The organism is Halobacillus faecis (genome assembly GCF_007991335.1).
Lineage (GTDB): Bacteria > Bacillota > Bacilli > Bacillales > Halobacillaceae > Halobacillus > Halobacillus faecis.
In genome coordinates this window covers 1-105392 of the sequence record NZ_BJYD01000028.1, presented here as the reverse complement: position 1 = coordinate 105392, position 105392 = coordinate 1, and the positions used below count along the sequence as shown (strand labels likewise).

The 105392-nt window shown below is 43.9% G+C and carries 111 protein-coding genes; 82 read left to right on the top strand and 29 right to left on the bottom strand.

What is annotated here, in order from left to right; all coding sequences use genetic code 11:
• Positions 1–223: hypothetical protein (locus tag HFA01_RS19025; RefSeq protein WP_218027768.1), on the bottom strand; the 223-nt coding region annotated here is incomplete at its 3' end.
• Positions 224–666: 443 nt separating this feature from the next.
• Here HFA01_RS19025 and HFA01_RS15745 point away from each other — a divergent pair.
• Entirely contained in the window at positions 667–1734 is a 1068-nt protein-coding gene (locus HFA01_RS15745; protein WP_246139350.1) for a PQQ-dependent sugar dehydrogenase, read from the top strand.
• 251 nt (positions 1735–1985) lie between these two features.
• Here HFA01_RS15745 and HFA01_RS19255 read toward each other — a convergent pair whose 3' ends face one another.
• A complete protein-coding gene (locus tag HFA01_RS19255) occupies positions 1986–2339 on the bottom strand; it encodes a response regulator (protein WP_146818046.1) in 354 nt (117 codons plus the stop codon).
• 576 nt (positions 2340–2915) lie between these two features.
• Here HFA01_RS19255 and HFA01_RS15735 point away from each other — a divergent pair.
• From HFA01_RS15735 to HFA01_RS15675, 13 genes are all read left to right on the top strand, one after another.
• The gene (locus HFA01_RS15735; RefSeq protein WP_246139349.1) at positions 2916–3923 is read left to right on the top strand and encodes an Ltp family lipoprotein; all 1008 of its coding nucleotides are present in this window, start codon (positions 2916–2918) and stop codon (positions 3921–3923) included.
• Positions 3924–4390: 467 nt separating this feature from the next.
• A complete protein-coding gene (locus HFA01_RS15730) occupies positions 4391–5395 on the top strand; it encodes an ester cyclase (RefSeq protein WP_146818044.1) in 1005 nt (334 codons plus the stop codon).
• Between the two features lie 43 nt (positions 5396–5438).
• Positions 5439–7028, top strand: a complete 1590-nt coding sequence (locus HFA01_RS15725) for a sodium:solute symporter family transporter (protein WP_146818042.1) — start codon at positions 5439–5441, stop codon at positions 7026–7028.
• Between the two features lie 66 nt (positions 7029–7094).
• Complete coding sequence (locus tag HFA01_RS15720) at positions 7095–8114, top strand: LacI family DNA-binding transcriptional regulator (RefSeq protein WP_146818040.1); 1020 nt, start codon at positions 7095–7097, stop codon at positions 8112–8114.
• Positions 8115–8137: 23 nt separating this feature from the next.
• Positions 8138–8902 carry an SDR family NAD(P)-dependent oxidoreductase gene (locus HFA01_RS15715; protein WP_146818038.1) on the top strand — a complete coding sequence of 255 codons (765 nt, stop codon included), beginning with the start codon at positions 8138–8140 and terminating at the stop codon, positions 8900–8902.
• Between the two features lie 51 nt (positions 8903–8953).
• On the top strand, positions 8954–10117 hold the full coding sequence (locus HFA01_RS15710) for an ester cyclase (RefSeq protein WP_146818036.1): 1164 nt from the start codon (positions 8954–8956) through the stop codon (positions 10115–10117).
• A gap of 48 nt (positions 10118–10165) precedes the next feature.
• The gene (locus HFA01_RS15705) at positions 10166–11365 is read left to right on the top strand and encodes an iron-containing alcohol dehydrogenase (RefSeq protein ID WP_146818034.1); all 1200 of its coding nucleotides are present in this window, start codon (positions 10166–10168) and stop codon (positions 11363–11365) included.
• Positions 11366–11378: 13 nt separating this feature from the next.
• Positions 11379–12812, top strand: a complete 1434-nt coding sequence (locus HFA01_RS15700; RefSeq protein ID WP_146818032.1) for an aldehyde dehydrogenase family protein — start codon at positions 11379–11381, stop codon at positions 12810–12812.
• 88 nt (positions 12813–12900) lie between these two features.
• On the top strand, positions 12901–13524 hold the full coding sequence (locus HFA01_RS15695) for a cupin domain-containing protein (RefSeq protein WP_146818029.1): 624 nt from the start codon (positions 12901–12903) through the stop codon (positions 13522–13524).
• Positions 13524–14252 carry an alpha/beta fold hydrolase gene (locus HFA01_RS15690; RefSeq protein ID WP_146818027.1) on the top strand — a complete coding sequence of 243 codons (729 nt, stop codon included), beginning with the start codon at positions 13524–13526 and terminating at the stop codon, positions 14250–14252. Before HFA01_RS15695 ends, HFA01_RS15690 begins: the two co-directional genes overlap by 1 nt.
• On the top strand, positions 14249–15007 hold the full coding sequence (locus tag HFA01_RS15685) for an HpcH/HpaI aldolase family protein (RefSeq protein WP_146818025.1): 759 nt from the start codon (positions 14249–14251) through the stop codon (positions 15005–15007). The genes HFA01_RS15690 and HFA01_RS15685 overlap by 4 nt, the downstream gene beginning before the upstream one ends.
• A gap of 461 nt (positions 15008–15468) precedes the next feature.
• Positions 15469–15747 (top strand): hypothetical protein, encoded by a 279-nt coding sequence (locus tag HFA01_RS15680; protein WP_146818023.1) that lies wholly within the window; start codon positions 15469–15471, stop codon positions 15745–15747.
• A gap of 175 nt (positions 15748–15922) precedes the next feature.
• Positions 15923–17149, top strand: a complete 1227-nt coding sequence (locus tag HFA01_RS15675; RefSeq protein ID WP_146818021.1) for a DUF819 family protein — start codon at positions 15923–15925, stop codon at positions 17147–17149.
• Between the two features lie 408 nt (positions 17150–17557).
• Here the strand turns inward: HFA01_RS15675 and HFA01_RS15670 are convergent, their stop codons facing one another.
• A complete protein-coding gene (locus HFA01_RS15670; protein ID WP_146818019.1) occupies positions 17558–18184 on the bottom strand; it encodes a DUF1643 domain-containing protein in 627 nt (208 codons plus the stop codon).
• Between the two features lie 622 nt (positions 18185–18806).
• Here HFA01_RS15670 and HFA01_RS15665 point away from each other — a divergent pair.
• On the top strand, positions 18807–19547 hold the full coding sequence (locus HFA01_RS15665) for a TIR domain-containing protein (protein ID WP_146818017.1): 741 nt from the start codon (positions 18807–18809) through the stop codon (positions 19545–19547).
• Between the two features lie 464 nt (positions 19548–20011).
• Here the strand turns inward: HFA01_RS15665 and HFA01_RS15660 are convergent, their stop codons facing one another.
• Both HFA01_RS15660 and HFA01_RS15655 read right to left on the bottom strand, forming a co-directional pair.
• A complete protein-coding gene (locus tag HFA01_RS15660; protein WP_146818015.1) occupies positions 20012–21139 on the bottom strand; it encodes a toxic anion resistance protein in 1128 nt (375 codons plus the stop codon).
• A 53-nt stretch (positions 21140–21192) separates the two neighbouring features.
• Positions 21193–22047 carry a hypothetical protein gene (locus HFA01_RS15655; RefSeq protein ID WP_146818013.1) on the bottom strand — a complete coding sequence of 285 codons (855 nt, stop codon included), beginning with the start codon at positions 22045–22047 and terminating at the stop codon, positions 21193–21195.
• Between the two features lie 991 nt (positions 22048–23038).
• Here HFA01_RS15655 and HFA01_RS15650 point away from each other — a divergent pair.
• The 5 genes from HFA01_RS15650 to HFA01_RS15630 all read left to right on the top strand — a co-directional run bounded on the left by HFA01_RS15650 (position 23039) and on the right by HFA01_RS15630 (position 27657).
• Entirely contained in the window at positions 23039–24334 is a 1296-nt protein-coding gene (locus HFA01_RS15650; protein WP_246139348.1) for a hemolysin family protein, read from the top strand.
• A 220-nt stretch (positions 24335–24554) separates the two neighbouring features.
• The gene (locus tag HFA01_RS15645; RefSeq protein WP_146818009.1) at positions 24555–24902 is read left to right on the top strand and encodes a DUF4260 domain-containing protein; all 348 of its coding nucleotides are present in this window, start codon (positions 24555–24557) and stop codon (positions 24900–24902) included.
• A 12-nt stretch (positions 24903–24914) separates the two neighbouring features.
• Positions 24915–25682, top strand: a complete 768-nt coding sequence (locus HFA01_RS15640) for an aminoglycoside adenylyltransferase domain-containing protein (RefSeq protein WP_146818007.1) — start codon at positions 24915–24917, stop codon at positions 25680–25682.
• A gap of 222 nt (positions 25683–25904) precedes the next feature.
• Positions 25905–26801 carry a hypothetical protein gene (locus tag HFA01_RS15635; RefSeq protein WP_146818005.1) on the top strand — a complete coding sequence of 299 codons (897 nt, stop codon included), beginning with the start codon at positions 25905–25907 and terminating at the stop codon, positions 26799–26801.
• Between the two features lie 589 nt (positions 26802–27390).
• Positions 27391–27657: a hypothetical protein gene (locus HFA01_RS15630; RefSeq protein WP_146818003.1), complete on the top strand. Its 267-nt coding sequence runs from the start codon at positions 27391–27393 to the stop codon at positions 27655–27657.
• Between the two features lie 226 nt (positions 27658–27883).
• Here HFA01_RS15630 and HFA01_RS15625 read toward each other — a convergent pair whose 3' ends face one another.
• The gene (locus tag HFA01_RS15625) at positions 27884–28882 is read right to left on the bottom strand and encodes a tRNA dihydrouridine synthase (protein ID WP_146818001.1); all 999 of its coding nucleotides are present in this window, start codon (positions 28880–28882) and stop codon (positions 27884–27886) included.
• A 281-nt stretch (positions 28883–29163) separates the two neighbouring features.
• Here HFA01_RS15625 and HFA01_RS18965 point away from each other — a divergent pair, with 281 nt between their 5' ends.
• Positions 29164–29337: a hypothetical protein gene (locus HFA01_RS18965; RefSeq protein WP_167506259.1), complete on the top strand. Its 174-nt coding sequence runs from the start codon at positions 29164–29166 to the stop codon at positions 29335–29337.
• Between the two features lie 38 nt (positions 29338–29375).
• On the opposite strand, the gene HFA01_RS15620 is transcribed toward HFA01_RS18965, so the two are convergent.
• Positions 29376–31070 (bottom strand): N-acetylmuramoyl-L-alanine amidase, encoded by a 1695-nt coding sequence (locus tag HFA01_RS15620; protein WP_146817999.1) that lies wholly within the window; start codon positions 31068–31070, stop codon positions 29376–29378.
• Positions 31071–31278: 208 nt separating this feature from the next.
• On the opposite strand from HFA01_RS15620, the gene HFA01_RS15615 reads away from it, so the two are divergent.
• From HFA01_RS15615 to HFA01_RS15600, 4 genes are all read left to right on the top strand, one after another.
• The gene (locus tag HFA01_RS15615) at positions 31279–32493 is read left to right on the top strand and encodes an EAL domain-containing protein (protein WP_146817997.1); all 1215 of its coding nucleotides are present in this window, start codon (positions 31279–31281) and stop codon (positions 32491–32493) included.
• A gap of 128 nt (positions 32494–32621) precedes the next feature.
• Complete coding sequence (locus HFA01_RS15610) at positions 32622–32885, top strand: hypothetical protein (protein WP_146817995.1); 264 nt, start codon at positions 32622–32624, stop codon at positions 32883–32885.
• Positions 32886–32901: 16 nt separating this feature from the next.
• Complete coding sequence (locus HFA01_RS15605) at positions 32902–33372, top strand: GNAT family N-acetyltransferase (RefSeq protein ID WP_146817993.1); 471 nt, start codon at positions 32902–32904, stop codon at positions 33370–33372.
• A gap of 264 nt (positions 33373–33636) precedes the next feature.
• Positions 33637–34452, top strand: coding sequence for a GGDEF domain-containing protein (locus HFA01_RS15600; protein ID WP_167506258.1), 816 nt, complete (start codon positions 33637–33639; stop codon positions 34450–34452).
• A 53-nt stretch (positions 34453–34505) separates the two neighbouring features.
• Here HFA01_RS15600 and HFA01_RS15595 read toward each other — a convergent pair whose 3' ends face one another.
• Positions 34506–35201 (bottom strand): toast rack family protein, encoded by a 696-nt coding sequence (locus tag HFA01_RS15595; protein ID WP_167506257.1) that lies wholly within the window; start codon positions 35199–35201, stop codon positions 34506–34508.
• Positions 35202–35378: 177 nt separating this feature from the next.
• Here HFA01_RS15595 and HFA01_RS15590 point away from each other — a divergent pair, with 177 nt between their 5' ends.
• The 7 genes from HFA01_RS15590 to HFA01_RS15560 all read left to right on the top strand — a co-directional run bounded on the left by HFA01_RS15590 (position 35379) and on the right by HFA01_RS15560 (position 38854).
• A complete protein-coding gene (locus HFA01_RS15590) occupies positions 35379–35765 on the top strand; it encodes an ectoine synthase (RefSeq protein ID WP_146817987.1) in 387 nt (128 codons plus the stop codon).
• Positions 35766–35854: 89 nt separating this feature from the next.
• The gene (locus tag HFA01_RS15585; protein ID WP_146817985.1) at positions 35855–36097 is read left to right on the top strand and encodes a hypothetical protein; all 243 of its coding nucleotides are present in this window, start codon (positions 35855–35857) and stop codon (positions 36095–36097) included.
• 110 nt (positions 36098–36207) lie between these two features.
• Entirely contained in the window at positions 36208–36453 is a 246-nt protein-coding gene (locus HFA01_RS15580; protein WP_146817983.1) for a hypothetical protein, read from the top strand.
• Positions 36454–36478: 25 nt separating this feature from the next.
• Complete coding sequence (locus tag HFA01_RS15575) at positions 36479–36937, top strand: hypothetical protein (protein WP_146817981.1); 459 nt, start codon at positions 36479–36481, stop codon at positions 36935–36937.
• On the top strand, positions 36934–37161 hold the full coding sequence (locus tag HFA01_RS15570; RefSeq protein ID WP_146817979.1) for a hypothetical protein: 228 nt from the start codon (positions 36934–36936) through the stop codon (positions 37159–37161). The genes HFA01_RS15575 and HFA01_RS15570 overlap by 4 nt, the downstream gene beginning before the upstream one ends.
• Before the next feature lie 230 nt (positions 37162–37391).
• On the top strand, positions 37392–38291 hold the full coding sequence (locus HFA01_RS15565) for a hypothetical protein (RefSeq protein WP_146817977.1): 900 nt from the start codon (positions 37392–37394) through the stop codon (positions 38289–38291).
• Entirely contained in the window at positions 38288–38854 is a 567-nt protein-coding gene (locus tag HFA01_RS15560) for a hypothetical protein (RefSeq protein WP_146817975.1), read from the top strand. The genes HFA01_RS15565 and HFA01_RS15560 overlap by 4 nt, the downstream gene beginning before the upstream one ends.
• A 29-nt stretch (positions 38855–38883) precedes the next feature.
• Here the strand turns inward: HFA01_RS15560 and HFA01_RS15555 are convergent, their stop codons facing one another.
• Positions 38884–39195, bottom strand: coding sequence for a hypothetical protein (locus tag HFA01_RS15555; protein WP_146817973.1), 312 nt, complete (start codon positions 39193–39195; stop codon positions 38884–38886).
• A 215-nt stretch (positions 39196–39410) separates the two neighbouring features.
• Between HFA01_RS15555 and HFA01_RS15550 the strand changes: the two genes are divergently transcribed.
• Positions 39411–42134, top strand: coding sequence for a pullulanase (locus HFA01_RS15550; protein ID WP_146818048.1), 2724 nt, complete (start codon positions 39411–39413; stop codon positions 42132–42134).
• A 178-nt stretch (positions 42135–42312) separates the two neighbouring features.
• Here HFA01_RS15550 and HFA01_RS15545 read toward each other — a convergent pair whose 3' ends face one another.
• On the bottom strand, positions 42313–43221 hold the full coding sequence (locus HFA01_RS15545; RefSeq protein ID WP_146817971.1) for a DMT family transporter: 909 nt from the start codon (positions 43219–43221) through the stop codon (positions 42313–42315).
• A gap of 137 nt (positions 43222–43358) precedes the next feature.
• On the opposite strand from HFA01_RS15545, the gene HFA01_RS15540 reads away from it, so the two are divergent.
• Complete coding sequence (locus HFA01_RS15540) at positions 43359–43931, top strand: GNAT family N-acetyltransferase (RefSeq protein WP_146817969.1); 573 nt, start codon at positions 43359–43361, stop codon at positions 43929–43931.
• Between the two features lie 4 nt (positions 43932–43935).
• Positions 43936–45267 (top strand): FAD-binding oxidoreductase/lyase, encoded by a 1332-nt coding sequence (locus tag HFA01_RS15535; RefSeq protein WP_146817967.1) that lies wholly within the window; start codon positions 43936–43938, stop codon positions 45265–45267.
• Between the two features lie 36 nt (positions 45268–45303).
• Here HFA01_RS15535 and HFA01_RS15530 read toward each other — a convergent pair whose 3' ends face one another.
• Positions 45304–45654: a carboxymuconolactone decarboxylase family protein gene (locus HFA01_RS15530; RefSeq protein WP_146817964.1), complete on the bottom strand. Its 351-nt coding sequence runs from the start codon at positions 45652–45654 to the stop codon at positions 45304–45306.
• 187 nt (positions 45655–45841) lie between these two features.
• On the opposite strand from HFA01_RS15530, the gene HFA01_RS15525 reads away from it, so the two are divergent.
• Positions 45842–46168, top strand: a complete 327-nt coding sequence (locus HFA01_RS15525; RefSeq protein WP_146817962.1) for a hypothetical protein — start codon at positions 45842–45844, stop codon at positions 46166–46168.
• Positions 46169–46287: 119 nt separating this feature from the next.
• On the opposite strand, the gene HFA01_RS15520 is transcribed toward HFA01_RS15525, so the two are convergent.
• Complete coding sequence (locus HFA01_RS15520; protein ID WP_146817960.1) at positions 46288–47010, bottom strand: 3-ketoacyl-ACP reductase; 723 nt, start codon at positions 47008–47010, stop codon at positions 46288–46290.
• A 118-nt stretch (positions 47011–47128) separates the two neighbouring features.
• Between HFA01_RS15520 and HFA01_RS15515 the strand changes: the two genes are divergently transcribed.
• From HFA01_RS15515 to HFA01_RS15500, 4 genes are all read left to right on the top strand, one after another.
• On the top strand, positions 47129–47428 hold the full coding sequence (locus HFA01_RS15515; RefSeq protein WP_146817957.1) for a hypothetical protein: 300 nt from the start codon (positions 47129–47131) through the stop codon (positions 47426–47428).
• Between the two features lie 166 nt (positions 47429–47594).
• Positions 47595–48506, top strand: coding sequence for a DUF4367 domain-containing protein (locus HFA01_RS15510; RefSeq protein WP_146817954.1), 912 nt, complete (start codon positions 47595–47597; stop codon positions 48504–48506).
• 231 nt (positions 48507–48737) lie between these two features.
• Positions 48738–48998, top strand: coding sequence for a hypothetical protein (locus HFA01_RS15505; RefSeq protein WP_146817951.1), 261 nt, complete (start codon positions 48738–48740; stop codon positions 48996–48998).
• Positions 48999–49173: 175 nt separating this feature from the next.
• Positions 49174–50016, top strand: a complete 843-nt coding sequence (locus tag HFA01_RS15500) for a nucleotidyltransferase family protein (protein ID WP_146817948.1) — start codon at positions 49174–49176, stop codon at positions 50014–50016.
• Positions 50017–50113: 97 nt separating this feature from the next.
• Here HFA01_RS15500 and HFA01_RS15495 read toward each other — a convergent pair whose 3' ends face one another.
• Positions 50114–51082, bottom strand: coding sequence for a sodium:calcium antiporter (locus tag HFA01_RS15495; RefSeq protein WP_146817945.1), 969 nt, complete (start codon positions 51080–51082; stop codon positions 50114–50116).
• 542 nt (positions 51083–51624) lie between these two features.
• Between HFA01_RS15495 and HFA01_RS15490 the strand changes: the two genes are divergently transcribed.
• A complete protein-coding gene (locus HFA01_RS15490; RefSeq protein ID WP_146817942.1) occupies positions 51625–51900 on the top strand; it encodes a hypothetical protein in 276 nt (91 codons plus the stop codon).
• Positions 51901–52128: 228 nt separating this feature from the next.
• Positions 52129–52458, top strand: coding sequence for a DUF4257 domain-containing protein (locus HFA01_RS15485; protein WP_146817939.1), 330 nt, complete (start codon positions 52129–52131; stop codon positions 52456–52458).
• A gap of 398 nt (positions 52459–52856) precedes the next feature.
• Here HFA01_RS15485 and HFA01_RS15480 read toward each other — a convergent pair whose 3' ends face one another.
• Positions 52857–54068, bottom strand: a complete 1212-nt coding sequence (locus HFA01_RS15480; RefSeq protein ID WP_146817936.1) for an Nramp family divalent metal transporter — start codon at positions 54066–54068, stop codon at positions 52857–52859.
• A 248-nt stretch (positions 54069–54316) separates the two neighbouring features.
• Here HFA01_RS15480 and HFA01_RS15475 point away from each other — a divergent pair, with 248 nt between their 5' ends.
• Together HFA01_RS15475 and HFA01_RS15470 are read left to right on the top strand one after the other, a co-directional pair.
• Positions 54317–54694 (top strand): SecDF P1 head subdomain-containing protein, encoded by a 378-nt coding sequence (locus HFA01_RS15475; RefSeq protein ID WP_146817933.1) that lies wholly within the window; start codon positions 54317–54319, stop codon positions 54692–54694.
• A gap of 293 nt (positions 54695–54987) precedes the next feature.
• On the top strand, positions 54988–55818 hold the full coding sequence (locus HFA01_RS15470) for a GNAT family N-acetyltransferase (RefSeq protein ID WP_146817930.1): 831 nt from the start codon (positions 54988–54990) through the stop codon (positions 55816–55818).
• Positions 55819–55848: 30 nt separating this feature from the next.
• Here the strand turns inward: HFA01_RS15470 and HFA01_RS15465 are convergent, their stop codons facing one another.
• On the bottom strand, positions 55849–56040 hold the full coding sequence (locus HFA01_RS15465) for a hypothetical protein (RefSeq protein ID WP_146817927.1): 192 nt from the start codon (positions 56038–56040) through the stop codon (positions 55849–55851).
• 124 nt (positions 56041–56164) lie between these two features.
• On the opposite strand from HFA01_RS15465, the gene HFA01_RS15460 reads away from it, so the two are divergent.
• Positions 56165–57166 (top strand): serine hydrolase domain-containing protein, encoded by a 1002-nt coding sequence (locus HFA01_RS15460; protein WP_246139347.1) that lies wholly within the window; start codon positions 56165–56167, stop codon positions 57164–57166.
• Between the two features lie 27 nt (positions 57167–57193).
• On the opposite strand, the gene HFA01_RS15455 is transcribed toward HFA01_RS15460, so the two are convergent.
• The 5 genes from HFA01_RS15455 to sppA all read right to left on the bottom strand — a co-directional run bounded on the left by HFA01_RS15455 (position 57194) and on the right by sppA (position 62702).
• Positions 57194–58348, bottom strand: coding sequence for a Ger(x)C family spore germination protein (locus HFA01_RS15455; protein ID WP_146817921.1), 1155 nt, complete (start codon positions 58346–58348; stop codon positions 57194–57196).
• On the bottom strand, positions 58338–59432 hold the full coding sequence (locus tag HFA01_RS15450) for a GerAB/ArcD/ProY family transporter (RefSeq protein WP_146817918.1): 1095 nt from the start codon (positions 59430–59432) through the stop codon (positions 58338–58340). The genes HFA01_RS15455 and HFA01_RS15450 overlap by 11 nt, the downstream gene beginning before the upstream one ends.
• Complete coding sequence (locus tag HFA01_RS15445) at positions 59425–60804, bottom strand: spore germination protein (RefSeq protein WP_146817915.1); 1380 nt, start codon at positions 60802–60804, stop codon at positions 59425–59427. Before HFA01_RS15445 ends, HFA01_RS15450 begins: the two co-directional genes overlap by 8 nt.
• Before the next feature lie 344 nt (positions 60805–61148).
• The gene (locus HFA01_RS15440) at positions 61149–61691 is read right to left on the bottom strand and encodes an RDD family protein (RefSeq protein ID WP_146817912.1); all 543 of its coding nucleotides are present in this window, start codon (positions 61689–61691) and stop codon (positions 61149–61151) included.
• A 12-nt stretch (positions 61692–61703) separates the two neighbouring features.
• Positions 61704–62702, bottom strand: coding sequence for a signal peptide peptidase SppA (gene sppA, locus HFA01_RS15435; protein ID WP_146817910.1), 999 nt, complete (start codon positions 62700–62702; stop codon positions 61704–61706).
• A 245-nt stretch (positions 62703–62947) separates the two neighbouring features.
• Between sppA and HFA01_RS15430 the strand changes: the two genes are divergently transcribed.
• The gene (locus tag HFA01_RS15430) at positions 62948–63148 is read left to right on the top strand and encodes a hypothetical protein (RefSeq protein ID WP_146817907.1); all 201 of its coding nucleotides are present in this window, start codon (positions 62948–62950) and stop codon (positions 63146–63148) included.
• Here the strand turns inward: HFA01_RS15430 and HFA01_RS15425 are convergent.
• Positions 63085–63534, bottom strand: coding sequence for an ASCH domain-containing protein (locus HFA01_RS15425; protein WP_146817905.1), 450 nt, complete (start codon positions 63532–63534; stop codon positions 63085–63087). The genes HFA01_RS15430 and HFA01_RS15425 overlap by 64 nt on opposite strands.
• A 769-nt stretch (positions 63535–64303) precedes the next feature.
• Between HFA01_RS15425 and HFA01_RS15420 the strand changes: the two genes are divergently transcribed.
• From HFA01_RS15420 to HFA01_RS15405, 4 genes are all read left to right on the top strand, one after another.
• A complete protein-coding gene (locus HFA01_RS15420; RefSeq protein ID WP_146817902.1) occupies positions 64304–65779 on the top strand; it encodes a UDP-N-acetylmuramoyl-L-alanyl-D-glutamate--2,6-diaminopimelate ligase in 1476 nt (491 codons plus the stop codon).
• A 172-nt stretch (positions 65780–65951) separates the two neighbouring features.
• Entirely contained in the window at positions 65952–66500 is a 549-nt protein-coding gene (locus HFA01_RS15415; protein WP_146817899.1) for a cysteine hydrolase family protein, read from the top strand.
• A 101-nt stretch (positions 66501–66601) separates the two neighbouring features.
• Positions 66602–67666 carry an NAD(P)H-dependent flavin oxidoreductase gene (locus HFA01_RS15410; RefSeq protein ID WP_146817897.1) on the top strand — a complete coding sequence of 355 codons (1065 nt, stop codon included), beginning with the start codon at positions 66602–66604 and terminating at the stop codon, positions 67664–67666.
• Positions 67667–67812: 146 nt separating this feature from the next.
• The gene (locus HFA01_RS15405) at positions 67813–68577 is read left to right on the top strand and encodes an alpha/beta hydrolase (RefSeq protein ID WP_146817894.1); all 765 of its coding nucleotides are present in this window, start codon (positions 67813–67815) and stop codon (positions 68575–68577) included.
• A 106-nt stretch (positions 68578–68683) separates the two neighbouring features.
• Here the strand turns inward: HFA01_RS15405 and HFA01_RS15400 are convergent, their stop codons facing one another.
• A complete protein-coding gene (locus tag HFA01_RS15400; protein ID WP_146817891.1) occupies positions 68684–68869 on the bottom strand; it encodes a hypothetical protein in 186 nt (61 codons plus the stop codon).
• Positions 68870–68974: 105 nt separating this feature from the next.
• On the opposite strand from HFA01_RS15400, the gene HFA01_RS15395 reads away from it, so the two are divergent.
• The 4 genes from HFA01_RS15395 to HFA01_RS15380 all read left to right on the top strand — a co-directional run bounded on the left by HFA01_RS15395 (position 68975) and on the right by HFA01_RS15380 (position 73104).
• Entirely contained in the window at positions 68975–69460 is a 486-nt protein-coding gene (locus HFA01_RS15395; protein ID WP_146817889.1) for a DinB family protein, read from the top strand.
• A 178-nt stretch (positions 69461–69638) separates the two neighbouring features.
• Complete coding sequence (locus HFA01_RS15390; RefSeq protein ID WP_146817886.1) at positions 69639–70049, top strand: RDD family protein; 411 nt, start codon at positions 69639–69641, stop codon at positions 70047–70049.
• A gap of 559 nt (positions 70050–70608) precedes the next feature.
• On the top strand, positions 70609–71919 hold the full coding sequence (locus tag HFA01_RS15385) for a cytochrome P450 (RefSeq protein ID WP_146817882.1): 1311 nt from the start codon (positions 70609–70611) through the stop codon (positions 71917–71919).
• Between the two features lie 78 nt (positions 71920–71997).
• Positions 71998–73104, top strand: a complete 1107-nt coding sequence (locus HFA01_RS15380) for an NAD(P)/FAD-dependent oxidoreductase (RefSeq protein ID WP_146817880.1) — start codon at positions 71998–72000, stop codon at positions 73102–73104.
• Positions 73105–73159: 55 nt separating this feature from the next.
• Here the strand turns inward: HFA01_RS15380 and HFA01_RS15375 are convergent, their stop codons facing one another.
• The 3 genes from HFA01_RS15375 to HFA01_RS15365 form a co-directional block, all read right to left on the bottom strand.
• Complete coding sequence (locus HFA01_RS15375; protein ID WP_146817877.1) at positions 73160–74608, bottom strand: DHA2 family efflux MFS transporter permease subunit; 1449 nt, start codon at positions 74606–74608, stop codon at positions 73160–73162.
• Between the two features lie 254 nt (positions 74609–74862).
• The gene (locus tag HFA01_RS15370) at positions 74863–76155 is read right to left on the bottom strand and encodes a UDP-glucose dehydrogenase family protein (RefSeq protein WP_146817874.1); all 1293 of its coding nucleotides are present in this window, start codon (positions 76153–76155) and stop codon (positions 74863–74865) included.
• Positions 76156–76173: 18 nt separating this feature from the next.
• Positions 76174–77316 (bottom strand): glycosyltransferase family 4 protein, encoded by a 1143-nt coding sequence (locus HFA01_RS15365; RefSeq protein ID WP_146817871.1) that lies wholly within the window; start codon positions 77314–77316, stop codon positions 76174–76176.
• Between the two features lie 610 nt (positions 77317–77926).
• Here HFA01_RS15365 and HFA01_RS15360 point away from each other — a divergent pair.
• Positions 77927–78457, top strand: coding sequence for a DinB family protein (locus HFA01_RS15360; RefSeq protein WP_146817868.1), 531 nt, complete (start codon positions 77927–77929; stop codon positions 78455–78457).
• 101 nt (positions 78458–78558) lie between these two features.
• Here HFA01_RS15360 and HFA01_RS15355 read toward each other — a convergent pair whose 3' ends face one another.
• Positions 78559–78879 (bottom strand): putative quinol monooxygenase, encoded by a 321-nt coding sequence (locus HFA01_RS15355; protein WP_146817866.1) that lies wholly within the window; start codon positions 78877–78879, stop codon positions 78559–78561.
• Between the two features lie 174 nt (positions 78880–79053).
• On the bottom strand, positions 79054–80835 hold the full coding sequence (locus tag HFA01_RS15350) for a M3 family oligoendopeptidase (RefSeq protein WP_146817864.1): 1782 nt from the start codon (positions 80833–80835) through the stop codon (positions 79054–79056).
• 650 nt (positions 80836–81485) lie between these two features.
• On the opposite strand from HFA01_RS15350, the gene HFA01_RS15345 reads away from it, so the two are divergent.
• A complete protein-coding gene (locus tag HFA01_RS15345; protein WP_146817861.1) occupies positions 81486–82541 on the top strand; it encodes a dipeptidase in 1056 nt (351 codons plus the stop codon).
• 75 nt (positions 82542–82616) lie between these two features.
• Here HFA01_RS15345 and HFA01_RS15340 read toward each other — a convergent pair whose 3' ends face one another.
• Positions 82617–83543: an aldo/keto reductase gene (locus HFA01_RS15340; protein WP_146817858.1), complete on the bottom strand. Its 927-nt coding sequence runs from the start codon at positions 83541–83543 to the stop codon at positions 82617–82619.
• Positions 83544–83637: 94 nt separating this feature from the next.
• Between HFA01_RS15340 and HFA01_RS15335 the strand changes: the two genes are divergently transcribed.
• The 24 genes from HFA01_RS15335 to HFA01_RS15220 all read left to right on the top strand — a co-directional run bounded on the left by HFA01_RS15335 (position 83638) and on the right by HFA01_RS15220 (position 103196).
• On the top strand, positions 83638–84183 hold the full coding sequence (locus HFA01_RS15335) for an NUDIX hydrolase (protein WP_146817856.1): 546 nt from the start codon (positions 83638–83640) through the stop codon (positions 84181–84183).
• Positions 84180–85340 (top strand): endonuclease Q family protein, encoded by a 1161-nt coding sequence (locus HFA01_RS15330; RefSeq protein ID WP_146817854.1) that lies wholly within the window; start codon positions 84180–84182, stop codon positions 85338–85340. Before HFA01_RS15335 ends, HFA01_RS15330 begins: the two co-directional genes overlap by 4 nt.
• A gap of 81 nt (positions 85341–85421) precedes the next feature.
• Positions 85422–86060 carry a stage II sporulation protein M gene (gene spoIIM / locus HFA01_RS15325; RefSeq protein WP_146817851.1) on the top strand — a complete coding sequence of 213 codons (639 nt, stop codon included), beginning with the start codon at positions 85422–85424 and terminating at the stop codon, positions 86058–86060.
• A 111-nt stretch (positions 86061–86171) separates the two neighbouring features.
• Positions 86172–86648, top strand: a complete 477-nt coding sequence (gene fur / locus HFA01_RS15320; RefSeq protein WP_146817849.1) for a ferric iron uptake transcriptional regulator — start codon at positions 86172–86174, stop codon at positions 86646–86648.
• Positions 86649–86923: 275 nt separating this feature from the next.
• Positions 86924–87142, top strand: coding sequence for a DUF4227 family protein (locus HFA01_RS15315; RefSeq protein ID WP_146817846.1), 219 nt, complete (start codon positions 86924–86926; stop codon positions 87140–87142).
• A 7-nt stretch (positions 87143–87149) separates the two neighbouring features.
• A complete protein-coding gene (gene xerD / locus HFA01_RS15310) occupies positions 87150–88037 on the top strand; it encodes a site-specific tyrosine recombinase XerD (protein WP_146817844.1) in 888 nt (295 codons plus the stop codon).
• A 97-nt stretch (positions 88038–88134) separates the two neighbouring features.
• Positions 88135–89313 carry a phosphopentomutase gene (gene deoB, locus HFA01_RS15305; RefSeq protein WP_146817841.1) on the top strand — a complete coding sequence of 393 codons (1179 nt, stop codon included), beginning with the start codon at positions 88135–88137 and terminating at the stop codon, positions 89311–89313.
• Between the two features lie 15 nt (positions 89314–89328).
• Complete coding sequence (locus HFA01_RS15300) at positions 89329–90150, top strand: purine-nucleoside phosphorylase (RefSeq protein WP_146817839.1); 822 nt, start codon at positions 89329–89331, stop codon at positions 90148–90150.
• Between the two features lie 61 nt (positions 90151–90211).
• Positions 90212–91513 carry a pyrimidine-nucleoside phosphorylase gene (locus HFA01_RS15295; RefSeq protein WP_146817836.1) on the top strand — a complete coding sequence of 434 codons (1302 nt, stop codon included), beginning with the start codon at positions 90212–90214 and terminating at the stop codon, positions 91511–91513.
• A 419-nt stretch (positions 91514–91932) separates the two neighbouring features.
• Positions 91933–92319, top strand: a complete 387-nt coding sequence (locus HFA01_RS15290; RefSeq protein ID WP_146817833.1) for an HIT family protein — start codon at positions 91933–91935, stop codon at positions 92317–92319.
• Between the two features lie 568 nt (positions 92320–92887).
• On the top strand, positions 92888–94063 hold the full coding sequence (locus HFA01_RS15285) for a D-alanyl-D-alanine carboxypeptidase family protein (protein WP_146817830.1): 1176 nt from the start codon (positions 92888–92890) through the stop codon (positions 94061–94063).
• 94 nt (positions 94064–94157) lie between these two features.
• Positions 94158–94523: an anti-sigma F factor antagonist gene (spoIIAA, locus tag HFA01_RS15280; RefSeq protein WP_089654062.1), complete on the top strand. Its 366-nt coding sequence runs from the start codon at positions 94158–94160 to the stop codon at positions 94521–94523.
• A complete protein-coding gene (spoIIAB, locus tag HFA01_RS15275; protein ID WP_146817827.1) occupies positions 94508–94948 on the top strand; it encodes an anti-sigma F factor in 441 nt (146 codons plus the stop codon). The genes spoIIAA and spoIIAB overlap by 16 nt, the downstream gene beginning before the upstream one ends.
• Before the next feature lie 10 nt (positions 94949–94958).
• Positions 94959–95705, top strand: coding sequence for an RNA polymerase sporulation sigma factor SigF (gene sigF / locus HFA01_RS15270; RefSeq protein ID WP_146817825.1), 747 nt, complete (start codon positions 94959–94961; stop codon positions 95703–95705).
• Between the two features lie 147 nt (positions 95706–95852).
• Positions 95853–96470: a stage V sporulation protein AA gene (locus tag HFA01_RS15265; protein ID WP_246139346.1), complete on the top strand. Its 618-nt coding sequence runs from the start codon at positions 95853–95855 to the stop codon at positions 96468–96470.
• Complete coding sequence (locus HFA01_RS15260; protein WP_146817819.1) at positions 96457–96867, top strand: stage V sporulation protein AB; 411 nt, start codon at positions 96457–96459, stop codon at positions 96865–96867. Before HFA01_RS15265 ends, HFA01_RS15260 begins: the two co-directional genes overlap by 14 nt.
• A 41-nt stretch (positions 96868–96908) precedes the next feature.
• Entirely contained in the window at positions 96909–97352 is a 444-nt protein-coding gene (spoVAC, locus tag HFA01_RS15255; protein ID WP_242517721.1) for a stage V sporulation protein AC, read from the top strand.
• Between the two features lie 11 nt (positions 97353–97363).
• Entirely contained in the window at positions 97364–98380 is a 1017-nt protein-coding gene (gene spoVAD, locus HFA01_RS15250) for a stage V sporulation protein AD (protein WP_146817813.1), read from the top strand.
• Positions 98377–98727 (top strand): stage V sporulation protein AE, encoded by a 351-nt coding sequence (gene spoVAE / locus HFA01_RS15245; protein WP_146817811.1) that lies wholly within the window; start codon positions 98377–98379, stop codon positions 98725–98727. Before spoVAD ends, spoVAE begins: the two co-directional genes overlap by 4 nt.
• A 24-nt stretch (positions 98728–98751) precedes the next feature.
• Positions 98752–100221 (top strand): spore germination protein, encoded by a 1470-nt coding sequence (locus HFA01_RS15240; RefSeq protein ID WP_146817809.1) that lies wholly within the window; start codon positions 98752–98754, stop codon positions 100219–100221.
• A 114-nt stretch (positions 100222–100335) separates the two neighbouring features.
• Positions 100336–101631 (top strand): diaminopimelate decarboxylase, encoded by a 1296-nt coding sequence (gene lysA, locus HFA01_RS15235; protein ID WP_146817807.1) that lies wholly within the window; start codon positions 100336–100338, stop codon positions 101629–101631.
• 14 nt (positions 101632–101645) lie between these two features.
• Positions 101646–102080, top strand: a complete 435-nt coding sequence (locus HFA01_RS15230; RefSeq protein WP_146817804.1) for a peptidylprolyl isomerase — start codon at positions 101646–101648, stop codon at positions 102078–102080.
• A gap of 18 nt (positions 102081–102098) precedes the next feature.
• Complete coding sequence (locus HFA01_RS19110) at positions 102099–102563, top strand: site-2 protease family protein (protein WP_146817802.1); 465 nt, start codon at positions 102099–102101, stop codon at positions 102561–102563.
• Between the two features lie 267 nt (positions 102564–102830).
• Complete coding sequence (locus HFA01_RS15220; RefSeq protein ID WP_146817799.1) at positions 102831–103196, top strand: GNAT family N-acetyltransferase; 366 nt, start codon at positions 102831–102833, stop codon at positions 103194–103196.
• A gap of 46 nt (positions 103197–103242) precedes the next feature.
• On the opposite strand, the gene HFA01_RS15215 is transcribed toward HFA01_RS15220, so the two are convergent.
• On the bottom strand, positions 103243–103710 hold the full coding sequence (locus HFA01_RS15215; RefSeq protein WP_146817796.1) for a DUF309 domain-containing protein: 468 nt from the start codon (positions 103708–103710) through the stop codon (positions 103243–103245).
• Positions 103711–103909: 199 nt separating this feature from the next.
• Here HFA01_RS15215 and HFA01_RS15210 point away from each other — a divergent pair, with 199 nt between their 5' ends.
• Both HFA01_RS15210 and scpB read left to right on the top strand, forming a co-directional pair.
• Positions 103910–104665, top strand: coding sequence for a segregation/condensation protein A (locus tag HFA01_RS15210; RefSeq protein ID WP_146817794.1), 756 nt, complete (start codon positions 103910–103912; stop codon positions 104663–104665).
• A complete protein-coding gene (gene scpB, locus HFA01_RS15205; RefSeq protein ID WP_146817790.1) occupies positions 104656–105249 on the top strand; it encodes an SMC-Scp complex subunit ScpB in 594 nt (197 codons plus the stop codon). Before HFA01_RS15210 ends, scpB begins: the two co-directional genes overlap by 10 nt.
• Positions 105250–105392 lie beyond the last annotated feature (143 nt).

Here is a 105392-nt window from a genome sequence, read left to right as displayed (position 1 = left end):
CCGCCACATTATCCATTAGCCCTTCAGGATTCATCTCCTGAAGGTTTTTTTGTATGCTCATTTTGGTGTAGAGGGAGAGCCAGCAAAAAGTGCCTGACCCCCAAAATGTGTTACCGTGATGGGGGGCAGGCACCTTTAATAAAGGCTGAATTTCACCTTCGGCAGCTTTGAGTTTAGTCGGAAAGAGAAGATACATATTTAGCATTCCATAAATAATTAACAAAGAGGAAGTGTCTCCTTTGAGGCGCTTCTTTTTTTATAGGTACGTGATCTCTTATATATGAGTCTGATTGAAATGGTAGTATGGTCTGAGTTCATTTGAATGACGTTATCGAAGAATCTCGGACATCATTACTTTCTGTCTGCTCATGTATAATGGGAAGTAACTAAATTAAGAAAATAAATGTGATTCGTATGAAAGATAAAATGACTTTGCTAAGGGATCGTTTGAACTATTTGAGATGAGATAATTGCCCGGTTAGGATGCTTAAAGAATTGAAGCACGGTGACGGTTCATGCGCTTCAATTCTTGATTTATGAACACAGAAAATATAGCATTTTTCCAAATAGAACACATCCGTTCATGTAGACGGACGTGACTGAAATGAGGAAGCACTAGAACAGCCCCTCACTTCAGTGGAGATAGAAGAGAGAGGAGATATAAATTTGAAAAAACTCTTAGCGTTATCAATGACTATCTTCTTTTTGATAACAGGTTGCTCTGATCATTCGGGCGATAATAAACAGGAAGAATCGCCTCTACCTGCTGAAGGTTTGGAAGTTATAGCAGATAACCTGGAAGTTCCGTGGTCCATCGAAAAAAGGGAAGATACCTTTTATTTAACAGAAAGATCAGGGAACATTGTCAAAATAGAAGATGGGGAAGTACAAAGGCAAAGCGTAGAGCTTGAAGAAGAGGTATCCACAGCTTCAGAGGCAGGGTTGCTTGGTTTTGTTCTTGCCCCTGACTTTTCCGAATCGAACCTTGCCTATGCCTATTACACGTATGAAGATGGTGAAGAACAATTGAATCGTATCGTAACGCTTCGGTTGGAAGATCGTGTATGGAGAGAGGAGGATCTGCTTCTTGACCAAATCCCCAGCGGTACTTACCATCATGGAGGAAGACTGAAAATCGGTCCTGATGAAAAACTCTACGCTACGGCTGGGGATGCTTCTGATCCTGAAATAGCACAAGACCTAGATTCATTAGGTGGAAAAATTCTAAGAATGAACTTGGATGGATCGATCCCAGATGATAACCCATTTGCGGGTTCCTATGTTTATAGCCGTGGACATCGCAACCCTCAAGGGATGACTTGGTTGTCAGATGGTACGATGTATGCAAGTGAACACGGGGATCATGCAAACGATGAGATTAATTTGATTGAAGCTGGTCAAAATTACGGTTGGCCGGTTATAGAAGGCTCTGAAGAACAAGATGGAATGGTTTCGCCTCTATTTACTTCTGGAGATAGCTCCACCTGGGCACCATCTGGAATGGACAATTTTGAAGGAATACTTTTTGTTGCAGCATTAAGAGGATCTGCCGTTTTAGAATTTAATCTTGAAACAGGTGAATACCGTGAAGTGATTACTGGTCTTGGAAGGATTCGGGATGTCCAGGTAAAGGATAATGATCTTTATTTCATTAGTAATAATACAGATGGGCGTGGTGATCCACAGGAAAATGATGACAAGCTATATAGAATTTCACTCTCAGATCTGAATTAAGTACCGAAGAGTGACAGTACGAAGTCCGGCTTATGTGACTTATACTCATTAAATCCTACAATTGCATTCAAAGCTTCGGCAATCACAAGAATGGATTCTATTATTTCCTAATTGAGGAATCATCAATAATTAGTGCGCCCTTTTTAAATGAAAAGATCTCAGTATAGTGAAAGCATCCCGATGGATATATTTAAGCAAACATAAAAAAAGCCAGTGCATGTATCTTACACTGACCAGTAGGGGTGAATGATTTATGTTCTAATTTTTTCTATCGCTGAAGAGAGTCTGTGAAGAAGTGGCTTCTGAATGAAGTCAATCACTCCAATAGAAGCGCACTGGTCAAGTAATTGGATATCACTGTGCTCAGAACATACAATCACCTGTGCTTTTGGGTACTCACTGCGAAGTTCCTTTAAATATTTTAGACCTTGCCTATGTGAGATTTGAACATCCATAAGCACTAGATCTGGTTGATAGCGATTGTACAGTGAGAGGATCTCCGCGCCCTTTTCAGTTTCCGCCAAAACTGTATAGGAATGCCTTTCTAATATACTTTTCAATCTTAGTTTATCTCGAGTATTATCTACCAATATTGCAGTGGGCATATGATCTTCCTTACGTCGATTGGTCTCCCTAACCCTATCTTTATACCTGTGTATATAGTCACCCCAGACATATCATAACAGAGTAGGTTAGTGGAGAATAGAAAAAAGCCCCGATTAACTCATTTCTCTTACCTATTTTATGATGGTTTCCATCGTTTGAAAATTTGAGAACTCTCCCTTTTCCATAATTAAAATGAGTTTTTATGCGACCTATATCATGCTTGTCTTCTCCATTTTTATGATGTAGCTTAACCCCACAAGAAAATGATTCAATGTGTCAGCGAAAAGTAAGCCGTATGAAAGTGTCTTACCCCCACTGCATTAAAGTGTTAACGTGGTGGGGGTCAGGCACTTTCTTTAACAAATAGGGTGAGTACAGGATAATCTTATTAATTCATGAGTATAAAAGAGCGCTTCAGTTACGAAGCGCTCTTTGTTATGCTACATCATTTAAAGGGGATGCGTTACCACGTTGCAAATTTTAGAACGTTTACATAACCCGAATGAAAAAGGAAAGTATCGCTTTTTACTTAATATACTGGAAGGAGATGTGATGAAAATCAGAGGAGGTTATTTGTGGACGCATTCTTACTGATTTTGATGTCATTGGCGTTAGCGGGGACGATCGTCTTTTTTGTTTTTGCCTTTGTAAAAGGGAAGGATCACAGGCGAGGGAACTTTCTAAAAGCAGGTGGATGTCTGTACGCCTGTTTCGTCCTGGCTATGTTTTTAGGATCTGAGCACAGTGCTTTTCTAACGTTCTTAGTTATTTTAATGGTAACAGCTTTAGCTGGAATGGTCGCCTTTTTCATATTAGCTCTCGTGAAAGGAAAAGGAAACAGGCTGCGAAACTTCCTGATATCAGGGGGTTGCTTTCTCGCCTTACTAGTGTCTACCCTTATTGTGGGAACGATGAGCGAGGATATCACGGTTACGGAAGACGCTAAAGCTAATGCTTCTTTAGAAGAACAAGAAGCTGAAGCAAAGGCGAAACAGGAAGAGGAAGATAAAGAGCGCGGGGCTAAGGAACAAGCAGAAAAAGAGCAGGAAGCTCGGGAACAAGCGCAGAAAGAAGAGGAAGAACGAGAAGCAAGAGAACAAGCCCAGAAAGAGCAGGAAGAACGAGAAGCTAAGGAAAAAGCACAAAAAGAGCAGGAAGCCAAAGAGGCTGAGGAACAGGCGAAGAAAGAAGCAAAAGAGAAAGCTAAGAAAGAAGAAGAGGAACGTAAGGCTAAAGAAGAAGCAGAACGGAAAGCAAAAGAAGAGGCAGAGCGTAAAGCTAAAGAAGACAGCGTAACCGTTTCTCAAAAACAGGCGGTTGCTATGGCTGAGCAATATCTTAATTTCACGGCATTTTCTAAATCAGGGTTGATCGATCAATTGAAGTTTGAAGGATTCAGCACAGAAGATGCCACGTATGGTGTAGAAAATATTTCGGTCGATTGGCAGGAACAGGCGGTGATTAAGGCCCAGGAATATCTTGATTTTACGGCTTTTTCAAGACAGGGTTTGATTGATCAATTGATATTTGAAGGGTTTAGCAAAGAACATGCATCGTACGCGGTCAGTCAAGTGGGGTTGTAATCGCAAGGTGGAAAAGCGGGGCAAGTAAAATAACAAATAGACAGATGAGAAATTGTGGGTTTTACTTATAAGAAAATGTGATCTTCATCACCACATAAAAAAGAGCGCTTCGTGAGTGAAGCGCTCTTTGTCTATTACTACCGGTCTACTACAGTTTATTCAGGACATTCTCCTTCAGAAGGTTGCGAGGATGATGTGAATTGAATTGTAAAGTAAAACTAAATTCAATAGTAGCTAAATATTTAGAAAATTTAAAAATATCCTTTACTATTGTAATTTTTTTCTTTATAATTCTCAGTAACTCACAAAGGAAGGAGGAAATCTGCAGACTCGTATAAATTCTTTTTATGAATTTTTGAATGCGGATTCAACAATTCATAATTTATAAGACTTAATTAAAGATTAATTTTTTTGTGTGTTTTGAATGCGGATTCAAGAGTTAAAAATTTAGATAAGGTAGTGGTTAAATGGAATCTGTACATTTGAAAAATAAGAAAATGATTCATGAACTTTCGTCAAAGTTGTACAACTCAAATAATGATAGGATCGCTGAGGACATTAAGGTTTATTACCATGAGGATGCAGTCCTTTATGGTTTTCATCCCATTAACAAAGTAGAGGGTATTGATCAGATCATAAATTCTTTCTACAAACCCTTGGTAACCTCTTTTCCTGATTTGAAAAAAGACTCCTATATTCTAATGGCAGGTGAATACCAGGAGGATCAATGGGTCTCGGCCACTGGGAACTTTGTCGGAACATTTAAAAATGATTGGTTGGAGATTCCAGCTAGTCAACATGCGACGTGGATAAGGTTTGGTGAGTTCCATAAAATTAAGGACGGAAAGATTATCGAAACAAGATTGTTAATCGATATGCTTGATGTGATGAGACAAGCAGGGTTTAAGTTCATCCCAGCATTGGCTCCTGAAATTAATGTACCCGGCCCTTCTACATACGATGGACTTTTATTAAAAGAAGACGATACTCATGAGAAAGCGAAGTCTCTCCAACTGGTAGAGGATATGATTTTCAAAGGTCTCAGGAAAGCATCATCCGGCTTAGAAAAGCAAGGGTTGGAAGCATTCTGGAAAGAGGATTTTATGTGGTATGGCCCTGGAGGTATAGGGTCGACAAAGGGGATTAAAGGATTCAAAGATTACCATCAACGTCCATTCGTCCAAGCTCTTCCTGATCGTGTGGGGGGACACAATCATGCTTCAAGGTTTGCTGATGGCACTTACATCGCTTCAACGGGGTGGCCTAGTGTGGAAGCGACACACACGGGCGCGGGTTGGTTGGGAATACCAGCCCCAAATAAAAAAGTGACGATGAGAGTTATGGATTGGTGGAGGAGAGAAGATGATTTACTAGCAGAAAACTGGGTCTTGATAGATATTGTAGAATACTTGCTTCAGTTAGATATTGATATTTTCGATAGGCTTAGAAAAAGACAATACCTTATCAGGTGAAGGTAATATATCTCTAATAATACAGGAGAGTGATGGTGATCACATGCATCCAATTGATATAACGATTATTGTAGCATATATGGCAGGATTAATTGTTATGGGTTACATGCTAGGGAAGGGAAATAAATCACAGAAAGATTATTTCATTGGTGGCAGATCCGTAGCAACTCTACCGATCGCTTTATCGATTGCTGCTACCACGATGAGTGCGAATGGGTTTATTGGAGGTCCAGGATGGGCCTATTCTTCAGGGATGATTGCTTTTATGTTGAATTACAGTATCCCTATTGTCATGATCATTACGTTGTCCGTTTTTTTGCCATTCTTCTATAACTTGGATGTTACGTCTATCTATGAATATATTGAAATGAGGCTTGGCGGGATCAGCCGCATGCTTGCGGTTTTTGGATTTGTTGTATCGAATATCATTCAGGTCGGATCCTTTCTTTTTATTCCTTCCTTAATCATTCAACAATTTACAGGGTGGTCCTTGGCTGTAGTGGTTCCTATCGTCGTCGTCGTATCGATCATCTATACGCTTCTTGGCGGGATAAAAGCAGTCATTTGGACCGATGCGATACAAATGGTTGTCCTATGGGGAGGACTCCTAGTGACCTTGGGGATTATCATTGCTAACCTGGAGGTAGGTTTCTTTGAAGCCCTAGGTGAAGCCAAGGAAAATGGAAAGCTTGCAGCGCTTGATTTCTCTTTGGATGTCCAACTCGAGAACGGGTTCTGGGTGGCTCTTATTGGGGGTACATTCTTGTGGTTGAAATATTATGCTACAGACCAAACACAAACGCAGCGTATGTTTGCTGCCAAATCCGTAACGGAAGTGAAAAAGTCCATTTGTATTAGTGGTTTTGTTATGAACATCATGTTTTTTGTATTTATGTTAATTGGCGTATTGTTGTATATCACGATGGATGGACGTCCATTCGAAAATTCCAACAATGTCATGATTACATTTATAGCTTCCAATATCCCTGTAGGTGTTTTAGGACTTATGATTGCTGGTGTTTTTGCAGCTGCGATGTCAAGCATAGACTCTGTTTTGAACTCCGTCACCACGGTTTTCATAAAAGATGTGTATGAAAAATTTATAACAAAAGGGGAACAGGCTTCGCTTAAAGTTTCTATGATCTTTACTCTGGTTTTTGGCTTGTTGTTGATTGTCTTTACATTAATGGCTTTCGGAGACACGACAGCTTCCATTCTTCAAGTTGTCGGAAGTTACCTTTCCTACTTTTCTGGTTCCATTCTTGCTATGTTCCTTCTTGGAATGTTAACGAAGAAAGCAAATGACAAGGGGGTTGCGATCGGTTTCGTAATTGGGATCATTCTAACAGCCTACATAGGCAAAATGGGAATTGTAAACTGGTTATGGAATTATCCAATAGGCTGTGCGCTTACTTTAATTATTGGTTACACAGCAAGTTTTCTTTTCAAAACAAAAAAAGTGGGTTCCGAAGAATTCACGATTCTTGGTCAAAGAGCAAAGCTCAAGGCAGAAGGTCGAACCGAAGACCAGGAAGGGACATCTATTTTGCCTGGTGCCATCGATAAGTACACTTACATTTTATTAGGATTCTTTATCGTTCAAACGGTCTTTCTCCTCCTCATTCAGTTATAATAAAAGAAGACTGAATGTTCTAATATTAAAAAGGTGAAAGGTACTTAATAGAAGGGATTTTTATTTATGAAAGATCGCATTAGTGCTTATGATGTAGCTGAAAAAGCTGGAGTATCACAATCGACGGTTTCAAGAGTATTGAACAACTATCCTTTTATGAAGGAAACAACAAGGCAAAAAGTCCTGAATGCCATAGAGGAATTAGGATTCACTAGAGATGAAATTGCCAGAAGTTTGGCCAGCAAGAAAACGAGAACCATTGGTTTGATTCTCGGAGATATTACGAACCCATTTTTTTCAGAGTCGGCAAAAGTGATTACAAGGAAAGCGCAGGAAATGGATTATAACGTCATCCTTTGTAATACCAATCATAGTGAGGAAAACTTGAATAAGTACATTCAGACACTGATGGGAAAACGTGTAGACGGCATCATTGTTGCCTCCGCAGATAAGGATAATCAGAAAATCAAAGAACTTTACGATCAAGGGTTTCCTATCATTCTTTACAACAGCATTATGGAGCATGATCAGGCCAACTACATTGCTGTCAATAACTATAAAGGGGCTCAGCTTGCTGTTGAACACCTCTATCATTTTAACCACCGGGAAATCAGTTACATTGCAGGTCCTTCTAAATATGTAACGACACATCTGCGTAATTTAGGATTTAAAGATGCACTTGATAAGTATGGTTTGAAAATGAATGAGAAGTTTATCTATGATCGTGAATTTTCTTATGATGAAGTTTATCTGTTTGCGAGGAATCTATTAAATCAACAGAGTAGGCCTACTAGTTTTTTTGCATCCTCTGACCAAATGGCGCTGGCCGTCTTAGATGCTGCTGCCAGTGAAGGTATTTCAGTACCTGATCAACTTTCCGTTGTGGGATTCGATGATATAGACCTTGCCAAGAACCAATTCATAGGACTGACAACCATCACTCAACCTAAAGAGAAAATGGCGATGTTAACTCTAGAAAAACTGGTGGCATTAATTGAAGAGAAAGAACATGTGGATGCTCCGATACAGATTGTGTTAGAACCTGAGCTTATATCAAGAAAAACGACAGGTATATACAAATCATAAATGAAGAGGAAAGGAGTGAAGTGATGACTGCCCATTTCTCTGATATAAAAGGGAAGCATGTCATAGTAACCGGAGGAAGTAAAGGGATAGGAAGAGATGTAGCTATTGAATTCGCTAAACTTGGTGCTTCTGTTGTCATTACAGGAAGGGATGAGAATGCCTTACTAGAGACTAAGAATGAACTGATGAAGTTTAGCTCACCACATTATTATATCGTGGCTGATATGAGAGAAGTCACAGAAGTTATTCAGATGGTAGATGAAGCTGCTGGACTCATGGGAGGAATTGATATCCTCGTAAATAATGCAGGTGTGAACTTGCCAAAGTCAGCTTTTGAAGTGACAGAAGAAGACTGGGATTCCATGATGGACACGAATTTGAAAGGCAGTTTTTTCTGTTCTCAGCAGGCCGGGCGGTATATGCTGAAGCAGAAGAAAGGAAAGATCATCAACATTGTTTCACAAATGGCTTTTGTGGGTTATTTCAAACGAGCTCCTTATTGTGCAAGTAAAGGCGGGGCTGTACAACTTACGAAAGCCCTGGCTGTCGAATGGGCTTCTCAACATATCAATGTGAATGCAGTGGCTCCTACATTTATTGAAACAGAATTAACCAAACAGATGTTGGAGGAGCCTTCGTTCCGAGAAGATGTCATTAACAGGATTCCTTTAGGAAAACTTGCTCGACCTCAGGACGTGACGGGAGCGGTGCTCTACTTGGCATCAAATATGGCCGATTTTATTACAGGTGAAACGATAAAAGTAGATGGAGGCTGGACGGCAATCTAAATGTGTTATCAATTTTGAATGCGGATTCAAAAAAACGGAAGGAGCGTCTTTATGGAAAGTACAGAAAGTGAGTTTAGGAATCATGATAAAAACTTAAGTCATGACCGCGTTTACTATGGCGATACAAGTGAAGTGAATTCGGTCGGGTACGCGGATTATAATGAGTATTCTCAGAGTAATGAGAGAAAGCAAGGTATGAAAGGGTTCGATGAGAAATATTCGGATTTTGTAGACTATATCATGAAAATCACTCATAACATCTGGGAGGAAAAAGGCATTGGAGTGATTTATGACACGTATCACAATAATGTCGTTATGCATACGGGTACCATTAATATCCATGGAATCAATGAAGTCGTATCTGGGACTTTACAAACCTTGCACGCTTTCCCTGACAGAAGATTGCTGGGAGAAAACGTTGTTTGGTCAGGGAATGACCAAGAAGGTTTTTACTCTTCCCATCGTATTGCATCAAAAGCTACGAATCTTGGAGATTCATCTTTTGGGCCTTCGACAGGGAAAAAAGCATTCTTCCGAACGATCGTGGATTGCTTCGTACATTCCAACCGAATCATTGAAGAATGGTTGATCAGGGATAACCTCTATATTGTTCAGCAGCTAGATCTTGATCCTGTTGAAGTCGCAAAGCAATTGGCGAAAAAAACGAAGAACAAAAAGGTTTCATTGCAAACAAGGTTTGGGGCAAATGAAACAATGGAAGGCCAGTACATGCCGACCGCCTATATACCTAAACATGATAAGTTTGAAATCGGAGATTTTATTCTAGAACTCTATAACCACATATGGGAGCGGAGGCTGTTCAACAAGGTCAAAGATTTTTATATGGATCATTCGACCGTCCACTATATTTGTGACAAGGACTTGATTGGTACCCAACAAATACAAGGAATGCTAGTGAGTTTATTTGCATCATTTCCAAATGCCAAGTTCATCGTGGAAAGAGTGACTTGTAACGAACTCTCTGATGAAAAATGGGATGTGGCGGTCAGATGGAGGATGATGGGACTTCATGAGGGGATTGGATATTTTGGAGAGCCTAGTGGAAACCATGTGGAAATCCCAGGCATTAGTCATCTGAAAGTATATAACCAGAAGGTGGTGGAAGAATGGATTACCTTTGACGGCTTAGATGTACTACGGCAGGTGCACATGGATTCAGAGGATGATCACTTCCATTCAGAAGAAAGTGAGTAAACATGTATTGTTTTTTGAATGCGGATTCAAATACTAGGAGGCGATGGAATGTCAATGCAAACGATCCAGCCAAAAGTGAAAACGGAAGACTTTCAGGATTTCTTCATGCCGGGGTATGTACGGTTCGGAGTAAATGCCAACCTCACTCTTGCAGAAGAAGTGACGAAACTAGATGCCCGTAAAATCACCCTTATCAGCGATAAAGGATTGGAAAAAGTAGGAGTTGTACAGAAAGTTTTGGATCTACTCGCACCTCTAGACAAAGATATCACTACATTCACGGATATATCAGGGGAGCCAAGTTTTGATCTGCTTGCTCATTCGATTGATCGGGTGAGAAGGCATGAGAGCGACATGATTATCGGTATCGGAGGGGGAAGTGCTCTGGACGTAGCTAAAGCGACGGCAGCACTGGCGCATGAGGAGGAACTGTCCTTGTGCTTCAGCGGGCAAAAACCCATAGAGACACGAAGCGTTAAATGCATTCTGTTACCGACAACTTCTGGGACAGGTTCAGAGGTCACGATGAACGCTATCTTCGGTGATGAAGAACAGGAAGTTAAACGAGGGTTAGTGAGTCAAAGTTTGTTACCTGACGTAGCCATTGTGGATCCTGTCCTCACTTTATCTTGCCCTCCAAAAGTGACAGCCGCTTCAGGTGTGGATGCTTTCACGCATGCTCTAGAATCGTATGTCGCTGAGCGGGCGACTCCAATGACGAAAATGTATGCAGAAAAAGCGATGAAATTATTCGCTGCCAATATTCCGAAAGCCGTTCATAACGGAAAAGATTTAGATGCGCGAAAAGAGATGAGCTTGGTTAGTCTACTTGCTGGTGTTTCCTTAGCTAATGCAGGAGTGGGTGCGGTCCATGCTCTGGCCTACCCACTAGGTGGGAAGTACCATGTAGAACACGGGGTAGCGAATGCGCTACTCATGCCGTTTGTATTCGATGTGATCGGGCAGTCCTGTATGGAAGAAATGGTAGAAGTGTCTTCATTTTTGCATCTGGGTGATTTCACAAACCATCCCCATCAAGCAAAAGGTACGGTTGTCCATTACCTTTATGAGTTGTTAGAAACATTAAACCTTCCTACCTCCTTATCAGAGCTTGGGATTCAAGAAGAAGATCTTCCGTTACTTGCAAAACAAGCATCAAAAGTAGATCGACTTCTTTCGAATACGCCTTATGAACTATCAGAAAATCAAATATTAAAAATCTATGAAAATGCCTATCGTGGCCAATAAAGGAGTAGATGATTTGCAAAATACTACCATAAAAAAGTCATTGTTTCTAAATGGCAGTTGGCAGGAAGCAAACGAATATTATGAATTGACATCTCCATACAGTGAAGAATTGCTAGGATATATCCCATTGGCCTCTGAAAACGATGTAAAACAAGCGATTATGGCAGCAGATGATGCTGCGAGTGAAATCAAGAAGTTGACCGCGTTGGAAAGGGCGAACATTCTCGAGAAAGTGTCTTCTCTTTTTGAAAAGCATGCAGAGGAAGCCGCTTTTATACTGGCTAAGGAATGTGCCAAGCCGTTGAAAGCTGCAAGGGGCGAAGTGGGCCGAACCATTGAAACTTACAAATTTGCTGCAGAAGAAGCAAAGCGTATTCATGGGGAAACCATTCCTATGGATGCAGCCAAAAGTGGACGTGGACGGTTTGGTTATACCGTTCGTGAACCTGTTGGTGTGGTTGCAGCCATCACACCGTTCAACTTCCCTTTCAATCTTGTTGCTCATAAACTTGGACCAGCTATTGCCGCGGGAAATCCAGTAGTTTTGAAACCAGCAAAACAAACCCCTCTAAGTGCTTTGTTCACAGCGAACCTTTTTCAACAAGCAGGTTTGCCGGATGGTGCATTGAATGTTGTTACTGGAAAAGGCAGTGAGATTGGGGATTTGCTTGTGAAGCATGACAAAGTGAAATACATCACTTTCACTGGCAGTTATGAAGTAGGTCTTAGTATTAGGGAGAAAGCTAAGCTGAAAAAAGTGACATTGGAGCTCGGGGCCAATTCAGCTGTAATCATTGATAGTACAGAAGATCTTGTGGCAGCTGCTAAGCGTTGTGTGGAAGGTGCTTTTGCCTATTCTGGTCAAGTATGTATTTCTGTTCAACGTATTTACGTACAAGAAGCTCTTTATGAAGATTTCATCGAAAGTTTTGTTAACGAAACAAAACAACTGGTATTGGGCGATCCCCTTTCAGAGGAAACCGACCTTTCTTCTCTTATACATCCAAATGAAACGGTACGGATAGAAGAATGGCTGGAAGAAGCTGTTCAATCGGGAGCTTCCATTGTTGAAGGGGGGAAACGATCGGGGAATATGTTCATGCCGACCGTCTTCACAGAGACGGATCAGAATTCCCTAGTCAATTGTAAAGAAGCTTTTGCTCCTATTGTAACGGTTACAAAATATAAAGAGTTGGATGAAGCGATCTCTCTAGTGAACGATTCAGAATATGGTCTTCAAGCGGGCATCTACACAGAATCTGTAAATAAAGCGTTTGAGGTAGCTGAAAAGTTTGAGGTTGGCGGCGTGATGGTCAATGATGTTCCGACATTCAGGGTAGACCAAATGCCGTATGGAGGAGTGAAAAACAGCGGAACAGGACGTGAAGGGATCAAGTATTCTATCGAAGAGATGACAGAAATGAAACTCATCACATTTAAATTATAAAAAAGTAGTTCCTCTCCGCAGTTAGGGAGGGGAGCAGTCTCAGTAAAAATAAAAACAATGAATCATAGAATCGGAAAGGAAGGATTGTATGGAAAATCAACAGCCGAAAGTGAAAAAATCCGTAACTAATGAAGAAATGGAGAAAAACTGGATTGTTCGCTTTGATGAGTTAAAATCAAAATCGATTCCTTTAATGTTTATAGACAGCATCATCCCTGGGCACCAACGATTAAATTATGCCTTAATCGGTGATACAGCCAGTGAAAACGACAAATATTCTCCGGAAATTACAGAACCCCATGGTTTTCAAATTGGAATGGTGAAGGCACCGCCTGGAAATGGCCCGGCCTTTCATAGCCACGATTATATTGAGGCCTTTGTTCCATTGACTGGAAAGTGGCGCTTTTATTGGGGCGATGGTCCAGAAGAAATAGAAGGGGAAACGATTATTGATGAATGGGATATGATTTCTTTACCTCCAGGGTTATGGAGAGGATTTGAAAATATCAGCGAGGAAGATGCTTGGTGCTTTGCTGTCTTAGAACAACACAAAGTGTATGACGGGAAAGATCCATACTGGGCGCCCGAAATCATTAAGCAAGCCTCGGAATATGGATTCCATGCCGATGAAAAAGGAAAAATGATCAAACCTGATAATTTTGAAGAATTAGAGAAACAAATAGCTGAAAAACTTCGGTCTGGAGAAAAGTAATGGTTCACAAAACCCCACTACTCCTTCTGCCAGGCACCTTATGTGATGAACGTTTATGGAAGCATCAACTAGCAAGCCTTGACGACATTGCAGATATGACTGTCATTGACCTTACAGTAGCTACGTCTATAAAGGAGCTGGCTCACTCTGTACTGGAAAGAGCTCCAGATACTTTTGCGATTGCTGGATTATCATTAGGGGGCATCGTAGCGATGGAAGTCGTCCGTCAAGCACCAGAGCGCGTCAGCAAAATTGCTCTTCTTAATTCGAATCCATATGCCCCCCGACCTGAGCAATTGGAAACATGGGATCACCTCGAGCACTTGGTGGAACAAGGAAGGTTTATGGAAGTCTTGAAAGAAAAATTATTGCCTAATTTGATTCATCCCAATCGACAACAGGATGAGAGGTTAGTCTCGACCATAGTAAGCATGGCAGAAAAGATTGGGCCTGAGGCCTATATACGCCAGCTTAAAGCCGTTGCTACAAGATCAGATACTAGACAGAACTTGGAGCAGTTACAGTGCGACACTCTTTTATTGACAGGGATGCAAGATAACGTGTGCCCACCGGCTTATCATGAAGAAATGGAAGAATTAATACCAAACTCTACCTTGAAAGTCATTGATCAATGCGGCCATTTGAGCAGTTTAGAGCAGCCGGAGGCAGTGAGCGGAGCTTTGCGTGCCTGGTTATTAGAAAAAAACGAAGGGAGGAATGACTTTTGAAGAATCCGCTGAAAGAAAAATTGGAGAATGGTAAAAGTGTATTAGGGAGCTTTTTAGGGATTTATTCTCCGCCACTAGTGGAGATGATCGGGTATGCTGGTTATGATTTTGTTGTTATTGATGATGAACACGGTGCATTCAGCACAACTGAATTGGAAGATATGATTCGTACCGCTGATTCCGTTGACCTTGTGCCAATCGTTCGTGTTTCCTATGATCAATCGAGTGTACAGAAGGCATTAGACCGTGGAGCATTAGGTATCCAAGTACCGATGATCAATACGAAGGAAGAGGCAGAAGAAGCAGTAGAAAAAGCAAAATACCCTCCCAGAGGTCGGAGAGGAGCAGCCTATTCACACCGCGCTGCACACTATGGAAAAGAAAAAGGTAAAAAGTTTTTAGATGAATCAGATGAAGAAATTTTAGTCATTCCTCACATCGAAACTTTAGAAGCGGCAGAAAATTTTCACGAAATTATCAATGTTGAAGGGATAGATTTCCCTTTTATTGGAACCACAGACTTGTCGGTCAATATGGGGTATAAAGAGGAAGGACCAAATCACCTAGAAGTTAGGAAGGTTGTAGAAAGGATTTACAAGGAAGCCAAAGAGCGAAATATTAAAATAGGTACGGTTGCTAATGATGCGATCGGGGCTAACAATGCCTATGATAAAGGGGCTTCTTATGTAGGGATTGTCGCCATAAATGTAATTACAAATGCTTTAGGGGATGTTTTGCAATCAACTAACAAATAGATACAATTCACTGTGAACAACGGAATCAAAATTCCTATTATCAGCGATATTTGGCTGGCTGTATGCCAGCCTTTTTCTTTTTCCTCAGAAGTTAAAAGTCGTGGAATGATGGATTAGACGATCCAGTGTGGCCGTTTGCTAAACTTCATCCCCAAGGATCTTACTCCATTCTGAATGTGACCGCCCCCTTGCGTTGGTATTATCCTTCAGCACATATAATACGGCGAAGATCCCCAAGCTGGCAGTTCGGGAATGCATGGTTGATGTGGTTGCGAGGAACGAAAAGGTGATCAATTACGAGGAGCTCTTCTTACGTTACCAAGACCTCTCGAATTATGAGGAGAATAAATTGGTCCATCTCTACGAATATTCAATTTAGAACGGATTGCGACTCATTAGTTGCAGGTAATTTCTTCCTTTTGTCGAAATGGTTCATATCCATAAAAAAGAGGAGAGAAGGAATGAGAACTAAAAAAGAAAAAATGACTAGTAAGGAGCCAGAGCACGAGACAGACTATTGTACCATTTGGAAACGTGCCAGTGTAAAAATTGAAGAGGACAGGTTTGCAGCTATCGAATTAATTACTGTAAAGGAGTTGAATCGTGAAGAAATCAGATTCGCTTATTATAAGTTAGACAAGAATGGGAATTTACGTTTAATTCCCAGACCCCTTGATGTAACTTACTCGGAATTCAATAAGCTTATTAAAGAAGCAAAAGAGAAAAAGATAATAGATTAGCAGTTACAGGTCACTGTTGGGGGCCTATTTTATATTTTAATTAAATAGCTATAAGTTAGCTTGAAAGTGCCTGCCCCCAAACCATTAACACTTTAGTGAAGTGTAGTGGGGGCAGGCACTTTCTTTGGGGCTATGACAACGCCAGACTTTTAAAAATTAAAGAGAGGTGAACAAATTGGATAACACTTTAATATCGTCAGACAATACGTGGGCGCTCTGGTCTTTTCTGACAGGGTGGGCTGCCATCAGCATTTATTTGGAGCAAAAGTACAAATGGGCATCGAAAATTTCCGGAGCCATAATTGCATTAATCGGAGCCATGGTATTAGCCAATTTAAATGTAATCCCGCTTGAGTCAAGTGTGTATGATGCTGTATGGAATTATGTAGTACCGTTGGCGATACCGTTATTATTGTTTCAAGCGAATATCAAGAAAATTTGGCAGGAAAGCGGACGTATGCTGACGATCTTCCTGTTAAGCTCCATCGGTACTGTTGCTGGTACCATAATCTCATTTATGCTCTTAAAAGATAACATTCCCCATCTGGATAAAATCGGTGCCATGATGGCAGGATCCTATACGGGTGGTGGCGTAAACTTTGCAGCCATGGCCGCAAAATTCGAGACACCAAGTGACCTTGTTTCGGCTACCGTTGTTGCAGACAATATGATGATGGCCACCTTCTTCTTTGTTCTAATGGCTATCCCGACATTTTCATTTTTCCGCGATAAATTCAAAACCCCTCATATTGATGAGGTGGAGTCGGACGTTGCTGGAGATGAGAGTGAAACGCAGGCCGCTTCTTTCTGGAAAGGAAAAGAAATATCATTAAAAGATATTGCTATCAGTGTGGCGAGTGCATTCGCTCTTGTTACAGTATCCTTTAATCTCGCTGACTTTTTTGCCGGAGTCCTACCTGGTGGCGAGGATATAAACATCATTTATCAGGTGCTGGGTGGTATCATCGGTGATCGTTATCTGATGCTTACGACACTTACCGTGCTGGCCGTCTCATTGTTCCCGAGACAATTCGAAAGCATCAAAGGAACACAGGAACTTGGGACGTTCTTGATTTATTTATTCTTTGTGGTCATCGGGGTACCAGCATCCATCGCAATCGTAGTCACAACATCACCTTTATTATTGGTATTTGTTTTAATCATCGTTCTGATGAATGTGCTAGTCTCTCTGGTATTAGGTAAACTGTTTAAATTTAGTTTAGAGGAGACCCTTCTTGCGAGTAACGCAAACATGGGAGGTCCGACAACAGCTGCAGCTATGGCGATTGCCAAAGGCTGGCATAAGCTGATTGTACCGATTCTTCTTGTTGGTACGCTGGGGTATATCCTTGGAAACTATATTGGAACAGGGCTTGGGTTCTGGTTTCAGAATTTATTGTGAATCAAGTGAAGGGGGGAATTTGTGAAGGTGTTCTAAGTTAGCCAATATTTATGAGTGGGGATATGGTTATGGGCTGTTGCTTTTAATAGTTTCGAAAATGTAGGAAAACTACAAGAAGACAAGTGTTCTATGAAAAAGTAATAAACCTTTGAGGAAGTTCCAGCCCCCATTCCGTTAACACTTTAGTGAAGTGGGGGTCAGGCACTCTCAAAAATATGAACCACCCTGCCAATCACCGAGCTTATCAACATAGGCGTCCAAGTTTGACGTACGAGAGGACGGGCTTAGTAGTGGTTGAAATGGTTATTCATGGTGAGTTGACTTGTGTTGACCATCTCATGTTTCTTACGTCCCGCTCCTTTTTCCCTCTCCCGATGTTTCGACGTAGAAAAGGGGGAGTACTGATTTTTATAGTACTATTAAGCTATTCTTTACAAGACACTTGTGATGATTGATAGCAAAATGCTCACTATTTGGATTAGGGTGTCTAGGATACTTATTCTTGATAAGGATATTATTAGATTGTGAGGTTTCAAATACATAAATATTTCCTTCGTAATAATTCTCAACTACGTTCAACAACTTACTTGTTTCAATATCATAATAATTTGCCTTATCATTAGAGTCCCCACTGCACTGCCCATATCCTAGGAACAAATGATTGGTTGATTTAAGTGATTTCATTATCTCTTGTATATTTTTATTCATTGCAGAATAATATTCTGTTTGTGGTAATTTATTAATAAGCGAATAAATCTTATTAGATTTTGGCTCATAAAAAGGGTAAAGGTTATAATACCTTACCCAATGAATCTCAGGAATTTTTTTATATATATATTTCGTAACAAAGTTTATTGTATCATCTGAATAAGTACTATCTGCTGAACTTGGATTCATAAGTATGCACGTTGCAATCTCTCTTCTCAAAGGCACTATTAATGATGTTCTAATTTCAACTTGATCGTTAATAGAAGTCTTTTTAGCCTTTATACTTTTGCTTCTTACTATTTTAGAGTCATATTTCTTTTTAACCATAAATCCCCATCCTTTTTAAGCAGATATCATAAATATAGTTCGATAGTATTATAACTGTAATTAGATTATTTCCTCATTAATTCGACAAAAAAACGAAAATTCCTGCTATATGAGATGTAAGTCAATATCTCACTTAACAGCTAGATTATTAATTATCTTAAGGAGTCAACTTCGGCCCATAAGTTCTTATTATTATTTTACGAATCGATGTAAACGATAGTTACATCTTAATTAGATTTTGCAACGACTATAAAAACCTTTACCTTTTCCAATAAATAGTACCAAACCCAGCTAAGCTAAAGTATTAACGCATTGGAGATCAGGTACCAACATAGGAATAAATAAACTTTTAAAGAGTAGTGGCTTCGGTAGACTCGGCATAACACGGAGCATAACTTTCAAAAGGCTTTTTTTTCTATTTATTTGGAAATGTTTAACTTTAGTAATGATATAATTAAGGTATGATTATGAACTAATGATTCAGATATATGTAGTATGATTTTCCATCATATTTAACTTAAGTAAAGACCTAGTAGAATCTTAATATAATGGCTGATTAGATTAATAGGAAGGTTAAAAGTAATAATTAGTTAAAGAATAGAGAATAGAAAGGTTGACACAAATGACAGATAAACTTGGCAGTGAAGTATCTGCAAACAAAATAAGTGATAGGGTAAATAAATTAGCTAGGGAATACAATACTAATGAATTAAAAATTGACTGGATAAAAATTGGTTACGGTGGTATTTTATGGAACATTAGAGAGACTGATATAATTGATTTTAATGAGGGATTAAAATCTCTTGTAAGACAAGGCAACATATCTTTTGTAGATCAAAATAGGTTTCGAGTAAATTTCACCGAAAAAATTAATAAACAAGAGGATAATCAAATGAATAATCAGGTAGATTCCAAAAGTGATAAAACTAAAGTGTTTATTGTGCATGGTCGTGATAATCTAGCAAAAATAGAAGTAGCGAGGTTTATTGAAAAATTAGGATTAACTCCAATCATTCTTCACGAACAGGAAAGTAAAGGAAAAACAATTATTGAGAAAATTGAAGAGTATTCAAATGTTGGGTTTGGGGTTGTGTTATACACTCCGTGTGACATTGGTGGAAAAAAAGATGATAAGGATAATTTACAGCCTAGAGCAAGGCAAAATGTAGTATTTGAACATGGATTATTAATGGGGAAAATCGGTAGGGAAAATGTTGCTGCCCTTGTAAAAGAATCAATTGAGACTCCTAATGATATTTCTGGTGTAGTTTATATTACTATGGATCAATATAATGGATGGCAATTGTTATTAGTAAAAGAATTAAGTAACTCGGGATATGAAGTAGATAGTAATCGTTTATAACATAATTAAAAAAATATAACAGAATACAATAAATAAACTGTATATACCAAATTGGAATAAATTTTAAGTTTACCACCAACATCTCATGTATTGCCACATACACTCCGGACATGTGGAGTGTGTGAACAATGTTGACAGATTATCTGCTTGAAATGCTAACAATTTGCTAAGCAATTCAATAAAAAAACTGTGAAATCAAGTTAAATATGTTACAACAGGATTCAACAAAACGCTTATTTAACGAATTATACGCACACAGCGTGCTAAAAATTACAAGCTCTCAACTTACGGACGGTATGATGTAAGTACTCCCTAGTGCTAAATTTCACAAGTTAATTAAATTGTCATCTAACATGACTTTGATTGGTAAGTGTTACGAAAGAACTTTTGCGTTATCACTTAGCTGAACAGGGTCAAGCATTGATACGAATATGGCATAAGCCAGCAAATAAACAAAGAGCGCTTCAGTCACGAAGCGCTCTTTCTCTATGGTTACCAGTCTGGGACAATCTTTTCCGAACATTCTCATTCAAAGCATCCATCTCTTCAATGAACTGCTCACTCGAAGCAATAATTCTCTCCGATGACTGCTCCGTCGTCTTCAATGCATCAAAAACGTTATCAAAAGACTCCTGTAAAGCTTCCATACTGATCGCCGGATTCTCCATCATCTCTGTCGTCTCTTGCGCATTCTCCTTCAAATTCCTGGAGTTCGAAAGCAGCATCTCCTCGGTCGCTTTATTGACGCCGTTCACTGTATCGATCACTTTCCGCTGATTATTCAAGGCGAGCTGGATCGAAGCGGAAACGGTAATGATATTTTTGGTCAGCGTCACCGCATTACGGATCGATTCCTTCAGCTTTTCATTGTTTTTCTTAATGATATCGACAGAAGAAATACTCTGATGCAGCACACTCTTTATCTGCGTCATGTTTCTCGTCCGCGTAATGATTTTCTCTTTTCCTTCGGTTAGAAGGGCCAAATCGTATTCGCCGGTCGCTTCTTTTTCCTTCAAAAGCTCAAACAGCTTCTTACCGAGATAGATCTGCTTGTCCAGGTCATAAATCCGCTTCTGGGCATTTTCTTTAATCAGCTGTAATTCGACGCTGTCTTCTTCCAGGCGGTCTTTCCCGGCTAGGAGACTGCGGACCACCATATCAATCTTTGAGTCCACCGTTTCATATTTCTTCATGTAGCGGTCGATGGGCTGCTTTTTGCTTAGTTTATAAAAGAACTTCTGCACGCCATTACCTTCTGTGCGCTTCGGATCAAGGTCCGATACGATCGTTTCGAGTTCTCTCAGCGAATCAGGGATGTCGTTGTTGCCTTTGGTCATGAGGTCGTTGACCGGGCGTTTCAACGTTTCCATCGTTTCGCCGGCGACGCGCTGTTCTTTTTCTCCGAGGTCTCCGAGTTCTCTCATCACATCAGATAGGGAATCATCTCTGGATGAGTCGAACCTTCCTGCGTAGGCTTCGGCTTCTTCGTTCAGGCGGTCGATATCTTCTTTATCAATAAGCGTCATCGCTTCTCTCAGGTCCTGTTGGTTCATTTCCGCTTCTTTGTCTTTATAGGGAGAATGTTTACTCATGTTCATACCTCCTGTATGTCATTCGTTGGCTTTAAGAAAAACAAAATGGCCGTTTACTCTCGTGAGAGGAAGTTTTCGTCTTCCTTATTGTATTTGGAAGCAATGATTCCTTTGCTTCTGGCAAAGTTCTGCTTATGGCTTTCTTCTTCTTTACGCTCCAGTGTTTCAATGAACTTCTGCAAATCATACATTGTTTCTACCAGTTCATGTTTCCGATTTTCCTTATTCTCATGTGACAATCGCTGAAACGAGGCGATGAATTCAGGGACGTCTTTGTCCATCATCGTCTCAAGGGCGTATTGTTCTTCGATATCGAGTTCTTCCATTCGTCTGAACTGTTTCTCTGTCCGTTCCTTCAAAGACGTCCATTCCTGTTGAAGATCAGGATGGTTCTCGAGAAACGGGAAGTCCCAGTTTTCGAAGATCGGTTCCTCCGGATGTTCAAATGTTGTACTCTCTACAGATACTTCCATGTGCTCGACATAGGTATTTACATGTTTGAACAGTACCTCTGAAAAATCTCTCAGTGTGCCTCCGAGTCCTTTTTTTCTCGTGAATTCTTCTTTCAGAAAAGTAGGGAGGAAGGCTTTTTCTTCTTCAATCCATTCAAAACGGCCCAGCAGCATTTTCGGCGGCTTGCCGTAAAACTCGAGGGTTCCCCGGAATGTGTTGGACTTCGGAATCACGGCGGAGAATAAGACCCCGTTCCAAAACCCATCCATAATATATCTCTTCTTCATCTCTACCAGTTCTTCTATATCCAGATCGAAATAAACAGGGCGTTTCCCTTTGATCACCTGCTTCATATCTCTCATCGTTTGAAAATCGATGTAGCGCTGATATTCGGAGGTATGTGGCATGAATGTTCTTTCCAAATTCTCAAGCATAAAAGAGTTGAGGTTTTCCATGCTTCGTCAGCCCCTTTTCCGTCTTTCCTTTTTCCACGACTAAATGAATCTATGATACTTCAAGAATACCACAAAATGGGGTTTCAGACTAAGATATACCTACGTCTCCACCTACTGAAGAGGAGGTAGGGGAGCCGTGGGATATTTTTCATTCGTGAGGCAATTATTCTGCACTTATTATGGATATACGTAAGGACGTGGTGCAACGTTTCACCATCTTGTATAAATCTCTCCAACGATTTTGAGCTTAGTATGGAAAGGAAATTGAGAATCTGTTCCTTTTATTTACATTTACTAGTTGATTAACATCCAGGGATGCTGTATGATAATTTTACAGTTTATGAGTATAGACTGTGCTTAGAAAAGCTCATATACTCCAAAGGGGAGTAGCTTACAGTTATGTCGACATCACGTGGTCGTTCGGCCGCCGGCTTAACTGGCAACTTAGAGTTGTTTGCGAGACCTTTGCCATTTTAGGTAAAGGGTTGAAATACATACATACCAAAGACCTTTACCATTGATTGGTAAAGGTCTTTTTTAGTTTTACATCGGGCGATGATGAACCTTTATTATGGAGCAAGAAATTTTAAGTTAAAAAAAGAAAAATGGCATATGATTTACAAAGTGCTTCATTCAATTTTTAGGAGGGCAACTAAACTGAAGAAGACGCATTTGATTTTTATGATTAGGGCACCCGAAATTCAGCCTCTTTCTTATTTCCTGGAAAAATCAATACAAGTTCAAGGTGTGTGTTCTCTTATGAGTTTTACCTGAATCGCATTCCCGAAAATGTACCTTCTAGCTTTGAATGGCGGACTTTAAAGCTGTGTGATTGGAGAAAGCAGATCAGGTGTTAAGATGCAGATGAATGATAAATCAGTTTTTAAATAAGGGAAAATTAGTCATAAAAGGTACTGGATCCATCTGAGGGATCATTAAATATGGAGGTGAATCCCTGCTTTTTGGGGACTTATTGGATATTCAACTCGTCATGAATTTATTTTTAGTGGTGCTTTTAATCGTTTTGACTGCTTTTTTTGTAGGCTCAGAGTTTGCCGTTGTCAAAGTAAGGATGTCACGATTAGACCAATTAATCGATGAAGGAAATAAAAAGGCACGGAAAGCAAAAAAGGTAGCGGAAGATCTGGATTATTACCTTTCTGCCTGTCAACTGGGGATCACGGTCACAGCCTTAGGTCTTGGCTGGTTAGGGAAACCGACCGTAGAGAAGCTTTTGTATCCTTTATTTGATAACCTAGGCATATCACAAGCTTTGGCCGCTGTTGTTTCGTTTGTTGTCGCATTCTCCCTCGTTACATTCTTACATGTAGTGATCGGGGAATTGGCACCCAAAACGTTAGCGATTCAATTTGCAGAAAAAATGACATTGTTATTGGCGCCCGCTCTCTATTGGTTTGGGAAACTCATGTTTCCATTCATTTGGACACTAAATGGATCTGCGCGTATGTTTCTCCGTATTTTTGGCGTTGAACCAGCCGTTCATGATCAAGCCCACTCGGAAGAAGAGCTGAAAATTATCATGGCACACAGCTATCAAAATGGGGAAATCAATCAAACCGAACTAAACTATATGCAGAGGATTTTCACTTTTGATGAACGATTAGCCAAGGATATTATGGTACCTCGTACGGAAATGGTGACGTTAACGAAAGATATGACCCATGAGGATTTAATGAACGTTATTAAAACGTATAAACATACCCGATACCCTGTCACCGAAGATGGGGATAAAGATAATATTATCGGGTTCGTAAACGTTAAAAAGCTCCTTATGGATTATGATGGGGATCAGATCTCGCTATCAGAATACATTCAGCCGATCCCGTTCATGCTTGAGAATACACCTGTTCAGAACGTGTTGATGAACATGAAGAAAGAACGTGTTCATGTCACCCTGCTCCTTGATGAATATGGGGGAAGCGCTGGAATGGTGACGATGGAGGATATTTTAGAGGAAATCGTCGGTGATATCCGTGACGAATTCGATACCACTGAAACCGTGGATATTAAAAAGGTTGAAGAACACCTCTATCACATAAATGGAAAGACCCTGCTTTCGGAGATCGAGGAGGCCTTGAATATTTCATTCCGGGAAAGAGAAAAGATCGATACGATTGGTGGATGGCTGCAGATGCACAATGTGGAGGTTCATCCTCAAGGGAAAATAGAAAATGAAGGTTACTCCTGGACCATTCTCGAAACGGATCACTACCAGATTAAAAAGGTTGCCGTTCACTTGCCATCGAATGAACTGGAATTCCTATAGAATAGATATACTAGAAAAAAGTCCTCCAGCTTCATTGAAAGCAGGAGGGCTTTTCTGCTTTTCTTGTAGAAGAGAGGGCGGATTCTATTAAAAATTGTAAATCTCGTAAAAGTATCGAGTTTTATTCAAGGAAAAATGATATCTTTGTCATACAAGGATTTCCATCGGAATAGGAATGGATGGATATTGATATCGTCAATGTTGTATAGGAGGGGATCATATGCCGAGATTTCTCCTGCATGTAGAGGGTGCCATCGGATTAATTGCAAGTATGTATTTCTACCAGCAAAACGATTTCAGCTGGCTGGCCTTTGTCTTTCTTTTATTGGTGTTCGACATTTCCATGCTCGGCTATCTAGTAAATGAAAGCGCAGGGGCAGTCATCTATAATATCTCTCATAGCTACGTCCTACCTGTCGTTTTGCTCCTGGTGGCCATCACTATTTCTGTCGATTGGCTCCTGATGATCAGTCTCATTTGGACAGCTCATAACGGAATGGACAGGATGTTTGGTTACGGCTTGAAGTATCCCAGCGGTTTTAAAGACACCCATTTTCAAAAGGTTTAGGAGGGCGGAGAAATGATCGATTCTTTTCTCGTAGAATGTACAGAGAAATTCCATGAAATCATCGGAGAGAATTTAGTTGGCGTTTATTTACATGGCTCGCTCGTTTTAGGCGGGTTCATACCTGAACGGAGTGATGTCGACCTGATTGTCGTGACGGAACATCCCATGAGTAAGGAAGACGCGGAACAGGTCACAGGGTTTTTATTAGAAAAGTCAGGATCTCCCTTTCCAATTGAAATTTCCTTCATGAATCAACATCAACTCAATCATTGGCAGCATCCAAGTCCTTATGACTACCATTATAGCGAAGCTTGGCGGGAACGGTTTTTGAACGGTGGAGTTACATATTCAAATCATCATGAGAAAACGGACCCGGATTTAGCGGCCCATGTAACCATCCTTTCTCATAAAGGATGTGTTCTGTTCGGGAGGCCGATTACGGAGGTGTTTCCTTCGATTCCTGAAAAGGACTACCTGGATTCGATTCTGAATGACTATGAGGATTGTTTGGACGAAGTGTTGGATGATCCTGTTTATGCTGTATTGAATATCCTACGTGTCTATCTCTATTTGGAAGAGGGTAAGATTTACTCAAAGGATGAAGCTGGACGGCGGGCGATGCGTTCTTCTTTTTCTTCTACGATAGAAAAAGTACTGAAGAGAAGGAGAGGGGAAGAAGCTCCTTTATCTGAGGAAGAACTGCTGTTATTCCAAGAGTACTATCGAGAAGAAATAAAAAGGTTCCTCTACGTTAAGCACGGAGTACATAATGTGCAATAGCACCCTTTAAAAGGATGAATCAAAAAGCCATGCTGAATAACTCAGCATGGCTTTTTTACATTCAGATACAAACGAGAGTGGCATATTGAAGAAATTAAGTTTTCTTTACGCAGGGTATCAGGTAAGTATTAGAGTTTAGAGCATTTTTTTCAGGATCAAAGGTGAATGTTCCTTTACTTCGTGAAGAATGCAGAGGTTATGAGAAAGAAGTAGGGAATATGAATGGAAGGAGTGTTTAAAATAGGTTTATCATCCATGTCTATGAGTGAGATGCGAGTGGCAATGTCCCTTCTAAAAAAAGCGACCAATGTTCAAATTGAACTCAATCGAACACCTTTTAAGCGGGAGTTCATTGATCGAGCCACTCCTGTCGTTTGGTTCGGTGAAAATGTGCCAGGTAATATCGTAACAATCGGAACAAACCCTTCGTCACGAGAATTTCTAGGACGTGACAAGAAGTTATTAACGGGAAGTCAATCAAGATTGTACATTAGGAGTGAAGGGGTTTCTTTAGAGGATTACAAACAGGATGAACAACAGTTAAAAGCATCCATCAAGTATTTTCGTACATATTTTCATAGGAATACGGCGTACCGCAATTGGTTTGGAAAAGAAAACGGAGCGAAACTGGAAGGGTTCTTAAATGGCATGCGAGGCTCTTTGTATAAAACCAACGCTTACACGCCCGTTGTTCATACAGATTTCTTTCCTATTCCCACTAAATCACAGATGGGAAAGCTACGTGAAAAAAAGCAACTGTTACATGCAGCGTTTACTAAAAACCTCTTAGTAGAAACACTCGATTTCTTAGCCCCATCGTTAATCGTGGTTTTAGGGCGTGAACATTGTAAAAGGTTTGATACAATGAATACGAATGGAAAATTTGGTGAGGTAAAATCAGTGGATGATTTCCCGGCAGCCAGGTATCAACTGAGTACTTATTCTCGTTCAAAGATCCCAGTGGTTGGTCTTCACTTCAAGCCTTCCGAGCAGTTTCTTGGTTTAGGGGGAAAGAGTGACGTTAATGGTAGGAGCCATGGTGAATATGGAAAGCGATCTTCTCTCTATCATATAGGAAAAGAAATTCAAATGGATGTAGACCATACGATTATAGGATAGTGAAAGGCTTTAACTGGGAGGGAATAAGGTTTCCATTTTGTTTGTTCTTACCTAAACTCCCTTCTCAAAAATACCTTAATTATCGCCTTTCTGATAAGCATAATCAAAAGAGGTTATGGAGATGTTTCGAAAATATCAGCGAGGAAGATGTTTGGTGCTTTGCTATCTTAGAACTACATAAAATGTTTAAGGGAAAAGATCCATGAAGGGCAACCGAAAATATAGATCAAGCATCAGAAACTGGACGCCATGCCAATGAAAAAAGGGGGGAATGATTAAATCTGATCACTTTGAGGAATTGAAGAAACAAATAGTTTTAAAACTTTAGGCTGGGGAATGCTAATGGTTCACATACCCCCAGACTCCTTTTGACAGGAACCTTGTATGATGAACGTTGAAAATGTTCAACGAGCAAGTCTTGATGAAATGACAGATAGGACTGTCACAGACTTTACAGTGGCTTTGTCTTTAGAGGAGATGGATGATTGGTCAAAAACGTACTATCTTCCTCCCTCAAATTCATGTATAGTAGAAAAGGCATTCTTTAGCTTATGAAGCAAAAGATTAATTATTATTAGAGGTGAAACCTATGGACTACAATCAAATCACACAAAAAATAGAAGATATTGGCGGGAACTATATCACGATCTCTTACTTGCAGGCGACCGAGGAAGATGACTCGTTATATGACGTTTTCGTGAATGTATGGCCCAATAAAAGTATGAAGAGAAACTTCGAAACGATCGTCGTTAAAACCGATATCTCGATGGAAAAAGCTGAGAATATTTCTAAACGTCTGCATACATCATTGGGGCGTGTTTATGGAGATGTTCATTACACAGGACTCGAAGCTTAATATCTAAGCATTGAAAGCATGGATGGGATCCATGCTTTTTTTTATAATTATTCCTCCAGGGATTTACTCCATCCTCTTTTGAGGGTTATGTACTGTGCAAAAACGAGGCATCAGCAACGAACAAGGATGTGTGCTGGTCGCAGGATGTCGTGACACAGTTTTTACAATGATGAAAAAAGAGAGAAAAGCCTTGATGGCTTTTCTCTCTCGGAATTGGTTGCAATAATTAAGAAATGGAAAAACTTTGTTCTTCCTTCACTCCTGAGTTCTCGGTGAATTCATCAAGCAGAGCACGGACTTCATCCGTCGATTCTGTGCTCATCAGCTGATTTCTGAGTTCACTCGCCCCACGGAATCCGCGCACGTAAATCTTGAAGAAGCGGCGGAGCGGTTTGAAAAGACGCGGCTCGAGTTCTGCGGAATACTTATCATGCAGATCGAGCTGCAGACGCAGAAGGTCGAGCAGTTCTTCACTCGTGTGCTCTTTCTTCTCTGTTTCGAAGCAGAACGGGTTGTGGAAGACTCCACGTCCGATCATGACTCCGTCTACGCCGTACTTTTCAACAAGCTCAAGTCCTTTTTGACGGTCAGGGATGTCTCCATTGATTGTCAGAAGCGTGTGTGGAGCTATTTCGTCACGGAGTTTCTTGATCTCCGGGATCAGCTCCCAGTGTGCGTCGACATTACTCATTTCTTTTTTCGTACGAAGGTGGATGGAAAGGTTGACGATATCCTGTTCCAATAGGTGCTTCAACCATGTGCGCCATTCGTCCACTTCGGTATAACCGAGACGAGTTTTCACACTGACTGGAAGTCCACCAGCCTTGGATGCCTGGATGATCTCTGCTGCCACATCAGGACGGCGGATCAGTCCACAGCCTTTCCCTTTCGTCGCGACGTTCGGAGCAGGGCAGCCCATGTTGATATCGATTCCTTTATAGCCCATTTCCGCCATCCCGATACTCATCTGACGGAAGTATTCGGGTTTATCTCCCCAAATGTGGGCGACAATCGGCTGTTCATCTTCTGTGAACGTCAGACGCCCGCGTACGCTGTCTTTTCCTTTTGGATGGCAGTAGCTTTCCGTATTCGTGAACTCTGTGAAAAACACGTCAGGTCTCGCCGCTTCACTCACGACGTGTCGGAACACGACGTCCGTGACGGCCTCCATCGGTGCCAGGACAAAAAACGGTTTCGGCAACTCATGCCAGAAATTCTCTTTCATATCTATCTGAACCCTTTCTTTATTGAAAATAATCATAGTATTTTTGTAAATGTATTGTTTCTATTATATCCATTACCATTTAGGCAGGATTTGAACCATTATATACTTTAATGGTATCGCGTGAAAAGTGCAAGGGGAAGAGCTGGATTGTATCTTTAAAGGTGTTTATTGATGCCTTTAGATCATATATTTCTCCTTTAACTGGTATATGATGGACCAAAAGGGTTTGTCAGTAGCCTCTCCAGGTAATAGAGTCCTAAAGAATAGTATGGAGGGCTATTATGAATGATACGCTTATGTCAGTCATTATTATTCTATTGGTTTCAGCGGGTTGGGGAGCCATTATTCTTAGAGACTTTGATATAGCAAAAGGAATAACGAAGGGAAATGGTGTTCACCTCGTGGCTGCTGTAGGATTTGCTTTTTTACTCATTTGGATGGCAACAAGCTTATAATAATAGAAAAGCCAGTACTCCTAGAGTAGGAGACTGGCTCATTTTTTTATCTCATCAAGCACATCATTCAACTGCACGCGTTGCTCATCCATCTCTTCAAGCGCATGATTAATATTCCGCTCATGAAGCTGCAAAATCAGCTGTCCATACGTATCCCCGGGAACAGCCCACCGGCCGTTCAAGCGGGTCCACGTCGGTGCGATGCCGCGGGTGACGAGGTCGAAGCGCGGATCGACTTTTTCAAGTCCTGCAGGGATCGCTTCTATTGATGCATAGGCGTAAAGGTGTTGGATGTGGGCATGGACGCCTTCTTCAGGTGTTTCAAAAGTGGCTCCGCGAACGCCGCCACCGGTCGCACCGATGCCAGCGTAGTTGTTCTGGTCCGCTCGCACATCTCCAGTGAAGCGGAAGTAGTTGGTTTCATTTAGGGCCTGGGCATAAGCGACGTCGCCGCGGATGCCGTATGCTTCTCCATATTTCAAATAGAAGCGGCCGAGGTCAGGAGCGTCAGGGTTGACGGTTTTCGCGTAAGCATCGAGCTGGCAGGCTGTCAAATACATATCTCCGAGGATCTTGTAGCCCCCGTCGTCTACAGGTGGTTCCGGTTCTGGCTCGGGTTCAGGGTCCGGCACAGTCGGTGGCGTTGACCCTCCGCCGGTGATGAAGGCACCTGTAATGCCGATGGATTCGAGGCGTTCCACTTCGGCCTCTGCGTTTTCCCTGTCAGCGTAGGCTCCGGTCTGAACACGGTAATACGTGAGACCGTCGATCTCCGCCTGGACGATAAAGCCATCGATGCTTTCCTGGGCGAGAGCCGTGACTCTTTCTTCCGCATTCTCTCGGTTTCTGAACGACCCTGCGACCACACGGAACAAGTCATCTTCAGGCTCTTCCGGTTCCGGCTGTGGTGGGGCAGGGGGATCTTCTCCTCTGACGATGAAAGCATCCGTAATGCCGATGCGCTTGAGAAGCTCTACCTGTTCTTTCGCGTTTTCTTCATTAGAAAAAGCGCCTGTTTGCACTCGGTAATACGTTGTTCCTGAGATCGTCGTCGGTACGACAAAGCCAGGGAACCCTTGGGCGGCGAGCAACTCGATCCGTTGTTCGGCATTTTCGCGGTTCTGGAACGATCCTGCGATGACCCGGTACAAAACGTCGGGGTTCGGTGTTGGGGGAGGTGACGGCATTTCTGATAGATTGAGCGCATCCGCGACACCTTCTGCGATTCCGCGGCTCACATCATTGATGAAAGCAGAATTTCTGAGGAGGGCCAGGTCACCAGGGTTATCGACGAAAAGGACTTCAATGAGCAGGGAACTCATATCGGTCTCCCTCGTTACATAAAAATTGGCACGTTTTTTCCCACGATCGCGTACATTATATCCTCGGATGGCGCGGTAGGTGGAGTCGTGGATGATATTTTGATAGGTGCGTGTATTGGGACTGAGCGGTCCGTTATAGATATACGTTTCGAATCCGCTTCCTCCAGCCGCGTTGTTGTGAATCGATAGGAAAAAGTCGGCATTTTCACGATTGGCGAGACTTGTACGGGCCGCAAGGGATACCGTAGCGTCTGTTGTACGTGTCATGAGAACTCTCACTTGGTAATTCATCGAAAGGATGCGTTGGACATTCATGGCGATAGACAAATTAAAGGTCTTCTCCTGGAATCCGCGATAGGTTGCACCAGGATCAGACCCTCCGTGACCAGCATCTATGACAACAGTTTTCATAGTAGTCAGTCTCCTTTCAAGACTTCCCCGTATTATATGACTCTATCAGACGAATAGTATGGTCGTGTATATGGTATTTAGGAAGTTTCTAGTTCGTAAAGAAATTTCAATCATGGTTTTCTTCTTTTCCCTGTTGGGTTATCTTTTATTCAAAGAAAGAAGAATCATGTATAATGGGTACAGATAAAGAAAAGCAGGAGGGGGACACATGGATCCACTCGATATCTTAGGCAACTTACATAAAATCAGACCAGTCTTTCAGCCGATCGTCAGCGCCATCAATCAGGACGTCATCGGCCATGAAGTACTGGCGCGTTACGAAGAAAATGGCAAGTGGCACAGTCTCGGTCCTTTTTTTCTTGACCCTGATGTTCCGGAAGAATTCAAAGTCGAAGTCGATCAACATGTGCTGAGACTTGCCGTCGACCAGATTTTAGAAAAAGGGACCGACGGGCTGTTGTTCATCAACCGCAATGCCAAACAGCTGATGATCAATGACGGGGACGACCTGTTGCAATCGCTTCTTGAATATGAGCAAAAAGGGTTGGATATGAAGCGGGTCGTCATCGAAGTCACCGAGCACGATTTTGATGAGGAGTTCGAGACGTTGAACCATCTGCTTCTCTACTACAAAACCTACGGCATCCAGATCGCTGTCGATCATGTCGGGGCGAAGAGCTCGAACATCGACCGCATCCGCCAGCTGGAGCCGCATATTTTGAAAATCGATTCGAGAATCATCCGCCAGCAAAACGGCGACACGTTCCATGACATCATGTTCTCGCTGTCGATGCTTGCCCACCGTATTGGGGCGGCGCTCCTTTTTGAAAACATAGAAGATGACTACCAGCTCTATTTCGCATGGAAACATGGCAGCCGCTACTACCAGGGCTTCTATCTTGGGTATCCGTCTTTCCAACCGGTCACCCGGGAGTCACTGGCTCTCGATATCGGGGGGAAGATGGCCGGCTATGTCCAGCGTGAAAAGAGTCTGTTGCAGCAGCGCCATGATTTCATAAGAGCATGGGAGAAAAAAGTGAAGAACCTTCTGCCCAAGTGGGAAGGGCCGAAGAAATCCGACGTTTTCATCGAAGGCATCACCGAGGAGTTCGATGAGGAGAGCTTCCGGATGTTCGTCTGCCACATCGACGGTCAGCAAGTATCCTCGAACTTCAGGAAAAAGACCGATGTATGGGAGTTGGAACCGCACAAACGCGGATCCAATTGGGCGTTCCGTCCCTATTTCCTTGAAAACGTGATGCAGATGAAAGCGCTCAATACTGGCTTGCTTTCTGGTCTTTATTCCGATATCGAAACGAAGGAAATGGTGAGGACGTTCAGTTTCCCGCTGACGGATCAGCACTTCCTTTTCATCGATTTGAGGTATGCGTATCTTTATGAACACGAGTGTCTGCTTGCCTGATGCAGAGAAAGAGGTGCAGAGTCATGAGGATCCCCACGCCATTTGATACGTTCCTGTAGGGAGAGGGTGAATTCCTTGAGCCTCCTTACGGGATCGTGTCAAATCTCGAGGAACAGGACGTGGATCGTATGAAAAACAGAAGTGCCGATTATTACCGCCATCACCGGGAGCGCATCATCCGGAAGCACATGGACATTCTGCTGAACGTGAGACAGTATGAGGAAAGTGAGCCGAGGCATCCGTGGCTGAAACACCCTGGAAAACTGGCGAAAGCGCACCGCAAAGGGGCGTATCGGTATGAAAAGAAACACAAAATAACAAAAGCGCCGGAGAAATCTCGGCTGCAGATGATGCTTGCCGAGATGGAACAATACGAAAAGGACTGGTGCTGAAAGAGGGGGGAGCAGCTTGAACCTTTCTGTACAAGCCATGACGAAAGAATATGCGGAAGAATCTCTCCGGTGGACGTACGAGCCGCCTTATGATTTTTACAATGTGGAACTCTCAGAAGAGGCACTTGCCGAGCGGTTGGACGGAAGTTATCGGTCGGTTCTGGATGAGGAAGGAGCACTGATCGGCTTCTTTTGTACGGGGGAAAGTGCGAAAGTTCCGGCCGGGGAGAAAGATGGCGTTTACGCGGAAGTTGCGGTCGACATGGGGCTCGGTATGCATCCATCGTTGACGGGACAGGGGCACGGGCACCTTTTTGGAAAAACGGTCCTTGCTGAAATCCTTAAGGAAAATGAAGGGATGCCCGTCCGCCTTTCCGTTGCCACTTTCAATAAACGGGCCATCCGTCTTTATGAAAACATGGGGTTTGTTGAACAGGCTTCCTTTCAAACAGAAGCGTGTCCTTTCATCACCATGATCAAAGAATAATGTAAACCCCGGGACTTTTGTTCCGGGCTTCTTTATCGTAAAATTCAACAGACCTCAAAACAAAAACGGGCAAGAACAATTTCAAGTCTGCAGGTCGTAGGACCTTCGGAAGAGAACCGGAATCCTTGTCCGGCATCATTTGAACATTGGAAGGTTTCAGAAGTGATGGGAGGGGTAATTCCTATCGTAGAGCCAAAGTGCTCAGGTCAAATAGACTAGATGCTTAGAAGTAAGCTCTTACCCTTCTGGAAAGGTCGTCATTTTATGAAATCGAATTACTTACAATGGATGCTTTTCATCTACATCGCTGTTGGCGTCATTCTGGGCACAGGGTTCTCTTTGACCCTCGATCAGTTCATCCCCATTCCGGGCGAACAGTTTGTGTTCTTTATGATCGCTTCCGCATTTGCAGGGGCTTTGCTCGGAGCCGTCAATTATTTGATCTATTATTTCTTCACAAAAATGTTCATCCATCACTTCAATCGTGTATTGAATTCGGTCAAAAACGGTGACTTATCGGCGCGGAGTCAATTTCACACGGGAGGGATCGTGGGGGAACTGAATGCAAACATCAACAAGACACTGGCGAACCTCGAACGCTCCCACAACACAATTTTACATGATGATTTGACACGGATTCCGAATAGACATGCGCTACAGCAATTTTTCCTGAGTGATGAGGAAAGCGGCGAATTCGCCATGCTTTTCATTGATGTGGATGATTTCAAGGCGATCAACGATACATATGGGCACGTGACGGGAGATGAAGTGCTCCGCTACATCGCTTTCGCCCTCCACGAATCAGTGAAGGGAACAGGCCAGGTATACCGGTTGAGCGGCGATGAGTTCGTCATTCTCCAGGAAATCCAGCATAGGGAAAGCACGGCTGAACTATGTGGCCGCATCCACCATGCGTTCGAAGAACCTTTTCTTATAGAAGAGCACACCATTCCCATCAGGATCAGTATCGGAGTACGTAATTTCGAGTTCGGCGCTAGTGATTTCGCAACGATTCTCGATGAAGCGGATCAGGAAATGTATAAGGTGAAGAACTCCCGTCAAGTACGGCTCCGTTCATGAAGGGGATGTGGAACTGGAAAAAGGAAAACCGCTCGGATCGCACGAGCGGTTTTTTATTTTACGATGAACGTCAAGTCCCCGACTCCCATTTCCGCATCGATATGGATGCGTGTGGCACTGGAATCGTAGGCTTCATTCACCCATGAATCTCCCATCTTGGTCAGACCCTCCATATGAATCTCTCCAATTCCTTTCTCTGCGGTGACTTTCACACCTGTTTTCTTAGGCAGGTACACGATACTTTCCCCAACCCCTGTTTGGATTTTGCTATCAAAGCTTTCCTCATAGTCTCCTGATAAATCGACCGTGCATTCGCCTACGCCTGCCTCAATCGAGAGGTTGTGCAATTTAGCTTCGGTTAGATCCAGGGTTGTTTCTGCTGCGCCCGTCTGGATGGAAAGGTCGAGAGGGGTGTTTTTAGTTAAGAGAACATCCCATTCACTCTTTTGTTTGTTCATAATTTTCTTTTTCTGCTTCGTTTGCGTAAGTTTGATCGTGTCGTTTCGATGAGAGAGCTTTGGAATCCAATGGTTTTCAGGGTATAGGAAGGAACCTTCCAGCCAGTCTTCCGTTCCTGTTCCTAAGGTAAGCGCTCCGACTCCCATATCGATCTCCACATTCAGTTTTTCAGCTTCCGCGTGCTCGACCCGGAGTGTCTCTTCGACCTGTTCACCCGCCTGCACGAATGAACAGCCGGCCAGCGCCATCAAGGAACTTGCACCTAGCAAGGTTTTGTAAATTTTCTTCATCATGATCGCTCCTTTTTTTCATCTACATCCAGTATAGGTTTTTCCTTCGCCTTTGCTCAGCGTCTGTAGGTGTAATTCTCGTAGGTCTCCAGGTGTATTTTTTTACATAAAGGTTGGAAAAGGGCGCGTTCTACTCTTATGGATAGGGAATAGATTGGAAAAGAAGGAGGAGATCCAGTGAAGGTTGTAGCTCTGAAAGATGTGATTGGGACGAGTCAGGATGTTGACGGAGGGACGTGGAACAGCCGGCGCCTGATCGTCAAGAAAGACGGCATGGGCTATTCGGTCCATGACACAATCATCCGTGCCGGTACGGAAACGCATATTTGGTACAAGCACCACCTGGAGTCGGTCTATTGTATCGAAGGGGAGGGAGAAGTCGTCACACTCAAAGATCAAAAGACATGGCCGATCGAACAGGGCGTCCTTTATGCCCTCGATGAACATGATGAGCACATTCTGCGGGCGAAAACGGATATGCGGATGATCTGCGTGTTCAATCCACCGATCAGCGGGGATGAAATCCATGATGAAGACGGGGTCTATCCGGTCGATGAAACGTAACCTTTCCTAGTCCAGGAAGGGTTATTTTTTTCCATAAAAACGGAAATTTCTGTTACAATGGGACCGGTGGAGCGTTGAGGAGGGATTTCATGTACAAGTTTTGGGACAGAGTAGGGATTATTTTTCTAGTCGCTGGTTTTTTAGCCCTCATCCTACCGCTGTTTACGGATTTCCCTTTCCGATGGGAGTTCCTGTGGATTTGTTCCGTGCCATCCGTGGTGGTTATGAGAGTAAAAGACATCCAGAATGGGAAGAAAATCGAACCGGTACTTGCTATTGCATTTAGCGTATGTATTTTTGGGTTTTCTCTGTACAGTTTATTATGGAGTTGAAGGTTGAAGTGTACTTCATCCGTCCAATAAGTTCTCTTTGAAAAGGGCCATGTTTCTATAAAAATAGAACATCCATTGTTATTAGCCTGTGTAGTAGAGGAGGAAACGATTTGAAAAAAACTTGGAGATGGCTGGGGCATTTTCTCTTTGGTGCCGCCGTTCTTATTTTTCTATTGATGCTGTTCACCGATCTCCCATTCCGAGCAGAATGGGGATGGGTTTTCCTGGCACCTTCGGTCGTTATTACGAGAGTGCGGGATATGAGGGAAAAGGGAAAGAAAGTAGAACCGATGATTACGATTACTCTTTGCGTCCTCATTTTTAGCATCTCCTTATATGGTCTCATATTTATCTGATTACATATGATCGCGAGGGGTTCGAATGGAAGAAGCACTAAAAAAAGAAAGCGTGGACCAGAAAAAAATTAGGAACAAAGCCCGTAAATCGGTCTGGCATCTATTTTTGATTATGGCCTTATGTATCGGCTTAGGGCAGATCTTTTTCGATAAAGTTCCAGGTCTCTTTTACTTGGGCGCGGTCGTGTTTTATGGATTTTTCCTCTATGAAACGTACATGAGCAGGAAAACGAATGAAGAGTTGTGGCGGATTTGGGATGAACGCTGGAGAGACCGTCGAACGCTTTTCCAGCTACGTTCATCTGTGACCAATTCGTTGGATATTTTACTACCTGCGATTCTAGGTGCTAACGCCTCATGGATCATGGGGGCCATTTTCTTAGTGGTTGGTCTTGTGACAGGGTTCCGGGACGGGAAGAAGAAGTGGGAAGCGAAAGAGTATTATTACGAGGAATACATAGAAACAAGGAGCATGGCCGCATGAAAGCATTTCGGATTTTCATCGCCCTCTGTGGTGTCATCGCCATGATCTGGATGATGGTCAGGCTCTTTAATGAACATTTCAACCCATCCTCCCAAACCAATGCGCTTATCATAGGAGGACTTTTCTTATTACTCGGCATACAAAATTGGATGGATGAACAAAGGAAATACGCGGCTTTTTACATTCTCCTTGCTTTCATTCCAATCATCACGGTGTTGATATGAAGAGCATCAGTCTCTTTTAGTGGTGGTAGGTTGGATCAAACGTCAGGATTGTACATAACATGAGGATGGTCTGTTCTTCAGGTGTTTTTCAGGACAATCGCGGTTGGAATAGGAAACCCTGACCTTGGAACGCGCGCAGGAAGCCCGGGACCGCGCGCAAGAAGCCCGGACAGCGCACAAGGAAGTCTGAACCTCTCATAACGAAAAGAATACAAGTTAGGAAGATACATATGAAAGGAAAAACATTTATGATTGCTCTGCTGATCGTTTTAATCAGCTGGGGAGGTAATCTCTGGTTCTATCAATCCAAGCAATTGGAGGAACCAGTTTTTCTTGAACACTTTTACGGTGGAATCGGGATGTTCGAGCTTTATTACTTAACCAATAGAGATAATCCGGCACGTGTCAGGAGTGTAGAGTTTAGTGATGGAACGACTTTACATGCGGAATCGGATTATTATGCGTTTCAAAATGAGAATCCTGCCTATGGGCCGGATATTCAAAGCAGGTCCTCACATTATTTGCTGAAAAGTGTAGTCTTTGATGAGCAGAAAATGAGGGAGTTGAGTGTCGATCATAAAGGACAAGCTACGATTCATTTTAATAATGGGGAAACAACCGTAGCGGATATTGGCAAGGTTACATCCAGTCAACATAGAGAGGGAAATGGAATTTTTCGTCAACAATCAAGCTCAAGCAGCAGCAATGGACGCTCGTTTCGCTCTTATACGGTCGTTGAGGATTTGAAAATAGAATCGATGACCTCACCATTTCCTGAAGTTGATGAAGATTTAAAGAAGAAATTGTACACCCCGTCAATCGGTACAACAGGTACTCCGGATGGGGGCGGACCGCGCACGCACAACAAAGAACTGAATGAGGAATGGAGCCGCGTGGCTGGTGCTCCATTGGAAGAAGTCCAATTTCCCATTGAAATGAAGCGGGGAGACCGGATCAGGCTGACGATGCAAGAAAAGCCGGACGCGATTCGCGCTTATTCTTATGAAATTGAAATGGCAGGTACAACGGAAAATGGCAACCCATTCACTCAGCCATTCTACGTAACGAATGACCCGCAGCTCACGCCAGAGCAGATGGAACTCCTCATCGAAAGGAGGGGGAGCCAATGAATCCCTTTCACCGGATCTTCGGAGGTCTGCTGCTTGTTTTAATCGACATCCACCTCGGCCAAATTGAGATTTTAGCTGATTTCATCGGGTATCTCCTAGTTTTAAGTGCCTTGAATGGAATGGAGGGGAACTTGAAAGGGATGAAGGGGGCGAGAACTACCGCCTTGATCATCAGTCTCATTGCGATTCCGCAAGCCTTTTTAGGCCAGCCTTCAGGAACAGCAGGGGGTGTGACTATGGGTTTCGATCTTCCTACGATTTACCATCAATCGTTAGGAGTGCTCAAACTGGTGCTGGTCTTTTATCTGTTTCAGGTGTTCATCGATTGGGCGAAGAAAAAGGAAGAAGAGGATCTTCAAGTAAGAGCACGCAAGCTATTCAGTTTTTATCTAACTGCTCACATCCTTTATTACGCGCTCTTGCCTTTCTCTATGAACCTTCCGGAAAACACGGTTATCCCGTTATTTATCATAGGAATAGCCGTCATGATTATCCTTGAGATTGTGTTCCTGGTCTTACTCCGGGCTTTTCATAACGAACAGCAAAAATTAGAACTCTATTGAAAAAAGGCGCCTCGCTATGAGGCGCCTTTTTATGCCGGCTGTTTTTCCAGTTCGGGATCCGCTTCTGCTGCATCAATGAATAAAAAGATCGCTGTCAAAATGTGCATGACCATACCGACGAAAGGTACCCAGCCGATACATGAGGTGACGATGCCGAGGATACTTCCTCTCGTTTCCCTTCCTTTCTGCTGGGAAAGCACAAGGGTGATGATATGAAGAATAAGCATGACGGCCAGGGGAGTCCAAAATAATGAGATGACGAAGGTTCCTCCAATAAAAGGGATGCCTAAGAATGCTTCTAAAGCGGCGGTGACCCACATGAGAACACGTGCTGCTGACATACAAACACCTCCCGTTAATCCTCCTTCAATGTATTCAAAGAACAGAGGTTTAGAACTTGGGACTATAGAAACAGGACAATCGTTTCCTTTTCAATCATTTTCTGAACATTTATTCACATTCAGGAAATCTATGGTATATTGGTTTGTGAAAGCGTTTGCACTAAAAGGTGTGCATGGCACTCAGAAAACCTTTAAAGGAGGAGAATGATTTGAGGATGAGGAGACAGTGGTGGAAAGTTGTCATCAGCATCGTGCTTGTGTTCTTGCTGGCGAGTCCGACATCTTTAACGTCGGTCAGCTCAACAAAGACTTTTGCAGAAACAAATGAAACCGTTACCATTAACTACAAGCGATTAGATGGAAATTACGAAGGTTGGGGACTGCATCTATGGAATCAGGATGGTTCTAATCCTGCGATTGAACAAGGGACGGATTGGTCGGACCCGGTGGAGTTTACGACTGAAACGGACTTCGGAATGTCTGTGGAAATCCCGGTCATCGACATCGAGAACGGATTGAACTTTATCGTACATAAGGGGGATCTAAAAGATACTCCGAATGATCGTAGTTTTCCAACGACCGGTGAAACGGAGTTCTGGCTGGTCCAAGGTAAGGAGGAAGTCTATTTGGAAGAACCTGTGCTGACGACTTACGTGGAGTCGGCGAAAATCAAGAACGACACACTCATTGCAGCGAAGATGAGCCAGGTCATTGAAAGTGCCGATCGTTCTGAATTTGTTCTGAAGGGCGCAGATGGAGAGCGCATCGCCATTGAATCTACTGAGGTGGATGGACAAGATGTTCGTCTGGAAACCGCAGAAGCGCTGGATCTTACTCAGACGTACACCATCCAATATGGAGAAGAAGAAACGAATGTGATGGTCGACTGGAAGCTGATGGATGAAAGGTTCGCATATGACGGGGATGACCTCGGGGCGACGTTACATGACGACGGGACAGCTGAACTGAAGCTTTGGTCCCCGATGGCGACGAATGTTTCTGTCGTTCTTTATGATAAAGACGACCAGTATGAAGTCGGGAACCGTGATATCCCGATGGAAAAAGGGGACGATGGCGTCTGGTCGGTGACGTTGGATGAGGATAATACGGGTATCAAAGACCTCAACAGCTACTATTATCAATATAAGATCGAGGCGTATGGAGAAGAAAAACTTGCCCTCGATCCTTACGCTAAATCAATGGCGGCTTCAAACAATGAGGATAACGATGATGTAGGAAAAGCGGCGATCGTCGATCCTTCAGACATCGGGCCTAAACTTGATTTTGCCAAAATCAAAGGCTATGAAAAGCGTGAAGATGCAATCATTTGGGAAGCACACGTCCGTGACTTCACATCTGACCCGAGCATCGAAGGTGAATTGGATTCCCAGTTCGGCACGTTCAATGCTTTTGTAGAAAAATTGGATTATGTAAAAGAACTGGGTGTGACACACATTCAACTGCTCCCTGTCATGAAGTATTATTTCGGGGATGAGCTCGACAGCAGTACACGTGAGCGTGAGTATTCCGCTTCAGGGAACAATTACAACTGGGGCTATGATCCTCACAGTTACTTCGCTCTTTCCGGCATGTATTCCGAGCGTCCGGAAGATCCGGAAGAAAGAATTGAAGAGTTCAAGCAGCTGATTGATGAAATCCACAAACGCAAGATGGGCGTCATTTTGGATGTCGTCTACAACCACACAGCCAAAGTGAGCATCCTGGAAGACCTTGTCCCGAACTATTATCACTTCATGGATGAGGAAGGCAATACCAAAACAGGTTACGGCGGAGGAAAAGTGGGAACGACTCACGAAATGTCCCGCAAGCTTATGGTCGACTCTATTGAATATTGGGTCGATGAATTTAAAGTCGATGGTTTCCGTTTCGATTTGATGGGTGATTTGGATGCAGAAAGTGTCCAAGCCGCTTATGACGCAGCGGAAGCTTTGAACCCGAACATTTTGATGCTTGGAGAAGGTTGGAGAACGTATGCCGGCGATAACGGTGGAGAAGGCGTTCAACCTGCTGACCAGGATTGGATGGATGAAACAGATGGAGTCGCTGTCTTTTCTGATGAGATCAGGAATGAACTGAAGTCCGGTTTCGGAAGTGAAGGGGAACCGCGTTTCATTACAGGCGGCGCTCGTAACATCGATACCATTTTTAACAATATCAAAGGTCAGCCTGGCAATGTGACAGAAGATGATCCGGGCGATATCGTTCAGTACATCGCAGCCCACGACAACTTGACGCTTCATGATGTCATCGCGCAGTCTATTAAAAAAGATCCGGCGAAGCATGAAGAGGAAATCCAGAAACGGATCCGACTCGGGAACTCTATGATTCTGACAAGTCAGGGAATCTCTTTCCTTCATGCCGGTCAGGAATACGGCCGCACGAAGCAGTGGAAAGTCGATGGCGTTCCAGAAGATAAGTGGACCTATATGGAAGATGAAAACGGGAATCCGTTCGAGGATCCTTACTTCATCCATGATTCCTATGATTCTACCGATATCATCAACCAGTTCGACTGGCAGGCGGTATCACAGCCGAGTATCCAGCAGGAAACGATGGAATATACGAAAGGCTTGATTGAACTGAGACGCTGGACAGATGCTTTCCGCCTCGGTTCTGAGGAAGCCGTCGAAGAAAACGTCACGCTTTTGGATGCACCTGAAATCCAGGATACCGATTTGATGATCGCTTATAAAGCGGTCGATCCTGGTAAGAAAGCGAAAGGAAGCTATTACGTGTTCATCAACGCCGATGACGAAACACGTACATTGACTCTTGATGAGAACTTGAAAAAAGGAAAAGTGCTCGTCGACAATGACGAAGCTGGACGCAAAAAAGTGAAAGATCCATCCGGTTTCGAGCTGAATAAAGATGGCATTACCATCGACCCACTGACGACGGTTGTGATTCATACGAAATAAAGAGAAACCAGCTCCTATACTAAGGAGCTGGTTTTTTAGTGTGTGCGGTACGGGGCAAAGTGACTTAACGGAGTGCGAAAATGCCCGAACGCACGACCAAAGTGACTTAACGGGAAGCCAAAGTGACCTAACGAACTACGAAAGTGCCCTAACGACACCGCAAAGTGACGTAACGCGCTCAAGAAGCGGACTTTTCCCTGTGATGAGCAGGCTTCTTTTTCGCCTCCTGAACAATAATAACTGATAAAAGTACGAGCACGACCCCGGCGTATTGATAAATCGTCATCACTTCCGCATAAACGAAATATCCGACAAGCGTCGCGACGACCGGTTCGATGGTGGCGACGATGGAAGCGCGGCTCGATTCCACATGCTCGAGGCCTTTCGTATAAAGAAGGAAAGGCAGAACGGTCGAGATGAGTCCGAGGCCGAGAATCAACAGCCAGACACAAATGTCATTCATTAAAGCCATTTCTTCCCATAGGCCGCTGAAAGGAACGACTGCGAGAGCTGCGAATAGAAATGTATAAAAGGTGACAGTCAGGGAGCGGTATTTTTTCAAAACGACCTTCCCGAAGATGCTGTAAAGGGCATAAAACAGTCCCGAACCCAGGCCGAATAACAGGCCGGGCCATGATAAGGAGGCTTGCAGTCCTGGAAGCCATCCGATGACGAACGTACACCCGACAAAAGTCGTGAAAAGGGCCATCAGTTTTCTTCCTGTCCAAGCCTCTTTAAAGAAGATTCTTGAAAAAATGGTCACAAACACAGGTGCAGTATAAAGGAGAACGAAAGCGATCGCCATCGAAGTCGCCTCAATGGCGCTGAACAGACACCAGTTGAACAAAGCGATGCTGATGACCCCTGTCCCGATGAAATAGCGCGAATCTGCGGGTTTTATTTTCAAAAGGTTTCTATTGGAAACGATGATGGATCCGAACAGCATGACCATCGCAGAGGTCACTCGGAGAGCGACGACTTGAATGGGGGAGAATCCATGATCGTACAATTGGTTCACAAACAGCCCGATGATGCCCCACAGGGATGCGCCCAGGAAAATCATCAAGAATGCCCGGTTTCTCGTCATCGGATCCCTCCTTCCTATATGAATGTCCGTCTATTATACAAAAATTTAGAAAGCTTTGAATGTAGCTGTTGCAAAAAAATAAGAAATCTTGTTTGATAGAGGATAAGGATAAAATCGAATCACAAGGGGATGGGACAATGAATCCAGTTATGCGAGATGTCAAAACACATATAGAAACTGAACGGCTGATCCTGAAAATGCCGGAGCCTGGCGACGGGACAGTGGTCAATGCAGCCATCCAAAGGTCTGTGAATGAACTGAAACCATGGCTTGGATTCGTCCAGGAGACGCCGACCGTCGAAGACACAGAATCAAACGCTAGGGAAGCACATGCGAAATTTTTGTTGCGTCAGAATTTAAGGTATCTCGTTTTTCTGAAAGAGGATCAGACGTTCGTCGGTTCGACTGGTTTTCATCGAATGGACTGGGATGTGCCGAAGTTCGAGCTCGGCTACTGGATGGATACCGCACATAGTGGAAAAGGATACATGCGGGAAGCGGTGGACGCTTTGACGACATACGCCTTGAATGAATTAGGAGGAGCACGGGTGGAGATCCGCTGTGAATCGGAAAATAAAAGAAGCCGCGCCATACCGGAATCCCTCGGTTTTGAGCTTGAAGGAATTCTTCGCAACGAAGATCGATCTGTCGATGGGAAGCGGTTGACCGATACGTGTATCTACGCCAAAGTCCGTACAAAAGGGGCGTGATCCTGTGTATGACGTGACGATCATTGGGGCCGGCGTCAGCGGTGTGTTCCTTGCTTATACGCTCACGAAAGAACATCCGGAATTGAACGTCCATGTAGTGGATAAAGGAAAGCCTCTAGTTGAACGGACGTGTGGATTACAACAGGAAGCGTGCACCTGTGAAGGGCCGTGCGATCGGTACGTAGGGTTTGCCGGCCTCGGAAAATCAGAAGGGAAGTTCAATTATACGAACGATTTCGGTGGGCAGCTGGGGAAGAAGATCGGGGAAAAGGAGACGGTTGCGCTCATGGAAGAAGTCGATGAGCTTTTGTGCTCTTATGGTGGCGACCTTGTAGAGAGGTACAGTACGAAAAATGAGAAACTTTCAGCAAAAGCTGCTCATCATTCTTTAATAGTTTTCTCGACAGAAGTGCGCCATTTGGGGACGCAGCTTGCCCGGGGGATTTTTCAAAGCATGTATGAGGAAATGTCTGAAAGGGTGACATTCACTTTTGAAGCGGATGTTATAGAAGTCACCAAAAAAAGTGGGCGGTTCTTGATGGATACAAACCACGGACAACTCGAAAGCAAGAAGGTCGTTTTCGCTACAGGAATGAGCGGGAGTGACTGGCTCAAATCCATGACAGCGGAGTTAGGGCTAAAGGCAGGCGAGACACGGCTGGATCTAGGTATTAGAGTGGAGATGCGCGGCAATCAGCTCGATGCCATCCTTCAGGAAACCTTTGAAACGAAATTGAATTACATAACCGAGCGTTTTTCCGCAACCACCTACTGTATGAATCCGCGTGGAAGAATCATCCGCAAGTACCAGCATGGCCTGGTGATGGCAGATGGTCAAAACCAGAACGAAGAAGAACCGAGTCAGAATTTGAATTTCACTCTATTCGTCCCACGATACTTCGAGACTCAAACAGATGCGATGGCAGAAGCACATCATGTGATCGGCGGCATCAATCAAGGGCGGGACAGGATTGTGGCACAGAAGTTGGGAGATTTATTGAAAGGAAAATCTTCTGATCATCTTTCTTGCGGTGTTATTCAACCCTCGCTGGAGGCAGACGCAGGAGATCTCCGCAAAGAAGTTCCTTCCCTTTATATAGAGGCACTGATGGAGTTTTTTGAAGCGTTGGAAGGGCTGATCGGCGAGGAAATCGATCGCGATACCATCCTTTATGGGTTGGACAGTAAATTTTACGAAGCGAAGATCTTTACGGATGAGCATTTTGAAACCGAGGTGTCAGGTTTGTATTTGATCGGGGACTGTTCGGGCGAGACGCACTCCCTGTCGCAGGCAGCGGCAAGCGGGATCTATTTGGCACGCATGATAAAAGCTTAGTCTACGGAATGTAGACTAAGCTTTATTCATGGTACACTAGGATCTTTCGCGGAATTCTTTCAACGTACGGATCCCGACAGTCACCGCCTGACTCATCGCAGATCCCCCTCCATAGGCAGCGGCAACGCCCATGGTTTCATAGATTTGCTGATCGCTGCACCCGAGCGCTACACATTGGTCCATGTGATAAGTGATACTCGCTTCATCACCATCCTTCACGCTGATGGCAAGAGCCATCAAATGTTTATGCTTACGATCGACTTCCCCATCTTCAAAAAAAGCACCTGTAAAACGGTTGTATTCTTTCGTTGCTTCAGGTAAGTAACTGGTCAATTCTTCAATTCCGTGACGGTAATCGTGCAAGGTCTCTTCGGCATGATTCTTCATTTACAATCTCTCCCTTTTCAAAGCTTACTCGTGCTATTCCTGTTTTTCCAAAGGTTTGAAACCCGGCAGTATGTAAGAGAGCATATCGGGAATATAGGTAAATCAGGACTATTTGTAAGAAAATTGAAACTTTTCATCCCATGCCCCCGTATGTACATATAAGGATACATAGTTGGAGGGGATGACGATGGGGAAAAATATGATATGGGCATTGGTTACTGTTAGTGTGATGATGTTGATCAATTGGGGAGTCGCTTCTTTTTTCAGTGGGGAGTTCATTGAGTATTCCTTTTTGCTTGGCGTCGCAGTCATGACAATCGTATGGTTTTTCAATTCAAAAGGCGGTTTCGCTTCCAATTCGGTCCGGTTGCGGATCCAGGCCCGGACTGGAATGAAGCTCGAAGAGGAAAAACGCAGCTTCAACCCTACGGTCGTATTTTATACCGCGATCGGTTATACCGTAGTCGCACTGGTGGTCACAATCTTCTATTATAAGGATTACTTTACTGGTTGATCTCTTGGTTTCTTTCATGGATGTATAGAAAAAAGAAAACGCCTGGATGTTAAAAATCCAAGCGTTTTTCGTTTCTAATCCACAAGAATGTCGATGGTTCCAAGTACATTCTATAAAACTTAAAAAGGATTGGTCGCCCATTGAAGCGACTGCTTGATGAAAATGCGAGGGTGTAGTTTCAATTGAGAAACCATGTATTCAGCAAGGTCCTCCGGCTGCATGTACTTCCCTTTGTCCTGTCCTTCCATGTCTTCCCCTAGCGCGAGTTCTGTGGCGACGAGACTTGGATTCAATGTAAAGACGCGGATGTTGTCCCTTCTTACTTCCTGCATCAAGGCTTCCATCATCCCTTGCAGGGCAAATTTGGATCCACTGTAAGCCGTCGAGCCGGCAGTGCCTTTGAGTCCGCTGCTTGAAGAAATATTGATGATGTCCCCCTGGTTCTTCTCCTTCATCATAGGCAGGACGGCTCTTGTGACGTGGTATGTACCGTAAACATTCACTTCAAACGTCCGCTTCCATTCTTCGGGCTCTAGTTCAAGAAATTTTCCGTACACACCGATGCCTGCGTTGTTAATGAGAATGTCTGCTTCACCAAGCTCTTCTTTTAATTGCTGAACCGCTTGTTCCACTTGATCGATGTCTGAAATATCAGCGGTCGCTACAGCTGCCTGGACTCCGTAGGAACGCGCTTCCTCGGCGACTTTTTCAAGACGGCTTTCGGTCCTTGCAATCAGCCCGACATGAACGCCTTCTTTCGCGAGTTGCAAAGCCGTAGCCCGTCCGATGCCGCGACCTGCACCGGTCACATAAGCGATTTTCCCTTTGATTTCTTGTGCCATGATCCTCACTCCTTTTCCTATTCTTCATTCAAGTCTACGAGTTTCCCTTTTTGAAATCAAAAGATAGCGTCTACCTCAGGGGTAATTCCTTTGGTACACTAAAGAAGGGAGGGATTTTATGGAAACCTTTGTTATGTTGAGGCCAGTATTCCTGGTGTTGGTCCTGGTATCTATTTTTCTAACGACTTTTCTCATTTTCCAAAAGGAAGAAAAGGTGAATGGATGGACGCTTCTTTTCATCACATCCATGAGCTTGATCATCGGTAGTGTCTGCCTTTATAGCAGTGGGTATATCGTGGATGAGTTCAATATGAGCGGGGATTCTCTTTCGTTTTATTTGTACATCGCTTTATTCCCAGTGAGCTTGTTGAACATCCTGTTGTACGGCTTTAAGCCAAGGTCAGTGGTAGAAGCTTGAATTGGGTATCCAGTTATCATTTGTCCATGTGAAAGGCTGGCTTCAAGATCGTGAAGTGATAAAAGGAGTTTTTTACTAGTTAATTTCTATTTTATTACCAATTTTTGAAACTTAAATCGTTCTCATTCGTACTTGTAGGAAAGAAGGAAGAATGGAGGTTATCTTTTTGTTGAAAAAAATTCTATTTATTACAATCGCGCTATTGATTACAGCTGGTTGTGCATCCTCTCCGTCCTCTAGTGAGGATTCGACAGAGGAAAATACGACAGAGGATGATGTGACAAAGGTCCTGGAGCAAATATTTTCAGGACCAGATGAAGAACTGGAACAATTGCATGAAGAGGAAAATTATCAAGGAATTTCTACCTACTATATGGACCAGTTCGAACCTTACTTCACAGAAAAGTACATGAGTCAGGCGTTGGATACGAATCTGCTGAACAGCTTTCATCAAAAGGCTGGAAATGACGTCAACATGGATATTGGTAAGATGAGCGTCGAGCAGAGTGAGGATACGGAAACCGCTTATGATTTTGAGATGCAAATCAATATAAGCAATGGTGAAACCGCGGATGTCAGTGGAAGAGTGAACACGAATGAAGAAGGGAAAATCACTCGAATTCACTACAACGATGATGTACAATCATTGCTGCACGCTTTTGATACGGCCGTTCAAACAGAAGAAGGGCTTTTCGAATATGACCGTTCCAGGTTAGTGAGTCGGACCGGGGATGAAGCCTATCAGTCTAAGTATCCGACGCTCATGCCTTTTGAAGTGGATGGGGTAGAAATTGATCCTGGAGTTATGGAGCAGAAGGATACCGTTTTAACCTTCATCTTTCATGCCGAAACGAATGAAAAGATGGAATTGATGACCGTTAAAGATGGCGACATCTCTTATGATGACATAGAGACAGAAGAGGTATCGATCGGTGATCAAACGGGGCAATATGCCGGAAGTGAAGGTGAGACTCAGCGGTTGATTTGGAAAGATGGATCGATCATGTATGAGTTGAAGGGGAATGTTGATGGCCTGTCGCAGGATGATCTGATCAAGGTGGCGGAGTCTTTTGAGTAAGCTATACTGCTTAAATGTGTAAGAACAGTTGAGGAAATGTAAGTGGCACGTATAAAACCCACTCCCCAACCCGCGGGGAGTGGGTTTTATATACAGTGGCTTATCCTTCATTGGATGAGTCTTTTTTTAATACCCATTTAGAAATGAAAGAAAATTCATTTATTTCCATCTTTTAGTGTGATAAATTGGTATAAGCCTTTTGTAACAAAGGGTAGGAAAGAGGGATGATCAATGGAACGTCTACATACCATCTGGCTTGATGAAACATATGTGCATGGAATTATTAAAATTTATGATTCTATTTTTGAATATTTGTTTCACCCTATTGTACTTGATGAAATAAAAGGGGAGTACCGTGTCATAAATAACTTATGGTACACGACCTATCATGGCGCTAGAGAGTTTTTCAGGTCTCCTTCGAATCCTTATAGCGTTGTTGGAAGAATGAAGGTAAATGAAGGAACAACGGTTGGAGGAAGTATTGTGAAATAAAGGGTGAATACCCAATATGGAATATGATTTACATAATACAAGAGGATCGACTAGTGACACCATACGAAAATGGGCTTCCATATTAGGGCTGGAAATAAGGGGATCAATGGGATTTCTGGACCCTCAAAAAACACCGTGTGAAATATTCAATGAAAAGAAATGAGGACATTTAAGGATGACAGAAATAAAAGAAATAGGATCGTTGTGTTCCATAGACGATCAAGGCAACATCATAAACGAGTCTGATCCAACGAAAATCAATGATAAATACGAAGAGGTCATTCGACTCATCACAGAGAAGTGCCTTTCCGCTTTACCAAAGGAGATTCACAGCATGTACCTAAGGGGTTCTGTTCCAAAAGGACAGGACATTGAAAATGTATCGGACCTTGACGTCATCGTTGTTACCTATTCCAATCCTCAAAATATGGATTTGGATTGGGTAGAGGAGATTGAACAATTAGTCAATCAAAAATACCGTTTTATCAACGGGGTAGAAGTAGGGTTTAGTCCTTTAAGTGAATTTCAGGATACAAAGCATTGCTCTATGATCCCGTTTATTCTGAAAACCTATGGAATTTGTGTCTATGGTGAAAATCTAATCAGTGATCTCCCTAATTACAAACCCGACAGCTCTTTAGCGAATGAACATCTCATTCACTTCGCTTCTTTCATTGATCGAGCGAAGCAAGATTTGACTGGAAATGACGATGAAGAAGATATCAAGGATTCTTGTTCATGGATCATGAGAATCCTAGTGAGGTCCGGCCTTGCCCTTGTCATTGTTCAAGAGCAAGCGTACACGAGGGACCTATTCCCAGCCTACCAACTATTCTCAAAGCATTATCCAGAAAAAGAACAAGAGATGAGGACAGCGCTTTGGTTCGCCATCAACCCCTCTTCCAGTTCAGAGGAAATATTGAGATTCTTGGATTCGTTCGGAAGTTGGATGAAAATTGAAAAAGAGCATTGGCTTGATGTTTATAATCCAACTAGAAAAATGCATCTGCCTCTTTAAACGCTCTCATGTATTTTGTGAGTCTGTAACAGTACTAGTGAGCATGAAGAATTGCAGGCTTATGTGATTAATGAAAGAGTAGATTCCAAAATAGAATCTACTTGAAAAAGATCATATAAGAAGTCACAAAATATAACGTAATGATGAATAAAGAGGGCATAATATAGTGCCCTAAACGGCCTATTCTATTCGGCCTGATGAGTGTGTAGATAAGGAACAGTGTCATCGTGATCCCAAGTATTGCTACATAAAGGTGAGTGCCTTGGATGGAGTTTAAGATCGCTCCTTTGCGATACAATACATCGGTGAGTACAAGCAGCTTCAGGTTATACAAGTTGCTTCCAATAATGGATCCGACCGCCATATTGTAGTTCGCCAATTTAAATGCGGCAAGGACGCTTACGAACTCAGGTAATGAAGTGGAGGCTGCAATGAGAAAACTGCCTACAAAACTAGCGTTCATGCCTGTGATTTCTGCCATATGATCTCCAGCAATGGAAAGAATGCTGCCGGAGACAAAGACGACGACTACAGCTATGAGAAAACCTTTGATCGCTGAAGATAGGGGAAGATCCTTAGTCAGAGGAGAACCATCATCGTCTTCATAATCACTGGCAATGAATTTCATGGAAAAGATATAGAAGATGACAATCATATACATTTCAATTCCTATATTAAAAAGTTGGATCGATTCAGGAACCAGGAGGGAAAGGGAGATGATGATCAAAAAAGTAAGGCTGATCCATGCGGATGGAAGGTTCGCGTGCTGATTGATTCTCTGAAATAACCGTTGCTTTCGATAAAACAAATCAACCATGGCAAGTATTAATAGATTGAACACGTTACTGCCAAGCATATTTCCTACAGCGATATCAGGGTTATCTATATAGACGGCCGTGATACTAGTCGTGAGTTCAGGTAATGAGGTAGCCCCGGCAATTAAGAAGGTACCGACCACAGCCCCGCTTAAAGAAGTTTTTTTACTAATGACGTCACCACAATGGTTCAAATGAATCGCAGCTGTAACGACGAGAATGGCAGCGATAAAGAAAATAATGAAAATCATGGGCTTCCCCTCTCTAACATGAAAGATATCACGGATTGCCTGGCTCACTTCGCGTCAATCTCCAAATAAAACCACACGAGGAGTCCCCCTTGAATTCCGCTTTTCCATTCTAATGTATGCTTGTTTCATAGATATATCCATTGTGATTTCATTCATAAAAGGGGTTCCTCATGAAGTCTCATGTGTGAGGGGGGCGAATCTTCAGTGGTAGGAATCGTTCTTTCCTATATGTAATGCTGTGGTTTTACTATTTTCCAAGACCGTTCATTGAGGATTCTGGTGAAAGACAGAGTGGCGGGATCAATCAATAAGGAATGGCACTTTTCCCATTCATTTATTGTCTTTTGGATTGAAAAAATTTTTGTAGAAATGAGAGAGGACTAACAATATCCGTTAGGTAATCTTGTATAATGGGTATGAAGTATAAATCGGTGTCCAAAACAAAACCTATTCAGTTTTGGAAGGGAATCTTGCTTTATTGTGGTCGTTTCTTTCCCGTGTGATGCGCCCGTTCAGTAAAAATTTTGAGGAGGTGCCGAACATTGATTAGGATGAATGAAAAAGAAAAAGAAACGTATGATGACCTTATGAACTCCTTCAAAAATGCTGAATCGATAGAGGAAAGCCGGCATTATTTTTTTGAAATCCAATTGTACTTAGACAATCTTGAATCAACGAAAGAGCCATCCCCGACGAAAGCTCAAATGGAAGAGTATCAGCAGATTAGAAAAAAGTTAGTTGGAGCTACGTCTAAAAAGGAAGTCAGGTATTATGAAGATCAGATCCATGAATGGTTAAACAAAATCCATCATTCTTAACTGACATAAGTTGTTATGGAATACAAAATTTTGAAAAATAGTATTTATTTTCTGATCATTATAGTGTAAACTAGAGGTACGGTGTTCACTATAATGCGACACTTGTATATGAAAAAAATAACGGACTTAAACGGAGCGGCGAGCTTGGTTGAGGATTTAGTGCATAGTAGCTTATGTTTCTAAGTTTCCACCAGCTGCCGCTTTTTTAGTCTAGGGGGAAAATTTCTTATGAATACGCTACTTATTGCTGGGTGTATTGGAGGGATCACTGGCATTATATCTCACTTGATGAGAAATGGAAAAGTCCTGATATTCCCTAAAAAAAGAACGCGTCCCAAGGGAATTTATTTAGGGTTTTTGGCGGACTTTTTTATCGGGGCTGCGGCTTCCGTATTCGCCGTTACCTACTTGACCCCTGATCCTGAGTTGCTGAGGTCGCTCATTGGAATCTCTATATTGGCGGGGATGACCGCAGAAAATGTTTTATTGAAAAGGGAATTGAATATAGAAAAGGCAAAAGTAGAAGGATTGGATCGGATCAACAAGAGACTTAAATAGATTTCCACTCCTCCAATCCTTCATTTTTCTTCGGAATGATTTCCTCTTGAATCCTCTTCTTCATCTACCATTCCTTCAAAATGGCCCTTTTTATGTGCCCAGTCCATAAGGTCCTCTGTGACTCACTCACTTTTTTTAATTTCTTGTACCTTGTTCGATATAACCACCTGGCATGGATAAAATGCAAGAGAAGCAATAACCATAGTAAGGAAACTCCATAAACGATCGTCAACCTTATAAATGGCGAGCCAAAAAATGATAAGGAAAGCAGCAAAGTAGAAGGGTGCTAAGGTAGTTAGGAATTTATTCCTTTTAGTGATCTTGTCCATCATCGTACCTCCTCTATATGAACCTCATATATAACCTCCAAATCTTAGAATGACTTCCTTATCACAAGGTTAGAAGATTCCAAATGAAAGAAGGGATAGGGTAACGGTAATAAGGAAAATCAATCCACCAACAATGTTTACCCAAAGGGAATTGACGTGGTTACGCAGCGTATCTCGATTATTCATGGCAATCATAAGGAATAAAACGATAAACGGAAGAATCAGTCCATTGGCATATTGAGCAAAAACAATCAGCTGAATCGGGTCATAACCAAGACTTGCAAAAAGGACACCAACGAGAAGCACCCCGATCCAAACCAGCCGGAATTTCGTTGAACGAAGGTTCCTTTCCCACCCCAAAGCACCTGCCGTGGCATAAGCAGAAGCCAGAGGCGCCGTCATTGCAGAGGATATGCCCGCGGCAAAGATCCCGACAGCAAATACATATTTCGCCCATGAACCAAGCAGCGGTTTCAACTGATCGGCCATGACACTCGGATCTTGTATTTCTGTTCCTAAGGGGAAAGCGACAGCAGCCGTAATGATGATGGCAACTGAGATGATCCCACAGATGGTGATCGTCGTCACCACATCGAAGCGGCTATCTGCCAACTCTTCTTCTCCCTTGAACCGCTCCTGTACGACAGAAGATTGTAAGAATAACGTGTAAGGGACGATTGTAGTTCCGATGAGCGATATGACCAATAAAATATTACCTGCCGAAACCTTGGGGACAAGACCCTCCGTCAGAATCGCAGACAAATCCGGCTGGATGACAATGGCTGTGATGACAAAGCTCAAGGTCATCGTCAGGATCAATACAATAAAAACGCGTTCAATGATTTTATATTTGCCTACCCATAAGAGGATGCCGGCAATCAAACCGATGAGGATCGCCACGGCTTCAGTGGAAAGGCTGGTAAAGGCAGACAACCCGATCGCTCCCCCAACAATGTTACCCGCTTCATAAGCAGCACTTCCAATAACAATGGCGGAGATGATCAGGAGGATCGTCAACCATTTCAAAACGGGGTGTGAAAATTGCTCTCGTAATATCGTACTTAAATCTTTTCTGGTAATGACCCCTAACCTTGTCACCATCTCCTGTAGAAACATCGTTGCCATAACAGAAAAAATCAGTGCCCAGATCAGCGCATAGCCAAATTGAGCTCCTACATTACTAGCTGTCGTTACTGTCCCTGGTCCGACAATGGCTGCCGCTACAATAGCACCCGGCCCGACATTTTTCAGACGCCTCTTGAATTTACTTTCCTTCGCCATCGTTTGTCTCCTCTCCTGTGTTGGTATGAGCCGAAAACGTACATATCTTCATTTAGTGAAGCGATTCCCTTAATATGGAATTTTAATCATTTCTTGGGCGACGTGCCCACCTTTTATGGAGAATAGTATTTCAAACAGGATGGGATTTTTATTTTTTCGACTTATTATTTTATTTGAAACTTTTCCCAAAACCATCCGTATAGAAAACTAGAATCCCGGAACGATTCTATGATGAAGGGAGGGATAGAATGAAGCTGATTGTATCTACATTGGCAGCGCTCTTTCTGCTCATGGGTTGTCAACAAAATGTCAGTCATGAGTTCAACGATGTATCTATTAAAGACCAGGAAGGAAATGTTCTGGTGACTTCCTCGGATTTTGAAAAAGCAAGTATTCAAGATGGTCAAAACCGAGTACTTGTGAATGTAAACTTCAAGAATAGCGATACACCGAAAGAGATGACAGAGAATCATCTCAATGAGAAGGTTCACATTTATTTAGGAGATGAGAAAATAGCTTCTCCAACGGTTCGAAAAGTGATCCATAGTGATTCCATGCAAGTGGCTGGTGATTATACGAAAGAAGAAGCAGAGCAATTCGTAGATTTTATCAACCAATCGTTTTAACTAGAAGGGAATGGAAGGTCATTCGTATGGCCTTCCATTTTTTAAGCTTTTATGAATTCCATTAATCGATGAATGAAAAGGTGAGCCACGGATAAAGTGGTGTTCAATGGCAACGGTTTTCTTAGGGCGGGTTGTTCAATAAACCCATCATAGCCACGTTAAGCTTCTACTACATCCTTCCTTCGATTCTTTACCAAGCAGGGCTGCTACATAGGGAGTCGTACATATGTTGCAAGTCTAGAAGGCTGTGATGAATTTAATGAACCATGCCATTACGATGGGAGAGAGCGAAAATGATACGAGAACTTGATAAAACAGAATTCTATAAATGCAGAAATTTAATAAATCAAGAGGGCCATCTAGAGGTGAAAGCGGTGATCGAAGGGAATAATCCAGGTCGGATTTATGTGGATGATCCCGATTGTCCTAAATCAGGACTGATTTGGCTGGGGAATCATGATGGTTTTTTCTTTATTGGAGACGAAGAGAATGAAGGGTTCAATAAAGAGATGAATGACTTTATCGATCAGGAAATTTTGCCTGAAGCGAAGAAGCTAAAGATCAATCATTTCATTGCGATCGGTCATCATTCCAGGTGGGAGAAGACGATTGAAACAATCTTTGAGAACCGTGACATGAAGAAATCCAATCAAAACGTTTATCAGATGGAGAAAAGACTTAGCAGTGACGAGGATGAACCTTCAATTCGTGAGGATGATCGAGTGTTCAAAATGAGTAAGGAACTTTATGATAACAAAGGTGATTCTCTGGATAATATAGAATTTTTAAGATCGAAGCTATTAGAATTCTGGACGACTCCTGAGGATTTCTTTCAGAAAGGATTCGGTTATGGAGTCATTTATAAGAATAGAATCGTGAGTTTATGCTTTTCAGGTTTTGTAGCTGAAAATGTGCACGGAATCGATATAGAAACGCTGGAGGATCATCAGGGCAAAAAATTAGGTCAGATAGCAGCTCATCGTTTCGTGAAAGAATGCGTAAGAAAAGAGATGATTCCATATTGGGACTGTGAGGAGGCCAATAAACCATCGAATGCCATTGCTGAAAATATTGGATTGGAGAAATCCTTTGAATATATGGTCTACATCTTTCCGATCCAATAGAGTGGAAGTGGCAAAATGAAAGCGCACGGTTTATATTCTAATGATGAATTGACTGAGTAGATACATAAGAAGCAGGATCCCAATTCCTAACAAGCTGTACCCCAAACGTTTTCGTTCCGATAAAGGCTCCCCTTTGATTGCCTTCCAATCAGGATAAAAAAAGCTGATCACTCGGACAGCTATGATTCCGAGGGCCACTAGAACAACAGCGAATACTTTCATGAGATGGACTCCTTTTTATAAAGGGCATTTCCTTCCACTCGCTAAATGAAACAAAAAGGATCAGGATAGATGGATGAAACAGCAGGTAGAATGAATAGAAAACATGGAAAAGGAGAGGGATAAATTGGATGCCAAAATTCAGGAAATCGTTAAGAAAAAAGGATTTTCAGGTTCAGTAATTGTGACACAAGGGGAGGATCTCGTTTACTCGAAAGGATTTGGTTTCAGAAACCTCGCTGAAAGTCTTCCCAACCAAATGGACACCCGATTCGGAATAGCCTCTGGAAGCAAGTTGTTCACAGCGGTAGCGATCGCTCAGCTCGTCGAACAGAATCCATTCAGTTACGATACACCCGTCCATCAGCTTCTGGATCAGAGTCCTGCTTGTATAGATGAACGTGTCACTATTCATCATTTGTTGACGCACACGTCCGGAATCCCTGATTACTTTGATGAATCGGTCATGGAGGACTTTTCAGAACTGTGGGAAGAGAAACCGATGTACAAGATGGAGAAGCTTGAGGACTTTGTCCCGATGTTCAAAGATAAAGAGAAGATGTTCGAGCCTGGAGAGAAATTCCACTACAACAATGCAGGGTTCATCGTATTAGGGTTGGTGGTGGAAGCCGTTTCAAACAGGTCTTTTACGGATTATGTTACAGAGAATATCTTCAAGCCTGCAGGCATGCAGGATAGTGGGTATCTTCGCTTGGACCAGCTGCCGGGCAACACCGCTCAGGGCTACATAGAAAAGGGTGGTTCTCTAAGGACGAATACGTATGCTGTTCCGGTTATCGGGGGAGCCGATGGGGGAGCTTTCGTGACAGGGCCGGATATGAACGGGTTTTGGGATACATTGTTGAATGGAAAACTTGTAGGTGAAAGACATGTAGAGAGATTGTTAACAAAACACGCGAAAGTGAAAGAAGGTGTTTCTTATGGGTATGGCCTTTGGTTGGATGATGTTCATGGTGAAACGGTTTACCATGCCATGGGCTTTGACCCTGGTGTCAGCTTCCATTCATGCGTCTATCCAAAAGGTCAATGGAAAGTAACGGTTCTTTCCAATAAGGGTTCAGGTGCTTTCCCAATCGTCAAAGCGTTCGAGGAAGGGTTCATTAAATAACGGAAGTGGAGGGGCGGACCCTCCACTTTATTCTTCTGTATTAAAGTTTTGCGTGCCAAAATCTGTGATTTCCGTTGTCACTTCTACTTTGAAGTTCATGTCAGGGAAGAGTTCATTCCATTCTTTCTCATGTTCTTCCCAATACTTCGGTTCGTGGATTTGGATCCATCCGGATACATTGAGGAAATCGATCTGGTATTCCTGTTGGGCGAGTTGAAGGACACGTTCCACTTTTCCTTTAATGACTTTATTCGCAGCATCTTCAATCTCTTTTTTCCATCCTTTGTTATATACATTTCTCCCAATTCCCCAATCTTCTGCCAGTACGGTGGACATCTTGACCTGAATGGTCATCTCTAATTGATCTCCACTCGTTTTTGTCTTGAATTTTGAGTTTGACCCTTTGATCTCAAGAATGATTGGACCTTCATCAATAAGTTCTTCATCTAGATAGATAAATCCGCCTTGCACATTGTCATGCATATATCGGATGCCTTCCATATCCTCTACATCAATCCATCCTACATAATGAGAGCTTTCGGCTTCAATGATGCCAGCTCCTGATGATTTGATATGTCCTTCCTCCAGGGTAATACCTGGAATCAGAAAACTTTTCTTCTCAGAAATGTGCTGGGACATGTCACCGATGGACAAGTTTTTAGGGTTACTATTGTTCTTGTGGTAATTTTCACTGAGTGATTTAATTTGGATTGCCGGAAAAAGTTCCTTTGTAGGATTGGTACTTAGGACTTCAAGAACAGGTTCTTTTGTTATAAATACTGGTGTCGTCCTTCTGAATTCATGATCTCGGATGAACAGGTCGATCACTTGGTCCGCGCGTTCTTTTTCAAACAATGCCGTCGATGCGAGAATTGATTTCAAGTGCGTGTAATTGGGAGGTCGGTTGCTCTCCAAAGAGTTGTTCCGGATGATTTCAAAAAATGTTTTACCGGACTGCGAAATGTTCTGGTAAGGGGCACTTTGGTGCTGGGAACTACTTTGCTGTGTGGGGATTTTCCCGGGAACAACATACTGGTTGATCATCCTCAGTTCATCTTTTTCCTCGTCGACATCCAGGCCCATGCCTGTGACGATTCCGACGTCCTCAATTTCTTTGATGTCCCAACATCCGGTCAACAAAATGAGAATAATCAAACCTGAACATGTAATTTTACGTAGCATACGATTTCCCCCTGATCAAGGATACAATCAATAGAAGAGCAGGTAAGACGACGATCGCTGCAACGGAGATGAATTGAATATATGTGGAGTAGTGGAAAACCTCCGTCAGACCTTCAGGGTACAAGGTCAATGCAAAGATCAGTACTCCAGCGACCGGCAGGAACCACCGGCTGGGGGTGAACATATTCTTCAATCCCAAAGTCAATGTGTACATATAAGCGGTGAAAGAAGTGAAAGCCGTCGTTAACCATCCGAATAAAAAAATCAATTCAAAACGTTCAAAAAAGAAACCTTGAAACTCAATGCTTTTCGCCATCTCAATGGTCGGGAACGTGATTTCTTTTAGCTCCTCCACGCCAAGGACTCCTATGGAAATCATATGGAAGGCGACATAGATGAGGGCGGTCAAGCCGATGCTCGTCCATATTGTAATCAGCAGATGTTTGGCCTTTCTCTTTTTGATCAATTTGGAGAAGATCAGGAGAAGCTCCATGCCCAAAAAAGAGAAAAAGGTGATTTGCGCACCACTGATGGTCGCCCCTATATTGTTTTGCAGAACGGGGCGGATGTTGTTGAGATCAAGATTTTTAATACTCAATAAACAAAGTACGATGAACATCACCATCATGATTGGAAAATAAAGTTGGAAAAACCGGACGATGTCACCCGCCCCATTATAGATCAGATACATGCTGACGAGCATAAAAGAACCGATGACGATATAAAGCGGCGTCGTATCAAGTAAATAGTTTTTTATAATCCCTCCGGTCACTCGTAAGATATAGGCAGCGACGATCAGGCTATACACAGCGAAGAAGAAATTGAAAAGATAACCGATGAATTTCCCCATGATCGTTGAAGTCATTTCAAAAAAAGTGAGGCCGGGATAACGAACAGCGAGCGCTACATAAATACAGGAAACGACGCTGACGGCTAGCGCACCGAAAATGATGCTCAGCCATAAGTCCTGAGAATCAACGGTATTAGCCAGATCCCGTGGCATGAGGATAATGCCGATTCCGATCATCGAAGATATGAACACGATGACCATTTGTAACATGGTCAGTTGTTTCAGATCACTCAACGCGTCCGCCTCCTTTCTTCAACTTGAACCGGATCAAGGAATCTTTCCAGCGTTTCACATAAAAAGGTGTAAATGGCTCTAAATACGGAACAGAAAAGCTCTGCAGATGAACAAGATGAATGCTGATGATGAAGACAGCCAGGATCAACCCATATATCCCTAGAAATGCGGCGGCAAACAGCATGACGAAACTGATGGTCCTGAGCGCAAGGCTTAACGCATAATCGGCAATGGTGAAGGAACAGATCGCAGCGAACGAAACGACGATCACCATCAAAGGACTGACAATCCCCGCTGTAACAGCCGCTTCACCAAGTACGATCGCCCCTACGATACTGACGGCAGGTCCGATCGGTTTTGGCAGCCGGATCCCAGCTTCCCTCAAGGTTTCAATAGTCAGTTGCATAATCAAAGCTTCCATGAACGAAGGGATTGGTACTCCTTCACGAGTTTTTGCAATCGATATGGCAAGATCGGTCGGGATCAACCCATGGTGATACGAAATCAACGAAATATAAACCGACGGAAGCATCACTGAAAAGAAAGCAGCCATGAACCGCATTAACCGAATGAGAGAAGCCGGAATCCACTTGAAGTTGTAGTCATCCGCCTGTTGAAAAAGACTGTTCAATGTTGTCGGAGCAAGTAACACAGAAGGGGAACCTTCTACGAAGATCGCTACTTTCCCTTCGACAAGGGCGCTGGATACTTTCGTCGGTCTCTCCGTTTCCTGAATCTCAGGAAAAAGGGAGTAGTTGTTTTTTTCGATCAATTGCTCCATCACCCCGCCATCCGGGATGTAATCTTCCTGGACGGCATTGATCCTTGCTCGAACATCCTTTAACAGTTCCTCGTTGACCGTCCGATCGATGTAAGCGATGGAAACATTCGTGAAGGAACGGGTACCGATGGTGAATTCTTCAAATTTCAAGTCCGTCGAACGCAGGTGCACACGTAAAAGGGCGACGTTTTGTTCGAGTGATTCGATAAAACCATCACGGGAACCGCGCAGGGTCATCTCAGATACCGGCTCTTGGATGGAACGGTAAGCGAACTGTGCTGTGTCTATGGCGTAAACCGTATCTTGTTCGATCAACAGCGTGAAACCATCGAGAAGATAGTGATCGATATCGTTTTTCTTCTCTAATTGCAGCAAAGGTTCTGCAGAAAAAGCATGAGGAAGAGGACTTTCTTTGTGCTTCCATTCTTGTAGTGGAAGCAGGATGGCGTCCTGGACTTGCTTCGTATCCGTGATGGAAGGTATGTAGATGACGTGGATGGGGTGGCCTTCAAGCTCCAGCTTCTTCATGGTCACATAGTGGTTTTTCTGTTTTTCACGAAGGATTTGTTCGATGTCCAACATTTCATCCATGTCCTCACCCCCGAATCCCAACAGTTTTTTTTAGTATGTACCATTGGCTCTTTTTTACACAAACGTCAGATTGTACATTTCATGGACACGTGTCCTGCTTTAGAGTGAGCTATTTGGTCGGTTCTTGTGGTTGTTATTTCATTACATGGAATCACATCAAACTTCACAAAATAGAGGAGAAGGGAGGTCTTCAGACATGGGCAAAAAAGCGAAAAACAAAAGCAAAAAAGACCTGAACGCACTTCGTCGTGAAAAAGGGGAGAAGAACGGCACAGGCAAACAGGATCCTTACCGTTAACGCATGAAAAAACGCCTGCTTCCGTTTGGAAGCAGGCGTTTCATTTTTATATCGATTGTGGTTGTTGTTCAATGGTATCGTTCAGCTTGCTGAACTTATTCTTCATTACGGACGTATCTGCGAATAGATCATGGATTCCCTGATGTCGCCTCGTGAAGGCAACAACCAGATAGGGGATTCCGAGGATCGCCATACTGATATACCGGCCGATGCATTCACGGAAAATGATTTGACCGTTCGATAACGTTTCCCCTTTTAGTGAAACGACAGACAATCCTAAAATCATTTTTCCCAGCGTAGCCCGGAAAAATTTCGTCATCAGGATGAAATAAGCAAAAAAGATGATCGAAGTCGTAATGTTTGCCGCACTGAACATGGGGACCCAAGCTTGAGCGTCTTCCAGGTTCACAAGTCGCAGCAATGGACGGGTCACAATGGTATTGACGCTCCAAATGACGATCAAGTCGATGCTGTAGGCAAGGAATCGCGAGCCGAATCCTGCGTACAACAGTTTTTGGAGGTCGTTTTTCTGATGATGGATCAACGATGATAGCTGCCCACCGTTTTCGTTATGATTGGTGTAATCCATACCGTTCCCTCCTTAATCTGTGTACATATACATCATGCGTGGTCCTTGGCGCTTGCTCATCAATTCTTCGATGTAGCGGAGTTCGCTGTTCGGCATTAAGCTTTCAGCAAGCGGCAGGTCGAAAAAGGATCCCATGGTATTTTTGTACTGGAATACCTGCGGATCTCCGCCGATTTCTTTTTTCAATGCCTTCAACGTGTCTTCACGGAAGCCGATGTCGTCCACCAGTCCGTTTTCGACGGCCTGCTTCCCGGAGTAGATCCGGCCGTCGGCTAATTCTTTCACACGGCTCCCAGGCATCTCGCGGCCCTCTACGATGACATCGACGAACTGCTGGTAAGATTCATCGACAAGCGTTTGGAGAATCTCTCTGTCCGCTTCGGTCATTTCCTTGGTAGGGCTCATGATATCTTTGAACTCACCACTTTTGATGGTATTGAATTTCACGCCATATTCATTGGCCAGTTCCTGATAATTGATGCTTTCCATGATGACACCCAAAGAACCAGTGAACGTATCGTTACTAGCAAAAATGCGGTCAGCTGGGGCAGAAACATAATACCCGCCGGAAGCGGCCATGTTCCCCATGGACACGTAAATCGTCTTGCCTGCTTCTTTTATTTCAAGCAGTTTGTCATGGATTTCAGCACTTTCATAAACGCCGCCACCTGGTGAATTGACATACAGGTGAACGCCTTTGATGGAGCCATCTTCTTTGATCGCTTCTAATTTTTTCATAAAGCGGTCGTGCTGATAGCCGCCGCCCCCGAAAGGATTCGGGTTCGTACTCGGGTTGTCGATGATAGCCCCTTCCAGGTTCAATTCCACAATCCGTTTGCTTCCACTTCCTCGGTCAACGACTTTTTCTTCTAAATTCTCACTGCCTGCGAAAAGTCCCATCGTCTCATTCTCTGCTTCTTCACCAGTGAAGACCGTTCCGATCAGCTGGACGACAAGAGCGAGAACCAAAATTGTGGCTGCAATGATACTGGCTGTTATTCTTTTGCTCATATGTAGACTCCTTTCCATCTGTTGTTCAGAATTCAACCATACCATAAGGATCAATCCAAATGATATGAAATGTAATTTCATTTATTTCTGAACACCTCTTCTACGAATGAAGGTGTGTAAGGTTTCATGTTTCATTGATTTTTTCCAGTCGTATGGTTGTTTCTTAACTTGACTGAAGGGAACAGGGAAATCCCTGCTTAATGACTTCAAGAAACGGGTAGGAGAAGGGGAGGAGGGATGGGACGTTGAGTCAAAATAAATTAAGAATCATCATCATTACAATCATTATTGTATTTTTAATCGGTCTTGTCGGGTTATCGATTCGAATGGCCCTGCAGCCGAAAGCAGAAGAGGGAAAAAGGACGGATGTGATTTCCGTCCTTCAATCCGGGTTCACGTGCACCAGTTGGAATCTCTCACAAACAAGATCCATGTCTTCGCTGTAATCATAACCGATCTCTTCCGATTCCTCTTTGAAGAACTTCTTATGGAATTCTAGCCAATTGTGGTAGGAAAGGTTTCCTTCTCCTTCCGCACGTGCGAATTCTTCGGTTACCTCATTAAAGGGGACGACCTCAACTTCTGTCGTTCGGATAATAGCCGCAGGCTCATCTTCCCCGTTCAATATGATGTTATATTCTCCGACTTCGGGGAGCGCTTCTTTCTCAACCTCATATGCTTGACGTGCCGAGCAGGTGGCTGTCTTGACCCCGTCCATGACCAGTCTGGCCATACGATCAGGGGCGGTGCCGAAGGACCATGCTTTCACGCTCTCCGGTTTTTCTTTTCCTTTCCAATAGGAATCCCAGTACGCTTTTGCCTGTTCGTTCATGTATAAACACTCCTTTTCCAAAAGTGGGTGGATGTTTCATTTATTTACATTATGGGATGTTCTAATGGATTCCATGCACTTTTCCATGTTCAGATGGGAGGAGTTCCATGTATGAGGGGAGACCAACGCGTTGGATTGTACCTTTCTTGGCCCCGTTTTTGATATCAGATCTAGGTGTGGGCAGGAAATCAGTCTATTCACGTTTGGGGCTTTTTTTATTGTTCTCCTTGTCCTTGGTCTTTCGAGTTAAAGATCGACTAGATGATTGAGTACCTTGTACACTTTTTCAATTTGAAAGTATCAGAAAAAAGGTGACATCCTGCAGACATACATAAGATCGTTTTCAAGGATGCCGGCTGGGGCAGGCCTGCAGGATCGGTGATAAAAAAGAAAGGGTTCCCTATTCGTGTGGTGAATGTTGACTATGTCGAAACCTTAGCTGACCTTGAACGCTTTGCTGCGCATTACCATATCAGAATAGTGGAAAAGAAGGACGACCGAACGGTTTATGACAGGAAAAAGAGTAAAGAAAAGTAAGGCGCCCCATAATGAGTATAGAGGGGATGCTCATAAAGGAATCGCTGATAGCGGCAGGCGGAGGAACTTAAACTTACGTTGAAGCTTTCTAGAGAGGGTAAAGCTTATTCCCATATTATTGCCGGGAATATTAAGATTCATTTACATCTCTTCGACAACCCCCCTGCGCCGGTGTATTTTCCATTAAAATAGGGCATGCAACACGTAACATACATCAAAGGAGATACCGACGATGAACGTTGAACAAATCATAAAACTACTCAACCAAAAAACGAAAAAGAATATAGAAGCTGATTCGCTCATCACCGGTGTCACAGACGACTCACGGGATGTTGAGGAAGGTTATGTCTTCGTAGCGGTAAGAGGCTACCAAGTCGACGGTCATGATTTTATCGAAGAAGCCATCCAAAAAGGGGCGGCTGTCATTGTCACCGAAGATGAGGTGGAGCACGAAGGAGCGATATGCCTGCAAACGGAAAACAGCAGGAAAGCGCTGGGGCAGATCTCGGCTGCTTTTTATGGCCATCCTTCTGAAGATAAAATCGTAATCGGTGTGACAGGAACGAACGGAAAAACGACGACATCCCACATGATTAAACACCTATGCGAAAAGAATGGTTATTCCTGCGGGATGTTCGGGACCATCGATTATGTAGTGAATGACAAAGTCGTACCCGGCATTCAAACGACACCGAGTGCTCCTCTGCTGCAAAAGCTTCTCCATGAGAGCAAGGATGATGTTGTCGTGATGGAGGTCTCCTCTCATGGACTGGCTCAGTACCGCCTTGAAGGAGTAACGTTTGACTATGCGGTATTTACCAATTTATATAAAGATCACCTGGATTATCATGACTCGATGGAATCGTATTTCGAAGCGAAATCAAAACTGTTCCATATGTTGAAACCCGGCGGCAAGTCTGTCATTAACACAGACGATCCCTGGGGTGAAAAGCTTGCACACCTTTTGGAGGAAAAAGGCTCGTCCGTATGTAAGGTCGGCCACCATCTGGATCATGAGATCGTTCTGAGGGATATCGATACCGATGATTTTACTGCATGCATTCGTTACGGGGAAGAAGACAGGAAAGTAACTTCCCCGCTTAAAGGTACTCACAACGTCTACAACACCTTGGAAGCATTTGCTGTCGGTCTTCAGCTCGGCATTTCATTTTCTGACATGGAAAAAGCGATGACGTCCTTGCCTGGTATCCGCGGCCGTTTCGAGCTCATCGAATTTGAAGATGGACCGACCGTTGTCATCGATTATGCTCACACCGCCGACAGCATTGAACATGTGCTGGATACAGCAAGACAACAAGGGGCAGCGTCTCTGACGCATGTCTTCGGTTTCCGTGGGGACAGGGATGTTTCAAAAAGAGGAGAAATGATTGGCGCTTCCGCTATAAGAGCGGACCAATATATCCTCACGCTTGATGACTTGAATTCGGCTACGTTTGATGAAATGGTATCTACACTTGAAGACCTGCAGAAAGAATTCGGCGACTTCTCGGGCAGAATCATCCCGGACCGCACGCTCGCGATCGAAGAGGCGATCATGAACAGTGGAACAGAGGATTGGGTGGTCATCACGGGTAAAGGCCACGAGAGCTATCAGCAGAAGTACCATTATCCTGTGAATTCGGACAAGGAAATGGTAGAAGATATGAAACAGAAATTGAAATCACTGAAAAAAGACATGATGGCATGAACCTGCTTTTGAAGGCAGGTTCTTTTTTTGCTTTCTTGAAAAACATGAACACTGAAATGGTCTATCCACAGTCATAGTTGAGACGAATGTTTATCATCCCGCCATCCCATGCAGGAACTCTGGACTCTATTAGAGAAAGGTAAGAGGGACAATGTAAAAAGGATGTGGGCGAATGGGGAAAGAAGTATTGATCGTCATTGATGTGCAAAAGGCTGTCATGGAAAACGCCTATCAGTGTGAAGAGAAGATCACCAATATGAATCGAGCGATCCACCGGTCGAGAGAAAAACAGATTCCAGTGGTCTACGTTCAACATGAATATCCGGAGGGTCCAATGAAACGTGGAGAAGATGGCTGGCAGCTGCACCCTGACTTGGAGAGGCCGTTGGAGCAGGATGCCGTCATTTTCAAAACGGTTCCCAATGCTTTTGTGAATACATCCCTTAAGAAGACCCTGGATAAAGTAGATGCGGATCATCTCTACATCTGTGGGGCGCAGACGGATTATTGTGTTGACTCTACGTCCCGAGGCGCCTTTGATCATGGGTACCGTGTTACCCTGATCTCTGATGCTCATACGACTTGTGCGAACGAGTATTTGACAGCTGCTCAGATCATTGAGCACACCCAACATACGTTAACGAACTTTTGGAGTGAAACGGCAACGATTGATTTGAAGACTTCCCATGAGCTTGGCTGGGAGAAAGTGAAAGAAAGATGAAAAACAGTCATTACCAACGATGACTGTTTTTTATCGCTTTGTGACTAGAGGTGAAAAAGTGGTTCGAGGTTAGAATTCTACTTTGGAAAGGAGTTACATCCATGTGGAAGCGTCATTCAGTTTGTAATCAGCTGAACATTGATCACCCGGTCATCCAGGCCGGCATGGCCGGGGGAGTGACCACACCCGCTCTCGTCTCAGCGGTTTCAAATGCAGGAGGGTTAGGGAATTTGGGGGCAGGTTATATGACTCCTGAAGCTATGGTACATACAATCAAGGAAATCAAACAATCTACAAGTCGAACGTTTGGTGTAAACGTTTTTGTCCCTCAATACCCTCAGTCGACAGCCGAAGAAATAGCCCATGCGAACAAGTGGTTGGAACCTTACCGCTCCGAGCTAGGAATCGAATTAGCGCCCACACCGAAGCAGGACACTTCTATTTTTGAAAAACAAGTCGAAGCACTGATGAGGGAACAAGTCCCCGTAGTCAGTTTCACATTTGGTGTGCCGCCTGTAGAAGTGATCAATGATTTAAAAAAAGCTGGAGTGGTTGTGATCGGAACGGCTACCACGGTAGAAGAAGCGATCATCAACGAAGAACAAGGAATGGATATGGTTGTCGCACAAGGGAGTGAAGCGGGCGGTCATAGAGGAACATTTGCCGGTTCCTTTAATCAAGCCATGATCGGAACGATGTCGCTCGTGCCTCAGGTGACGGATCATGTGGAGATCCCGGTCATCGCTTCCGGAGGTATTATGGATGGCCGGGGTGTTAAAGCTGCTCTCGCCTTAGGAGCTCAAGCCGCACAGTTGGGAACGGCCTTTGTCACATGTCAGGAGAGTGGTGCGAAAGCTCAACATAAAGAGGCGATCTTGAATACAAAGGAAACGGACACTGTGGTTACTTCTGTTTTCAGTGGTAAACCAGCAAGAGGCATTCGGAATTCCTTTATCGAGGAAATGGAGAAAGGTGCAGGTGGTAATCTTTTAGCTTATCCTCTACAAAATATGCTGACGAAAGAAATTCGTAAGGAAGCCGCCAGCCAAAACCGCCCCGAATATATGTCGCTTTGGTCAGGTCAGAGCCCCAGGCTGAGCACGAGCCAATCCGCTTCCTCTATTGTGGAGTCGATTGTTTCCTATGTAGATAGTAAAGCACCTTGAAAGTGATCCCATCCACATTCGTTAAAAACGTTAGCGGTGTAATTCTAAGTGGAGGCAGCGAATGAAATCTCATTCATACATGAAAATCATGGAAAACTAGAAAGGATAAAGATTTGGACAAGAATTCTGAATGTCGGAGGGACGACATGCTTGAAACATTTGAAGTTTATATGACGGCGTTCAAAGAAAAGAGAAGGATCAGCGTTTTTCTGCCAAAGCGATACAACCATGAAGATCAAAAACGTTACCCGGTCATCTATATGCATGATGGTCAGAACGTTTTTCGGGACTCTGAGGCGATTGGGGGCCATTCATTATCACTGGAAGAATATTTAGATAAGAATCATATAGATGTGATTGTTGTTGCGATCGATCAGAACTCTGAAGAAAGAGTGAATGAATACTGTCCTTGGGTGAATGGGGATTACAGTGAACAGATGTTGGGCGATCCATGCGATTTAGGAGGCAGGGGTGGCCTGTATATTGATTTTGTTACAAAAGAACTGAAGCCTAAAATTGATCGCCAATACAAGACCATAAAAGAAAACACATCAATGGTTGGTATCTCTTTAGGTGGACTGATTTCTGTTTATGCCGCATGCAAATACCCACATATTTATAAAAATGTCGTAGGTTTATCTTCAGCTTTTTGGCGCAACCAAGAGAAAATCGAAGAGCTTATCAGAAATTCTGACCTTTCATCGATTCATAACCTATATTTGGACTGGGGAGACCAAGAGGTAGAAGATGAAGAGATCAACAGGAAATTTCACCGTTCGAATGAGAGAGTCGCCCGATTATTAAAAGAAAAGGTACCCCACATGACTTTTTCAGTCATCGTAGGCGGAAGACACCATTATACGTCTTTTAAAAGCAGGGTACCTCAAATATTTTCTTGTATTCGCCTATAAAGAATCATAGGAGTCTTCAAGCATCGTAGCGGTTGTTCAGTAGGAGCCATCGCTACTTATAACACTCCTTTAAACAGGCTTGTTGGGTTTAATAAAACAGTCAAAGTCAATCTTCCCGCTTTTTCCACTTCCACCCATTCGTAATGACTCCGACCAAGCCGGTGATCGTAAGTATGTAGGCTACAAAAAGTGGCACATCTTGAAGTTCTGCCGTAAATAACCGGAATATGCCGACCATGAATAGTAAAAAGCTGCTGATTAGTGCGATGCCTATTTTCATCTCTTGATTCATAGGATTTCCTCCCTTTCTTTCCATACTAGATTAACATATATACTTGTCTGGGTTCATGCTATAGTAGATGTGATTGATTTTTCTGATAAAAAGGGGTGCTGGTGGATGAAAGAAGAAAGTCTATTTCAACAGATGCGTTTTGTAAGGAAAAGGAGTCTGGCAGCGCTAGATGCGACGACAGAAGAAGTAGCGGATGCGAAACCGGAGGGCTTTCTGAATAACATCCGTTGGAACTTCGGTCATATTTTCGTTTCCCAGGAAAACCTGCTCGCCAGGTTTACAGGGGAAGAAGCCCATATGCCAGAAGGGTATATCCAACTATTCCATGGAGGTACCTCACCAGATGAATGGCCGGAAGATGTCCCTCGTTTGGCTGATCTTCGAAAAGAACTGGAGTCTCAAATCGAGCGTTTGATCCAAACGTATGAAGGACGCTTATCTGAAGAAGGGAAAAAGCCATTCGACCTCGGCGGGGGAATCGTTTTTCGGACGTTGGATGAAGTGTTGAATTTCACGATCTGGCACGAAGGGCTCCATCAAGGGACGATATCTGCCATGAAAAGGGCTCAAGGTGTAGAAAACTTATTCTGATGATCCATAAGGCCCTTGAGTATCTAACAAGGATAGGCAATGGCGTTGTGTTTGGAGTGTTTGTCGTTTCTCTGCTTTCTGAGAAAACCTTCGATTTGTCCTTTGTTTTTTATTTTCTCATCGGTTATTTCATCATAGAAATTATTCGAATACTTCCAGATGGAAAGGAGGCAGATTGATGGAACGAGCTGGATTTTGGAGTCGTTTTTTCGCCTTGATCTTGGATGGACTCATCATTACCGTTCCTCTGAATCTCTTATGGTCTTTGTATCAGGGAGATTGGAGCACAGATGTAACGGACGGATGGTTATGGCAGGTCATCTACGTGAGTTATTTGACCGTACTTCCCGTAATATGGGGTGGATATGTTGTTGGGAAAAGAATACTGACAATCAAAATAAGGAAAGAAGGGGATCAGCCAGTAGGTCTGTTCCAAATGTTTATTAGAGAAGTCATCGGTAAATTCCTTCTCGGAGTGATTACATTCGGAATCGCCTCGGTTGTGAGTGCATTTATGATCGCTTTTAGGAAAGACAAACGGGCCATTCACGACCTGCTTGCTCAAACCTATGTCAAAAACATCCCATGAAAAGCCGATGGAACCTCCCATCGGCTTTTCCTATCTATCCCTTTAACCTCACCCACGTCCTGTTTAGATATTCTCCCAACTGTGGAATGTTCATTTTCGAGATTTATGTTTGCGGAAAGGAGAAGGGATATCAGCAAGCATTCTAGCCTGGATCAGTGTTTTCTTCCTACCCATAAATCTCTATAGTAATCTCCCCGTTTTCACAATGACCCTACGATTGGTTGATGCTTGAAACTACCTTCCATGGCCGAGTTTTAGGCGAAGAATGTTATAGCACTAGTACTAGCGCATAGTTATTCTGCTGATAGGTAGGTGGAAAGAGGAATGATTTCGAGAACCTATGATTAGAAAGGGGCGGAGGGGAATGGGGAGACTCCCGCGGAAAGCGAGTCATTCCCTGCAGCACCTGATCCTCAAACAAAAGCCTCGAAATTAAAGAATCCACAATCTTCTCGTTTATGAACCAGTCTTTAAGGAAAGTTTCCTATCTTTCTTAAAGGAATGAATAAAATGAGGTGGACTCTAGTACCCTCTAATAGAAGGTTGAAGGGGGTACGTTATGTATAAATGGAAGAGTCGTTCGCCACTTGGTCAACTGCCGGCATTCAAAAAAGATCCACTGGCATTCCTTATGGAAATGGAAGAGACACAGAAGCCTGTGACAAGGTTCAGGTTTGCTCATCGACCGGTTTTCATGTTGATGCATCCTGCTCTGATTCAAGAAGTACTCGTAAGAAAAGCGGACTCCTTTTACAAATCCAAACCTTTTCAGGAGTTGGAACCACTGCTTGGAAAAGGTCTGTTGTTGAGTGAAGGCAAGCTTCATAAACAACAGCGTCGCAAACTACAGCCTTTCTTTACTCCGAAACATATCCAGCGTTACTGTGACACAATGGGGAGAGTCGTTACGGATCATACCGCTCTCTGGAAGGACGGAGACCGCTTGATTTCTGAAGATATCAGAAATCTTACGCTCCAGATCATCACAGAGACGATGTTCGGTACAGAAGTGAAAGCAGACCATGATCAAGTGGGACAACAACTGGATACCGCAATGGAAATCGCCACGGAGAGGATCCGTAGCGTGTTTAAATCGCCCCGCTCATGGAAGACGGTTCGTAACAAGTTGTTCGATGATGCGGTCGAAAAACTGGATGAAGTGGTCTATGCCATCATTGATCAGGATCAGGGAAATCAAGAGCACCTTCTTGGCGTCTTAAAGGACGCTGAAGATGCTCATGGGAATAAAATGGATGCCAGGCAACTCCGTGATGAGGTGATGACTGTGTTTCTAGCCGGACATGAAACCACAGCGTCCGCGGTAACATGGACGTTCCACTTGCTCATGGAGCACCCCGATTGTTACAAAAAAGTGGAGAGTGAAATTGAAAACATCCTTTCAAGCGATACTCCTTCCGTGGAGGAAACAGGAAACCTGTTGTACACAAAAAAAGTCATCCTCGAAAGCATGCGCTTGTATCCTCCAGCATGGATGTTTGGCAGACGTGCCAAGGAAGATGTGAACATTGGATCCACGTTCATTAAAAAAGGAGCCACGGTGATGATCAGTCCTTATTTGATGCATCGGCACCGGAGGTATATCGATTATCCAGAGGAATTCCTCCCTGAACGCTTTGAGGATGGACGTCTGCTTGGAGGCCCTGACTATTTGTATCTGCCATTCGGTGGCGGGGCCCGTGTGTGTATCGGTCAGCACTTTGCGATGCTTGAAATGCTCGTCATTCTCTCGTCCCTCATCAAGGCGTTCAAGTTCGCTCCTTCTTCTGACGCTTTTCCTGTCAAGCCAGAGCCATTAGTCACGCTTAGAATGAATCATGGCCTGAAACTTCATCTATCAAAAAAAGGATGATTCTTTATTTTCTGTACCCTGTCTTTTCGTTCATGTACAATAACAACAGATGAAATGACAGGGATTGAAGGTGTGACTATGAAAACAATCATTATTGGAGCAGGAATCGTAGGGGCGTCAACGGCGTACCATCTAGCGAAAAAAGGGGAAGAAGTGATCATCATCGACCGGAACGATCCGGAACAGGCGACGCGAAATGCCGCTGGGATCGTGTGTCCATGGCTGACAAACCGTAGCAATAAAGTGTGGTATCCTCTCGTCACTGGTGGGGCCAAATATTACCCTGCTTTAATGGAGGAGCTTGCTGAAGCTGGCGAAACACAAACCGGCTATAAACGAGTGGGAGCCATCAATATCTTCGATACGGAAGAAAAATTGGAGAAGAAACTCCGGGTTGCTCTCGAAAGAAAAGAGCAGGCTCCGGAAATGGGGGAGATCTCCTGCCTTTCCCCTGAAGAGACCAAGGAGATGTTCCCGCCTGTAGCAGAACATTACCGGGCCCTTCATATCTCAGGGGGAGCGCGAGTGAACGGAGCGGAAGTGACCTCATCCTTATTAAGGGCAGCGAAGAAAAACGGAGCGACTTTTATTAACGGAGATGCTTCTCTTTATTATGAAGACAAGCGTATAAAAGGTGTCTACGTAAATGGGGAGAACATCTTTTCTGACCGGGTTGTTGTTGCGAACGGGGCATGGACGAAGCCGTTGTTTGAACCGATCGGCATGAGACCGAATGTCACTTTTGAAAAAGCGCAAATCGTTCATGTAGATATGGAGGACGACGATACGGAACATTGGCCTGTGATGCTGCCCCCGTTCAATCACTATATTCTCACTTTCGGGAAAGGGCGAGTCGTCATCGGCGCGACGAAAGAGAAAACGGCGGACTCGAGAGTCACGGCAGGTTCTGTCCATCAGTTGATGGATAAAGCTCTTCGCGTCGCTCCTGGGCTTGCGGAGGCCACTTATGTCAAAACGAACGTCGGATACCGGCCTTTCACCCCGGGTTCAACACCCGTCATCGGAAAAGTGCCCGGTCATGAAAACGTTGTGGTCGCTAATGGTTTAGGCGCATCTGGTCTGACAAGCGGTCCTTATATTGGATCTGAGCTTGCCAAGTACTTGTTGGATGAAAAAACCGAACTCGATTTTACTAACTATACGGCGGATCATTTATTCGCATAAACAAAAAAGGTTCCCTCTTCGGATGAGGGAACCTTTTTTTCTTAACGCACTCGTGCTAGTAGTTTTCTGCTTTTTGATCGTCGAATGTTGTTTCAGATTCACTGACTGGCTCTTCATCAGGCGGATAGGTGCGTTTGACGAAGAAAGCTAGAACAATACCGGCAAGGGACAATGCTGTGACGATGAAGAAGGCGATATTCACTCCATAAATCGAAGGGTGATCGATGGATGGATTGCTTTCGGCAGATTGAGCGGTTGTCGTCATGACCGTAACAAGAATCGCTGTCCCGACGGAGGCGGCTACCATCCGCATTGTGTTGCTCATCGCAGCGCCATGGGGGATAAGTTTCTTAGGTAATTGATTCAACCCCGCCGTCGTCACTGGCATCATGACCATCGATAATCCGAACATCCGGATGGCGTATAAGACAGTAATCGCCGTGAAGGTGGTCTCGATATTCAAAAATGAAAAGGCGAGGGATGCGCCTGTAATAATTGTGAGTCCGACAACAGCGAGCAGACGCGCTCCGATTTTATCAAAAATACGGCCGGTGATTGGGGACATGAATGCAGTGATGACCGCTCCCGGGAGCAAGGCGAGCCCGGATTCGAAAGCGGAAAAATCACGCATATCCTGCATGTATAAAGGAATCAACGTTTCTGCACCAATCAATCCTAAGAAGGTAATCATGGCGATGACGGTCGTGATCGCAAAGACCGGATACTTGAAGACACGGAACTCAAGCATCGGGTGGTGCATCCGTAACTGCCTTGTAATGAACAAGGTCAAAGTTACGACACCAATGATCAGGACGATGACCGTGTCCATGCTTGTCCATCCCTGGTTTCCAGCGAGAGTGAAACCATATAAAAGCCCTCCGAAACCGATGGACGATAGGATGATGGAAACCGGATCGACCTTAGGGTAGGATAGCTCGGTTACATTTTTCAGTATGAAGTAGGCGAGAATAATAATTAAAATGGCTAAGGGTAAAATCATCCAGAATAAATACCTCCACGTGTAGGCCGAGGTAATGTAACCGCTGAGCGCAGGTCCGATTGCTGGTGCAAATGAAATGACAAGTCCGATATATCCCATGGCGGCCCCTCGTTTATGGACGGGGAAAATCATGAGAATGACGGTTTGCATCAAAGGAAGCATCACACCTGCTCCAGCAGACTGGACGACTCTACCTAAAAGGAGGAGGGGGAAATTCAATGCCAGTCCGCCAAGGATCGTACCGAAGGCAAATACACTCATAGCCGAGATGAAAAGCTGTCTCGTTGTAAATCGTTCAATAAGAAAAGCACTGACCGGGATCATCACACCGTTTACGAGCATGAAAACAGTCGTCAGCCACTGAGCTGAGTTCGCTGTAACATTCATCTCATCCATGATGGGAGGAATGGCTGTAATCATCAGGGTCTGATTTAATATCGTAATAAAGGAACCAGCAAGTAACAGGGCTGCCATCAGCACTTTATTGGTGCCTTTGGATGTCATAATGTCGTCCTCCTATGAATCAACTAATATATCATTATACTCCTCGCTATGTTGGAAGGACAACTCATCCAACTCAGTTTACTAGTCCATTATTATGTAAACTATAATGCTGTTTTTCGAGAGGGTATCACCAACAGGGTTACTTTTCTTGGAAAAAGCAAGTCCGGTATAAACGAAAACTGGGGAACATCCATGACATGGCACATTCATGGATGTTCCCCAGTTTTTGCTACGATGAACTACAAGCTTTTTTTCTATTCCAGTCCCTTATATGACCTGCGTCCAATGGAATGGTACTCGATGTTTCTTCCTTGAAAGGCCTCCTGTGGGTAACAATTACGTCCATCAAATAGGACAGGTTCTTTCATCGTATTCTCGTACACGTCTAAAGGTAAGTCACTGATGGAAGGCCAATCCGTGCAGATCATGGCAAAGTCAGCACCTGTTAACACTTCATGGATGGAATCACTCACAGGACAGAGGGGGATACTTTTCACGACCGGGTCATAGCCAATCGGATCGGCCTCAAGCTCTTGAAGTCGCTTGATCAGTGAAAGGGCAGGAGATTCACGGATATCGTCGGTATTCGGTTTGAAAGCAAGTCCAAGTACCGCTACTCGTTTCCCTTTCAAGCATCCATAGCGATTCAAGGCTTTCTCTATCAAAAGATTCTTTTGCCTATCATTGACATCGATGACCGCTGACAAGAGTCTGAAGGGGTGACCCGCTTCCTTTGCAACCTCTATCAAAGCCTTCGTATCTTTTGGAAAACACGATCCTCCAAATCCGATTCCTGCCCGCAGGAATTGTTCCCCTATGCGTCTGTCCATTCCCATTCCCTGGGCCACTTGTTCGATATCAGCGCCTACCTTTTCGGTAAGGGAAGAGATCTCATTGATGAAGCTGATCTTTGTCGCCAAAAAAGCATTGGAAGCGTATTTGATCATTTCCGCACTTAATGGGTCCGTCTGCAATATGGGGGTTTTCATTTTGCTGTAGATCTCTACAAGCATTTGTCCTGCTTCCGCGTCTGAATGGCCGATGACAATACGGTCACCATAAAAGAAATCATGAAGAGCGGACCCTTCCCTCAGAAATTCTGGATTAGAAACGACATGGAATGTTCGTCCGGAAATGGCCTGCATCCATGAATGGACGGCTTGGTTGGTTCCAGGTGGGACTGTACTTTTGAGGATGACTAGCGTTCCATCGTTCATATAGAGGGATAGATTTTCAGCAGCGTTCTTTACATAGGAAAGATCCGCTGACCCATCTTCGTTTTCCGGTGTTCCGACGGCGATGAAAATGGCTTCTGCTCGTTGAACGGCTTCTTGCAGGACGGTAGTGAAATGGAGTCGTTTGTCAAGAATATTGGATTGCATCAATGGTGAGAGGCCAGGCTCATGGAGAGGGCAATGTCCATCTTGTAAGGAAGCTATTCTTTTTTCGTCAATATCCACGCAAGTGACTTCATGACCGAGACTTGCAAGACAGGTTCCAGTGACCAGACCGACGTAACCTGTACCGATGACCGCAATTTTTCTCATATTCATCTTCTCCTGTCCCTAGGCGAAGGAGGCGAGCTTAAGATCGCCGATCGCTTCTTTATAATCGTGGAGCAGTTGTTCGAAAATTTCATCCCATGATCTCCTGAGTGCCTCCTGCCGTGCCAGAACCTTCATGGTAGCTAGTTTATGCTCATCAGAAAGAAGATCTACAATTCCCTGAGTGAAAGAGGGAGGGTCATGCGGTGTACATAACAAGCCTGTCTGTTCATGGCTGACAATCTCTTTGACACCACCGGCGTTCGCCGCAACTACGGGTGTTCCTGAGGATAGGGATTCAAGGACGACGTTCCCGAATGTCTCTGTCGCTGAAGGAAAAACGAATAACGTAGAAGAGGCGTAAATACGAGCCAGGCCTTCTCCTTCCTGATAGCCTGCAAACGTCATGTTCTTCGGGGCTTTCGATTGAAGATCATTCCGTAAAGGACCATCGCCTACGATGAGCCAGTGAATGTTTTTATTCATGTGCTCGGGGAGGCTTTTGGCCACGTCCATAAGGGTATCAAGTCCCTTTTCCGGAGCCAGTCGTCCGACATAGGTTAATAGAAAGGGGGCGTCGATTTTAAAATGATCTCTCACGGCGTCATCATCGTGTGCAGGGGAAAAAAGCTGATGGTCCACACCTCTCTGCCATAGGGTGAGGTTAGGGAAACCGTGCAGCTCTAATTCACTTTTGGTATGAAGGGAAGGGACGAATGTTTTTTTGAAGGGCTGATGGAACCATTGCATATATTTCCAGACAAAAGGGGAGAGGAAAGACAATTTATAATAGTCTAAATATTGGTCGAAGTGCGTATGATAAGAACCCACGAGTGGAATGCCCATCTTCTTTCCGTAATGCAGCCCCGCGAGTCCGATGTTGAAAGGAGTGGCGATATGAATCAGGTCGGGCTGGAACGCGTCAAGGTCCCTTTTGATTTTGATTACATTCGGAAGGGCCAGCCGGCATTCCGGGTATAACCAGAAAGGGACGCTGTTGAATCGATGAATATGATCCACGTACTCCTCGTTGCTTCGCACGTCTGGAGCATACACCCTGTAGGAGATGCGTTTCTTTTCGAGATATTCGGTCCACCGTTTCAACGTTCGAGCGACTCCATTGACCTGCGGTACATACGTATCTGTGAAGATCGCCACTTTCATGTTCCATTCCCCCTTTTTAACCGAAGAGCGTTCCGTCCTTGTCCTTCGGTACTTATCTATTCGCTCAAAAAAGGGTTTATGCAGGAGAGGGACGAATGGAACACAACTTTACATAAAGTTGACAAAAGGAGAGAACGACAAAAAAACCTGCCTATGCAGGTTTTTGTCAGAAGAATATGGAGGCTGCTTCCGGGTTGGGTTTGAGAGTATGGCGATGGATAGAAGAGAGTTTCGTGGAAGGCTGTGTATAATTACGCTGATTTTTTTGTAAGTGAGTGTTGGCTTACGGCTTTTAAAAGGGTCATCTTGTCTTGGTTTGTCAACTTGTTCCAAATGCCCACTTTAATGTTCATCGTATGTTTCCTCCTCAAAATTTAATGGGGCTAGCAAATGTTTGACGAACAGACCTCACCGCTTTGTTCATACTTAGCATATACCGTCATTTAATCAAGATTAAACAACAAAAATATCTACAAAATTCGAGTCTCACAACGTTTTGAAGAAGGTTCAGGCATGAAAGTGTCGAATATGTATAAAGAGCCTGTAAAAAAAACAAAGAAATCGGGCTCAAAATCTGAGAAATTGTAAAAAAGAAGAGGAGGAAGTTTTCATGATTTCTTATCAAGTTCAATCAGAAAAAGGTTTTTCTGAGAAAATCGGGGAACTCGTTTGTATGCTTGAACACGCACGTGCGGTGACGATCCAGGAAGTCGCGGATCTCACGCAGGATGAACTTGATGAGTGCGAAACCGGTGGAAACTCCATTGGTATGCTTCTCTCCCACATGGCAGCGATTGAGTTTGTCCATCAGATCATCAGTTTTGACGAGAGGGATTTAACGGAGGATGAACAGGAAGAATGGGGAGCGGCTCTTGAACTGGGGGAGAAGGCCCGCGCGAAATTCCGATCTTTACCGGTGGATGACTATTTGGATCTCCTTGAGACGACAAGAGATACGACGCTCGAATACTTGAAAGAAAAGGACGATGATTGGCTGTTTGAGGAACGCTCCTGGCCGAACGGAGTAAAGTATAACCCCTATTACTTATGGTTCCACGTCATGGAAGATGAAATCAGTCACCGCGGACAGATCCGTGCCATGATCCGTTCGAGGAAACAGCGGAAAATCAGTAGTTTCTAACATAAAAAAGTAGATTTATAAGATCATACTAAAATAGAACTTCCTTAACAGAGGAAGTTCTATTTTTTAGGATGGAATGATCCATTTTCCTATTCGTTCACTCAATCCGAATGCTGTCCAAGACCCTTTCCGCCTCTTGTTTGTAAGGTTTTTACTCTCTCCATTCCCGTTATGATTGGTTTTGCGCGACGGATTAACGTTTGGGTAGTTTCAAGAGTCAGAGAAGCTTGATGAGCCTCTTCGCTCTTCCACACTTCATAAACATAAACAGCATTTGGTTCACTTTCAGAAATATTCACGAGATAGACCTCGCATTCCTCAAGGTTTTGCAAGGAATCAGCTGCTTCCAACAACAGATTTACCATTGAATCCCGTTCGTCTTCTTGTACAGTAAACTTACCGAACAAACTGAATTTGCTCATGATCGTCCTCCTTTTTTTATGACCTGTGTAACGTTCTACAAACGTACTCAAATCCGCTTTGAATCTCACAGCTCTTCCTAATAATAGTGTTAAAGAAAGAAACGGACACGCACAATTCGTAACGTAGCCGCTTCTTCTTAACTCTCCCGTCTATTACGGTTCTGAGCATCCTTTTTATGTTATATAGTTTTCTGTTCTCTTGAGGTAATCCTCAATGGCTTCCTCCAAGGGGCGGAATGACTCGTTCCAGAACGTCTGCGTATTTAGGTCCTGACCGAGAAAAGCTGCGCACAGTTCATCCATCGGCAGATCCCCGGAACGACTCAACAAGCCATCGTACTTTTCAGGGAATGACGCAGGATGTTCTTTGTATTGTGCGTACATGCCATTACTGAACAGATAACCGATGGTGTAGGGAATGTTATAAAAAGCTTTTTCAGTATCGTAAAAATGAGGTATGCTCATCCAATTATAAGCATTCACGTGTTCCAGCTGGTCTCCGAACCAGTCCCGTTCTTTTGCTTCCATCAAATCGATCATCTCTGAAGAGGAGAGCTTTCCTTGTTTCCGCTTTTCATAAAAATCCTTTTCAAATTCAAATTTAGCTGGAATGAACGTGGTGTATTTCAGTCCGTTGATGATTTTCATTTCTAAGAGGGAGAGGGCGTCTTCTTCTGTTTTTGCAAGATCAATGGCCGCGTCCAGTACAAGATTCTCTGCGAACGTGGACGCTGTTTCTGCAAGCCCTGTCCCTGCATGCTGGGCAAATCCGGGTTGTTCATGAAGCAACGTATTGTGATAAGCATGTCCAAGTTCATGCGCCAAAGTCACGACATCCTGATACGTTCCGTGGAAAGAAAGGAGTACCCGGCTTTCTTTCACATGCGGGATTGAGGCACAAAAGGCACCGTGGCGTTTGTTTTCATGTGGCTCTGCATCGATCCATCCGTCTTGGAAAGCCTGTTTAGCAAAGTCTCCGAGTTTCTCACTATATTGAGAGAACTGCTGGATCACAATTTCCGTTGCCTCTTCATATGTAAGTGTTGTCTTAGCTGTGAAAGAAGGTGCATATAAATCATACCAGTCCGGTTTTGCAAGGTGATCGATCTGGGCTTTTCTTTTCAGGAATTGATACAAAAGATCCTTATGGTCGTGCAGAGCTTTCATCATGCTGGTGACAGCGGGTTCTGTCATTCTGTTCTGCTCATACATTTCTTTCAGGGGATTCGTCCATCCTCTTAGCTCATATAGATCATTCCTGAAACCGGCGAAGTGGTTGAAAATAAGGGCGAAACGGTCCTGATTTTGTTTGCAAACCTCAATGATGGACGCTGCAATGGAAGAACGGACAGAACGATCCTTGGATAACATCGCCTTCATGAATGCCATATCAAACGACATTTCCGTTACCTCACCATCTTCTTCCACAGGTACGCGAAGGCGGGCGAATTCCTGCTCATAAAGATCTTCCCATCCTTCGAACCCATTCATGGACAATGTGTGGATGGCCTGTTCCAACTCGGGTGCTAACCGCTCCTTCTTCTGTCTTCTCCGCTCCATTAAAGAAGTACGGATCCCGTCCAGTTCCTCTGCTTGGATCCATTCATGCCAGGAAGATTCATAGATGGCAGCGATATATTGGTCGAAGGTCAGTAACAAAGATTCCATTTTTGCTTTTAACCTTTGACTTTGATCCATAAAGTAGTGGCCATTACGATCCTGAACATCCTGAGAGGATAGGCAGATGGCGTATTCATCGATCGCGAAAACATCAGAGTAAAGCTTTTGTACTTCTTCTACAGTCAGTAAAAAATCTTTGAAGTCATCGGGAGTTTTTGAGTTCTTTATCTGCTCATGAAGAGCTTCCATTTGTTCATTCTTTAGTTGCAGTTCATGCTCAAGCCCATCAGGAAAAAGACGCTCCAAATCCCAATTTTTCCTTACCGTATTCTTCATATCATTCCTCCTAAGGTTTTGATAGTATTAGTGTAATCCACTTTGGAAAAATCTTCATCATCCTCAAGACGGACTCCAGCTCTCATTTCCGAAGCAGGATTATCGAAGAGTCAGTTTCGGGATGTTTATAGAGGGGGTGGGGCTGCTAGGAATGACTCGCTTTCCTCGGGGTCTCACAAGAGGTGGGGTCGTTCGATGTTGGCACAGGACGTGCCGAACTTAGTCGATCTTCCTTATTTTGGTACCCTTCTTCGGTCTGCGTCCTGTGGGGCCTTACCAAGCACTCTTTTCCCGCAGGAGTTTCCTCATTCCCCTACGCTCATTTGTTATCTAGTGTTCTCGAAACCACTTCTGCTTTTTTTTGTGAGTGTCTGAAGGGGTTGGGAGGCGTATCATCTTGGTATAGGGTTTCGTTTCAATTTAAAAGGAATGGGGTGGTTGGGAAGCTGCGAGACTCCCGTGGGAGAAAGGAGATAGGTGAGATCCCACAGGGCTTTAGCCCGAGGAAGCTCGCCACTCCCCCACAGGAAAGCGAGCGGCTTTCCAACCACCTCTGACTCCTAATCCGGCAACGAAACCCCGGGTCTCTCAAAATTGCTTCTTTCACACTCGAGGGGAGCAAACGGATGATTTTTAAGGAGGAGAAATAGATGAAAGTGCCGTTCATAGATGGACATAATGATACGATGATGAACTTTGAAGATGGGGTGCAGCCTTTTTTCGCAGGAACGAAAGAAGGACACATTGATTGGCCTCGTGGCAACCGCTCGGGGCTTGCTGCCGGCTTCTACGCCGTTTTCTGTCCGAACCCGGAAACCGATCCACTTCCTGTCGCCTACAAAACGGAGAAGGGTTATGAAAAACCGTTTCCGCGAGCGTTGTCTTACGCCTATGCATGTGCGTACACCTACAAGATGGTTGCACGCTTCTTAAAAATGGAAGCACAATCAGGTGGAAAATTCAAAGCAGCGCGAACAGTTGAGGATTTAGAAAAGGCAATCGCAGGAGAATACATGGCAGGAATCTTACATATTGAGGGAGCAGAGGGCATTGATCAAGACTTGCATGCGCTTTCTGTCCTGTATGAAGCGGGATTGCGATCTGTCGGTCCTGTCTGGAGTAGAGCGAACGCATTCGGGGAGGGAGTTCCGTATCGTTTCCCTTCTTCTCCTGATACGGGGCCAGGTCTTACAGAAGCTGGAAAGAATCTTGTGCGTGAGTGTAACCGGTTAGGAATCATGATCGACCTTTCCCATTTGAATGAAAAAGGGTTTTGGGATGTCGCCTCGATCAGTGACGCTCCGCTTGTAGCTACTCATTCCAATGCGCATCAAATCTGTCCGGTTACCAGAAACCTGACGGATCAACAAATTGATGCCATCGGAAAGTCAAATGGCTTGATCGGGGTCACTTACAGTATCAATCCCAATATGGTGACAGAGGATGGGGCGAATAACGAAGGAGCCTCACTATCTGATATTACAAAACATATCCATTACATGATTGATCGTATTGGAATCGACCATGTCGCTTTAGGGTCGGATTTTGATGGCACCCGGGTACCGTCCGCTCTTAAAGATGTGAGCGGTGTGCCGAAAGTACTTGAGCTGTTGAAAAAAGAAGGATTGGGCCGGGAAGATATTGAAAAGATTGCCTATAAAAATTGGCTTCGTGTCCTAGCGGAAACATGGAAAGACAACCGTTGATCTACACGTTTCTTATAGAAAAAAGACGAGAATGACCCTGGGGAGGGTCATTCTCGTCTTTTTGTTTGTCAGTCTTTATTTCGCTCTATGTTTTTGGTAGGTAATCCCTCTTGTCAGTGCTTGCATATCCTGATAAGTCTGCTCCGTCAATGGAGGGGACTCAAGGTAGCGCAAGTTGTCATTCAGCTGCTCCACGGAACTTGCTCCGAAGACAGCGGACGCGACGGTAGGGTTTTGCAATACATATTGAAGCGCGAGCGTTTCAGCCGTTTTTTCTTCAGTGGTGAACGTCTGCCATCGCTTTGCGATTTCCAATACTTCTTCCTGGCTGTAATCTAAAAATCCATTTTCTGCTTTTTCTTGGGCTTTCTCTTGTCCTTTTGATGATAGCATCCCTTTTGCCAGCGGCCCCCTGGCGAGCACACTAATTTCATTGTCTGCAAGCAGGTTGAGAATTTCTTCTTCCGGGCGGCGGTCAAGAGCATTGTACTGCATCATCACACTGACGATGTTGGATTTCTCAACATATTCTTTGATGACATTCGGGCGGATGGAAGAAATGCCGTACTCTCTGATCAGACCTTCCTGTTTAAGCTCTTCGAAAGCTTCAATGCTTTCCTCAATCGGGTCTTCAATAGTCCCGCCGTGCAGCTGGTAAAGGTCGATATAATCGATGCCCAGTCGTTTCAGACTGTCTTTCACACCTTCTTTGATGTGTTTTCTGGACGGGTCCCAGTGCCAGTCCTTTTCATCACGATTAAAGTTGTTGCCGACTTTTGTTCCAATCAAAAGGTCGTCTCTTTTTCCTTTCACCGCTTCCCCTACGATTTTTTCGTTTTCTCCAAAATCGTATAAGTCCGCCGTATCTAAGTAATTAATCCCGGCATCTAAAGCCCGGTCGATGATGTCTTTGGCCTTGTTGTGATCGGTCCCGAGTGACATACACCCTAGACTGATTTCGGATACGTATAATTCTGAAGATCCTAATTGACGTTTGTTCATGTTATCATCCTTTCCATTTAAGTGTAGCGGATTATTCCGGTTCCATGCCACTCCTGTGATAAAATAACGATAGGAACAAGAGAGGATGAATGTTTTGAAAAAATTTGAAGAAAAAACATATCAAACGGAAACGATCTATAAAGGGAAAATTGTTCAATTGGATATCGACAGTGTTACTTTACCCGATGGGAATACATCTAAACGGGAGCTTATCCGTCACCCTGGAGCTGTCGCCGTCATCGCAGTCACGGAAGAAGGAAAGCTCGTCTGTGTCGAACAGTACAGGAAACCGATGGAGAAAAGCATCATCGAAATCCCTGCCGGCAAGCTTGAGCCAGGCGAAGACCCGAAAACATGTGCGCTCAGGGAACTGGAAGAAGAAACAGGGTACACGTCCGATGACCTTGAATTCATTACTTCTTTCTACACCTCTCCTGGGTTCGCTGATGAGATCGTACATTTATACTTCACCGACCAGATTAAACCGATGGAGGAGCAGCCGGACGGGGATGAGGATGAGTTCGTCGAACAAATCCAACTGACCGTGGAGGAAGCAGAAGCTTTGGAAAAAGAAGAGCGGATCCATGATGCGAAAACGGCCTATGCCATTCTTTACATGAAGTTGAGAAATGCAAGATGATCGATACGTTTTTCGTCGATTTACATATTCACATCGGGAGAGATTGGAACGGAAAGCCTGTCAAAATTACCGGATCCAAATCGCTGACACTCTCGAATATTTTAGAAGAAGCGACGAATCGAAAAGGTTTGGACATGGTTGGTGTCATTGATGCTCAAGCTCCTGCCGTGCAGGAAGAAATGATAGATTTGATTGATCGTGGTCAAGCGCATGAATTAAAGGAAGGGGGCATCCGTTATGAAGATACGGTCCTCCTTTTAGGTTCTGAAATTGAAGTGTATGATGCGGCTTGTTCTGGTCCCATCCATGTGCTCTGTTTTTTTCCGACGGTGAATCGGATGAGAGCATTCACCACCTGGCTTTCTCAAAAGATGAAAAATGTGAATTTAAGCTCTCAGCGTTTTTATGGCACCGCCCGCGAGCTCCAGCAGTATGTGAAAGAACATGAGGGGATTTTCATTCCTGCTCATGTTTTCACTCCTTTTAAAAGCCTTTATGGAAAAGGGGTGAAAGAAACATTAAGGGAAGTGCTTGATCCTGACAAGATTGATGCCGTAGAACTCGGCTTGAGCGCAGATACAGGGATGGCTGACCTCATTGGCGAGCTCGAACCGTACACCTATGTGACCAACTCTGATGCTCATTCCTTAGGGAAGCTCGCCCGGGAGTATCAGCAAATGGCATTGAAGGCGTTGAATTTTGAGGAATTGCAGATGGCACTCCATAACCAGCAGGGAAGGAAAGTTCTAACCAATTATGGGATGAGCCCTGCCATGGGGAAATACCATCAGACCGTTTGTGCCAAATGTCTGTCGCCGGCTAAGCTTTCTGCTTCTCACTGCGAAGCCTGTGGATCGGAAAAAATCGTCAAAGGCGTGAAAGACCGTGTGCAGGAGCTGAAATCTAGTACGCAAAAGAAAGAAAGGCCACCGTATATCTATCAAGTGCCTCTATCATCTCTCCCGGGAGTAGGAACACGTACTTACGAGAAGTTGATGGAAGCTTTTAGTACGGAGATGGCTGTCATCCATGAGGTTTCACGTGAAGAATTGAGAGCAGTCATCCCTGAGCAAGTAGTTGAACGGATCATCGCGATGAGAAAAGGCACACTCACCATACAAGCGGGTGGAGGCGGACATTATGGAAGAATTCAATAGAAACTGAGCTGGATTTGGTCTACTTTTTCCATCTCTCTCATAGATTGGTCATAGACCGGTGAAGAGAAAGGTGGATAAAAGATGCAGCAGGGGATGCGAATGGTTAAAAACGACGTTCAAACCCATATGAATATTTTTGTTTTCATTTTCGTTCTATTTATTATGGGGATGATTTTCGGAGCAGTGATCGTAAACAGTATGAACTTTGTCCAGAAGCAGGATCTCTTCTTCTATCTGAAGCAATTTTTCGAGCAGCAGACGATGATCGGTGGAACAGGAAAGGCGACGTTGTGGAAAGATAGTGTTCTTTACCATCTTAAATATATGCTTCTCTTATTTTTGTTAGGGATCTCTGTCATCGGGATGCCGATCATTACGGTATTACTTTTCCTCAAAGGATTGGTGCTCGGGTTTTCCGTCGGTTTTCTAGTGAATCAGATGGGTTGGTACGGATTGTTGATTTCATCGGTTTCGATCGCTCCTCAAAATGTCATTATTATTCCTGTATATTTGATAGCAGGATCTCTTGCTTTGATTTTTTCACTGACTCTATGCAAACAGCTTTTCATTCGTCGCGTTCATCAGCCGATCATGAAGGGCTTTGTAAGGTATAGTGCTCTGTTCGGAGCGTTGATTGCCATTTTGATGGTTTCTTCCGTTGTGGAAGTTTTTCTCAGCAACACTTTTTTGGAATATGTATTGAAATGGATTTACAAGTAAAGTGTATTAGATAATAATGATTATCGTTAACAGATTAAAATAATTATAATTTGACACTCGTTCTGTCTCTGATTATAATGAAGTTGGTATTACGAGGGAGGGACGAACGATATGGAACATCGTATAGATAAGATAAAAAAACAGCTGCATTCACAGAGTTATAAGCTGACCCCGCAGCGTGAAGCCACAGTACGGGTACTTTTGGAAAATGAAGAAGACCACTTAAGTGCGGAAGATGTTTACCTCCTCGTAAAAGAGAAAGCACCAGAAATTGGTCTAGCAACCGTCTATCGAACATTGGAATTACTATCAGAACTAAAAGTTGTCGATAAAATCAATTTTGGAGATGGCGTCTCCCGATATGACTTGAGAAAAGAAGGTGCCGAACACTTTCACCATCATCTTGTATGCATTGAGTGTGGATCTGTGGAAGAAATCGATGAAGATCTTTTAGGGGATGTAGAAAAAATCGTTGAAACTCAGTGGGGTTTTGAAGTGAAAGATCACCGCTTGACGTTCCATGGCATATGCCGTGTGTGCCAGAAGCAGGCCGTGACGACATCATCTGCCAAATCAAATGAAGAATAAAAAAGACCGCCGCTATGAAGGACATAGTGGCTTTTATTTTGTCTTCCTACATAAGGTCGAGGGCAGTGAATGAACTTTCGTGTATCCGTTTTCTAAAATCTCTGACTCTTGTATTTTTATTTACAAATGAGTGAAAATCGTGTAGGTTAAAAGCTAGATGGGACTTATACTGTTCATAAGCGGATCCATTCTGTGATTCTCTCATCATTCTACGTATATTTGTAAGGAATTTAGGCATATCCTTTACAAAAAGGTACGGAAGTGAGGGGAGTATCATGACCCGTTTAAAGAGCAGTTTCAGAGATTTGGTTAAAGTCCTGATTGTATTCACTGTTTGTACTTGCGTTTTCTATATGGCTTTACGAATGGTGCATGAAGAATATGAGCGCCAACATCGATACGATCCACCAGGAGGTACAGCAGTCAAAGTCTATCAACCTGTGGACCAGCCATGGACGGATCGGCTGTCGATATTTTTTCGGTTAGGAGAGTAGATGGACGATGCAGCATGCGCTGGAAGATTTTTTTCATTATTTGACCGTAGAGCGCGGTTTATCACCTAACACGATTCAATCTTACAAGCGGGACCTGACACAGTACGATCGCTTTTTACAGCAGGAATTAGGAGTGAAAAGCTGGGATGAAATGACCCGCTCCCATATTATGAAGTATTTGCATCACCTCAACGACGAGGGGCGCTCGTCAGCAACCATCGCACGGTTGTTGTCATCCATTCGTCTTTTTCACCAGTTCCTGATCCGGGAAAAGGTGACAGAACAGGATCCGAGCTTACATATAGAGACACCGAAGAAAGAAAGGAAGCTTCCGAAAGTGCTCTCATCAGACGATGTGGACAAGCTCTTGAACATCCACGCGAAAGACCCGCTTTCAGCGAGGAATAAAGCGATGTTTGAAATGCTGTATGCCACTGGACTGAGGGTCACGGAGCTTGTTTCTCTTAAAGTGACGGATCTGCATTTGACGATGGGGTTTGTCCGTTGTCTTGGAAAGGGATCGAAAGAGAGGATTATTCCTCTCGGTGACATGGCCAAAGATGCAGTTGAAAATTATTTGCAAGTCGGTCGCGATGCACTCGTGAAGCATAAACAGACAGAAGAACTGTTTGTCAATCATCACGGGAACGCCTTATCCCGACAAGGGTTTTGGAAGATATTGAAAGCGGTTGCTAGGGATATGGGCGTCAATAAAGAATTGACCCCCCATACGCTGCGCCATTCCTTTGCTACACACCTTCTGGAAAATGGCGCCGACCTTAGGGCCGTTCAGGAAATGCTTGGCCACGCAGACATCTCAACAACACAAATCTATACTCATGTCTCCAAGACAAGGTTAAAAGACGTTTATCGCTCGTATCATCCACGGGCATAAACTCTTTTGCATTTTTAGTTGTCTGACATCCTACATCTTAAGAATGTGGGGTAGTTTTTCACGAATTTGGGAAATTAAACATTAGGAGGGATCTTTGATGAATTCATTCAAACGTGTATTTTTAGTAGTTATGGACTCTGTAGGGATAGGAGAAGCTCCGGACGCAGAAAAATTCGATGATAAAGGAGCTCACACCCTGGGGCATATCGCAGAACATATGAACGGGTTGGACATGCCGCATATGGGATCGCTCGGCCTCAGCAATATCAGACAGATCCAGGGAATAGACAAGGCAGATAAGCCGAAAGCGCATTACACAACGATGGTGGAAGCCTCGAACGGTAAAGATACGATGACGGGCCACTGGGAAATCATGGGTCTTTATATCGACCAGCCTTTCCGTACATTCCCGGACGGCTTTCCAGATGAGCTGCTCGATCAGATCAAAGAAAAGACCGGTCGTGGCATTGTTGGAAATAAACCGGCCTCAGGGACGGAGATCCTTAAGGAATTAGGGGAGCATCATATGGAAACGGGAGATTTGATCATTTACACGTCTGCCGATTCTGTCTTGCAGATTGCTGCCCATGAAGATGTCATTCCACCGGAAGAGCTTTATGAAATTTGTGAGTTCTGCCGTGAAATCACGAAAGATGAGAAATACATGGTCGGACGCGTCATCGCCCGCCCGTTCATCGGGGAACCAGGAGCCTTTGAACGTACATCCAATCGTCATGACTATGCCTTGAAGCCATTCGGACGCACAGTCATGAATGAGATGGCAGATGAAGGACTCGATGTTGTCGCTATCGGTAAAATCTCCGATATTTATGACGGAGAAGGTGTAACAGAAGCGATCCGAACGAAAGACAATATGGATGGGATGGATCAGCTGGTGAAGACACTGGATAAAGATTTCACCGGTATGAGCTTTTTGAATCTTGTCGATTTCGATGCCAAATATGGCCACCGTCGTGATCCTCAAGGGTACGGGGAAGCGCTGCAGGAATATGATGCGCGCCTGCCTGAAGTGCTGGAAAAAATGAACGATGATGATTTATTGATCATCACGGCAGACCACGGCAATGATCCTGTACATCATGGCACAGACCACACACGTGAACTTGTTCCATTGATTGTCTATCACAACGGCATCAAAGAAGGGCAAGAACTCGACCAGCGCCAAACGTTTGCGGATATTGGCGCCACCGTTTCTGAAAACTTCTCAATCCAAATGCCTGAACATGGCAAGAGCTTTTTGAAAGATATTCAATAAGGGAGGAGAAACAATATGAACCAAACACAAGTAAAAGAAGCAGCTCAATTTATCCAAGGGAAATTGACTCATGAACCAAGTGTCGGACTGATTCTAGGATCAGGCCTGGGTGTACTTGCCGAGGAAATTCAAAATCCGACCACCATTCCCTATACAGAAATCCCGCACTTTCCTGAATCCACGGTTTCCGGACATAAAGGGCAGCTGGTTGTTGGTGAATTAGAAGGGCGACAAGTGATCGCGATGCAGGGGCGTTTCCACTATTATGAAGGTTACGATATGAAACAGGTGACTTTCCCTGTCCGTGTCATGAAAGCACTTGGTGTGGAAACACTCTTCGTGACCAACGCTGCGGGCGGCATCAATGAAACGTTCAAACCGGGCAACTTGATGATCATTACCGACCATATCAACAATATGGGAGACAGCCCGCTGATCGGACCGAATGATGAAGATCTTGGCCCTCGTTTCCCAGATATGTCTGAAGCGTATGATCGTGCCTTGATCGATCACGCGAAGCAGTCAGCGGAGCGTTTGAACCTTCAGGTACAGGAAGGGGTTTATGTAGGAAACACAGGACCTGCTTATGAGACAGGTGCAGAAGTACGTATGCTGCGTACACTCGGCGGAGATGCTGTCGGAATGTCCACGGTGCCAGAAGTGATGGTGGCGAACCACGCAGGCATTCGGGTGCTAGGGATCTCTTGTATTTCCAATATGGCTGCCGGAATCTTAGATCAGCCGCTTACCCATGATGAAGTCATCGAAACGACGGCTCAAGTGCGTGAGGATTTCCTAGGATTCGTAAAAGAGCTTTTAAAAACATTACCAGCATAAAAAAAGAAAGCGTCCCTAAGAGACGCTTTCTCACTTAAATTTTAAGTAAAGGGTGATCGAGATGAGAATGTACGACATTATTGTAAAAAAACGTGATGGCGGGGAATTGACAAAAGAAGAGATTGAATTCTTCGTTGAAGGTTATACCAAAGGTGAAATCCCTGATTATCAAGCTTCAGCCTTCACAATGGCGATTTACTTCCAAGGCATGACCGCCGAAGAAACAGCCACATTGACGCAAGCGATGGTAGACTCTGGAGAAACCATTGACCTTTCTGCGATTGAAGGTAAAAAAGTGGATAAGCACTCTACAGGTGGTGTAGGTGATAAAGTAACATTCATCGTAGGACCATTAGTCGCTTCTGTCGGCATCCCCGTTGCAAAAATGTCCGGGCGTGGACTTGGACATACAGGTGGAACGCTTGATAAATTAGAGTCCATCAAAGGCCTTGAAATCGAAATGACGAAAGAAAAATTCATCGAGAATGTGAATACCCACAAGCTTGCGGTTGCAGGTCAAACCGGAAACCTTGCCCCTGCAGACAAAAAGCTTTATGCACTGAGAGACGTGACAGGTACCGTAAACTCCTTGCCATTGATCGCTGGTTCCATCATGAGTAAAAAAATCGCATCAGGAGCAGACAGCATCGTGCTAGATGTGAAAACAGGTTCTGGAGCCTTTATGAAAACGCTTAAAGACTCTGAAGCCCTTGCTCGTGAGATGGTGAATATCGGAAATAACCTCGGACGTAACACGGTAGCTGTCATTAGTGATATGAATCAGCCTCTAGGGTATGAAGTAGGAAATGCGAACGAAATCAAAGAAGCAGCAGAAATTCTACAAGGGAAGAATGTAGAAGACTTGCGTTTGCTTTCCCTTGAAATCGCTTCCCATATGGCTGTGCTTGCTGAGAAATTCTCTACTTACGAAGAAGCTTACAAAGCAATCGAAGCCAATATCGAGAACGGGAAAGCCTTCCAGTCCCTGCGCACATTGATTGAAGCCCAAGGTGGAGACGTTTCTATGATTGATGATCTTGATCGTCTACCTAGAGCGGCTCATGAAATCGAAGTCACGGCAGATCAGGATGGCTACGTATCTGCTATTGATGCAGAATCGATCGGTATAGCTGCTATGTATCTCGGAGCCGGCCGTGCAACGAAAGAAGATGAAATCAATCACGGCGTCGGAATCAGCCTTAAGAAGAAAATCGGCGATCCAGTCAAAGCCGGCGAAGCGCTTGTCGTCTTGATCAGTGATGATGAGCAGCCGGATGATTCTATCCAGAAAGTGAAGGAAGCCTACACGATTTCTGGTGAAAAAGTCGAAAAACCGACACTGATCCATAACATCATAAAATAAGAATTTTCATTGAGAAAAGAAGCGAACCGTCTACAGTAGTGGGCTGGTTCGCTTTTTTGTCTAACCAGGCATGGGTTTTATAATGAGAGGAGTAAGAGGATGCCAAGGGGGGAATGGACATTCATATGCCGGGCGGTTCATGATATTATTCTTATAGAAGGGGGGAAACATGAATCGGTTTTTGGAGATGCTTGTTGCGATAGCCGCTCTTATCCTTGCTTTTTCCAATTGGTTTTTATCATTAAATGTAAGCTTTGATCTCGTAGCACTTGTGTTGGCTCTTTTTATATTTTTTCACGGGAATTCACTATTTAAGAGACGATCACGTCATCAGAGGAACGATCTTTCTTGTTGTTTCCTCTATGATGGCTTTTACTTCATTGAAAGTTTCATACCCATTACATAGGGAGGGGAACCACATGGATCAATGCATATTATGCTCACCAGAAGCGGATGAACAGCAGAAAATCATATTTGAGAACAATTCCTGCTACTTCGTTCAAAAAGACCAGCGTATTTTAAAAGGATCAGGGTTGATTGTCCCCAAATCACATAAAACAACGGTGTTCGACCTTTCGAAAGAAGAGTGGATGGATACCCAAGAGATGATCCAACAGGTCAAAGAATGGCTGGATGACACGCTTCAACCAGACGGCTACAACATTGGTTACAATTGTTACGAAACCGGCGGGCAGCATATTTTCCACGCTCACATGCACATCATCCCCCGTTTCCAAGACGAACCCCACGCAGGTAAAGGCATCCGCCACTGGCTCAAACAAGAAGAAAACAAACGCCACATCTAAAACACGACTATTTAGGTCGTGTTTTTTTGTTGCTCTCCTGTCCTGTTTTTTTCCAATAACGCTACCGCTTGTATATGACTCAGTATTGAGACATTTGTTTGAGTGGGTGGGGGCTGCGAGGAAAAAGAAAGCCTTGTCTAGTTAAATAATGAATGACACTTTCTGGCCATGGATACGGGGGCAGGGGAACGACGATTTGCAGTGTTTTGGATCAGTCAGTAGAAAAACACACTCGTTCGTGTCTCCATTCCCTTTTCATGCGGACGTTTCCCAGACCCTGCTTCTTCGCTTTATTCTCGCAGGAACTTTGGTTAAAACGACTTTAAAATGGAGTGGGTGAGCAGCTCTTCATTAGAACTCGCCAGGTTAATGCTAGAGCGATTTCGAGAACCTCGTGTGGTAAAGGGGCGGAGCGAACCTTTTCCCGGAGCCCCTAAATTCCCGCGAAGTCTCGAAAACGAGTCTTACACAAACCTGCCATATTGTTGAATACCTAGTGGTGCATTATGTATAGAAGATGATGGTAAGGGAATGCTAGGGTCACTTAAAGCAATGGGAGGTTTTGGTTATGAAAAAAATGATGGGTGTGTGTCTCGCTCTTTGTTTAGTTGTCTCACTTTTTCCGGTAAACATGACTTTTGCAGAAGAAAGGGAGTCAACAGAGATCGTCAATTCGGCGAAGTCCGCGATATTGATGGAAAAGAACAGCGGGATGACGCTTTATGATAAGGATTCAAATAAAAAGCTGCCCCCTGCGAGTATGACGAAGGTCATGACGCTGTTGTTAATCATGGAAGAACTCGATAAAGGCGGCATTAAACTAGATGAAACGGTCCGCATCAGTGAACATGCGGCGTCCATGGGAGGTTCTCAAATCTTCCTTGAGGCCGGTGAAGAGATGACGGTCGAAGATTTACTGAAAGGGATTGCGGTAGCTTCGGGCAATGATGCGAGTGTCGCTATGGCTGAACGAATCGCTGGGAGTGAAAAAGAGTTTGTCGCTCAGATGAACCAAAAGGCGAAAGACTTGGGTTTGAAAAATACACAATTCCAAAACCCGACCGGTCTTCCGGCTGAAGATCATTATAGTACGGCTCATGACATGGCTGTAATGGCAAGAGAATTATTGCTTCATGATGAAGTGACGAACTATACGAAGATTTACGACGATTATTTACGTAAGGGACAGGAAAATGAATTTTGGCTAGTCAACACAAACAAGCTGATCAAAAACTATCCCGGAATGGACGGATTGAAAACGGGTTATACGAACGAAGCAAAATATTGCCTTACCGCTTCAGCCAAGCGTGATGATATGCATATGATTGCCGTAGTCATGGGTGCAGAAAATCCGAAAATGAGGAATTCAGATGTGACGAGTTTACTGGATTACGGGTTCAGTCAATATGAAGGGGTCAAACTTTATTCGAAGGACGACACGATGAAAACAATGAAAATCACAAGAGGGAAGCCTCTGGAGTTGAACCTTTCTCCAGAAAAAGATGTCGTTGTTTTGAAGAAGAAAAATGACAAAAAGAGCAAATATGAGACAGAACTGAAAGTAGCGGAAAAGTCAGACCTTCCATTGGAAAAAGGCGCGCATATGGGATGGGTGATCGTGAAGAATGGAGATCAGGAAGTCGCTAAAGTCCGTTTGGAAACATCTGAAACCGTGGAGAAAGCGGGATTCCCTGCTCTATGGCAGCGGTCTTGGAAGAATTTGACGAGCTTTCAGAGGTTTTAGCATTTTCTCACTAGTTATGTTTTTGAGCAGGAAATGACAGCGAAAAGTACGAAAAGACATAGTGACTCTTATAAAGTCAGAGGAGGTAATTCACTTGAGTCTTCAAGTTAATTTTGCTGTCAGAGAGAATGTTTTGCTCGTCCGATTAAATGGGGAGCTGGATCACCATGAAGCTACAACGCTTCGGGAAGCTTGGCAGAAGGAGCTCGCGAACAACGGTGTCGAACATGTGATTGTCAATTTACAAAAATTGTCCTTCATGGATAGTTCAGGCCTTGGTGTGATGCTCGGTCGTTATAAAGAGGTACAAGCAAAAGGGAATGAAATGGTGCTTTGTTCGATTTCGCCTGAGGTTCGGAGATTGTTTGATATGTCGGGAATGTTCAAAATCATGAAGCTCGTGGATGATGAGGCATCCGCGCTTGAGATGTTGGGGGTGGCATCATGCGAAATGAAATGACGCTGGAATTTACGAGTGTGAGTGAAAATGAATCGCTGGCCCGTGTATCTGTTGCTGCTTTTGTAAGCCAAATCAATCCAACGATGGAGGAGTTGACGGATATTAAGACCGTCGTCTCTGAAGCCGTTACAAATGCCATCATTCATGGCTATGAAGAGAAAAGCGATGAGAAAGTCATGCTTACTTGTGCCATTGATGACGGTGAAATCGAACTGATCATCCAGGATCGCGGTCAGGGGATTGAGAATATCGAGATTGCCAAAGAACCGCTCTACACGTCGAAACCGGAATGGGAACGCTCGGGAATGGGTTTTACCATCATGGAAAATTTCATGGATCGCGTAGACATTACTTCAGAGCCCGGGGTCGGAACGACGATCCGAATGACGAAGCAGTTAACGTCAACCCGCGCTTTGTGCAATTGAGGCGGCGCCTATGAGCGATACGACAAAAGAACGTCTGTCCGACAAAGATGTCAAAGAACTGATCAAAAAGAGTCAGGCGGGCGATCAAGAGGCGAGGGACTTTTTAGTAGAAAAGAATACCCGTCTCGTATGGTCGGTCGTCCAGCGATATCTCAGACGTGGATACGATCAGGATGATCTGTATCAAATCGGCTGTATCGGCCTGCTTAAATCGATCGATAAATTTGATTTGAGTTATGATGTACGCTTTTCTACGTATGCCGTCCCTATGATCATTGGTGAGATCCAGCGTTTCATTCGTGATGATGGCAGTGTCAAAGTAAGCCGCAGTCTAAAAGAACTGAATCATAAGGTCCGGGCCAAGAAAGAAGAGCTGTTAAAGGAATATGGACGCTCGCCGACAGTTAATGAGCTGGCCGATGCGCTCGGGCTGACGAGGGAAGAAATCGTCCAGGCGGAGGAAGTTGGACGAACGCCTCAGTCCATCTACGAAACGGTATATGAAAATGAAGGAGATCCGATCACCCTCGTCGACCAGATTGCCGAAGAAGAAAGCAACTGGTTCGATCACCTGACCCTCCAGGATGTCATGAGCAAACTGGACAAAAGGGAGCGGCTGATCATTTACCTGCGTTATTACAAGGATCAAACGCAAACGGAAGTGGCCGAGCGTTTAGGCATTTCCCAAGTTCAAGTATCACGGTTGGAAAAGAAGATTCTCGCCGACATGAAGGAAACAATGAACGATACAAGCTGAGAGCTGTACCTAAAAGGGTACAGCTTTTTTTATTTTTCAAAAAGCCAATACGATCATTAGCATTCACTCTCAAGGACTCTTCGTATGATTTTTCTTTTCTCACACATAATAAGTCTAAGAAAAATTCACGCAGGGGAGGCGGTAGGATTGGCGACTCCTGTCTATATACGTACAAAACAATCGATCTATGTTCCGCCCTTGGCGAAGATCCGGCTACAGGATGTGGCGCGTGTGACGGGGCAGAAGCGGCATAAACCTGTTTTGGAACAGATGGTCCTGCATCAAGTGACGGAAGAGGATCAAAACATTGTCGTCATCGACTCTTTCATGATCATTGAGCAAGTCATCGAGAAATTTCCGGAACTTGAGATCGAGCTGATCGGTCCGAATCAATGTGTGGTTCACGTAGAGAAACACCAGAAACAGCCATCACCTTTACTGATCAGTGGGATATGGGTCCTTCTTTTTATCGGAGCGGCGATGGCCATCATGAACTTCCATTATGATGTGAGCATGCAGGCCGTTCAACAGAAATTACACTTTATGTTGACCGGGGAGGAAGTGGAACACCCGTTATGGATTCAGGTCCCGTACTCCATTGGTCTTGGCATTGGAATGATTTTATTTTTTAACCACTGGTTCCAGAAGCGTTTCAATGAAGAGCCGAGCCCGATGGAGGTTGAGATTTTCAACTATCAGGAAGACCTCGATCATTACGTGGCCATAAAAGAGAATAAGGTGGAAAAACAGGATGTGGATCGTTGAAGTACTCATTGGACTTGCTGCAGGCATTGCCGTCGGAACCGGCTTCGTCGCTTTTTTGACAGTCCTTGGCATCGTTCCCAGGCTCATGCAATTGAGTCACTCGGAATCGAAACTCCGCAGTTATGAAATGGCTGTGATACTTGGTGTTTTCGCAGGGATTTACCTCTCTTTTGGCGATGGACCTGTGAAAATGACTGTGATCGGACTTGTCATCTGGGGGCTGTTCCATGGAATTTTTGTCGGGATGCTGGCCGCTGCTCTGACAGAAGTCCTCAATGTCTTTCCTCTTTTGTTCAAAAGAATCGGAGTGGATGGGTTCCTATTCACTCTTTTAATGGCCCTTGTTCTTGGGAAAATCGCGGGTTCTTTATTTCAATGGATTATTTTTGTCAGGTAAACGATTTGTGATGAGGAGGAAGCAGTGTGGATAAACAACCGCTGAATGAGAAGAATTTTGATAAGGCGAGAAAATCATACCAGCCGAAACCGCCTTATGTAATGAATTGTATCAAAGCTTTTATTGTAGGTGGATTGATATGCGTGTTTGGTGAACTCCTTACTCAAATGTATATCCACTGGTTCGATTATAGTGAAAAAAATGCCATCAACCCGACGGTAGCAACTCTGATTCTTTTGTCTGCTCTCGCTACAGGTTTTGGTGTGTACGATAAGCTCGGACAGTTTGCTGGTGCTGGTTCAGCGGTTCCTGTCACTGGATTCGCGAACTCGATTACCTCAGCAGCGCTGGAGCACAAATCCGAAGGACTTGTGCTCGGGGTTGCCACCAACTTATTCAAATTAGCAGGCTCCGTCATTGTATTCGGTGTCGTTGCCGCTTATGTACTAGGAATCATTCGATACGTGTGGTCGCTTATTTTTTAGGAGGAAAAGCTATGGCAAAAACGGGAACACAATCATGGACATTTACAGAACCTGTGTACTTACAATCCACGGGCACAGCTGTCGGACCGATGGAAGGAGAAGGTCCACTGAAAGAGACGTTTGACGTCATTCATGAAGAACTACATTGCGGTGAATCCAACTGGGAGCTTGCCGAACGCAAATTGATGACCGATGCGGTGAACACGTGCTTGCAAAAAGCAGGGGTGGATCAGTCCAACATTGATTTATTTTTAGCGGGAGATCTGTTGAACCAAAACGTTACAGGGAACTATGTGGCTAGACACTTAGGCATTCCCGTCCTCGGCATGTTCGGGGCATGTTCGACGAGTATGGAGACCCTTGCGACAGGAGCTGCACTTGTCTCATCAGGATATGCTAAACAAGCATTAGTAGCCGTGAGTTCTCACAACTGTACAGCTGAGCGTCAGTTCCGTTATCCAACGGAATATGGAGGACAAAAGCCAAAAACCGCTACGTACACGGTGACAGGAAGCGGGGCCGCTCTTCTTTCGAAAACCCCATCACAGATCAAGGTAGAAGCTGCAACGATCGGAAAAGTTATGGATTACAGAGTCAAAGATCCGTTTGATATGGGCTCAGCAATGGCACCTGCTGCCTGGGATACGATTAAAACGCATCTGCAGGACATGGGGCGGGTTCCCGGGGATTATGATGTCATTGCTACGGGCGACTTGTCTGCTGTCGGGACCCCTATATTAAAGGACCTGATGAAACAGGACGGTTTTGATATCAGTGATGTTCACAAAGATTGTGGGCTGCTGGTCTATCACAGCGATCAACCAGTGTTTGCCGGAGGAAGCGGATGTGCGTGCTCAGCTGTTGTTACCTATGGGAAAATTGTACAGGATCTGATTAGTGGAAAATACAACCGGGTGTTAATTGTAGCAACAGGTGCACTCATGAGTCCGATGATGCTTCAACAGAAGGAATCGATTCCGGGAATCGCTCATGCTGTCGTCCTCACGAGAGGGGAGGGGGGATCATGACGTTTTTATGGGCGTTCCTCGTCGGGGGTGGCATCTGCGTAATCGGACAGATTTTATTGGATGTATTCAAATTGACTCCTGCCCATGTAATGTCTTCCTTTGTTGTCGCTGGGGCAGTTCTGGATGCGTTTGATCTTTATGATAATCTTATTGAATTTGCTGGTGCAGGAGCGACTGTGCCGATCACAAGCTTCGGGCATTCTCTTTTGCATGGAGCCATGGAACAGGCAGATGAACATGGGTTTATCGGAGTTGCCGTCGGAATCTTTGAATTGACATCTGCTGGTATTGCATCCGCGATATTGTTTGGATTTATCGTTGCTGTCATTTTCAAGCCGAAAGGATAAATGAATTGCAAGGAGTGGAGGTTTATGCCTGAGAAGAAAAAAGAAACGCCCATCGTCATGAAGCTCGATCAAAATCGAAAGACGATGAATGAACGAATCGGCGTAGACCAGTCTTTTGATGCCGGTTTCCGCACATTGACCCTGCTCGGTGTGGAAGTGAACTTTTATTATGTCACAGGGTTAGTCGAGACTCCAATTGTTGTTGAAGTGATGCGTCAATTGATGGAAATGAATGATACAGAAGACCATGTCGATTCTGTATTCAAATCCATAAAAGATGAAATTCCTCATCAGCAAGTAGAAACGACTACCGACATCGACAAGTGTATCACGCAGATGCTTTCCGGTCTCATGGTCATTTTCGTTGATGGAGAAACAGAGGCGTTCATCGTCGATGTGCGGACCTATCCGGGAAGGACGCCAGAGGAACCGGATACGGAGAAGGTCATCCGTGGTTCGAGGGACGGATTTACAGAGAATATCATAGAGAATACAGCACTTACACGACGCCGTATTAGAGATGAACGTTTGAGAAATGAAATCATGCAGGTCGGAAATCGTTCAAAAACAGATGTCTGTATCACATACATCAAAGACGTAGCCGATCCAGGTCTCGTGCAGTTATTAAAGGATGAAATTCAAAAAATTGATATCGACGGCTTGTCGATGGCTGACAAAAGTCTTGAAGAATACATTGTCAATCAGGGAAGAAACCCATTTCCGCTCGTTAGATACACAGAACGTCCGGATGTCGTCGCTTCCCATTTGTTTGAAGGTCATGTGGTCATCATGACAGACACTTCACCAAGTACGATCATTACTCCGACCACGTATTTCCACCATGTGCAGCACGCGGAGGAATTCCGTCAGTCCCCTCCTGTCGGGACTTTTGTACGATGGGTGCGTTTCTTTGGGATTTTTGCATCTGTTTTTCTTCTGCCGTTATGGATGTTGTTCGTCATGCAGCCGGATCTGCTCCCAGAACCGCTGGCCTTTATAGGTCCCAATGAAGAAAGCAGCATTCCCATCATCTATCAAATATTGATTGCTGATTTGGGCTTGGAGATGCTCAGGATTGCCGCCATCCATACACCGACACCTTTATCGACGGCGATGGGACTTATTGCCGCTGTTCTTATAGGGCAAATAGCCATAGATGTAGGGATGTTTGTACCTGAGGTCATCCTTTATGTAGCTGTAGCAGCCATTGGGTCCTACTCAACGCCGAGTTATGAGTTGTCTGTTGCCAATAAAATGGCTCGAATCCTGTTCGTGATCTTGGTCGCTTTATTCGGAATCAAGGGTTTTATGTGCGGGTTTTTAGCTTATATTCTGCTACTGGCGAATACGAAGTCGCTAAACACTCCTTATTTGTGGCCATTTTTACCGTTTAACGGAAAAGCGGCGGTCCAAATCATCCTCCGCCTCAGCATGCCATCATTAAAAGTGAGGCCGAGCGTGGTTCACCCTCAGAACAATCATCGTCAAAAATAATCGTATTGCCCGTTCTTTAGCAATGTGATAAATTAAAATAAATCTTGATGTCCTTTGTTTTCAAGGGGCATTTTCTTTTTATCATTTCTCCGTAAGTAGAAAAGGTGGGTTACGATGAATCATGATGTCAATGAAAAAGGGCAATTGTTGATCGGGCAAGTCCCTGCTGCAGACCTTGCTGAACAATATGGCACCCCTCTTTATGTATATGATGTAGGTGAAATTAGAAAAAAGGCACGGGCCTTCGTACAGACGTTTAAAGAAAATCAGGTAGCGGCTCAAGTCGCCTATGCGAGTAAAGCTTTTTCTTCTGTCGCTATGCTCCAGGTTGCGAACCAGGAAGGACTCAGTTTGGACGTCGTTTCTGAAGGAGAACTACATACGGCCCTGGAAGCAGGCTTCCCAGTAGAGAAGATCCACATGCACGGGAACAATAAAAGTATCCGCGAATTGGAGATGGCGGTAGAACATGGAATCGGATGTATCGTCGTCGATAATTTTTATGAAATCGAACTCCTTCATTCCATCCTCAAAGAACAGAAGAAAAAGATGGATGTCTTATTGCGCGTGACACCGGGGATTGAAGCCCATACCCATGATTATATTTTGACAGGGCAGGAAGACTCAAAGTTCGGCTTCGATTTGAGCAGTGGCCAGGCGGAGGAGGCATTCATGAAAGTGAAAGAGAATGCCAATATCCGTTTAGCCGGACTTCACTGCCACATCGGTTCACAAATCTTCGAGACAAGTGGTTTCGAAATGGCAACTAGAAAACTTTTCACTACTTTGAAAGAATGGCGTGACCGCTACGGATATGAAGCGACTGTACTGAATTTAGGTGGCGGCTTCGGTATTCAATATACGAAAGAGGACGAACCGCTTGATCTGGACCAATATGCCCACGCCCTCATCCGTGAGGTGAAAAACCTCTCTTCCCAGTACGATTATCCTATGCCGGAAATATGGATCGAGCCGGGACGTGCCATTGTCGGGGAAGCAGGTACAACGATCTATACCGTCGGTTCTACCAAAGAAGTCCCTGATGTGAGGACTTATGTATCGGTCGACGGTGGGATGACAGATAATATTCGCCCAGCCCTTTACCAGGCGAAATATGAAGCGGCGCTTGTAGAAAAAATGGATCAAGAACCGGAAAAAGAGTATTCCATAGCTGGAAAGTGCTGTGAATCTGGAGATATGCTAATATGGGATGTGGCGCTTCCACCGGTTGAACATGGAGATAGACTTGCAGTTTTCAGCACGGGAGCGTATGGTTATGCTATGGCTAACAATTATAACCGCTTTCAAAAAGCGGCCGTCGTGTTTGTCGAAGACGGAAAGCATCAGCTTGTCGTCAGAAGAGAGAGCTATCAAGAGATGACACGACTCGATTTAAGTTATGAAAAATGAGAGGGGTATGAGAAATGAAACAAGCAACGATTGAATTTGAAAACGGAGAAAAAATGCAGATTGAACTTTATGAGGAAGCAGCACCGAACACGGTAGCGAATTTTGAGAAGCTTGCCAATGATGAATTTTACGATGGATTGACATTCCACCGTGTCATTCCTGACTTCGTCATACAGGGTGGGTGCCCGAATGGGTCAGGAACAGGTGGCCCTGGTTATACGATCAAATGTGAAACTGAAGGCAACCCTCACAAACATGAGCGAGGATCCCTATCCATGGCGCATGCTGGAAAAGATACAGGAGGAAGCCAATTCTTCGTCTGTCACTCTCCTCAGCCACATCTAGACGGCCGTCATACCGTTTTCGGTAAAGTGGTCGAAGGCGTGGACACAGTCGATCGTGTTCGTGTCGGAGATGTGATGCAGAAGGTTCGTGTCGAGGACAAATAATCATCGAATGAGCCCTTCATGATTGTTACACTATTCTTATTGATTTTTATGGTGGCACCTTTAAGCCTGTTTATCCATGAGCTTGGTCACCTTTTCCCCGGCCTGTACTTTCGGGCAGACCAGAGTGTCCTTCACCTTGGCCGGGGAAAAGTGATTGGGCAATGGAAAAGAAGCAGGATAAAGGTGTACATTCACCTTTTTTTCTTCCAGGGAGCTTACTCGATGAATGAACGGAAGCCTCCGTTCAAGGATTCCGAAAAAGCTTGGATCAGCATAGGTGGTCCATTATTTAATGCTATAACGGCTTTCGTATTGTTTTTATGGTTTAAGGAACAGGGTGGCGGTCTGCTCCGTATCTCTTTCCTTTTCAATACTTATCTTGCTCTGATGAATCTTATTCCATTTTCTGTAAAAGGGAAGGCTTCTGACGGGTATCGGCTCTGGTCGATTGTGAAACGCCGGTTTTTGAACAGGCTTGAATAATTATGGGCTATGCTATATTCTATGTACCGGGGCAAATCACGAAAAACCGGGGGAAGCGTATAATGAAAATGAAAAATTGGATGCTGTTTACGTTTCTATCGTTGTTCAGCATCGGCTGGGGTTTATACTACTGGTTCGTCATCGTCATGTAAGCTTGACATACAGGAAGAATTAGACAATGATTGAAAGTAACCAATTTCTTAATTCGATCCGTAGGTCGATCATCTGGAACTCTAGGAAAGTTATTTTCATAATTGAGGGGTTAATATGTTAATTCGATATAAAAAATCATTTGAAAAGATTGCGATGGGTTTGCTTTCTTTCATGCCTGAAGTTTCAGATGTGAAGACACTTCAGGAAATTATAAAGGAATACGATTCCAATCCGGATTGGAATCTATTTTTGTGGAAAGAGGAAGATATCCTCGGTGCGGTCGGCGTGCGTTTAGAAGATGGCAAAGCTGTCATTCAGCACGTATCCGTCAACCCTTCCCATCGTAACACGGGGATTGGAAGACAGATGATCCACCGTGTCCGTGATCACTTCAAAAATGAGTGTGACGTTTGTGCTGATGTAGCTACAGAATCATTCATTGAGAAATGTGATGAAGAAAGTGCCTCGTCACAGCTATAAAGAACAAGGAGGTGTCGATTCACGACACCTCCTTTGTTTCGTTTCATTATTGATTTCTCATTTTATGCTTGTCCACAAGAAACTCATCGGTCATGTCACTTGGAGAGCCGTAGGCAACGCCCCATTGTTGGCATAAAAGTTGGACATCTTTTAGAAGCTTCATATCAATGATAGGCATATTCCAGCTGCGGTAGGGGACTTCTGCGTCCAGACGTACTTTGAATTCCTGCAACTGGTTTTCCAGGCGTTCCCCGTCGAGGCCGAGGAGTGGGAGTTCCTTTTCGTGCACTGGCTTCTTCCTTAAACACCGTTGCACCAGAGTCTTGGCACCTTTTTGGTTACCTCTGCGATCATGGTACATGGCTACGGAAATTTGGATGAGCCAAACCCAGATGGAAGATTGATTCCTTGGGTCTACTTCTTTCCAGTATTCTTCAAGGACTTCATGACACTCGAAATAATCTCTCGTACCGTGGAAATGTGCAAGGAATTCAATATAAGCTCTCGGATACATATCATTCATCCATTCCTTTGATCCAACCTTTGGAAGTTTGGTTGTTGATTTAACAGACATTTGTAAGTATATCTATAGTATAACTCAACGGAAGACGTAAGACGAAAGACTTGCTTAGCCTTGAAATACATACTGTCCCAGCAGGATATTTTTTGATACCATTAATAAAAAGAACCTTGGACCGTAAAGGAAGAATGATATGAAAAAAAGCTACCAAGTGAAAGTGGAAGGTTTTGAAGGACCTCTTGATCTTCTTTTACACCTGATCAATCGATACGAAATCGATATTTATAATATACCTGTTTCCAAAATTACCGATCAGTACATGAACTATATCCATACGATGCAGGAGCTTGAGTTGGATCTCGCAAGCGAATATCTCGTTATGGCTGCTACCTTACTGGCGATGAAAAGTCAGATGCTTCTTCCTAATCAGAACGTGGAAGATGAATTTGAAGAGGGGGAGCTTGAAGATGACCCTCGTGAAGATTTGATGCGGCGTTTGATCGAATACCGTAAATATAAACAGGCGGCAGAGGAATTGAAGGAAAAAGAACTGGATGCCAACCGCATCTATACCCGGCCTCCTTTAAATATGGAAGGCTGGGAAGAAGAAATGCCGGAAGTACGCCCTGGAGAAGCTTCTGTTTACGATATGATTCAAGCAATGGGTAATCTATTAAAGCGTGCCAAAACGGAAAAACCTCAGGAAGCGAAAGTTCGAAGAGATGAAATCCCTATCCAAATGAGAATGGAAGAAATTCTCGGGAAGATTGATGTTCAAGCAGGTGGCACTCCTTTTCATCAGTTATTTGAAAAACGAACACGACCGCATATCGTCGTTACCTTCATTGCTCTACTTGAATTGATGAAGAGCAACGATATCGTGTGTGTCCAACAACAACATTTTGATGAACTAATCGTATATAAGATGGAGGATGCACCATGGAGTTAGAAGACTACAAAGCGATCACGGAAGGTCTGCTTTTTGCGGCCGGAGAAGAAGGAATCACAAAAAAGAAATTGACCAACCTACTGGAATTGGATGCGAAGACGTTCAAATCCTTATTGGAAGAAATGATGAAAGACTATCAATCAAAGAACAGGGGTCTTACTATCATGGACTCACAAGGGACGTTGCATTTGACCACGAAGCCGGAGCATGCTTCGTACTACAAGCGTCTATTGGATTCACCAGGATCGACAAGACTTTCTCAAGCGGCTCTTGAAACGCTAGCCATCATTGCCTATCAACAACCGATTACAAGAATCGAAGTCGATGACTTGAGAGGAGTCAAAAGTGACCGGGCCATCCAAACATTGGTCAATCGCAGTTTGATCGAAGAAAAAGGCAGGAAAGATGCGATCGGGCGCCCCATTCTATATGGAACGACAAAAGATTTTCTAATCTATTTTGGATTGACGTCTATTGAAGAACTTCCGCCTCTTTCTGAACTCAAGCAGGGTGAAGGTGACGAAGAAGGCGAGGCCGACCTGTTCTTCGAAAAATTCAGCGAAGACCCCTTCGCCGACGACTAAAAAGCTGTTCCCCACCAGGAACAGCTTTTTTCTATATAATCTTCCTGTTTTTTGAGAATCGGTTTCGTGACTTTTGTTAAGTGTATGGGGGCTGCGGGGGATAGCTCGCTTTCCGCGGGAGCGCGATGAGCCTCCTCAGGCTC

Bases quoted from the DNA above. Each gene is read 5' to 3' on its own strand.
- HFA01_RS19255 (WP_146818046.1), bottom strand. From the start codon at position 2,339: ATGCCCACTGCAATATTGGTAGATAATACTCGAGATAAACTAAGATTG.
- HFA01_RS15730 (WP_146818044.1), top strand. From the start codon at position 4,391: ATGGAATCTGTACATTTGAAAAATAAGAAAATGATTCATGAACTTTCG.
- HFA01_RS15725 (WP_146818042.1), top strand. From the start codon at position 5,439: ATGCATCCAATTGATATAACGATTATTGTAGCATATATGGCAGGATTA.
- HFA01_RS15720 (WP_146818040.1), top strand. From the start codon at position 7,095: ATGAAAGATCGCATTAGTGCTTATGATGTAGCTGAAAAAGCTGGAGTA.
- HFA01_RS15715 (WP_146818038.1), top strand. From the start codon at position 8,138: ATGACTGCCCATTTCTCTGATATAAAAGGGAAGCATGTCATAGTAACC.
- HFA01_RS15710 (WP_146818036.1), top strand. From the start codon at position 8,954: ATGGAAAGTACAGAAAGTGAGTTTAGGAATCATGATAAAAACTTAAGT.
- HFA01_RS15705 (WP_146818034.1), top strand. From the start codon at position 10,166: ATGTCAATGCAAACGATCCAGCCAAAAGTGAAAACGGAAGACTTTCAG.
- HFA01_RS15695 (WP_146818029.1), top strand. From the start codon at position 12,901: ATGGAAAATCAACAGCCGAAAGTGAAAAAATCCGTAACTAATGAAGAA.
- HFA01_RS15690 (WP_146818027.1), top strand. From the start codon at position 13,524: ATGGTTCACAAAACCCCACTACTCCTTCTGCCAGGCACCTTATGTGAT.
- HFA01_RS15680 (WP_146818023.1), top strand. From the start codon at position 15,469: ATGAGAACTAAAAAAGAAAAAATGACTAGTAAGGAGCCAGAGCACGAG.
- HFA01_RS15670 (WP_146818019.1), bottom strand. From the start codon at position 18,184: ATGGTTAAAAAGAAATATGACTCTAAAATAGTAAGAAGCAAAAGTATA.
- HFA01_RS15665 (WP_146818017.1), top strand. From the start codon at position 18,807: ATGACAGATAAACTTGGCAGTGAAGTATCTGCAAACAAAATAAGTGAT.
- HFA01_RS15660 (WP_146818015.1), bottom strand. From the start codon at position 21,139: ATGAGTAAACATTCTCCCTATAAAGACAAAGAAGCGGAAATGAACCAA.
- HFA01_RS15655 (WP_146818013.1), bottom strand. From the start codon at position 22,047: ATGGAAAACCTCAACTCTTTTATGCTTGAGAATTTGGAAAGAACATTC.
- HFA01_RS15650 (WP_246139348.1), top strand. From the start codon at position 23,039: ATGAATTTATTTTTAGTGGTGCTTTTAATCGTTTTGACTGCTTTTTTT.
- HFA01_RS15645 (WP_146818009.1), top strand. From the start codon at position 24,555: ATGCCGAGATTTCTCCTGCATGTAGAGGGTGCCATCGGATTAATTGCA.
- HFA01_RS15640 (WP_146818007.1), top strand. From the start codon at position 24,915: ATGATCGATTCTTTTCTCGTAGAATGTACAGAGAAATTCCATGAAATC.
- HFA01_RS15635 (WP_146818005.1), top strand. From the start codon at position 25,905: ATGGAAGGAGTGTTTAAAATAGGTTTATCATCCATGTCTATGAGTGAG.
- HFA01_RS15630 (WP_146818003.1), top strand. From the start codon at position 27,391: ATGGACTACAATCAAATCACACAAAAAATAGAAGATATTGGCGGGAAC.
- HFA01_RS15625 (WP_146818001.1), bottom strand. From the start codon at position 28,882: ATGAAAGAGAATTTCTGGCATGAGTTGCCGAAACCGTTTTTTGTCCTG.
- HFA01_RS18965 (WP_167506259.1), top strand. From the start codon at position 29,164: ATGAATGATACGCTTATGTCAGTCATTATTATTCTATTGGTTTCAGCG.
- HFA01_RS15620 (WP_146817999.1), bottom strand. From the start codon at position 31,070: ATGAAAACTGTTGTCATAGATGCTGGTCACGGAGGGTCTGATCCTGGT.
- HFA01_RS15615 (WP_146817997.1), top strand. From the start codon at position 31,279: ATGGATCCACTCGATATCTTAGGCAACTTACATAAAATCAGACCAGTC.
- HFA01_RS15610 (WP_146817995.1), top strand. From the start codon at position 32,622: ATGAAAAACAGAAGTGCCGATTATTACCGCCATCACCGGGAGCGCATC.
- HFA01_RS15600 (WP_167506258.1), top strand. From the start codon at position 33,637: ATGAAATCGAATTACTTACAATGGATGCTTTTCATCTACATCGCTGTT.
- HFA01_RS15595 (WP_167506257.1), bottom strand. From the start codon at position 35,201: ATGAAGAAAATTTACAAAACCTTGCTAGGTGCAAGTTCCTTGATGGCG.
- HFA01_RS15585 (WP_146817985.1), top strand. From the start codon at position 35,855: ATGTACAAGTTTTGGGACAGAGTAGGGATTATTTTTCTAGTCGCTGGT.
- HFA01_RS15575 (WP_146817981.1), top strand. From the start codon at position 36,479: ATGGAAGAAGCACTAAAAAAAGAAAGCGTGGACCAGAAAAAAATTAGG.
- HFA01_RS15570 (WP_146817979.1), top strand. From the start codon at position 36,934: ATGAAAGCATTTCGGATTTTCATCGCCCTCTGTGGTGTCATCGCCATG.
- HFA01_RS15565 (WP_146817977.1), top strand. From the start codon at position 37,392: ATGAAAGGAAAAACATTTATGATTGCTCTGCTGATCGTTTTAATCAGC.
- HFA01_RS15560 (WP_146817975.1), top strand. From the start codon at position 38,288: ATGAATCCCTTTCACCGGATCTTCGGAGGTCTGCTGCTTGTTTTAATC.
- HFA01_RS15555 (WP_146817973.1), bottom strand. From the start codon at position 39,195: ATGTCAGCAGCACGTGTTCTCATGTGGGTCACCGCCGCTTTAGAAGCA.
- HFA01_RS15550 (WP_146818048.1), top strand. From the start codon at position 39,411: ATGAGGAGACAGTGGTGGAAAGTTGTCATCAGCATCGTGCTTGTGTTC.
- HFA01_RS15545 (WP_146817971.1), bottom strand. From the start codon at position 43,221: ATGACGAGAAACCGGGCATTCTTGATGATTTTCCTGGGCGCATCCCTG.
- HFA01_RS15540 (WP_146817969.1), top strand. From the start codon at position 43,359: ATGAATCCAGTTATGCGAGATGTCAAAACACATATAGAAACTGAACGG.
- HFA01_RS15530 (WP_146817964.1), bottom strand. From the start codon at position 45,654: ATGAAGAATCATGCCGAAGAGACCTTGCACGATTACCGTCACGGAATT.
- HFA01_RS15525 (WP_146817962.1), top strand. From the start codon at position 45,842: ATGGGGAAAAATATGATATGGGCATTGGTTACTGTTAGTGTGATGATG.
- HFA01_RS15520 (WP_146817960.1), bottom strand. From the start codon at position 47,010: ATGGCACAAGAAATCAAAGGGAAAATCGCTTATGTGACCGGTGCAGGT.
- HFA01_RS15515 (WP_146817957.1), top strand. From the start codon at position 47,129: ATGGAAACCTTTGTTATGTTGAGGCCAGTATTCCTGGTGTTGGTCCTG.
- HFA01_RS15505 (WP_146817951.1), top strand. From the start codon at position 48,738: ATGGAACGTCTACATACCATCTGGCTTGATGAAACATATGTGCATGGA.
- HFA01_RS15500 (WP_146817948.1), top strand. From the start codon at position 49,174: ATGACAGAAATAAAAGAAATAGGATCGTTGTGTTCCATAGACGATCAA.
- HFA01_RS15495 (WP_146817945.1), bottom strand. From the start codon at position 51,082: ATGATTTTCATTATTTTCTTTATCGCTGCCATTCTCGTCGTTACAGCT.
- HFA01_RS15485 (WP_146817939.1), top strand. From the start codon at position 52,129: ATGAATACGCTACTTATTGCTGGGTGTATTGGAGGGATCACTGGCATT.
- HFA01_RS15480 (WP_146817936.1), bottom strand. From the start codon at position 54,068: ATGGCGAAGGAAAGTAAATTCAAGAGGCGTCTGAAAAATGTCGGGCCG.
- HFA01_RS15475 (WP_146817933.1), top strand. From the start codon at position 54,317: ATGAAGCTGATTGTATCTACATTGGCAGCGCTCTTTCTGCTCATGGGT.
- HFA01_RS15470 (WP_146817930.1), top strand. From the start codon at position 54,988: ATGATACGAGAACTTGATAAAACAGAATTCTATAAATGCAGAAATTTA.
- HFA01_RS15465 (WP_146817927.1), bottom strand. From the start codon at position 56,040: ATGAAAGTATTCGCTGTTGTTCTAGTGGCCCTCGGAATCATAGCTGTC.
- HFA01_RS15455 (WP_146817921.1), bottom strand. From the start codon at position 58,348: ATGCTACGTAAAATTACATGTTCAGGTTTGATTATTCTCATTTTGTTG.
- HFA01_RS15445 (WP_146817915.1), bottom strand. From the start codon at position 60,804: ATGGATGAAATGTTGGACATCGAACAAATCCTTCGTGAAAAACAGAAA.
- HFA01_RS15440 (WP_146817912.1), bottom strand. From the start codon at position 61,691: ATGGATTACACCAATCATAACGAAAACGGTGGGCAGCTATCATCGTTG.
- sppA (WP_146817910.1), bottom strand. From the start codon at position 62,702: ATGAGCAAAAGAATAACAGCCAGTATCATTGCAGCCACAATTTTGGTT.
- HFA01_RS15425 (WP_146817905.1), bottom strand. From the start codon at position 63,534: ATGAACGAACAGGCAAAAGCGTACTGGGATTCCTATTGGAAAGGAAAA.
- HFA01_RS15420 (WP_146817902.1), top strand. From the start codon at position 64,304: ATGAACGTTGAACAAATCATAAAACTACTCAACCAAAAAACGAAAAAG.
- HFA01_RS15415 (WP_146817899.1), top strand. From the start codon at position 65,952: ATGGGGAAAGAAGTATTGATCGTCATTGATGTGCAAAAGGCTGTCATG.
- HFA01_RS15410 (WP_146817897.1), top strand. From the start codon at position 66,602: ATGTGGAAGCGTCATTCAGTTTGTAATCAGCTGAACATTGATCACCCG.
- HFA01_RS15405 (WP_146817894.1), top strand. From the start codon at position 67,813: ATGCTTGAAACATTTGAAGTTTATATGACGGCGTTCAAAGAAAAGAGA.
- HFA01_RS15400 (WP_146817891.1), bottom strand. From the start codon at position 68,869: ATGAATCAAGAGATGAAAATAGGCATCGCACTAATCAGCAGCTTTTTA.
- HFA01_RS15395 (WP_146817889.1), top strand. From the start codon at position 68,975: ATGAAAGAAGAAAGTCTATTTCAACAGATGCGTTTTGTAAGGAAAAGG.
- HFA01_RS15390 (WP_146817886.1), top strand. From the start codon at position 69,639: ATGGAACGAGCTGGATTTTGGAGTCGTTTTTTCGCCTTGATCTTGGAT.
- HFA01_RS15385 (WP_146817882.1), top strand. From the start codon at position 70,609: ATGTATAAATGGAAGAGTCGTTCGCCACTTGGTCAACTGCCGGCATTC.
- HFA01_RS15380 (WP_146817880.1), top strand. From the start codon at position 71,998: ATGAAAACAATCATTATTGGAGCAGGAATCGTAGGGGCGTCAACGGCG.
- HFA01_RS15375 (WP_146817877.1), bottom strand. From the start codon at position 74,608: ATGACATCCAAAGGCACCAATAAAGTGCTGATGGCAGCCCTGTTACTT.
- HFA01_RS15370 (WP_146817874.1), bottom strand. From the start codon at position 76,155: ATGAGAAAAATTGCGGTCATCGGTACAGGTTACGTCGGTCTGGTCACT.
- HFA01_RS15365 (WP_146817871.1), bottom strand. From the start codon at position 77,316: ATGAAAGTGGCGATCTTCACAGATACGTATGTACCGCAGGTCAATGGA.
- HFA01_RS15360 (WP_146817868.1), top strand. From the start codon at position 77,927: ATGATTTCTTATCAAGTTCAATCAGAAAAAGGTTTTTCTGAGAAAATC.
- HFA01_RS15355 (WP_146817866.1), bottom strand. From the start codon at position 78,879: ATGAGCAAATTCAGTTTGTTCGGTAAGTTTACTGTACAAGAAGACGAA.
- HFA01_RS15350 (WP_146817864.1), bottom strand. From the start codon at position 80,835: ATGAAGAATACGGTAAGGAAAAATTGGGATTTGGAGCGTCTTTTTCCT.
- HFA01_RS15345 (WP_146817861.1), top strand. From the start codon at position 81,486: ATGAAAGTGCCGTTCATAGATGGACATAATGATACGATGATGAACTTT.
- HFA01_RS15340 (WP_146817858.1), bottom strand. From the start codon at position 83,543: ATGAACAAACGTCAATTAGGATCTTCAGAATTATACGTATCCGAAATC.
- HFA01_RS15330 (WP_146817854.1), top strand. From the start codon at position 84,180: ATGATCGATACGTTTTTCGTCGATTTACATATTCACATCGGGAGAGAT.
- spoIIM (WP_146817851.1), top strand. From the start codon at position 85,422: ATGCAGCAGGGGATGCGAATGGTTAAAAACGACGTTCAAACCCATATG.
- fur (WP_146817849.1), top strand. From the start codon at position 86,172: ATGGAACATCGTATAGATAAGATAAAAAAACAGCTGCATTCACAGAGT.
- HFA01_RS15315 (WP_146817846.1), top strand. From the start codon at position 86,924: ATGACCCGTTTAAAGAGCAGTTTCAGAGATTTGGTTAAAGTCCTGATT.
- xerD (WP_146817844.1), top strand. From the start codon at position 87,150: ATGCAGCATGCGCTGGAAGATTTTTTTCATTATTTGACCGTAGAGCGC.
- deoB (WP_146817841.1), top strand. From the start codon at position 88,135: ATGAATTCATTCAAACGTGTATTTTTAGTAGTTATGGACTCTGTAGGG.
- HFA01_RS15300 (WP_146817839.1), top strand. From the start codon at position 89,329: ATGAACCAAACACAAGTAAAAGAAGCAGCTCAATTTATCCAAGGGAAA.
- HFA01_RS15295 (WP_146817836.1), top strand. From the start codon at position 90,212: ATGAGAATGTACGACATTATTGTAAAAAAACGTGATGGCGGGGAATTG.
- HFA01_RS15290 (WP_146817833.1), top strand. From the start codon at position 91,933: ATGGATCAATGCATATTATGCTCACCAGAAGCGGATGAACAGCAGAAA.
- HFA01_RS15285 (WP_146817830.1), top strand. From the start codon at position 92,888: ATGAAAAAAATGATGGGTGTGTGTCTCGCTCTTTGTTTAGTTGTCTCA.
- spoIIAB (WP_146817827.1), top strand. From the start codon at position 94,508: ATGCGAAATGAAATGACGCTGGAATTTACGAGTGTGAGTGAAAATGAA.
- sigF (WP_146817825.1), top strand. From the start codon at position 94,959: ATGAGCGATACGACAAAAGAACGTCTGTCCGACAAAGATGTCAAAGAA.
- HFA01_RS15260 (WP_146817819.1), top strand. From the start codon at position 96,457: ATGTGGATCGTTGAAGTACTCATTGGACTTGCTGCAGGCATTGCCGTC.
- spoVAD (WP_146817813.1), top strand. From the start codon at position 97,364: ATGGCAAAAACGGGAACACAATCATGGACATTTACAGAACCTGTGTAC.
- spoVAE (WP_146817811.1), top strand. From the start codon at position 98,377: ATGACGTTTTTATGGGCGTTCCTCGTCGGGGGTGGCATCTGCGTAATC.
- HFA01_RS15240 (WP_146817809.1), top strand. From the start codon at position 98,752: ATGCCTGAGAAGAAAAAAGAAACGCCCATCGTCATGAAGCTCGATCAA.
- lysA (WP_146817807.1), top strand. From the start codon at position 100,336: ATGAATCATGATGTCAATGAAAAAGGGCAATTGTTGATCGGGCAAGTC.
- HFA01_RS15230 (WP_146817804.1), top strand. From the start codon at position 101,646: ATGAAACAAGCAACGATTGAATTTGAAAACGGAGAAAAAATGCAGATT.
- HFA01_RS19110 (WP_146817802.1), top strand. From the start codon at position 102,099: ATGATTGTTACACTATTCTTATTGATTTTTATGGTGGCACCTTTAAGC.
- HFA01_RS15220 (WP_146817799.1), top strand. From the start codon at position 102,831: ATGTTAATTCGATATAAAAAATCATTTGAAAAGATTGCGATGGGTTTG.
- HFA01_RS15215 (WP_146817796.1), bottom strand. From the start codon at position 103,710: ATGTATCCGAGAGCTTATATTGAATTCCTTGCACATTTCCACGGTACG.
- HFA01_RS15210 (WP_146817794.1), top strand. From the start codon at position 103,910: ATGAAAAAAAGCTACCAAGTGAAAGTGGAAGGTTTTGAAGGACCTCTT.
- scpB (WP_146817790.1), top strand. From the start codon at position 104,656: ATGGAGTTAGAAGACTACAAAGCGATCACGGAAGGTCTGCTTTTTGCG.